The organism is Kitasatospora sp. RG8, assembly GCF_017813315.1.
In the GTDB taxonomy this organism is placed as follows: domain Bacteria; phylum Actinomycetota; class Actinomycetes; order Streptomycetales; family Streptomycetaceae; genus Kitasatospora.
The window spans coordinates 73,538-154,380 of the sequence record NZ_JAGIYX010000024.1; the positions used below are offsets into that span (position 1 = coordinate 73,538).

General features: G+C 73.0%; 60 protein-coding genes, 1 rRNA gene and 1 pseudogene (1 of these 62 cut by a window edge). 13 read left to right on the forward strand and 49 right to left on the reverse strand.

Going from position 1 to position 80,843, the window contains the following annotated elements:
- The 17 genes and pseudogenes from J5Y04_RS29265 to nrdR form a co-directional block, all read right to left on the reverse strand.
- Window positions 1–753, reverse strand: the 5' portion of a protein-coding gene (locus J5Y04_RS29265) for a carbohydrate ABC transporter permease (RefSeq protein WP_209415415.1). The gene continues 270 nt to the left of window position 1, outside the view; the window shows 753 of its 1,023 coding nt (coding positions 1–753); the start codon lies at window positions 751–753; the stop codon falls past the left edge of the window.
- 100 nt (window positions 754–853) lie between these two features.
- Window positions 854–2,251 (reverse strand): ABC transporter substrate-binding protein, encoded by a 1,398-nt coding sequence (locus J5Y04_RS29270; RefSeq protein WP_245205650.1) that lies wholly within the window; start codon window positions 2,249–2,251, stop codon window positions 854–856.
- Window positions 2,252–2,649: 398 nt separating this feature from the next.
- Window positions 2,650–3,855, reverse strand: coding sequence for a cytochrome P450 (locus tag J5Y04_RS29275; RefSeq protein ID WP_209415417.1), 1,206 nt, complete (start codon window positions 3,853–3,855; stop codon window positions 2,650–2,652).
- Between the two features lie 57 nt (window positions 3,856–3,912).
- Entirely contained in the window at window positions 3,913–5,157 is a 1,245-nt protein-coding gene (locus J5Y04_RS29280; RefSeq protein WP_209415418.1) for a cytochrome P450, read from the reverse strand.
- 188 nt (window positions 5,158–5,345) lie between these two features.
- Window positions 5,346–5,972, reverse strand: a pseudogene (locus J5Y04_RS29285) (ATP/GTP-binding protein); the annotation flags it as partial.
- The gene (locus tag J5Y04_RS29290) at window positions 5,953–6,321 is read right to left on the reverse strand and encodes a DUF742 domain-containing protein (RefSeq protein WP_148642703.1); all 369 of its coding nucleotides are present in this window, start codon (window positions 6,319–6,321) and stop codon (window positions 5,953–5,955) included. The gene J5Y04_RS29290 and the pseudogene J5Y04_RS29285, both read right to left, overlap by 20 nt.
- Window positions 6,318–6,761 carry a roadblock/LC7 domain-containing protein gene (locus J5Y04_RS29295; RefSeq protein WP_148642704.1) on the reverse strand — a complete coding sequence of 148 codons (444 nt, stop codon included), beginning with the start codon at window positions 6,759–6,761 and terminating at the stop codon, window positions 6,318–6,320. The genes J5Y04_RS29290 and J5Y04_RS29295 overlap by 4 nt, the downstream gene beginning before the upstream one ends.
- Window positions 6,758–8,443 carry an ATP-binding protein gene (locus J5Y04_RS29300; RefSeq protein WP_209415419.1) on the reverse strand — a complete coding sequence of 562 codons (1,686 nt, stop codon included), beginning with the start codon at window positions 8,441–8,443 and terminating at the stop codon, window positions 6,758–6,760. The genes J5Y04_RS29295 and J5Y04_RS29300 overlap by 4 nt, the downstream gene beginning before the upstream one ends.
- A 232-nt stretch (window positions 8,444–8,675) precedes the next feature.
- A complete protein-coding gene (locus J5Y04_RS29305) occupies window positions 8,676–9,242 on the reverse strand; it encodes a Clp protease N-terminal domain-containing protein (protein ID WP_209415420.1) in 567 nt (188 codons plus the stop codon).
- A gap of 3 nt (window positions 9,243–9,245) precedes the next feature.
- Entirely contained in the window at window positions 9,246–9,503 is a 258-nt protein-coding gene (locus tag J5Y04_RS29310) for an RNA polymerase subunit sigma-70 (RefSeq protein WP_209415421.1), read from the reverse strand.
- A 160-nt stretch (window positions 9,504–9,663) separates the two neighbouring features.
- Window positions 9,664–10,815 carry a hypothetical protein gene (locus J5Y04_RS29315; RefSeq protein WP_209415422.1) on the reverse strand — a complete coding sequence of 384 codons (1,152 nt, stop codon included), beginning with the start codon at window positions 10,813–10,815 and terminating at the stop codon, window positions 9,664–9,666.
- Window positions 10,816–11,936: 1,121 nt separating this feature from the next.
- Window positions 11,937–12,269: a helix-turn-helix transcriptional regulator gene (locus J5Y04_RS29320; RefSeq protein ID WP_209415423.1), complete on the reverse strand. Its 333-nt coding sequence runs from the start codon at window positions 12,267–12,269 to the stop codon at window positions 11,937–11,939.
- Window positions 12,266–13,348, reverse strand: a complete 1,083-nt coding sequence (locus J5Y04_RS29325; protein ID WP_209415466.1) for a tyrosine-type recombinase/integrase — start codon at window positions 13,346–13,348, stop codon at window positions 12,266–12,268. Before J5Y04_RS29325 ends, J5Y04_RS29320 begins: the two co-directional genes overlap by 4 nt.
- 148 nt (window positions 13,349–13,496) lie before the next feature.
- Window positions 13,497–13,643, reverse strand: a complete 147-nt coding sequence (locus tag J5Y04_RS29330) for a hypothetical protein (RefSeq protein ID WP_209415424.1) — start codon at window positions 13,641–13,643, stop codon at window positions 13,497–13,499.
- A 235-nt stretch (window positions 13,644–13,878) separates the two neighbouring features.
- A complete protein-coding gene (locus J5Y04_RS29335; protein WP_209415425.1) occupies window positions 13,879–14,658 on the reverse strand; it encodes a DUF1883 domain-containing protein in 780 nt (259 codons plus the stop codon).
- A gap of 202 nt (window positions 14,659–14,860) precedes the next feature.
- Complete coding sequence (locus J5Y04_RS29340) at window positions 14,861–17,755, reverse strand: vitamin B12-dependent ribonucleotide reductase (protein ID WP_209415426.1); 2,895 nt, start codon at window positions 17,753–17,755, stop codon at window positions 14,861–14,863.
- Between the two features lie 206 nt (window positions 17,756–17,961).
- A complete protein-coding gene (gene nrdR / locus J5Y04_RS29345) occupies window positions 17,962–18,459 on the reverse strand; it encodes a transcriptional regulator NrdR (RefSeq protein ID WP_148642709.1) in 498 nt (165 codons plus the stop codon).
- Window positions 18,460–19,022: 563 nt separating this feature from the next.
- Here nrdR and lexA point away from each other — a divergent pair.
- Window positions 19,023–19,685 (forward strand): transcriptional repressor LexA, encoded by a 663-nt coding sequence (lexA, locus tag J5Y04_RS29350; RefSeq protein WP_224281048.1) that lies wholly within the window; start codon window positions 19,023–19,025, stop codon window positions 19,683–19,685.
- 170 nt (window positions 19,686–19,855) lie between these two features.
- Here the strand turns inward: lexA and J5Y04_RS29355 are convergent, their stop codons facing one another.
- Genes J5Y04_RS29355 through J5Y04_RS42245 form a run of 5 tightly spaced genes read right to left on the reverse strand, consistent with a single transcriptional unit; the run spans window position 19,856 to window position 27,724 of the window.
- Window positions 19,856–21,994, reverse strand: coding sequence for an ATP-dependent DNA helicase (locus J5Y04_RS29355; RefSeq protein ID WP_209415427.1), 2,139 nt, complete (start codon window positions 21,992–21,994; stop codon window positions 19,856–19,858).
- Window positions 21,995–22,006: 12 nt separating this feature from the next.
- A complete protein-coding gene (locus J5Y04_RS29360; RefSeq protein ID WP_307853362.1) occupies window positions 22,007–23,833 on the reverse strand; it encodes an IucA/IucC family siderophore biosynthesis protein in 1,827 nt (608 codons plus the stop codon).
- A complete protein-coding gene (locus J5Y04_RS29365) occupies window positions 23,811–25,256 on the reverse strand; it encodes a lysine N(6)-hydroxylase/L-ornithine N(5)-oxygenase family protein (protein ID WP_209415428.1) in 1,446 nt (481 codons plus the stop codon). Before J5Y04_RS29365 ends, J5Y04_RS29360 begins: the two co-directional genes overlap by 23 nt.
- A 15-nt stretch (window positions 25,257–25,271) precedes the next feature.
- Window positions 25,272–25,997: a GNAT family N-acetyltransferase gene (locus J5Y04_RS42240; protein WP_245205678.1), complete on the reverse strand. Its 726-nt coding sequence runs from the start codon at window positions 25,995–25,997 to the stop codon at window positions 25,272–25,274.
- Window positions 25,889–27,724, reverse strand: coding sequence for an IucA/IucC family siderophore biosynthesis protein (locus tag J5Y04_RS42245; protein ID WP_245205652.1), 1,836 nt, complete (start codon window positions 27,722–27,724; stop codon window positions 25,889–25,891). Before J5Y04_RS42245 ends, J5Y04_RS42240 begins: the two co-directional genes overlap by 109 nt.
- Before the next feature lie 330 nt (window positions 27,725–28,054).
- Between J5Y04_RS42245 and J5Y04_RS29375 the strand changes: the two genes are divergently transcribed.
- Complete coding sequence (locus J5Y04_RS29375; RefSeq protein ID WP_209415429.1) at window positions 28,055–29,242, forward strand: hypothetical protein; 1,188 nt, start codon at window positions 28,055–28,057, stop codon at window positions 29,240–29,242.
- A 39-nt stretch (window positions 29,243–29,281) separates the two neighbouring features.
- The gene (locus J5Y04_RS29380) at window positions 29,282–30,442 is read left to right on the forward strand and encodes a serine protease (protein WP_209415430.1); all 1,161 of its coding nucleotides are present in this window, start codon (window positions 29,282–29,284) and stop codon (window positions 30,440–30,442) included.
- 79 nt (window positions 30,443–30,521) lie between these two features.
- On the opposite strand, the gene hflX is transcribed toward J5Y04_RS29380, so the two are convergent.
- The 5 genes from hflX to miaA all read right to left on the reverse strand — a co-directional run bounded on the left by hflX (window position 30,522) and on the right by miaA (window position 37,621).
- Window positions 30,522–32,030: a GTPase HflX gene (gene hflX / locus J5Y04_RS29385; protein ID WP_209415431.1), complete on the reverse strand. Its 1,509-nt coding sequence runs from the start codon at window positions 32,028–32,030 to the stop codon at window positions 30,522–30,524.
- 147 nt (window positions 32,031–32,177) lie between these two features.
- Window positions 32,178–34,631 (reverse strand): HD domain-containing protein, encoded by a 2,454-nt coding sequence (locus J5Y04_RS29390; protein ID WP_245205653.1) that lies wholly within the window; start codon window positions 34,629–34,631, stop codon window positions 32,178–32,180.
- 282 nt (window positions 34,632–34,913) lie between these two features.
- Window positions 34,914–35,822 (reverse strand): diaminopimelate epimerase, encoded by a 909-nt coding sequence (gene dapF / locus J5Y04_RS29395; protein ID WP_209415432.1) that lies wholly within the window; start codon window positions 35,820–35,822, stop codon window positions 34,914–34,916.
- A 63-nt stretch (window positions 35,823–35,885) separates the two neighbouring features.
- On the reverse strand, window positions 35,886–36,410 hold the full coding sequence (locus J5Y04_RS29400) for a hypothetical protein (RefSeq protein ID WP_209415433.1): 525 nt from the start codon (window positions 36,408–36,410) through the stop codon (window positions 35,886–35,888).
- A 230-nt stretch (window positions 36,411–36,640) separates the two neighbouring features.
- Window positions 36,641–37,621 carry a tRNA (adenosine(37)-N6)-dimethylallyltransferase MiaA gene (gene miaA, locus J5Y04_RS29405; RefSeq protein ID WP_209415434.1) on the reverse strand — a complete coding sequence of 327 codons (981 nt, stop codon included), beginning with the start codon at window positions 37,619–37,621 and terminating at the stop codon, window positions 36,641–36,643.
- Between the two features lie 166 nt (window positions 37,622–37,787).
- Between miaA and J5Y04_RS29410 the strand changes: the two genes are divergently transcribed.
- Entirely contained in the window at window positions 37,788–38,051 is a 264-nt protein-coding gene (locus tag J5Y04_RS29410) for an antitoxin (RefSeq protein ID WP_245205654.1), read from the forward strand.
- A gap of 130 nt (window positions 38,052–38,181) precedes the next feature.
- Here J5Y04_RS29410 and J5Y04_RS29415 read toward each other — a convergent pair whose 3' ends face one another.
- Together J5Y04_RS29415 and miaB are read right to left on the reverse strand one after the other, a co-directional pair.
- The gene (locus tag J5Y04_RS29415) at window positions 38,182–38,880 is read right to left on the reverse strand and encodes a class III extradiol dioxygenase subunit B-like domain-containing protein (RefSeq protein ID WP_209415436.1); all 699 of its coding nucleotides are present in this window, start codon (window positions 38,878–38,880) and stop codon (window positions 38,182–38,184) included.
- 75 nt (window positions 38,881–38,955) lie between these two features.
- Window positions 38,956–40,458 carry a tRNA (N6-isopentenyl adenosine(37)-C2)-methylthiotransferase MiaB gene (gene miaB, locus J5Y04_RS29420; protein ID WP_307853364.1) on the reverse strand — a complete coding sequence of 501 codons (1,503 nt, stop codon included), beginning with the start codon at window positions 40,456–40,458 and terminating at the stop codon, window positions 38,956–38,958.
- A 116-nt stretch (window positions 40,459–40,574) separates the two neighbouring features.
- On the opposite strand from miaB, the gene J5Y04_RS29425 reads away from it, so the two are divergent.
- Window positions 40,575–41,594, forward strand: coding sequence for a TAXI family TRAP transporter solute-binding subunit (locus J5Y04_RS29425; protein WP_209415437.1), 1,020 nt, complete (start codon window positions 40,575–40,577; stop codon window positions 41,592–41,594).
- Window positions 41,595–41,750: 156 nt separating this feature from the next.
- Here the strand turns inward: J5Y04_RS29425 and J5Y04_RS29430 are convergent, their stop codons facing one another.
- Window positions 41,751–43,193 carry a HAMP domain-containing sensor histidine kinase gene (locus J5Y04_RS29430; protein ID WP_209415438.1) on the reverse strand — a complete coding sequence of 481 codons (1,443 nt, stop codon included), beginning with the start codon at window positions 43,191–43,193 and terminating at the stop codon, window positions 41,751–41,753.
- Between the two features lie 6 nt (window positions 43,194–43,199).
- Entirely contained in the window at window positions 43,200–43,952 is a 753-nt protein-coding gene (locus J5Y04_RS29435) for a response regulator transcription factor (RefSeq protein WP_148642723.1), read from the reverse strand.
- A gap of 387 nt (window positions 43,953–44,339) precedes the next feature.
- On the opposite strand from J5Y04_RS29435, the gene J5Y04_RS29440 reads away from it, so the two are divergent.
- From J5Y04_RS29440 to J5Y04_RS29460, 5 genes are all read left to right on the forward strand, one after another.
- Entirely contained in the window at window positions 44,340–45,113 is a 774-nt protein-coding gene (locus J5Y04_RS29440; protein ID WP_148642724.1) for an amino acid ABC transporter ATP-binding protein, read from the forward strand.
- 178 nt (window positions 45,114–45,291) lie between these two features.
- Entirely contained in the window at window positions 45,292–46,191 is a 900-nt protein-coding gene (locus J5Y04_RS29445; RefSeq protein ID WP_209415439.1) for a glutamate ABC transporter substrate-binding protein, read from the forward strand.
- 49 nt (window positions 46,192–46,240) lie between these two features.
- Window positions 46,241–46,891 (forward strand): amino acid ABC transporter permease, encoded by a 651-nt coding sequence (locus J5Y04_RS29450; RefSeq protein WP_148642726.1) that lies wholly within the window; start codon window positions 46,241–46,243, stop codon window positions 46,889–46,891.
- Window positions 46,888–47,739 carry an amino acid ABC transporter permease gene (locus J5Y04_RS29455; protein WP_209415440.1) on the forward strand — a complete coding sequence of 284 codons (852 nt, stop codon included), beginning with the start codon at window positions 46,888–46,890 and terminating at the stop codon, window positions 47,737–47,739. Before J5Y04_RS29450 ends, J5Y04_RS29455 begins: the two co-directional genes overlap by 4 nt.
- Before the next feature lie 167 nt (window positions 47,740–47,906).
- A complete protein-coding gene (locus J5Y04_RS29460; protein WP_209415441.1) occupies window positions 47,907–49,646 on the forward strand; it encodes an FAD-dependent monooxygenase in 1,740 nt (579 codons plus the stop codon).
- Here J5Y04_RS29460 and rny read toward each other — a convergent pair.
- The 7 genes from rny to J5Y04_RS29495 all read right to left on the reverse strand — a co-directional run bounded on the left by rny (window position 49,627) and on the right by J5Y04_RS29495 (window position 57,399).
- On the reverse strand, window positions 49,627–51,081 hold the full coding sequence (gene rny, locus J5Y04_RS29465) for a ribonuclease Y (protein WP_209415442.1): 1,455 nt from the start codon (window positions 51,079–51,081) through the stop codon (window positions 49,627–49,629). The two genes, J5Y04_RS29460 and rny, sit on opposite strands and share 20 nt — an antisense overlap.
- Before the next feature lie 187 nt (window positions 51,082–51,268).
- Window positions 51,269–52,267, reverse strand: coding sequence for a regulatory protein RecX (locus J5Y04_RS29470; protein WP_245205655.1), 999 nt, complete (start codon window positions 52,265–52,267; stop codon window positions 51,269–51,271).
- Window positions 52,268–52,274: 7 nt separating this feature from the next.
- On the reverse strand, window positions 52,275–53,366 hold the full coding sequence (gene recA, locus J5Y04_RS29475; RefSeq protein WP_209415443.1) for a recombinase RecA: 1,092 nt from the start codon (window positions 53,364–53,366) through the stop codon (window positions 52,275–52,277).
- A 153-nt stretch (window positions 53,367–53,519) separates the two neighbouring features.
- Window positions 53,520–54,863: an AI-2E family transporter gene (locus tag J5Y04_RS29480; RefSeq protein WP_374106130.1), complete on the reverse strand. Its 1,344-nt coding sequence runs from the start codon at window positions 54,861–54,863 to the stop codon at window positions 53,520–53,522.
- Between the two features lie 57 nt (window positions 54,864–54,920).
- Window positions 54,921–55,115, reverse strand: a complete 195-nt coding sequence (locus tag J5Y04_RS29485) for a DUF3046 domain-containing protein (protein WP_209415444.1) — start codon at window positions 55,113–55,115, stop codon at window positions 54,921–54,923.
- A gap of 33 nt (window positions 55,116–55,148) precedes the next feature.
- Complete coding sequence (locus tag J5Y04_RS29490) at window positions 55,149–55,712, reverse strand: GNAT family N-acetyltransferase (protein WP_209415445.1); 564 nt, start codon at window positions 55,710–55,712, stop codon at window positions 55,149–55,151.
- Window positions 55,713–55,815: 103 nt separating this feature from the next.
- A complete protein-coding gene (locus tag J5Y04_RS29495) occupies window positions 55,816–57,399 on the reverse strand; it encodes a S8 family serine peptidase (protein WP_209415446.1) in 1,584 nt (527 codons plus the stop codon).
- 218 nt (window positions 57,400–57,617) lie between these two features.
- Here J5Y04_RS29495 and J5Y04_RS29500 point away from each other — a divergent pair, with 218 nt between their 5' ends.
- On the forward strand, window positions 57,618–62,393 hold the full coding sequence (locus J5Y04_RS29500) for an ATP-dependent helicase (RefSeq protein ID WP_209415447.1): 4,776 nt from the start codon (window positions 57,618–57,620) through the stop codon (window positions 62,391–62,393).
- A gap of 202 nt (window positions 62,394–62,595) precedes the next feature.
- Here the strand turns inward: J5Y04_RS29500 and J5Y04_RS29505 are convergent, their stop codons facing one another.
- The 9 genes from J5Y04_RS29505 to J5Y04_RS29545 all read right to left on the reverse strand — a co-directional run bounded on the left by J5Y04_RS29505 (window position 62,596) and on the right by J5Y04_RS29545 (window position 75,761).
- Window positions 62,596–62,886: a hypothetical protein gene (locus J5Y04_RS29505; RefSeq protein WP_209415448.1), complete on the reverse strand. Its 291-nt coding sequence runs from the start codon at window positions 62,884–62,886 to the stop codon at window positions 62,596–62,598.
- Between the two features lie 54 nt (window positions 62,887–62,940).
- Window positions 62,941–63,309 (reverse strand): helix-turn-helix domain-containing protein, encoded by a 369-nt coding sequence (locus tag J5Y04_RS29510; RefSeq protein ID WP_030301568.1) that lies wholly within the window; start codon window positions 63,307–63,309, stop codon window positions 62,941–62,943.
- A 350-nt stretch (window positions 63,310–63,659) separates the two neighbouring features.
- A complete protein-coding gene (locus J5Y04_RS29515; RefSeq protein WP_245205688.1) occupies window positions 63,660–64,136 on the reverse strand; it encodes a CinA family protein in 477 nt (158 codons plus the stop codon).
- Between the two features lie 74 nt (window positions 64,137–64,210).
- Window positions 64,211–64,849 (reverse strand): CDP-diacylglycerol--glycerol-3-phosphate 3-phosphatidyltransferase, encoded by a 639-nt coding sequence (pgsA, locus tag J5Y04_RS29520; protein WP_148642737.1) that lies wholly within the window; start codon window positions 64,847–64,849, stop codon window positions 64,211–64,213.
- Window positions 64,846–66,330 (reverse strand): 30S ribosomal protein S12 methylthiotransferase RimO, encoded by a 1,485-nt coding sequence (gene rimO / locus J5Y04_RS29525; protein ID WP_209415449.1) that lies wholly within the window; start codon window positions 66,328–66,330, stop codon window positions 64,846–64,848. The genes pgsA and rimO overlap by 4 nt, the downstream gene beginning before the upstream one ends.
- A gap of 107 nt (window positions 66,331–66,437) precedes the next feature.
- Window positions 66,438–67,301, reverse strand: coding sequence for a RodZ domain-containing protein (locus J5Y04_RS29530; protein ID WP_209415450.1), 864 nt, complete (start codon window positions 67,299–67,301; stop codon window positions 66,438–66,440).
- A gap of 262 nt (window positions 67,302–67,563) precedes the next feature.
- Window positions 67,564–70,278, reverse strand: a complete 2,715-nt coding sequence (locus J5Y04_RS29535) for a DNA translocase FtsK (RefSeq protein ID WP_209415451.1) — start codon at window positions 70,276–70,278, stop codon at window positions 67,564–67,566.
- 127 nt (window positions 70,279–70,405) lie between these two features.
- Window positions 70,406–71,041 carry a response regulator gene (locus J5Y04_RS29540; RefSeq protein ID WP_209415452.1) on the reverse strand — a complete coding sequence of 212 codons (636 nt, stop codon included), beginning with the start codon at window positions 71,039–71,041 and terminating at the stop codon, window positions 70,406–70,408.
- A 322-nt stretch (window positions 71,042–71,363) separates the two neighbouring features.
- Window positions 71,364–75,761: a HAMP domain-containing protein gene (locus tag J5Y04_RS29545; RefSeq protein ID WP_209415453.1), complete on the reverse strand. Its 4,398-nt coding sequence runs from the start codon at window positions 75,759–75,761 to the stop codon at window positions 71,364–71,366.
- 413 nt (window positions 75,762–76,174) lie between these two features.
- Here J5Y04_RS29545 and J5Y04_RS29550 point away from each other — a divergent pair, with 413 nt between their 5' ends.
- The gene (locus tag J5Y04_RS29550) at window positions 76,175–78,730 is read left to right on the forward strand and encodes a SpoIIE family protein phosphatase (RefSeq protein WP_209415454.1); all 2,556 of its coding nucleotides are present in this window, start codon (window positions 76,175–76,177) and stop codon (window positions 78,728–78,730) included.
- A gap of 404 nt (window positions 78,731–79,134) precedes the next feature.
- Window positions 79,135–79,698: an acetate uptake transporter gene (locus J5Y04_RS29555; protein WP_209415455.1), complete on the forward strand. Its 564-nt coding sequence runs from the start codon at window positions 79,135–79,137 to the stop codon at window positions 79,696–79,698.
- Between the two features lie 87 nt (window positions 79,699–79,785).
- Here J5Y04_RS29555 and J5Y04_RS29560 read toward each other — a convergent pair whose 3' ends face one another.
- Both J5Y04_RS29560 and rrf read right to left on the reverse strand, forming a co-directional pair.
- Complete coding sequence (locus J5Y04_RS29560; protein WP_209415456.1) at window positions 79,786–80,634, reverse strand: phosphatase PAP2 family protein; 849 nt, start codon at window positions 80,632–80,634, stop codon at window positions 79,786–79,788.
- 94 nt (window positions 80,635–80,728) lie between these two features.
- Window positions 80,729–80,843: ribosomal RNA gene (gene rrf / locus J5Y04_RS29565) — 5S ribosomal RNA — on the reverse strand; the annotation flags it as partial.

Sequence of the window (80,843 nt, forward strand, 5' to 3'; positions counted from 1 at the left end):
GAACAGCCGCACCCCGCCCGCGCCGTCCAGCCGGGCGGCCTCCGTGACCTCGTCCGGGATCGCCTTGATGGCAGCCGAGAGGACCACCATCGCGAAGCCCGTCTGGACCCAGACCATCACCGCCATCAGCAGGAAGGTGTTCAGCGGCTGGGAGAGCATCCAGTTCGGCGGGTGCTCCCAGCCCAGCGCGATGGCGACCTGGCTGAGCAGGCCGATCTGCTGCTGCGAGGCGTCCCGGGACTCGTAGACGAACTTGAAGATGATCGAGGCGCCGACCAGCGAGATCGCCATCGGCATGAAGATCAGCGACTTGTAGACCGCCTGGCCGCGCATCCGGTCCACCAGCAGCGCCAGCACCAGGCCCAGGCCGGTCGCGGCCAGCGGCGCGACCACCAGCCAGAGCAGGGTGGTGACCAGGACCTTCTGCACCGAGTCGGTGGTGAACGCCCAGCCGAAGTTCTCGCCACCGACGAACCGGCTGCTGTCGTCGTTGTACAGGCTCAGGTAGACGGTGCGGACCAGCGGGGCGACCAGGCCGACCAGCAGCAGCACGACCGCCGGGCCGAGGAAGACCGCGACGGCCAGCGGCCGGGCGATCCGGCCGGAGGCCCGGCCGGCGACCAGGAAGACCAGCAGCAGGATGCCGAGGAAACCCGCGATCGCACCGAAGCTGTTGCCGAACTTGACGGCCGCGTCGCCCCAGGAGCCGTCGGCCAGCGCGGCGGACGGCCGGGGGCCGGCGAGTACGGACATGGCTGCACGTCCTTTCCCTGCCCCGGGTGGAGCGGAGGGGCGGGCGGTGCGGGTGGGTGGCCCCGCACCGCCCTCGACGGATGGACCCTGGCGGCGGCCGCTACTGCGGCCAGGCCGCGTCGATGTCGGCGGCGGTCTTCTGGATCGACTGGCCCTCGGCGAACCAGGCGGTCAGCGACTTCCACTCCTGCCCGGCCCCGACCGCGGCCGGCATCAGGTCCGAGCCGTCGAAGCGGAAGGTGGCCGCCGGGTCGGTGAGCGCGTCGGCGGAGAGCCGGTCGATCGGGTCGGTGTACAGGCTCTTGTCCACGCCCTGGTTGGCCGAGACCCAGCCGGTGGCGGTCTTCACCCGGCTGCTCGCCCACTCCGAGCTGGACAGGTAGTTCTGCACCGCCTGCACCTCGGGCCGGCTCGCGAACGCGGTCAGGAACTCGCCGCCGCCCTCGACCGGGTTGGCGACCTGCGGGTTCACCGCCGGCAGGTGGAAGGCGAAGATGTCGCCGTCCGGCCCGACGTTGGTGCCCTTCGGCCACTGCGCCTTGTAGAACGAGGCCTGCTGGAGCATGAAGCACTTGCCGGTGAGGACCGGCGCGCCCGCGTCCTGGAAGGTCGTGGTGGCGATCGACTTCACGTCGCCGTAGCCGCCGTTGACCCACGCCGGGTTCTGCATCCAGTCCGCGACGGTCTTCATCGCCGTGGTGATCTTCTCGTCGGAGAACTTCACCTTGTGGGTCACCCACTGGTCGTACACGTCACCGCCGTACGAGCCCAGCACCACCTCCTCCAGCCAGTCGGTGGCCGGCCAGCCGGTGGCCGTCCCGGAGGCGATGCCACCGCACCACGGCTTGCCGCCGCCGGCCTTGGCGATCCGGTCGCTGAGCGCCATCAGGTCGGCCCAGGTCTTCGGCACCTCGTAGCCGGCCTGCTTGAAGGCCTTCGGCGAGTACCAGACCAGGGACTTCATGTTGGCGCTCATCGGCGCCGCGTAGAAGGTGCCGTTCACCGAGCCGTAGGTCTTCCAGACCGGGCTCCACTTCTCCTGGTTGGCGACGGTCTGCGCGGGCGGCTTCACCACCTTGCCGCTCTTCACCATCTGCGCCAGCAGACCGGGCTGCGGGATGATCGCGAAGTCCGGCGCGTTGCCACCGGTCACCCGCACCGGCAGCTGGGACTCGAAGTCGTTGGAACCCTCGTAGCTGATCTTGATGCCGGTACACGAGCTGAACTCGGACCAGGACTTCTCCAGGTTGTCCGACTCCGGGCTGAGGATCGACGCGAAGACCGTCACCGTGGTGCCCGAATGCCCCGCGTACTGCTGGAACTTGGCGCAGTCACCGGCCAGGGTCTGGCCGCCGCCCGACCCGCCACCGGAGCTGCTCGAACTGTTCGAGCACGCCGCGGTCAGCGCCAACGCCGCCAGCAGGGCGGGTACGGCCACCAGACGGCGGGAACGGGCGGAGGGCGAACTCGTGGACGGCACGGTCGGGGTGGGGGTCAATGCGGTCCTCCTCGCCAGGGCGCGCAGCGCCGGCAGTACGACAGAACGACATTGCGCTGTACCGGAGATCGACATGGACGCGGCGGCGGCCGGTTTGACGACGTTAACGCAGCGGCCACCCCTCGCCAAGGTCCGCGTTCGACCTTCACCCGCACGTGGCCCAAGTTGTGACCCGTGGCCGCCCCGGCAGGACCCCGGCCCGGACGCCGTAACCCGGAACGGCCCCGGCCCGTATTCCGCGCCCCGGCAGGACCCCGGCCCGGACGCCGCGCCCCGGGCGGACGGAACCCCGCCCCCGGGGCTTCGGACGTTCCCGGAAACGCCGCCGGGGCTCCGGGTGTGCCCGGAAACGCCGACGGCCCCGCCCGGGCCGGGCGGGGCCGCACCACGACCGGCCGTCAGAACAGCCGGACCGGCAGCTCCCGCAGCGAGTTGACCACCAGCGACGGACTCGGCCGCAGCTCCGCGTCCGGCACCGCCACCGCGAGGTCCGGGAACCGCTCGAACAGCGCCGGCAGCGCCACCCCCGCCTCCAGCCGGGCCAGCGGGGACCCGGGGCAGACGTGCGGCCCGTGACCGAACGACAGGTGGCGGATCGGGTCCCGCGTGATGTCGAACAGCTCGGCGGTCACCCCGTGCTGGGCCGGGTCGCGGCCGATCGCGTTGTACGAGATCAGCACCGGCTCACCCTTCGGGATCACCACCTCGCCGACCTCGACGTCCCCGGTGGTGAACCTGAACAGGAAGTTGCTGGTCGGCGGCGTCCAGCGGAGCGACTCCTCGACCACCGCGTCCCAGCCGACCTTGCCCGAACGCACCAGCTCCAGCTGCTCCGGATGGGCCAGCAGCGCCCGCACCGCGTTGCCGATCAGGTTGACCGTGGTCTCGTGGCCCGCCGCGATGATCACCCGCAGGGTGGCCGCCGCCTCGGCGTCGCTCAGCGCGCCGCCCTCGGTGTCCGCCGCCAGCAGCACACTGGCGAGGTCGTCCCCGGGCGCCGAACGGCGCTGCGCCACCAGGTCGTTGACGAAGGCGTTCAGCCCGGCGATGGTCGCCTGGATGCCCTCGGGGTTGGGCCGGATGCCGAAGAACCGCTCGTAGAGGTCACGCAGATGGCCGTGGTCGGACTCGGGCACGCCCAGCAGCGAGCAGATCACCGTCATCGGCAGCGGAAAGGCGAACGCGGTCTTGAGGTCCACCTCCCGCTCCCCCGCCGCCAGCGCGTCCAGCAGCCCGTGGGTGATCTCCTCCACCCGCGGGCGCATCAGCTCCACCCGACGCGGCGTGAAGGCCTGCGCCACCAACGCCCGCAGCCGCCGGTGCTCGGCACCGTCGGTGGTCACCATGCTGGGACCGGGCACCGCCAGGCCGATCAGCGGCCAGGTCTTCGGCACGTCGCCGCGCTGGTACGCCGCCCAGTGCGCGGCGTCCTTCACCAGCCGGGCGTCGGTCAGCAGGTCCCGGGCGGCCGCGTGCTGCGTCACCGCCCAGGCGGCGACGCCACCCGGCAGCTCAACCGCCACCGCCGGGCCCGCCGCACGCAGCAGCGCACCCTCGGCGGCGTTGTCGCGCGCCATCGGATCGAGGGCTATCGGAGCGGTCATCGGCACAACTCTCCTTGAGGTACTGGATCGTGAACAGCCCTGAACAGCCTGCCCGGCTCAGGCGTGGTAGCCCGCGGTGAACGACACCGGCAGCGCCATCAGCCCACGCACCCACGCCGACGGGCGCCAGACCAGCGCGTGCTCGGCCACCGCCAGCCGCAGGTCCGGCAGCCGGTCCAGCAGCACCTCGATCGCGGTGGTGGCGATCACCTCGGCCGCCTCCTGCGCCGGGAACGGGCAGCCGTGCTCGCCGTACGAGTAGCTCATGTGCGCCCGGTTGCCCTCGGCCGGGCTGCCGTCCGGCTGACGCACCGACGGGTCCGCGTTGGCGCCCGCGAAGCCGAGCAGCACCATGTCCCCAGCGGCGATCCGCTGTCCGGCGAGCCGGGTGTCCCTGGTCGCCCAACGGCCGGCGAAGATCTGCGTCGGGGTGTCCTCCCAGAGCGCCTCGTTCAGCGCCTGGCTGATGCTGCGCCGACCGCCGGAGAGCGAGGCGGCGAACCGCTCGTCGGTGAGCATCAGCCGCAGCGCGTTGGAGATCCAGTACGAGCTGGGCTGGTGGCCGGCGATCAGGATCACCCGCAGGTCGCGCATGATCTCGTCGTGCGACAGGCCCGCGTCGTGCTGGAGCATCGCGGTGGCGATGTCGTTGCCGGGGTGCTCGGCCTTCTCCTGGACCAGCTCCAGCATCACGCCGAGCAGCCGCTGCGCACCGGCGGGCGCGTCCGGGCCGCCGTCCAGCATGGTCAGCAGGCCGTCGATCAGGACCGGCGCCTGCGCCTCGCTCAGCCCGAACAGCCGGCAGAGGACCAGCAGCGGCATCCGGTGCGCGTACTCGGCGACCAGGTCGGCCTCACCGCGCCCGGCGAACTCGTCGATCAGCCGGTCGGCGATCTCCTCGGCGTGCTTGCGCAGCTCGTACGGGTCGACGGCGGCCAGCGCGTCGGTGACCGCCCGGGAGCGGCGGACGTGCTCCTCGCCCTCGGCGTACAGGATCGACGGCACCGGGGCCATCATCGGCTTGAGCGGCCAGTCCTCGGGGATGGTCTCCCAGGCGTTCCAGCGGGTGGAGTCGCGGCCGAACAGCTGAGGCTGGCCGGTCACCAGTTGGAGCTCGCGGTAGCCGATCACCAGCCAGGCCGGGACGCCCCCGGCGAGCTCGACCGGGGCGACCGGGCCGTGGGTGGCCCGCAGCTCGCGGTAGAGCTGCCCCGGATCGGTCTGGAAGCGCGGCCCGTACAGCGGGGTGGCGCCGGCGTGCGCGGGGCAGCCCGGCGGCGGGGTGACGGCGGGCTCGGTCACGGGGTGCACTCCTCGTAGAGGGACGGGTCGGTGATGCCTTCTGTTGCGGGCAGGGCGGCCCCGGCCCCGCCGGGCCCCGCGCCTCGGGGCGAGTCCGCACTGCGGGCGGTGTCCGCGCCGCCGTACGAGTCCCTGCTCGGGGCGGTGTCCGCGCCGCCGGCCGGGGACTCGTCGTGGGCCCCGGCACCGGTCCGGGTGGCCTCCTCGACGCTGGCGGCCTCCTCGACCCGGGCGGCCAGGTGGCGGACCAGCTCGATCAGCACCTGCTTGCTCGACTCCCGGTCGCGCGCGTCGCAGTCCACCAGCGGGACGTCGGCCGGCAGGTCGAGCGCCTCCCGGACCTGCTCCAGCGTGTGGGTCGGCTCACCGAAGTTGTTCCGGGCCACGATGAACGGCGTGCCGTGGTGCTCAAGGCGGTCGATGGCGTACCAGGACTCCTCCAACCGCCGGGTGTCCACCAGGACGACGGCGCCGAGGGCGCCGCTGAACAGGCGGTCCCAGAGGAACCAGAAGCGCTCCTGCCCGGGCGCGCCGAACAGGTAGAGCACCTGGCTGGCGGAGAGCGTGATCCGGCCGAAGTCGAAGGCCACCGTGGTGGACCGCTTGCCCCAGGCGCCCGAGGGGTCGTCGATCCCCTCGCCCGCCTTGGTCATGGTCTCCTCGGTGTTCAGCGGGCGGATCTCGCTGACCGCGCCGACCAGCGTGGTCTTGCCCACGCCGAAGCCGCCGACCACGACGATCTTCAGCGCGTTGTCGGCGGTGCCGCGCAGCGGGGTGCGCCGGGCCGCCGGTGCCTCAGAGCCGTTGGAGTCCATGCAGCACCTGCTTCAGCGTGTCGAGATCGGGCAGCCGGGCCTTGTTGGGCGCGAACCGCGGGTGGCGGGCGGTGATCGCCCCGGTCTCCAGCAGGTCGCCGAGCAGGATCTTCACCACCGACACCGGCAGCGACAGTTCCGCGGCGACCTCGACGACGGCGGTCGGGGCCTCGCACATCCGCAGGATGCGGGCGTGCTCCGACTGCATGCCCGAGGCCGGCTCCCGCTCGGCGACGATCAGGGTGACCAGGTCGAAGGCGTTCTCCGGGGACCGGCTGCGCCCCCGGGTGATGGTGTAGAGACGGTCCGGGTCGTCGTCACGGCCCGGCATGACCGGCCGCCCGGTCATGCCCGGGCGCTCTCGCGGTCCGCGGGCGCCGGGCCTGCCACGTCCTCGCGGGCCGGGGCACTCAGGTGCACGCCGATCTGCTCGATCAGACCGTGCATGTTGTGGCCGACCACGCCCACGTCCGCGTCGTCGTCGGTCACCACGGCGAGGTGGGCGCCCTCGCCGGCCGCCACGATGCAGAGGATGCCGCCGTGGAACTCGGTCATCGACTGCCGTACGCCGCCGCTGCCGTCGCCGAACTCGATCGAGGCGCCGTGCGCCAGGCTCTGCATGCCGGAGGCTATCGCCGCCAGCTGGTCCGCCTGGTCGGCGTCGAGGCCCGCCGTGTGGCAGAGCTTCAGGCCGTCGGCGGAGAGCACCAGGGCGTGCCGGGTGCCGGGGGTGGCCGTCAGCAGGTTTTCCAACAGCCAGTCGAGGTCACGGTCGGTGGCGCTGCTCATGAGGAGTCCTTCTCGGTGACGACGGGGGAAGCGTCGGGTGTGGTGTCCGTGGTGGGTGCACCGCCCTTGGCCTGCTGGGCGGCGCGACGGAAGGCGCCGAACCGGGCGGCGGCGCTCGCCGCGTCGGCACGGGCGGGCTCGGCGGCGGGGGCCGCCGGGGCGGTGGTGGCGAGCGTCTGCCCGCGGCGGCGCTGCGGCAGGCCGCTGTCGGTGACCGGCACGGGCGTCCCGGCCCGGTCGGCCGGGGCGGGAGCGGCGGGGGCCGGCACGGCGGGTGCTGCGGGCAGGGAGCGTGCGGGAGCGAGGGCGGGCGTGAGGGCCGGGGTGAGCGCGGGGCGCGCGGGAGCCTGCACGGCCGGCCGGTCCGGTACGGCCGGGACGGACTCCGGCGCGGGCTCCGGTGCGGGGTGCGTCACCAGCTGCTGCGGGATCAGCATCACCACCCCGGTGCCGCCGCGTGCCGACGGCCGGAACGAGATCTGCAACCCGTGCTTGCGGGCCAGCGCACCGACCACCGCGAGGCCGAGCCTGGTGCCCGCCGAGAGCGTGGTGAGGTCCAGCGGCTCGGCGGAGACGGCCCGCTCGGCGCGACGCAGCCAACTGTCGCTCAGGCCGAGTCCGCTGTCCTCCACGGTGACCGCCAGCCCGGCCGGCACCTCCTCGACGTAGACGTGCACCTCGGCCGGCGGGGCGGAGAAGTTGGTGGCGTTGTCGAGCAGTTCGGCGAGCGCGTGCATCACGCCCTCGGCGGCGAACCCGGCCACGGCGGCGGCGCTGGCGTTGTGCAGCCGGACCCGCTGGTAGGCGCCGATCCGGCCGAGCGCGCCGCGCAGCACCGACTCCACCGCGATCGGCTTGGCCCAGCGCCGGCCCGATCGGGCGCCGGTGAGCACCGCGATGCTGTCGGCCATCCGGCCCGCCTGCGCGGTGGAGTGGTCCAGCCGCAGCAGGTCGCCGAGGACCTCCTCGTCGTGCCGGTGCTGCATCTCGCGCAGCTCGGCGTGCATGCTCGTGGCCAGCGCCTGGACCCGCCCGGCCGCGGTCGCGCAGACCGCGAGGGCGGCGGCCCGCAGGCGCTCGCCGCGGCCGACCTCCTCGGCGACGGCGCGCAGCAGCGCGTACTGGGGGTGCCGGCGGTGTGCGGCCAGCGCACTCTCGACGGACGCGCCGCCGCGGAGCCTCTTCACCAGCTCGGGCAGCACCTCGTCGGCCAGCCGGTCCAGCTGGGCCCGCTCGGCCCGCTCCGCCTCGGCCTCCTCCCGCACCCGGGCCAGCTCGGTCTGCGCGGCGGTGAGGTCGGCCCGGGCCTGCGCGAGCTCGGACCGGGCGGTGTCGCGCTCGGCCTTCGCCGCGGCGGTCCGCTCCCGGGCGGCCGTCTCGGCCTGTCTGGCCGTGCCGGCCACGACCAGCGCCGCCATGGCCTCGTCGTCCTTCGCGGCGAGCCCGGCCGCCAGCCGGCGGGCGCGCTCGGTGGCGGAGGCCGCCAGCCCGACGACGATCAGCCAGAGCGCGGCGACCGCGCCGACCGCGACCGCGGTCAGCGGCTGGTGGGCCGCCGAGGCCCGGCTGATCCCGATCGGGGCGACGACCAGCGCCAACAGGACCGCCCCCGCCGTGAGGGCCGCGGTGCGCGCGGCGGGCCGACGGCTCGGACCACCTTCGGGGCTGGTGCGTTCTGTCATCGATGCGGTCCTCGGCAGCGGCGGCGGGCGTCGACGGGCTGACGCCGACAGCGGGGCTAGGCGAATGCGCGACCGCCCGGCCGACGTGATGAAACGTCTCCGGGCGGCTGATCGGTTCACGCAGTCGGCCGATCATATCCATTCAGCTGTTGGCCTCAACTGGAGAGTTGACGGACAGTATCGTTCGTTCACGCTTCGTGCACCGTTCCGCGACCAGCCCGCCGCACCTCCGTCAGCCCAGCGTCGCCTCCACCGCCCGGCGGACGGCCTGGGCATCCAGCCCGTGACCGGCGATCACCTTGGCCCCCAGGCCCTCGCCCTCCCGGAGCACCCCGAGCAGCAGGTGCCCGACCGCGATGTGACCGGACTTCAGCCGCAGCGACTCGCGCAGCGACAGCTCCAGCACCTTCCTCGCCGGCGCCGTGAACGGACTCCGCCGCGCCTTCGGCTCCGACCTGAACCAGCCGCGCCGCCGCGCCGCCGGCTCCTCGTCCGGAGCGTCCAGCGCACCCTCCCCGAACACCGACTCGACGGCCTCCCGGACGGCGCCGAGGTCCACCCCGATCGCCGCCAGCGCCTCCGCGTCGTCCCCCGGACCCAGCAGCCGGCGCACCGCCTGCTGCGCGGTGGCGTGATCCAGGCCCGCATCGACCAGCACGGCCGCCGACGGGTCCCCCGGCAGCGCCAGAACGGCCAGCAACAGGTGCTCCGTCCCGATGGACCCGTGCTTGAGCTCCGCCGCCTCCTGCCCCGCCCGGCCCACCACTCGTCGCGCATCGTCGGTGAAACGCTCGAACATCGCTCAGCCTCCATCCTTCTCGCCGCCGAAATCGCCGCCGGATTCGCCGCCCCCGCGCCGGGCGTACTTCTTGTGGACCGCCTGCCGGCTCACCCCGAGGCAGACCGCGATGTCCTGCCAGGACCAGCCCTGCTGCCGGGCGTTCCCGACCTGCAACCCCTCCAGCCGGTCCGCCAGGTCCCGCAACGCCCGCACCGCCCGCAGCCCCACCGCGGGATCGCGACTGCCCGCCGCGGCCGCGAGTTCTCTGCTCTCGCTCATACTGTCAACCTAGGTTGACACCCGCCCACTGTCAACCCTGGTTGACAACAGGGGCACAAAAAGGGCGGGGCGAGGACACGAAGTCCTCGCCCCGCCTCAGCGGTGGATCACCGCTCGCGGGTCAGCGGTACTGGCGGAGATCACTTGTTCCTGACGTGCGCTACTCATCAGGGGTACGTAACGCTCCGTGAAAGCCCGTAGCGGTCTCCCGAGCTGCGATATAGGAGGACCAGTCTCGCTTGACGTAGGAGACCCAGTCGACCGCCGTGTTGATGTGGATCCCGAGGATCTTGCTGAGGATCGGGGCGGGCAGGTCTGAGGCCAACGTCATCAGCGCAGTGTTGCGGGCGGGACGAACATCGATACCGTGCCGCAGCAGCTTCCCAGAAAGCTTGGACCCATCAATGGAGCGGCCGACCAGCGCTCCCGGAAACAGCCAGCCGTCTTGCCGCCGGGGAGTCCGGCGCTCTACCACCGACAAGACCGGGACTCGCATCTGTTCGTCGAGGAGTCGAGCGAGGGCTGGCGGCAGCACGACCGCGTGCTCACCCAACCGGATATACGAGTCGACCCCACGCTTCTCAACGTTCTGGTGGGTGAGTTGGGCAACCCGCGTCACGGGCAGACCGTAGAGCAGGATCAGCGAGCCAGCCGTCCGAACGTCCAGCGGTAGGGCGGGATCGTTGATGCAGCGGTGCAGCAGGGCCAGGTGCTCGTCCTCGTCGAGGAAGTTGGCAGGTTCGCCGTCTGGTTGCCAGGGCACGTGCAGATCGTCAACGAGATGGCATCGACGTGCCCATCGCAGAAAGTCGCGCAACCGGCGGCGCGAAGTTGCTCCTTCGGCCAGCCAGCGATCAACTTCGGCTTGAGTGACCGATGCCAGGGTCAGCTTCTGGGCCTCGACCCACTTCAGGAAGTCCAGCGTCGCTGAGACTTGGCTGCGGGCGTAGTTGATGCTGGACCTGCTGTTCCCGCGGGTGCGGGCTTGGTGGCGGACTCGTCGCAGGACGACCCACTGGGCATAGGGTTGCAGGATGCCGCGGTGGTGAGCCTGGGTGTCAGCGAGGTAGCGCTTGAGCCACAGTTCCATACTCGCTACGTACTCGTCGCGCTCCGGCAGGATGCCGACGTGGACCAACAGGTGACGCAGATGGACGGCGGCTTGCCGGCCAGGGAAGGTGTCCAGCAGTTCGTGGGTGATGGGGTAGCCAGCGGCGAGCATGTCCCGCAATAGGGCGGCCCCGCTGGTGTCCTTACGCATCCACAAAAGCACGGACCGTGGCGTAGCCGCAGCGGTGAGCGCGTTGATCAAGGGCGCCAGAGGAGAGCCTTCGAGCGGACCAAATTGTTCGCACAGGTGGGTTCGTAGTACGCAGCGGGCGCACTGGCTCTCCTTGTAGATGTCGCCCGCCTCACCGCAGGTGGAGCAGTTGTAAGTCAAGTCGACGCCTGAGCATGGGCCGCAGATGGGCTGACGTCGTGCATCGTGGCCGATCAGCGGGCGGCGCTGCTGACACGCGGCGCATTCCGCAGGGTGAGTGCAGATGTACTTGTAGCAGCTTGGGCAGACAGGCCCCATGGGCCAACGTGCCGTGACTCGGCGCAACTGACCGCACCGGACGCAGGTTACCTCCGGACGATCACGGCAGCTGCGGCATACCGGCTTCTCGGATCGTGCGCGGAGGCACGGCCGCTCGCGTCCGCAGCGTGAGCACGTCGCCACGGGGCCGGGATCGCAATTGGTGCACAAATCTGGCTGTCCGTCCCGGGCCCGGGTCTTGATCCGAACGACTCGCTTGCAGCCTCCGCATTCGCGCTTGGGGTGGCGGTAACAGCTGGCGCACACGGGGCCGAGGTCTGTCTTGGCCTTGGCGGGCCGCAATTCACCACAGTTGACGCACTGCTGTGCGGGGCGGGCGTAACAGTTGGAGCACTGTGGCTCGCCGCTCGGCCCGCGGGTGGCAACGAAGCCGGCGTGACCGCAAATGGCGCATACCTCGTGGCGGGCGGGGTCCGAACGGTAACAGTCCCGACAAACGACGCCTTCGATCTCACGAGCGGCGACCGGTGCCGTCTTGCCGCACCGCCCACATGGGCGTGCCGATCTGCGCGATGCACACATCTGACACAGGCGGGCGCCCTGCCTATCGGTGCATCGCAGCGCGCGGCGCTTGCCGCAGCTGGCACAACGCGGGACAACGATCCCCTCGGCCCCGGTCGCCTCCAGCTCCGTCAGCAAGCGGAACATGGCCGCGGGCAGCACCGGGCTACCGCTGGTCAGGGCGTCCGAGTGACACTGGATGTGCTGATGGAGCCAGAACAGCGCCTTCTGCGGCGCGACCCGATCGACGATGCTGAGCAGTGCCGTCGGCGTCACGGAGGGCAGTTGTGGTGCCAGCAGGTCAACAATCTCCTGCAGCCGTTGAGCTCGGTTCACGACAGGTCCGGGCGTCGGATCGTGGCCCTTTGGACGCGCGGTGCCGCGCTCGCGCCGATGGGTCCTGCCGTGCCGGCCTTGCGCACGACCTGCTCTACGACTGTCACCTCGATCAGTTCCTGGACGCCGCAGCCGAGGATGTCGCACAGCGCGGCGAGGGTGTCCATCGACAAGCGCTGTGGGGACTGCGTGACGAGGCGGTAGACCTGCTCGCGCGACAGATGGACACCGCGTTCTGCCAACAGCGGCACCAGATCGCTGGTCTGGAACATCCCCCGGGTCGCCATGACCTGGCGCAAGTGCCAGTGGTATCCCATCTTTTTGATCACTGTTGCGGCTCCCACAGGTCAGCGTGCCGCTGTCGCAGCGACTGCTGCACCAGACGGTTGCGATACTCGTCAGAGACACCGGTGTAGATCGCTGTCGTGGAAGCGTAGGAGTGTCCGACCTGGTCCTGGACGAACTTCTCCGGGTATCCGAACTCGATCAAGTGCGTCACGTAGGAGTGCCGCAGCGAGTGGAGATCAAGTTCTTCAGGTAGCCCGGCTGCATTGCGCGCCTCCTCGAAGGCTTCGTTGATCCCCCGCCACGACAGTCGGCCACGACGCTCGGTTACCCACAGGGCGGGATGGCTTCCTGGCGCGAAGAGCGGGCGAACCTCCGACACCCACTGGTGGACGACAGGAACGATCCAGTCCATCTCAGGGACGGTCAGCACGGTGCGGCGCTTGGGTTGCCCACCGCGCGAGGACTTGCCGAATCGGACGAAAAGCGCGCCACAGTTGCCGTAGTCGGCGGCTCTCGGGTTCCGGCGCAGGTCCACCACGTCCAGCCCCCAAGCTTCCCGTCGGCGCAGTCCGAACGCGTACACCGTTTTGAGCAAGGCCGCGTCACGCATCGCGGCCACCGCTCCTTTGCGTCGCCGCGAGCGGATCTCGTCCACCCTGGCGTCAGCGGCATCCAGCAGCGCCTGCACCTCGTCGTAGCTCAATGGCCGTCGGCCCGGTCGCCCCTCGTACTCCGAGGTATGGGCCACCGTGTTCCACTCATGCAGGATCTGGGCCGGCACATCGCCGAACCGTTCCTGACATACCGCCGGCCACGCGTACCGCGCGTCCGTGACGTACTCCAGGAAGAGCCGCAACGCGTTCTGGTAGCCCCGGGCCGTCGAGACCATCACCGGCCGTTGCCCTGACCGGAGGCCAGCGATGAACTCCTCAGCTTCTGCCGCCTGCCACTGCCAGGGGTACTGGTTGGTGAAGCTAGCGAACCGGCGTACCAGATCGATCCGCGCCCGGATTGTGTCTGCTTTGAGAAACCGCGCGCGCTGCTGTGTGGCCCATCCCTCAAGCATCGCCTCGAAGACCGCCGGCGCGGGGTCCAGGAAGCTGACACCACCAACGAGCATCAGTCGCGCCGATCCGGCGAGTTCAACTGCCTTGGTCACGTTGTATCCAACGCAACATCGTTGAATCGGTTACGGAGCCACGGCGAACTACAAGCCGCCATCGGGCATGGGCAGGCCGCCCTGGGCCAGGGCCCAGGGCGGCGAGGTGTTACTTCTTCTTTCCCTTGCCGGACGGCGTCTGCGCCAGGGCGCTGGCCGCGGCGGTCTTCTCCGCCTTCGTCGCCCTAGGGTCCGACAGGACCCTACCGGCAGCCGAGGCGGCCTTCTTCCCGGTCTGCTTCGGGTTCGTTGCCATACGATTCACCTCCCTCCGAGCCGTTTTGCGTCGCAGCTCGGAACGTGGTGTGATGCAGGTTCTGACGCAAGCAGGACACCACATCCTGACTGCACCGAGCGCCCAGCCCTTACGGCCGGGCGTTCGGCATGTTCCAGCGGTTCTCACCGCTGGAAGATCCTCGGGACTGCACTGCCAACAAGTTGTCGGCACCCTTGACGAGGCCGCCAGTGAGCTGACTGGCTATTCAAGGCCCTCAAGAAGCAGTCGCCCTGCTCGCGATCACCACGTCTGCGATCTCTCTCGCGATTTCCGCGACAGTGTGCTGAGCGGTGCTTCTGGCCAACTTGTCCGCCAGCGAAGGACTTTGGGCGATGACCTCATCCTTGGTGATGTTGTGCCAGATCGGCAGGAGACTCTGCTCACCTGACACAGACCGGGTCACAATCCCATCGAGCTCATACTGCGTCCAACCCTTCTTGAAGAACGCGCGCGAGAAGACCACGACACCGAAGCCACTGCGTGCAAGCCCCTGATCGATCCTGCGACGAAGACTGTCCCCAATCTTCAACTCCAGGGCGTCAAGCCACACTGACACGCCAGCATCCTGCAGGCATCGAGCCAGTGGAGCCGCTACATCGGCTTTGTCCTCGCTGGCGTGCGATATGAACACATCCCACACCGACTCGTCCGTGGCTGCCGCAGGCGGTGGTTCATGTCTGATCTGCGCAAGCGATCCCTGACGGATCGGCCGGAGCGCAGGGAGCGGCGGCGGTTCAACTCGGGCCGAGGAACGAACGGTTCCTCTGAGACCGATCATGTCCACGGTTACGTACCACTGGCCGTGGCTCGGGATGGCAAGCCGTACCGGTGTCTGGGTCGCCAAGCCACCGACGTACTGGTGGCGACCACCGCTCTTGTAGGAGTGGAAGTTACTCGAGTCCATGAGCCGGACGTTCGCCGCACTACCGGACAGGTTGATCACTACGACAGCACCCTTGGGCTGCCGTCCTAGGTCGTGGACTATGAAGTCCATGGTTACCACCTGCAACTACACAGGGGACCTCTGAGTGTTGCGCCAGATGCAACATCGTTGCGTGCGCTCAGACAGCCGGTGTATCCCCAGGCCGGCCGCTGCGGGGAGGGGCGTCAACACAAGGCTGACGCCCCTCTGATCAGGCATGACTTACTTCAGCTGCCTGTCGAAAATGTTGCAGCGGATGCAATACCGCCCAGTTTCAGCTGCAGCCGCTGGTGGAGCCGCAGCCCTCGCAGAGGTAGCAGCTGCCGGCGCGGCGCATCTTGGTGCCGCAGGAGAAGCAGAGCGGCGCGTCGGCGTTGAGGCCGAGCTGGATCTCCATCAGCTCCGTCGAGTTGTGGGCCTGGGCCGGGGTGGCCTTGGGGGCCTCGACCGCCGGGGCGGGCTTGGCCACCGGGGCCGCCGGGGCGACCGGGGCGGACTGGGCCAGCGTCTCGGTGTCCAACTCCTCGGCCTCCAGCGGCTCGTAGGAGCCGGTCTCCAGGTGGCGCTGGCGCTCCTCGACGGAGTGGATGCCGAGCGCGGAGCGGGTCTCGAAGGGCAGGAAGTCCAGCGCCAGGCGGCGGAAGATGTAGTCGACGATCGACTGCGCCATCCGCACGTCCGGGTCGTCGGTCAGACCGGCCGGCTCGAAGCGCATGTTGGTGAACTTCGAGACGTAGGTCTCCAGCGGCACGCCGTACTGGAGGCCGACCGAGACGGCGATGGAGAAGGCGTCCATCATGCCCGCGAGGGTCGAGCCCTGCTTGGACATCTTCAGGAAGACCTCGCCGAGGCCGTCGTCCGGGTAGGAGTTGGCGGTCATGTAGCCCTCGGCGCCACCGACCGTGAAGGAGGTGGTGATGCCCGGGCGGCCCTTGGGCAGGCGCTTGCGGACGGGGCGGTACTCGACGACCTTCTCGACCGCGACCGGGGTGTCCTCGGCCTTGGCGGCCTTCGCCTCGCCGTCCTTCTTCTTGGCCGAGAGCGGCTGGCCGACCTTGCAGTTGTCGCGGTAGATGGCGAGCGCCTTGACGCCCATCTTCCACGCCTCGAAGTAGATCTCCTCGATCTCCTCGACGGTCGCGGACTCCGGCATGTTCACGGTCTTGGAGATCGCGCCGGAGATCCAGGGCTGGATCGCCGCCATCATCCGCACGTGGCCCATGGCCGAGATGACCCGCTCGCCCATCGCGCAGTCGAAGACCTCGTAGTGCGCGGTCTTCAGTCCGGGCGCGTCCACCACGTTGCCGTGCTCGGCGATGTGGGCGACGACCGCCTCGATCTGCTCGTCCTGGTAGCCGAGGCGCTTGAGGGCGCGCGGCACGGTGCCGTTGACGATCTGCATCGAGCCGCCGCCGACCAGCTTCTTGAACTTGACCAGGGCGAGGTCGGGCTCGACGCCGGTGGTGTCGCAGTCCATCATCAGGCCGATGGTGCCGGTCGGGGCGAGCACCGAGGCCTGGGCGTTGCGGAAACCGTTCTGCGCGCCGATGCGCACGACGTCCTGCCAGGTCCTGTTGGCCGCCAGCCAGACCGGGGCGTCCAGCTCGTCGACCGAGACGGCGTCGAGCGAGGCGTCCGCGTGCTGCTTCATGACCTGCTGGTGCGCGGTCGCGTTGCGGGCGTAGCCGTCGTACGGGCCGACCACACCGGCGAGTTCGGCGCCGCGGCGGTAGGCGGTGCCGGTCATCAGGGAGGTGATGGCGCCGGCCAGGGCGCGGCCGCCCTCGCTGTCGTAGGCGTGGCCGGTGGCCATCAGCAGGGCGCCGAGGTTGGCGTAGCCGATGCCGAGCTGGCGGTAGGCGCGGGTGGTCTCGCCGATCTTCTCGGTGGGGAAGTCGGCGAAGCAGATGGAGATGTCCATCGCGGTGATGACCAGCTCGACGACCTTGGCGAAGCGCTCGGCGTCGAACGAGTCGTCGTCGCGCAGGAACTTCATCAGGTTGAGCGAGGCGAGGTTGCAGCTGGAGTTGTCCAGGTGCATGTACTCGGAGCAGGGGTTGGACGCGTTGATGCGGCCGGACTCCGGGCAGGTGTGCCAGTGGTTGATGGTGGAGTCGTACTGGATGCCGGGGTCGGCACAGGCCCAGGCGGCCTCGGCCATCTTGCGGAAGAGCTTCTTCGCGTCGACGGTCTCGATGACCTCACCGGTCATCCGTGCGCGGAGGCCGAATTCGGTGCCGTTCTCGACGGCGGTCATGAATTCGTCGTTGACGCGGACCGAGTTGTTGGCGTTCTGGTACTGGACGGAGGTGATGTCGTCCCCGCCGAGGTCCATGTCGAAGCCCGCGTCGCGCAGGGCACGGATCTTCTCCTCCTCCTTCACCTTGGTCTCGATGAAGGCCTCGACGTCGGGGTGATCGACGTCCAGGACGACCATCTTGGCCGCGCGGCGGGTGGCGCCGCCGGACTTGATGGTGCCGGCGGAGGCGTCGGCGCCGCGCATGAAGGAGACCGGGCCGGAGGCGTTGCCGCCGGAGGAGAGCAGCTCCTTGGAGGAGCGGATCCGGGAGAGGTTGAGGCCGGCGCCGGAGCCGCCCTTGAAGATCATGCCCTCTTCCTTGTACCAGTCGAGGATCGACTCCATGGAGTCGTCGACGGCCAGGATGAAGCAGGCGGAGACCTGCTGGGGCTGCTTGGTGCCGACGTTGAACCAGACCGGCGAGTTGAAGCTGAACACCTGGTGGAGGAGGGCGTGGGTCAGCTCGTGCTCGAAGACCTCGGCGTCGCCGGGGGTGGCGAAGTAGCCGTTCTTCTCGCCGGCGGCGCGGTAGGTGAGCACCACGCGGTCGATGATCTGCTTGAGGCTCCACTCGCGCTGCGGGGTGCCGACGGCGCCGCGGAAGTACTTGGAGGTGACGATGTTGACCGCGTTGACCGACCAGAAGTCGGGGAACTCGACGCCGCGCTGCTCGAAGTTGATCGAGCCGTCACGCCAGTTGGTCATGACGACGTCGCGCCGCTCCCAGCGGACCTCGTCGTAGGGGTGGACGCCAGGGGTGGTGTGGATGCGCTCGATCCGCAGGCCGCCCTTGGGGGCCTTGCCGGCACCCTTCGTCGTGGCCTTGTCGGACTTCGACCCGCGTGCGGAACCGCTCGTGGTGTCTGTCACTTCTCGCTCCTCCTCCTGGGCAAACGCCCAAAGTGCCCTGAAAAGTCCGGGCACCGCTGGTTCGCTCTTCCGGTGTGCGGGCAGGCGGCGACTGCCTGTTTCCGCACGGTTTGTGGTGTTCTGTGCGCCGTTTTCGGGCGCGCGTCGACCCCGAAGGGCCGGTGTGACGGCCGGCCCCTGGGGGCCGGTGTGCTGAGCCGGGCCTCCTAGGGCGCGGCGGCGGGGACGGGCACGCAGGTGCCGTCCGCCTCGGGGACGGGCCGTTCGGCGCGGATCTCCGCGATGGCGGCCTCGAAGTCTTCCAGTCCGTCGTACGCCTGGTACACGCTGGCGAAGCGCAGGTAGGCGACGACGTCGAGCTGCTTGAGCGGTCCGAGTATGGCCAGGCCCACGTCGTGGGTGGTGAGCTCGGACTTGCCGGTGCCCCGCACGCACTCCTCGACCTTCTGGCCGAGCTGGGCGAGGGCGTCCTCGGTGACCGGGCGGCCCTGACAGGCCTTGCGGACTCCGGAGATGACCTTCTCCCGGGAGAACGGCTCCGTGACGCCGCTGCGCTTGATGACCATCAGCGCGGCCGTCTCCACCGTGGTGAAGCGGCGGCTGCAGTCCGGGCACTGCCGGCGGCGGCGGATGGAGCTGCCGTCTTCGGTGGTCCGGCTGTCGACGACGCGGCTGTCGGAGTGCCGGCAGAAGGGGCAGTGCACCTGAGGATCCCTCCCGGGCAGGACGTGCGGACTCGGTCGAGTCTATGCGAAGACGACCCGGCCCCGCCAAGCTGATCATGCGACGTGACCACTAGTACTGGGCACGGTGAGGACTGTAGCCACTACATGTAGGTCTGCGGGGGAGGCGACACCCCTGGCGTGTCGATGCGGATTAGACTGCCGGAACCGACTTCGAGTCGAACATTTAATCGATGTACAACAAAGCCTTGATCGAGTCAGCCAACTCCCGAATAATTCACTCGAACGTGTGTTTGGCGCAACCTTTCGATAGGAGGTGCCGTTGGGCTGGAAAAGGGAGAGGACAGCCGTCGAGAGGGGCCGCCGTGAACACGATCGAAACCAACACCATCCCGGTGCAGGAACACTCCCAGCTCAAGGTGGGGCAGCGCACCACGAATCAGCAGAGTGTGGACGTCAGCATGGACCGTAGCGAAGAACACCGACTCTCCGGCGCGGCCATTTCGCACCCGGGCCGCGTTCCCGACCAGCCGATCGAACACTCCCCCGTGCTGGACGACTCCCACCCCGCCCCCGCGCGCTCGATGCCGGGGCGCCCCCCCGGCATCCGCACCGACGAGGCCGGGCTGACGGAGCGCCAGCGCCGCGTGATCGAGGTCATCCGGGACTCCGTCCAGCGCCGCGGCTACCCGCCGTCCATGCGCGAGATCGGCCAGGCCGTCGGCCTGTCCAGCACCTCCTCGGTCGCCCACCAGCTGATGGCCCTGGAGCGCAAGGGGTTCCTCCGCCGCGACCCGCACCGCCCGCGCGCCTACGAGGTCCGCGGCGTCGAGGTGGCCCGCCCCAACACCGCCGAGACGGCCGGGCGCCCGTCCACCTCGTACGTGCCGCTCGTCGGCCGGATCGCCGCGGGCGGTCCGATCCTGGCCGAGCAGACGGTCGAGGACGTCTTCCCGCTGCCGCGCCAGCTGGTCGGCGAGGGCGAGCTGTTCGCGCTCACCGTGCGCGGCGACTCGATGATCGAGGCGGCCATCTGCGACGGCGACTGGGTCACCGTCCGCCGCCAGCCGGTCGCCGAGAACGGCGACATCGTGGCCGCGATGATCGACGGCGAGGCCACCGTCAAGCGCCTCAAGCGCGAGGACGGCCGGATCTGGCTGATGCCGCACAACCCCGCCTACGAGCCGATCAACGGCGACAACGCGACCATCCTGGGCAAGGTCGTCGCCGTCCTGCGCCGCCTCTGAGCGCCCGCCACCGCACGCACCGGGAAGGGGCTCCACCGCAGGGTGCGGGGAGCCCCTCCGGCGTCTCCGGGGGCGCGCGGCCCTCCTGAGCGCGCGGCCCTTCCTGGGGGCGCGGCCCGTCCGGGGCGTGCGGCCCCCTGCCGGAGCGCGCCGCCCCTCCCCCGGTTCGCTCAGCCCTTCTTGACCACCGGCCGGACCGGCGCCGCGGAGGCGTCGATCGCCGCCAGCGAGCGCCGCACCTGGTTGCGGTCCGTGGTGTACCAGAACTCCGGCATCGAGGACCGGAAGAAGCCGCCGTACCGCTTGGTCTCGACCCGCGGGTCCAGCACCGCCACCACGCCCCGGTCGTCCGCCGCGCGCACCAGGCGGCCCGCCCCCTGCGCCATCAGCAGCGCCGCATGGGTGGCCGCCACGGCCATGAAGCCGTTGCCGCCGCGCTGTTCGACGTCCTTCTGCCGGGCGCTCATCAGCGGGTCGTCCGGCCGCGGGAACGGGATCCGGTCCATCACCACCAGCTGGCAGGCCGAACCGGGCACGTCCACGCCCTGCCAGAGCGAGAGCGTGCCGAACAGGCAGGTGGTGGAGTCCGAGGCGAACTCCCGGATCAGCTCGCCCAGGGTGTCCTCGCCCTGGAGCAGGATCCGGTTGTCCAGCCGCCCGCGCATCGCCTCGGCGGCCGCCTGGGCGCCGCGCATCGAGGAGAACAGGCCGAGCGTCCGCCCGCCGGCCGCGCCGATCAGCTCCGCCAGCTCGTCGAGCATGTCGGGGCGCTCCGGGTCCCGGCCCGGGTCGGCCAGGTGCCTGGCGACGTAGAGGATGCCCTGCTTGGGGTACTTGAACGGCGAGCCGACGTCGATGCCCCGCCAGTGCGGCACCGGCTCGTCGCCGAAGTCCGCACCGGCCGCCGGGGTGTCCCCCGGCCCGCGCACGTCCGGCAGCCGGGCCTCCGAGGGCAGGCCGACCGAGGCGGCCACGCCGTTGAAGTCCCCGCCGAGCTTGAGGGTGGCCGAGGTGAGCACCACCGACCGCTCCTTGTACAGGCCCTCGCGCAGCAGCCCGGAGACGCTGAGCGGGGCGACCCTCAGCGAGGCGGTGCCCAGCCCGTACCGGTCGCTGCGCTCGATCCAGACCACGTCGTACTCGGAGTCGGCGAGCAGTCGCTCGGCCGTCTCGTGCAGCGCCTCCGCCGAGGCCATCGCCTGCTTGCGCACCGCGTCCTCGTCGCTGAGCGCCTTGTCCCTGGTCTCGCCGAGCGAGGTGATCACCTGCCGGCTGGCGTCGCGGATCGCGGTGACCGCGTACGCCAGGTACTCGGGCAGCTCCTCGACCCGGCCGGGCTGCGCGGTCTCCATCAGGCCGTGGTAGTTCTCCGCCGCACCCTGGAGGGCGTCCACGGCCTTCTCGTTGGCGAGCCGGGCGGCCCGCTTCACGGCGCGGTTGACCGCGCCGACGGTCAGCTCGGCGGTGGCCGCGCCGGTGACCCGGTTGACCAGCTCGTGCGCCTCGTCGACGATCAGCAGCCCGTGCTCGGGCAGCACCGGCGCGCCCTCGATGGCGTCGATCGCCAGCATCGCGTGGTTGGTGACCACGACGTCCGCCAGCTTGGCCCGTTCGCGCGCCTTCTCGGCGAAGCACTCCTGACCGTACGCACAGCGGGTGGCCCCCAGGCACTCCTTGGAGGTCACCGAGAGCTGGGCCCAGGCCTTGTCCGAGACGCCGGGGCTGAGGTCGTCCCGGTCACCGGTCTCGGTCTCGTCCGCCCAGTCGCGCAGCCGCAGCACGTCCTGCCCGAGCTTGCCGGTGGGGCCGCCGAGCGCGTCCACCGGGTCGAACAGGCCCTCGCCCTCCTCGCTCGGGGTGCCCTCGTTGGCCCGGTGCAGGCAGAGGTAGTTGGAGCGGCCCTTGAGCATCGCGAACAGCGGACGGCGGCGCAGCACCGGGTGCAGTGCCTCCACCGTGCGCGGCAGGTCCCGCTCGACCAGCTGGCGCTGGAGCGCCAGGGTGGCGGTGGCGACCACCACGCGGTCCCCGTGGGCGAGGGCCGGCACCAGGTAGGCCAGGGACTTTCCGGTGCCGGTGCCGGCCTGCACCAGGAGGTGCTCGCCGTGGTCGACGGCGTCGGCGACGGCCTCGGCCATCCGGACCTGGCCGGGGCGCTCGACACCGCCGACGGCCGCCACCGCGGCGTGCAGCAGCTCGGGGAGGCGGACCCGCGGGACGGCTGCCTCGGCGGCGTCGGCGGCGGCCGAATCGTCGGCGGCTTCCTCGGCGGCGTCGGCGGGGAGCTGGGATTCGGAGTCGTTCGTCATGACCCTCCCACCCTACGGGGCGGGGGTGACAATCCGGTCCCGTTGCCCGGGGAGCCCGGCCGTCCCCTCCGGGGTGAGGGCGTTCGGGACGGTGCCGTGCCGGGCCGCGTGCGGGCGGTGCGGGCGGTCCCGGTAGCCGTCGAGGAGCAGCCGGTTGCGGTTGAGGCAGAGCCGGTCGATCCGGGGGCGGAACAGGTCGAAGAGCGCGAACCGCTCCTTCAGCCCGGGGAAGCGCTCCTGGTACCGGAGGACCTCGGCCCGCAGCAGCGCCCAGAACTCGGCCTCGGGCAGGCCGGTCTGTGCCTCCAGCAGCGGGGCGAGGTAGCGGAAGACGCCGATGAAGAGGCCGGAGTGGAGGAACTGGCAGAGGTCCTGCGGGTCCTCCCGCAGCAGTACCCCGGCCACTTCGGCGGGCAGCCCGCGCAGCTCGGGCAGGTCCTGGTCGCTGAGGTTGACGTCGTCGACGAAGTCCTTGACCGCGAGCCGGGCGGGGGCCTCGGAGGAGTCGAAGACCAGGATGGCGTTCTCGCCGTGCGGGGAGAAGACCAGGCCGTAGCGGTAGAGGAAGTGGAGCAGCGGCGGCAGCATGGCGGCGAACAGCCGGGCCGTCCAGGCGGCGGGGGTGAGGCCGGAGCGGGTGATCAGTTCGGCGGCCAGCGCCCGGCCGTCGGCGCCGGTCTGCAACAGGGCGGCCAGGGTGCGTCCGCGTTCGCCGGCGTCGAGGGCGGGGCCGAGCGGTTCGCGCCAGATCGCGCCCAGGAGCTCCTTGTACTGGTAGGGGGCCTCGGGCAGCTCGCGGTAGAGCGGGTGGTCGACGGTGACGGAGGCGATCTCGCCGAGCAGCACCACCCGGCACTCGTCGCGCAGGAACGGGTCGGCGTCCCGCAGGCCGTGGATCCAGGCGGTGACGGCGGGGGCGGCGAGCGTGCGCTCGGTCGGCAGGCCGCGCCAGACCAGGGTGTTGAGGATGGCGAGCGGCAGTTTGACCGTGCAGCGGTCGGGGCGGCTCTGGTTGAAGAAGGAGCGGATGGACTGCTGGGGCAGCCGCAGGTCGCCGTCGGAGGGCAGCGGGACGATCTCGCCGGACGCGATCCACGGCGCGAACAGCGGGACGACGGTCTCGTCCCACTGCCAGGGGTGGACGGGCAGCAGCAGGTAGTCGTCGGCGTCCGGGCCGAGGGCGGCGCGCAGGGCCGCCGGGTCGTCGAGCTCGCGGGCGTACAGCTGCCCCGGCTCGGCGAGGCCGGGGACGCCGCGGTACTGGGCGAGCCGGCGGTGGACGGCGATCCAGGGCAGCGGCAGCGGGGTGCGCGCCTCCGGGGTCCAGCGGGCGGCGTCGGAGGCGGAGAAGCCGATCCGGCCCTTGTTGGGGACGATCCACGGGTGGCCGCCCTGCCGCCCCTCCAGTTCGGTGTGGCCGAGGTCGGCCAGTTCGGCGGCGGTGAGTGCGGTGGCGAGCTGGTGGGCGTCGGAGAGCAGGGTGGCGGTCAGCTCGCGCACCAGGTGGCCGGTGGTCTCGCCGCGCAGGCCGAGGGTGTGCCGGGCGTAGGGGAGGAAGCGCAGCGGGTCGAGGCCGTCCGGCCGGGAGCAGTGCACGGAGTCCTCGTCGACCTGCCAGCTGTCGTAGGCGCCGCGGCGGGCGGTGAAGCGGTACTCGGCCTCGGGCAGCAGGAGCAGGTACTCGCCGTCGGCGGCGCCGGGGACCGGGGTGATCAGCTCCTCGTAGGCGAACTCGCCGAGCATCTTGGCCAGCAGCGCGCGGCCGGCCCGCTGCCAGTGCCCGGCGGTGAGCTGCGGGGGCAGGTAGAGCGACGGTTCAGCGGCCGGCGGTTGCGGCACGGGAGAGCTCCTGGGGGCGAGGGACGGTGGTGGTGGCGGCGGGGCCGGTGGGCAGGGCGGTGGTGGCGGCCGGCTCCGGCGGGGCGAATCCGGTCCAGGCGGTGCGGGCGGGCAGCCGGTGGACGGTCCGGCCGGTGACGGCGTTGAGGATCACGGCGGCCCGGTGGGCGCCGAGGCCCAGGTCGGGGGTGCCGACGCCGTGGGTGTGGAGTTCGGCGTTCTGCACGTACAGCCCGCCGGTGAGCTCGGGCCTGGTCGCGACCCGGTGGTCGAGGTCGACCCGGTAGCGCCCGGCGCCGTCCCAGTCGATCAGCCCGGCGAGCGGCTCCAGGGCGACCGGGCGGGCGGCCCGGTAGCCGGTGGCGAGGACGACGGCGTCGGTGCGCAGCAGGCGCCCGGCGCCGGAGTCGGTGTGCCGGCAGCGGAGTTCGAGCCCTCCGCAGGGGCCGGGCCGGGCGTCGGTGACGGCGGTGCCGGGGGTGATCTCGACCGGGTCGGCGTCGATCGGGCGGCCGATGGTCCGCTCGTACAGGTGGTCGTGGATCTCGGCGAGGGTCTCGGCGCTGGCGGCCTTGTGCAGCTGCCACTGGGCCTCGACGAGGTGGTCGCGGACCGGCTCGGGGAGGCCGTGGAAGTAGCGGGTGTAGTCGGGGGTGAAGTGCTCCAGACCGAGCTTGGAGTACTCCATGGGGGCGAGGGCCCTGCTCCGGGTGAGCCAGCGCAGCCGGACGCCGTCGTCGGCGTGGCGCCGCAGCAGGTCGAGGAAGACCTCGGCGCCGGACTGCCCGCTGCCGACGACGGTGATGTCGCGGGCGCCGTCCAGGGCGGCGCGGCGGTCCAGGTAGTCGGCGGAGTGGAAGGCCCGCGGGTGCCCGGCCAGGCCGGCGAAGGCCTCGGGCAGGACGGGCCGGGTGCCGACGCCGAGCGCGACGTTGCGGGCGTGGACCTCCTCGCGCCGTCCGGTGACGGCGTCCAGCAGTTCGGCCCGGTAGAGCCCGCCCTCCCCCGGCCCGCCGGTGCCGTGCCCGCCCTCCCAGTGCAGGGCGGTGACGACGGTGGCGAACCGGCAGTTGGTGAGCCGCTCCGCCGCCCAGCGGCAGTAGTGGTCGTACTCCCGGCGCGGCAGTTGGAAGCGCTCGGCGAAGTAGAACGGGAAGAGCCGGTCCTGTTCGCGCAGGTAGTTGAGGAAGGACCAGCGGTTGGTCGGGTCGACCAGCGAGACCAGGTCGGCGAGGAAGGGCACCTGCATCCGGGCCCCGTCGACCAGCATCCCGGGGTGCCAGCGGAACTCCGGACGCTGGTCGCAGAAGAGCGTGCGCAGGCCAGGGACGGGCTCGGCGAGCGCGGCGAGCGAGAGGTTGAACGGGCCGATGCCGACCCCGAGCAGGTCGTACGGCGCGGGCTGGGGTGCTGGGGTGTCCATGGGGTGGGCGGTGTCCTAGGCGGGATCGGAGGGGGCGGGCACGGCGGGGTTCGCGGCGGGGCGGGGCGGTACGCGGTCGCGGACCATCAGGGCGGCCCGTTTGTCCGGCAGGTCGATTTCGGCCGTCGCCCGGAACCCGGCCCGTTCGAAGGCCCGGACGGAGCGCCGGTTCCGGACGTCGGGTTCGGCCACCACCCGCTCGCAGTGCGGCCGTTCCCGCAGGATGCGCTCGGCGAGCGCGGCGAGCAGGGTGGCGCCGAGGCCCCGTCCGCGGCGGTCGGCGGGGCCGAGCAGCAGGTGGACGCCGGTGTCGTCGGGCCGGGCGGGGTAGTGCCCGGCGAGCGGGTCGAGGTCGGCGCGGTAGATCTCCCAGTAGCTCATCGGGGTGCCGTCGAGCAGGCCGAGGCAGGGCGCGCTGCGGCCGTCGCCGTCGAGTTGGGCCCGGACGTGCCTCCCGGTGGTGGCGGGAGGGCCGGCGAGGTCCCAGAAGGCGGCGACGTCCGGGTCGTTCATCCACCCGGCGAGCAGGTCCAGGTCGGCCGGCAGCCGGACCGGGCGCAGCCGGAACTCCCCGGCTGCGGTGGGCATGGCGCCCCAGCCGGGGACGGAGTCGGCCAGGCTCACGGCGGGGGTCACGCGCCGGCCACCGGGTTGGGGATGTCGACGTAGACGGACTGGTTGGCGACCGGCCCGACCAGTTCGTCCATGCCGTTGATCCGGGTGAGCAGGTTGGCCTTGCAGGGCAGGGTGGTGGCGTCCAGCAGCAGGGCGGGCAGCGTGGACCTTGTGGCCGCGACCCGGGGGCCGGCGAGGAAGCCGCGCAGCGCGGCCAGCAGCACCGCCTCGTCGGCCAGCCGCTGGGAGCCGAGGGCGCCGATCAGGCCGAGGACGTGGTTGATGCCGAGGTAGTAGGCGAAGTGGTGGTCGATCACGTCGTCGGCGAGGAAGGTGTCGCTCTGCGCGCCGAGTCCGGGCAGCCGGCCGGTGAGCCGTTCGGCGGCGCTCTGCCGGTAGTAGAAGCCCTGGTTGTCGCGGTAGCGCCCGCCGACCGGCCAGCCCTCGGCGTCGAGCATGACGAGGCTGTTCTGCTGGTGCGCCTCCAGCGCGATGCCGGCCCGTCCGTCGAGCCAGAGGACGGGCAGGACGACGGCGTCCAGGTAGCGCAGGAACCATTCGGCGGCCACGGTGGTGAGCGGGCGGCCGCAGCGGAGGGCGAGGGCGCGCAGCGTGTCGCCGAGCCGGGACGGCACGGTGTCGCCGGTGCCGAGCGGCTGTTCGGCGACCAGTCCGGCCACGCAGAGCGCGCGCTCGCCGGGGGCGAAGGGCTGGGCGCGGAGCACGGTGTCCAGGCCGCCCGGGTCACCGAGGGCGGGGTGGTCGACGCCGATCCACGCGGGGTCGCGGACGATGTCGAAGCCGGGGTGGGCGGCCCGCCACTCGGCGGCCAGCCCGCTCTCCAGCAGCCGGTGCATCTCCAGGCCGCGGTGCAGCTCCTTGCGGAGGTTCTCCCGGCGCGAGTTGGTGATCCGCAGGCCGAGCGAGAGCTTCAGCATCCAGGGTGTGCCGGGCCGGTAGACGGTGCGCACCGAGGAGGTGGGGTACCAGGGCGCGCCGGCCGGGCCGAGGTCGTGCAACAGGCCGTCGGCGAGCAGGGCGGCGACGGCCGGGCGCAGTGCCAGCTCGCGGGCCTGCCAGGGGTGCAGCGGCAGGGCGGCTGTGCCGGGCGGCAGCGGGGCGCGGTCGCCGAGGAGCCGGGCGGTGATGAGGTCCGCGCTCTCGGTCAGCGCGGAGCCGGCGGCGAGGAGTTCGCGGTCGACGGCGTACCAGTGCAGCTGGAACGAGCCGTGCAGCTCCGGGGAGTAGGCGGCGCTCTGTGCGGGGCCGAGGCCGTCGCGGCTCTTGGGGGTGGGGTGCAGCGGGTGGCCGAGGAGCAGGGACTGCTCGGTGGCGAGGAAGTGGGAGCCCTCCGGCCCGCCGGGGGCCGCGGCGGTCCGGCGGTGGGCGAGGATGTCCGCGGTGCGGACGACGGAGTCGGCGACCCGGGCTGCGAGGTCGGCGACCTGGCCGGGGTCGGGGCGGGCGGCGGCCGCGGCGGCGAGCAGCGCGGCGGCGGTGACGGCGTCCACCGGGGCGTCGCAGGGGTCCCCCGGCGCGGCGGTCCCGCCGGCCGAGAGGGTGGCCGGGCCGAAGCGGTGCCAGCCGGCGGGCGACCAGTAGCGGACCGGGGCGCAGAGCCGGGCGGCGCCGCCGAGGACGGCGATCCGCAGCCGGCCGTCGGGGCCGGGCGTGGCGCCGGTCTCCCTGGCCCAGCACCGGAGCAGGGCTTCCAGGGCGGCCTGTTCGGCGGCGACGGCCGGGTCGGGGTGCAGCAGCGGGTCGGGCTGCGCCGCACCGGCCGCGGCGGGACGGGCCGGGGCCGGGCGGCGCGCCGGGCTGTGGGGCGGGGCTCCGGTGAGGGCGGTGCTCAAGGCTGCTCCTTGGGGCGCGTGGGGTGCGGACGCGCGCGGGTGGTGGAGAGGGTCTGGCGGGCGCTCGCACCGTCGCGTCAGGTAAGGGTTACCTATCCCTGACGGGTGATCACAAGGACGGCTCACTCGTCCGGGTGAACAGCGTGGATTGTTCACCCCTGAGGTGGGAGGCCCTGCTGTGGCAACGAGCCGACCGGGGGTTCGTCACAGATCGGTGACCTCGGGTCAGTTCCGGAACCCGGGGGTCGGCCGGTGCCGTCCTGGTCGCCAGTGGCAGACTCCAGGGCGGCTAGCCGCCGCAACAGGACCATCCAGGGGGAAGCGAACACCATGCCATCGATCCACCGGTCAGCCGTGGCCGCGGCCCTTGCCGCCGGAACCCTGCTCGCCGTGAGCGCCTGCGGCCCGGACGGCCCCGCCGGCGACGGGGGCACCGCCGCACCGCCGCCGTCCCCGGCCGTCACCACCGCCTCCGCCGCCGCGGGGGGCGGCGGCGTGATCGGCGGCCTCACCCTGCCGACCGGCATCCCGACCAGCCTGCTGGAGGGCCTGCCGAAGAGCTGGGACGACCTGAAGAAGTGGAAGTTCGAGGACTGGGACAACTGGGCGTCCAAGCACGTCTTCAACAACCCCGTCGTCAAGGACTTCTGGAACCCGGACAAGATGGGCGACTCCAAGCCCGCCGATCCGGCCCCGCCCACCGCCAAGCCCGCCGGCGACGCCGGGGTCACCGACCCCGAGCCGCCGGTGGTCAAGGCGACGCCGGTGGCCCGCCCGTACACCAAGCAGCCCTCCGGGAAGGTCTTCTTCTCCGCCGACGGCGGCCGCGGCAACTGCTCGGCCACCGTGATCGCCGACCCGGCGCACCCCGGCAAGAGCAACCTGGTCTGGACGGCCGGGCACTGCGTGCACCCGGGCAAGGGCGGCAACTTCTACAAGGACCTCGTCTTCGTCCCCGCCTACAACAACTCCGGTGCCTCCAGCGGCGGCAAGAAGGCCCCGCTGGCGGAGCTGGCGCCGCTCGGCACCTGGTGGGCCAAGGACGTCGTGACCTCGCCGCAGTGGACGGTCGAGGGCGGCGGCACCGGTGACGCCGCCAGCCAGTACGACTTCGCGGTCATGCGGGTGCAGAACCAGAACGACACCGGCAAGTCGCTGGAGGAGACGGTCGGCGCGGCCGTCCCGGTCTGGTTCGACGCCCCGCGCGACCAGCTGAAGGTCTCGGCCGTCGGCTACCCGCTCTACAAGCCCTTCGACGGGCAGGAGCTGTACAAGTGCGACGGGGGCAAGCCGGTCCGGCTCTCCTTCGACCCCAAGCGCCCGTCGATGCACACCATCGGTTGCACCATGACGCAGGGCTCCAGCGGCGGAGGCTGGTTCGCCCCGATGCCGGACGGCAAGCTCGCCCTTGTCAGCAACACCTCCATCGGCACCCAGGACCACACCTCGCTGAGCGGCCCGTACCTGGAGACGGTTGCCAAGCAGGCCCTGGACTACATCTCCCGCAAGCCGAAGTAGCCGGCCGCGCAGGAACCGACCGACGGGGGACAGATCACCATGCCACTCATCACCGCGGCCGGGCCCGGCCGCCGGGCCGCGACGGCCGGAGCCGCCGTGCTCGCCGCGCTTGCCCTCACCGCGACCGCCTGCGGGCCGGACAACGCGGGCAGCGCCGATGCCGCGGCCACCACGGCCACCACCGCCGCGGCCGTCACCACCGCACCCGGCAAGCCGGGCGTCACCCTGCCCGGCAGCCTCCAGGACCTGGCCAACTGGAAGCTCGACGACTGGGCGAGGTTCCTCGGCGACAACGCCTTCGTCAACGAGGTCGCCCAGGGCTTCTGGTCGATCGCCAAGATGGAGAACGCCAAGGGCCGGGCCACCCCTGAGTACTCGCACAAGACGGCCGGCAGCACGGTCGAGCGGGACGCCCCTCCGGCCGCCATCCCGGCCAAGCCGCAGCCGCACCCGTACAGCCCGGCGACGGCCGTGGTCGGCAAGATCTTCATGACCACGCCCGAGGGCGACTCGATGTGCTCCGGCACGGTGGTCTCCGACCCGGCCAACCCGGGGCGGAGCAACCTCGTCTACACCGCCGCGCACTGCCTGCACGACGGCAAGGGCGGCTCCTGGCTCAAGGACATCACCTTCGTCCCCGGCTACAACCGGGACGGCCAGGCCAGCCGGGGCAAACCGTACGGCGAGCAGCAGGTCTCCCCGTACGGGCGGTGGACGGCGGTGCGCGCGCTGGTCTCGCCGACCTGGGTGAAGGAGGACGGCGTCGGCGCCAACTCCCAGTTCGACTACGGGATCATCCGGGTCCGCAACGAGAACGGCTCCGGCCGGTCACTGGAGGAGACGGTCGGCAGCTCGGTCCCGGTCTGGTTCAACGCCCCGCGCGAGCAGATCACCTCGGCCTTCTCCTACGGCTACCCCGCCGAGCGGCCGTTCGACGGCATGGAGCTCAACCACTGCGACTCGGCGATCCGGCCGGGCCGGCTCTCCTTCGACCCGGCCCGCCCGCCGATGTACGTCATCGGCTGCACCATGACCGGCGGCTCCAGCGGCGGCGGCTGGTTCATCACCAAGGACGGCAAGCCGAACCTGATCAGCGTGAACTCGATCGGGAACCGCAACCCGTCCGAGTACATGGCCGGGCCCTCGCTCCAGGAGCAGGCGCGGCAGGCCTTCGACTACTTCTCCAAGAACGCGAAGTAGCGCCCGCGGCAACGCCGACGGCCCCGGTCTCCGTGCAGGAGAACGGGGCCGTCGGCGTGATCGCCGGACCGGCGGGGCCTCAGCCCCGCGAGGTCAGGGCGACCGAGAAGCCCTCCAGCTCGGCGGCCAGCTCGGCCTTCACCTTGGCGCGCAGCAGGGTGCCCTCCGCGGTGTGCTCGGTGGAGATCAGCTCACCCTCGGCGTGCACCCGGGACACCAGGGCGCCCTGCGTGTACGGCACCAGGGCCTGGACCTCGATCGCGGGCCGCGGCAGCTCGTCGTCGATGAGCTTCAGCAGCTCCTCCATGCCGAGCCCGGTGCGGGCCGACACCACGATGGCGTGCGGCTCGCGGCGCAGCAGGCGCTGGAGCACGTGCGGGTCGGCGGCGTCGGCCTTGTTGATCACGACGATCTCGGGCACGTTCTGCGCCTCGACCGAGACGATGACCTCGCGGACGGCGGCCAGCTGCGTCTCCGGCTCGGGGTGCGAACCGTCCACCACGTGCAGGATAAGGTCGGCGTCGGCGACCTCCTCCATGGTGGAGCGGAAGGCCTCGACCAGGTGGTGCGGCAGGTGCCGGACGAAGCCGACGGTGTCGGCCAGCGTGTAGAGCCGGCCGCTCGGGGTCTGCGCCCGGCGCACGGTCGGGTCCAGGGTGGCGAACAGCGCGTTCTCCACCAGGACGCCCGCACCGGTGAGCCGGTTGAGCAGGGAGGACTTGCCGGCGTTGGTGTAGCCGGCGATGGCCACGGACGGCACCTGGTGGCGCTTGCGCTCCTGGCGCTTGGTGTCGCGGCCCTTCTTCATCTCGGCGATCTCCTTGCGGAGCTTCGCCATCTTCTCGCGGATGCGGCGCCGGTCGGTCTCGATCTTGGTCTCACCGGGGCCACGGGTGGCCATACCGCCGCCGGACGAGCCGGAGCCACCACCACCCATCTGCCGGGAGAGCGACTGACCCCAGCCTCGCAGCCGCGGCAGCATGTACTGCATCTGCGCGAGCGAGACCTGCGCCTTGCCCTCGCGGGACTTGGCGTGCTGGGCGAAGATGTCCAGGATCAGGGCCGTCCGGTCGACGACCTTGACCTTGACCACGTCCTCCAGGTGGATCAGCTGGCCCGGGGTGAGCTCACCGTCGCAGACCACGGTGTCGGCGCCGGTGGCCGCGACGATGTCGCGCAGCTCCTTCGCCTTGCCGGAGCCGATGTAGGTGGCGGCGTCGGGCTTGTCACGGCGCTGGATGACGCCGTCCAGCACCTGGGAACCGGCCGTCTCGGCGAGCGCGGCGAGCTCCGCCATCGAGTTCTCCGCCTCCTCCAGCGTGCCGTCGGTCCAGACGCCGACGAGCACCACGCGCTCCAGGCGGAGCTGGCGGTACTCGACCTCGGTGACGTCTTCGAGTTCGGTGGAGAGGCCGGCGACTCGGCGCAGGGCTGCACGCTCGCTGCGGTCGTACTGGTCGCCGTCGTAGTGGTGGCCGAGGTCCTCGTCGATGGCCGCGAGGTCCTCGTCCATGAGGGCTTCCGCCCGCAGACCGTCGAGGCGGCGCGGGGCGTCGGCGTGGTCGCGGGTGTCGAACGTGGAGGTCATTCTGTCCTTTGGCTCGCTGGTATGGGGGCCTGTGGGTGCGACCGTACCGACGGTCACACCCGGAGTGTGCCCAGCTGCCGCCCCGTCTACCGCTCGGGCGAGATGCGAGCCACCCCTCGGGACCGCAGCCCCACTCAGGCAATTCTCTCAGTGCCCGGTGAACGCCGCGGACCGGCCGTGAATTCCCCATGATGGTCGCACGCCCGGTGCGGACGGGTCATCCCCATTTACCGCGCCGGACACCGCGCCGCCCTGCGGTTCCGCCGCCCCCGCCGGCTCGTCCTCCCCCTGCGGTTCCGCCTCCCCCTCCGGCTCGTCCTCCCCCTGCGGTTCCGCCTCCCCCTCCGGCTCGTCCTCCCCCTGCGGTTCCGCCTCCCCCTCCGGTTCCGCCTCCCCCGCCGGGGTACGGGTGGTGCCGCCGCCCTCCGGGGCGTGCGGGCGGCTCACGTCGTACACCCCGGAGACCCGCAGCATCGCCCGCATCACCGCGGTCAGCGCGCCCGGCTCGGGCAGCTCCACGGTGTAGGTGTGCCGCACCCGCAGCTCCTGCGGCGGCTCGACCTCGGCCGAGACGATGCCGACGCCCTCCCCCGAGATCGCCGCGGTGAGGTCGGCCAGCAGTCGGGGCCGGTTGAGCGCCTCGGCCCGCAGCGTCGCCCGGTAGCCGGACGGCGGCGCCCCGTCCGGCTGCCAGCGGATCTCCAGCACGCCGCGGCCGTCCGCCCGCATCCGCTCCCCCGCCGGGCAGCCGGTGCGGTGCACCGCGACGGCGCCGCCGCGGATCGCGAAGCCGCTGACCTCGTCCGGCGGCACCGGGGTGCAACACCGGGCCAGCCGGACCGGCGCACCGGGCCGGCCGGTCACCGCCACCGGGGCGGCGCCGCGCTCGGCGGTCCGGTGCGCGGGCGGCGCCGGCTGGCCGGCCGAGGGGCCGGTGCGGACGACCGGCACCCGCGCCGGGTGGTCGGCCAGCCACCGCTCGATGGCCAGCCGGGCGCCCGGGGTCCGGGCGTGCGCCAGCCACTCCGGGGCCGGGCCGGAGGGGTGGGCCGCCGGGTCGCCCTGCTCGGTGAGGATCGCCACCTGGTCACCGTCGCGCAGGACGGTGGAGAGCGCGGTGAGCCGGCCGTTGACCCGGGCGCCGATACATCGGTGGCCGGTCTCCTCGCCGAGCAGGTAGGCGGCGTCCACACAGCTTGCGCCGGCCCGCAGCTGAAGCGTTTCGCCGCTCTCGGTGACGACGGTGATCTCCCGGTCCCCGGCCAGGTCGGCGGTGAGCGCGGACCAGAAGGCGTCCGGATCGGGTGTCTCCTGCTGCCACTCCAGCAGCCGGCTGAGCCAGCCGGGCCGGGCCGGGTCGGTGCGGTCGAGCTCGTCCCCGCCCTGGTCGGCACCGCTCGCCCCGGGCTGGCGGGGGTCGCCCAGGGCGACCACGCCGGTCTCCGCGACCTCGTGCATCCGCCGGGTGCGGACCAGCACCTCGACCACGACGCCGCCCTCCAGCGCCACCGCGGTGTGCAGCGACTGGTACAGGTTGAACTTGGGGGCGGCCACGAAGTCCTTGAACTCGCCGGGCAGCGGGGTCCAGCAGGTGTGCAGCTCGCCGAGGACGGCGTAGCAGTCCGCGTTCTCCTCGACCACCACCAGCAGCCGCCCGAAGTCGGCGGGCTGCGGCCCCTGCGGCCGCCCGTCCGGGCCCGGTGCGGCAGCCCGCTTGAGCAGCACCCGGTGCAGCGAGACGCAGTGCCGGGGGCGGACGGCGACCTCGGCGGCGACCCCGGCCTCGGTGAGCTGGCGGGCCAGCGTCCGGGCGAAGGGTTCGAGCAGGGCGTCCGGTTCGGCCTCGTGGCCGGCCTGCAGGGCGCGGGTGCGGGCGTACTCCTCCGGGTGGAGGGTGGCGAAGACGATGTCCTCCAGCTCCGCCTTGAGCACCTGGATGCCGAGCCGCTCGGCCAGCGGGATCAGCACGTCCCGGGTGACCTTGGCGATCCGGACCTGGCTGGCGGGCCTCATGTGCCGGATGGTGCGCATGTTGTGCAGCCGGTCGGCGAGCTTGATCACCATGACCCGGACGTCGTCCCCGGTGGCGACCAGCATCTTGCGGAAGGTCTCGGCCTCGGCGGCGGCGCCGAAGTCCACCTTCTCCAGTTTCGTCACCCCGTCGACCAGGTAGGCGACTTCGGGCCCGAACTCCTCGCCGACCTGGGCCAGCGTCAACTCGGTGTCCTCGACGGTGTCGTGGAGCAGCGAGGCGACCAAGGTGGTCGTCCCGGCGCCGAGTTGGGCCAGGATCATGGTGACGGCCAGCGGGTGGGTGATGTACGGCTCGCCGCTCTTGCGCTTCTGCCCGCGGTGGCTGGCCTCGGCGAGCCGGTAGGCCCGGCCGAGCAGGCCGAGGTCGGCCTGCGGGTGGTGCCGACGGTGGGCCTGGACGAGCGGTTCGAGGGCGTCGGGCACCGGCGTGCGGCCGGTGGCCAGCAGGGCGGCGCGCCCAGCCCGGCCGAGTGCGGCCCGGCCGAGCCCCCCGAGGGGCCGCCTGGGCCCGGCCTGCCGTGCGGACGTCGGCTGCCCCGCGAGGGGCGGCCCGGCTTCGATGGTCATCGGCACCTCCGGCAGCGGTCACCGGTGGCGAGCCCTCGTTGCCATCCCGCCGAGGGGCGATCGACCCGGTGGTCCATGCTACCGAGCAGAGCACGTTCCGCGACGCCCTGCTTCCCGTCCGTGAGCCGGATCACCCGAACGGGGGGATTCGCCACTGCACGAAATGGGCAAACCGCCCGCGCCGGTCGGCGCAGGGCGGTCTCCGGCCCCTCGACCCGGGACGGTCACCCGGCCCGGGACGGTCACCCGGCCCAGGACAGTCACCCGGCCCGCGACGGCCGCTCAGCCCAGGACGGCCGCCAGCCACTGCGGGTCGATCTCGCCGCGGGCCACGATCACCGCCGGCCCGGTCTTCTCCACCCGGCCGTCCGGGTACTCGGTGATCAGCAGCCGGCCGCCCGGCACGTCCACGGTGTAGCTGACGGCCTCGCCGGTGACGGCCGGGTCGGCACCGTCCCGTCGGGCGGCGGCGACGGCCACGGCGCAGGCGCCGGTGCCGCAGGAGCGGGTCTCGCCGGAGCCGCGCTCGTGCACCCGCATCGCGACGTGCCGCGGCCCGCGGTCGACCACGAACTCGACGTTGACGCCCTCCGGGTAGACGCCCTCGGGGCTGGTGAACGGAGCCCGCAGCAGGTCGCCGGCGTGGTCCAGGCTCTCGACGAAGGCGACCGCGTGCGGGTTGCCCATGTTCACGTTGCAGGCCGGCCAGCGCCGCTCGCCGACCGTCACCTCGATCCCGTCCGGCCCCGGCAGCACCGCGTGGCCCATGTCGACGGTGACCTCGCCGGGCGTGCCGTCCTCGGCGTCCTCGGCGACCCGGACCGTCCGGAGACCGGCGCGGGTGGCGATCGGGAGCTCGCCCGGCTTGGCCAGCCCCTCCTCGACCAGGTAGCGGGCGAAGACCCGGATGCCGTTGCCGCACATCTCGCCGATCGAGCCGTCGGAGTTGCGGTAGTCCATGAACCACTCGGCCCGGTCGGCCAGGGCGGCCGCGGCCGGGTCGGCGGCCGAGCGCACCACGCGCAGCACCCCGTCGCCGCCGATGCCGGCCCGGCGGTCGCAGAGCGCGGCGACGGCCTCGGGGCCGATCACCAGCCTGCCGTCGGGGTCGGGCACGATGACGAAGTCGTTCTCGGTTCCGTGCCCCTTGAGGAAGGGCAGGCCGGCGGGCTGCGGGGAAGATTCGCTCACCCTCCCGATGGTACTGAGCCGCCGCCCGGGAGGGCCCGGCGGACCGCCTGGTGGGACCGGGCCTCAGTGCAGGTGGACGACGCGCCAGAGGGCGAGCGCACAGGCCGCCAGCGCGATCAGGGTGTAGATCACGATCGCCTTCCACCCGGCCCGCTGACCGGAGCCGCGGCGCGGCAGGCCCGGCCACTTGTACCCGGCGTGCCGGGCGGCCATCGCGCCCCAGCCGACGGAGGCGGCGGTGAGCAGCAGCCCGAGCATCCCGATCATCGCCGATCCGGCCCCGGCCGAGCCGAAGGCCAGCGGGAAGGCGAACATCAGCGAACCGGCGGTGGCCAGCAGTGCGATCGGCAGCGTCTGCCACCAGCGCAGCCGGCGACGCGGACGGATCTCCCGCTCGTGCACCGCACCGGCCGGCGCGCGGGTGTCCAGCGCGGGCAGCGCGAGCGCGTACGAGGTGGGTGCGTCGAGGCCGGGCAGCACGGGAAGGTCGGGCAGGGTCGACGCGTCGAGGTCGTCGGCCTGTGCGGTGGCGCCGCCACTCATGGGCCTGCCGCTCTGGCCGGTTTCGGGGCCGGTACCCGTGGACACGCGGCCTCCCCTGACAGATCGACACGAGTGCGGACTCGCGGCCGGGCGTGGCCGGCCCGCGCGGACCGACCCTTATGACCTCGATGATGGCATGTCCAGGGGGGCGTTTCCGGGCCGGACCGGGGTCATCGGGTGATCCGTGGCCATCACGTGATCCGGCCGTAACCGCGGGTTCGTCCTGCACGCCCACCTGCGCGCGCAAGTGCACCGCCGGTATGGCCGGATACCGCCTACGGCGCGGCCTGTTCCTGACGGTCGATCAGCTCCAGCGAGCGGGCGAGGAGCTCGGCGGGGTCCGCGCCGGCCGGGCGGGAGAGCCAGTGGATCCGGTCGTCGCGGCGGAACCAGGACTCCTGGCGGCGGGCGAACCGCTTGGTGGCGCGGACGGTTTCGGCCCGCGCCTCGTCCTCGGTGCACTCGCCGGCGAAGTGGTCGAGCACCTGCTGGTAACCGAGCGCCCGGGAGGCCGTGCGCCCCTCGCGCAGGCCGAGCTCCTCCAGCTCCCGCACCTCGTCCAGGAGTCCGGCCTCCCACATCCGGTCGACCCGCAGGGTGATCCGCTCGTCCAGTTCGGGCCGGGGCACGGCGACGCCGATCTGCACCGCGTCGTAGACGGCGGTGTTGCCCGGCAGGTTGGCGGTGAACGGCTGCCCGGTGATCTCGATGACCTCCAGCGCCCGGACGATCCGCCGGCCGTTGCTGGTCAGGATCGCCTCGGCGGCGGCCGGGTCCAGCTCCGCCAGCCGCCGGTGCAGCGCGAACGGGCCGTCTTGGTCGAGTTCGGCCTCCAGCCGGGCCCGCACCGCCGGGTCGGTGCCGGGGAACTCCATCTCGTCGATCGCCGCCCGGACGTACAGCCCCGAGCCGCCGACCAGGACGGGGGTGCGGCCGGCCGCGAGCAGCCGGTCGATCTCGGCCCGGGCGAGCCGCTGGTACTCGGCGACGCTGGCGGCCTCGGTGACGTCCCAGACGTCCATCAGGTGGTGCGGGACGCCGCCGCGCTCGTCGGGCGTGAGCTTCGCGGTGCCGATGTCCATGCCCCGGTAGAGCTGCATCGAGTCGGTGTTGATCACCTCGCCGCCGAGGCTGCGGGCGATCGCGACGGCCAGGTCGGACTTCCCGGCGGCGGTCGCGCCCACCACGGAGACGACCCGGGCACGGCTGGCGGGGGGCTGGACGGGACCGGGCTGGGCGGTACTGGAGCTGCTCACCGGTCCAGTCTCGCAAAACCGCCGCGGCGCCGGAGACCTCCCCGCCCCGCCGGTCCCATTGCGCGACGATATGACCGTTTCGGGCAATATCCCCAGTTGAGAACGGTTCGGCCGCGGGAGACGTTGAGCAGGACACAGAGAGAAGGGTGAGAACACCATGGGCCTGATGGACAACCTCAAGGGCAAGGCCGGGGAGCTCAAGGAGAAGGCGAGCGAGCTGGCCGGCAAGCACAGCGACCAGATCGAGCATGCGGTCGACAAGGCAGGCGGAGCCATCGACAAGGCCACCAAGGGCAAGTACAGCGAGAAGATCGAGCACGGCGCCAGCAAGGCCAAGGGCGCGGTGGACGACTTCGCCCACAAGCCGACGGAGCCGGGCGACGGCACCGCGCCGGGCCGCCCGTCCGGCGGTCAGGGCCCCTCGGCCTGAGCCCGTCCGTCCGGGCGCCGGCCCCGGCGGCACCCCCGCACCGGCTCCCGGACGGTCGGCTCCGGCGCGGTCGACTCCGAGACGGTCGACTCCGAGACGGTCAGCTCCGGGACGGTCAGCTCCGGGACGGTCAGCTCCAGGACGCCACGACGTAGCCGACGCCGTACGGCGCGTCCTGGTAGCCCAGCCGTGCGGTGAGGCCGGCGCCCTGCGCGGCGCCGGCCAGCACCTGCCAGGGGGCGCGGCCCTCGGCCTTCAGCTCGGCGGCCAGGCCCGTGTCCAGCGCCGCCAGCGCGTCCAGGTCCGCCGAGCCCAGCGCGTCGGCGAGCGCCGCGTCGAAGCCCTCGGCCCGCTCGTCCAGGTAGCCCGGTGCCTTCACCGAGCGGCAGGCGCTGCCGTCACCCATCACCAGCAGCCCGACCCGGCCGGCCAGCTGGGCCAGGCCCTGGCCTAGCCCCAGCATCCGGTCGGCGGGCGCGTCGGCGGGCACCGAGCAGGCGTGTGCCGGCAGGGTCGCCCCGGCCCGCTCCAGCAGCCAGGCGCCGACGGTCAGCGAGGGCGCCAGCTCCGGGCCCTCGACCCGGCCGGCCGGCAGCTTCACGACCAGCGGCACGCCGTAGCGGTGGAAGGAGCCGGCCCCGCCCTCGGTCCACACCTCGGCCTCGGGCCCGGTGCCGACGACCACGACCAGCTCCGGCCCGGCCGCGAGCAGCGTGGCCAGCGCCTCGTCACAGGCCGCGCGCAGCGGCTCCAGCTCGGCGGCGGCCCCGGCGGCGACCTCCGGGACGAGCAGCGGCGGGCAGGGGCAGACGGCGGCGGCAACCAGCATGCGGATCACTCTAACGAAGAACGAAAGCGGCCCGGCGGGATCGGGGATCCCGCCGGGCCGCCGTGCGCGGAGCGGTCAGTCGCCGCAGCAGCCGCCCGCCGGGGCGGCCAGGGGCAGCGCCGCCGGGACGCCCACGGTCGGCAGACCGAGCATCACGCCCGTCGGGGCGGGGGCGGCGGGCTTGGCCTGGCGCTTCTCCCAGGCGTCACCGGCCCGGGTGCGGCGCACGGCGAGCGTCGGTCCCTCGGCCAGCAGGTGGTGCGGGGCGGCGTAGGTGATCTCCACCGTGACCATGTCGCCGGGGCGGACCGGCTCCGACGGACGCGTGAAGTGGACCAGCCGGTTGTCGGGGGCGCGGCCGGAGAGCCGGTCGGTCTTGTCGTCCTTCTTGCCCTCGCCCTCGGCGACCAGGATCTCCAGGGTGCGGCCGACCTGCTTCTTGTTCTCCTCCCAGGAGATCTCCTCCTGGAGCGCGATCAGCCGGTCGTAGCGGGCCTGCACGACCGCCTTCGGCACCTGGTCCTCCATCTCGGCGGCCGGGGTGCCCGGGCGCTTGGAGTACTGGAAGGTGAAGGCGTTGGTGAAGCGGGCCTCGCGGACCGTGTGCATGGTCTGCTCGAAGTCCTCCTCGGTCTCGCCGGGGAAGCCCACGATGATGTCGGTGGAGATGGCCGCGTCCGGCATGGCCTCGCGCACCTTCCGGATGATGCCGAGGAAGCGCTCCTGCCGGTACGAGCGGCGCATCGCCTTGAGCACCGTGTCCGAGCCGGACTGCAGCGGCATGTGCAGCTGGTGCATCACGTTCGGGGTCTCCGCCATCGCGGCGATCACGTCGTCGGTGAAGTCGCGCGGGTGCGGCGAGGTGAAGCGGATCCGCTCCAGGCCCTCGATCTGCCCGGCGGCGCGCAGCAGCTTGGAGAAGGCCTCGCGGTCGCCCAGGTCGGAGCCGTAGGCGTTGACGTTCTGGCCGAGCAGGGTGACCTCGATGACGCCCTCGTCGACCAGCGCCTCGATCTCGGCGAGGACGTCGCCGGGGCGGCGGTCCTCCTCCTTGCCGCGCAGCGCGGGGACGATGCAGAAGGTGCAGGTGTTGTTGCAGCCGACCGAGATGGCCACCCACGCGGCGTACGCGGACTCGCGGCGGGTGGGCAGGGTGGAGGGGAAGGTCTCCAACGACTCCAGGATCTCGACCTGGGCCTTGCGCTCGACCGCGGCCCGCTCCAGCAGCGCGGGCAGGTGCCCGATGTTGTGCGTGCCGAACACCACGTCGACCCACGGGGCCTTGCTGACGATGGTGTCGCGGTCCTTCTGGGCCAGGCAGCCGCCGACGGCGATCTGCATGCCCTTGTGGCGGCTCTTGACCGGCGCGAGCTGCCCGAGGTTGCCGTACAGCTTGTTGTCGGCGTTCTCACGCACCGCGCAGGTGTTGAACACGACCAGGTCCGGGTCACCGTCCTGCCCGGCCTTCACGTATCCGGCGTCCTCCAGCAGGCCCGACAGCCGCTCGGAGTCGTGGACGTTCATCTGGCAGCCGTAGGTAACGACCTTGTAGCTCTTCAATCCGCTCTCACCGCTCACCAGACCAGGGTACGGGCAGCCGCGAAGCGCTTTTCCCCCGCCGGTCCCCACCCGTCCCGGGCGGCGCCGCGCTTCGGCCCCTCCCGTTCGGTGCGCGCGCCTGGCACTATCCCTCCATGGCCCCCAGTTCCGCGCCCCGACCCGGCGCCGCCCTCCGCGCGGTGCTGTGCAGCCCGCTCTGGCGGGCTGTGCTGGCCTTGGTGCTGGTGGCCGCGGCCCTCGGCGGCTGGTGGCTCTCGGCCGGCCGTTCCCCGGACTACCCGCGCGGACCGGTGGGCTTCGCGACCGGCGTCCGGGGCGGGGTGTACGACCGGTACGGGCAGCTGCTGGAGGCCCACGTCGCCAAGGCGATGCCCGGGGTGCGGCTGCAACTGGACAACTCGGAGGGCTCGATCGACAACCTGGCCCGGGTGACCGGCGGCCAGGACGACTTCGCGATCGCCACCGCCGACGCCGTCGCCCAGTACTCCGGGCCCGGCAGGGACCGGCTGCGGGCGATCGCCCGGCTCTACGACGACTACCTCCAGCTGATCGTGCCCGCCTCCTCGCCGGTCCACCGGACGGCCGACCTGAAGGGCCTGCGGGTCGGCGTCGGCCAGCAGTTGTCCGGGGTGAACCTGGTGACCCGGCGGCTGCTCGCCTCGGCCGGGCTCGACCCCGACCACGACATCCGGCCGGCCATGCTCGGCGTCGGCGACGCCGCCGAGAAGCTGCGCGAGGGCGGGCTGGACGCCTTCTTCTGGTCCGGCGGGCTGCCGACCGGCGCGCTCACCAGCCTCTCCGAACGCTTCCCCATCAGGATCGTGCCGCTCGGCGACCTCGCCGAGGCCGTCCACCGGGTCGAGGGCGGCGGCACCGACGCCTACCGGGCGGCCACCATGCCCAAGGGCACCTACCCGAACGCGCAGCCCGAGGACGCCGTCGCCACCGTGGCCGTGCCCAACCTGCTGATCACCCGGGACGACGTGGACATCGACCTGGTCCAGGGCATGACCCGGGCGGTGATAGACAGCCGTGACCAGATCGGTTCCGAGGTGCACGCGGCCCAGTTGGTCGACCTGCGCACCGCCGTCTACACCAACCCGCTCCCGCTGCACGAGGGCGCGGCACGCTACTACCGCTCGGTGAAGCCCTGAGTCCCTGAAGCCCCCTGCACCACCGGTGAGGCCCCCGGAACACCCGTGAGGCCCCGGCACCGTCGGCGAGGCCCCCGTACGCGCCGTACCCCCCTACGCGCCGTACCCCCGTACGCGCCGTACCCCGGCGCCGCCGGGCCGGCGGGAGGCCGGGGCCTAGGCCCCGCCCTTCTTCTCCGCCCGCGGCACCGCCAGCGTCACCGCGAGCCCGGTCGGCTGCACCGGGGCGAAGGCGAGCGAGCCGCCGCCGGCCTGGAGCAGGGTGCGGGCGATGGAGAGCCCGAGGCCGGAGCCGTCCACGTTCTGGTGACGCGTGCTGCGCCAGAACCGGTCGCCGGCCCGGACCAGCTCCTCCTCGGTGAGGCCGGGCCCGGCGTCGGAGACGGTCACCGCGACCTCGCTGCGCCGCACCGCGACCAGCACCCGCACCCGGCTGCCGGCCGGGCCGAACTTGAGCGCGTTGTCGATCACCGCGTCCAGCGCGCTGCCGAAGCCGATCGGGTCGGCCATGCCGAGCGCCAGCGCCGGGCCCTCCCAGCCGAGCTCGATCCCGCGCTGCCCGGCCACCGGCCGCCAGGCGTCCGTCCGGGCCAGGGTGAGCGCGGCCAGGTCGGTCGGCCCGGTCTCCGGGCGGGCGTGTTCGGCGGTGGCCAGCCCGAGCAGGTCGTCGAGCACCCGGGCGAGCCGGACGCCCTCCTCGCGGACCCCGCCGAGCTCCTCGTCGTGGCCCTCGGGCAGCTCCAGGCCCAGCACCTCGACCCGCAGCATCAGCGCCGCCAGCGGGTTGCGCAGCTGGTGCGAGGCGTCCGCGACGAAGGCCTTCTGCTGGTCCAGGGCAAGCACCACGTGGTCCGCCATCTCGTTGAACGAGCGGGCCAGGCGCTGGAGTTCGGGCGGGCCGCCGCCGGGGGCCACCCGGGCGTTCATCCGGCCGGTGGCGATGTCGTGGGTGGCCCGGTCGAGCGTCCTGACCGGGCGCAGCACCCATTCGGTGAGCCGGACGGCGAGCAGCACCGCGACGATCATGGCGGCCGCCTCGCCGGCCCCGATCACCAGCCAGCGGTGCAGCATCCGGGTGCGCAGCGCGCCGGTCGGGGACTCGCTGAGCACCACCGCCACCACGTCGCCGTCCCGGACCACCGGCGTGGCGATGGTCAGCGTCCGGTCGGAGGTCCACGGCCAGACCTGCGGCGGGTTGTGGCTGCGCCGGCCGTCCAGCGCCTCCTGGAAGGCCTGCGCACCGTAGCCGCCGACCGGCACCCGCCAGTCGGCCGGGGCGGTGGCGATCGGGATGCCGTCGCGCTGGAAGATGCCGAGCCGGACGCCGTACAGCTCGTGGTAGCGGGCCACCTCGGCGTCCAGCGCGCGGCGCCGGCTGAGGTCGCCGGGTGCCGGCTCCAGGTCCCCCTTGAGGGCGGAGTCCAGGGCGGAGACGCCCGAAGTGGGCAGGTCCTGGGCGAACCGGGCCGCGTCGTCGAGCCGGTCGACCACCACCCGGCTCTGCTCGGCGGCCGCGACCGCCGCGGCGAGCGGCAGCCCCAGGGCTGCCAGGACGCAGAGCATCAGCGCGATCAGGATGCCGAGCAGGCGGGTACGCACGTACGGTCAGCGCTCCGCGCGGGCCTGGGGGGCGTCCGCGGCGGCGGCCGGGCACTCGGGGATCAGGCGGTAGCCGACGCCCCGGACGGCCTCGACCAGGCCGGGCAGGGCGAGCTTGGTGCGCAGCGAGCCGATGTGCACCTCCAGGGTGCGGCCGTTGCCCTCCCAGCCGCTGCGCCAGACCTCGCTGAAGATCTGCTCGCGGCGGTAGACCACGCCGGGGCTCTGTGCGAGCAGCGCCAGCAGGTCGAACTCCTTGCGGGTGAGCGGGACGTCCCGGCCGTCGACGCTGACGCGGCGGCGTTCGCGGTCGATCGTGATGCCGCGCGACTCCAGTGGCCCCCGCTGCTGCGGCACGGTGTCGGGCGTGGGCACCGCGACGGCGGCGGGCGCGGCGCCGCGCCGGGCCACCGCGTGGATCCGGGCGAGCAGTTCGCCCATGTCGTAGGGCTTGGTGACGTAGTCGTCGGCGCCGAGGTTGAGCCCGTGGATCCGGGAGCGGATGTCGGCGCGCGCGGTCACCATGATCACCGGTACGCCGCTGCCGGCCCGGATCCGGCTGCAGACCTCGAAGCCGTCGCGGTCGGGCAGCCCGAGGTCGAGCAGGACCACCCGGTACGGCTCGTTGCCGTCCGGCACCAGCGCGTCGAGCGCCTCGTGCCCGCTACGGGCGTGCCTGACCTGGAAGCCGTGGCGTCCCAGCACCGCGACCAGCGCGGCGGCCACGCGTTCGTCGTCCTCGACGAGCAGTAGTCGCATCGTTCCTCCTCTCCCGGACGTTCCCCGGGGTGTTGCGTGATGTTCACGGGCCCCACCGGGCAGGTCCCGGTCCTGCGCAGTATGGGCCAGCCGGGCGCCGGACGCCAGGCTCGGCCACGCCCCGGGACCCCGCGGGACGCCGCGCGGCGGGGCGGATGCCCGCTGTGACCGTGCCCTCGGCGGGCCTCGTGAACACGCCGCGCGCGGCGTGTGGCCGGATCGTGATCCTCAAGTTCCGCTCAGATCGGCTGACGTGACATCGTCAGCGCTCCTATGGTCACCCCACCGGGGGCCGCGGCTCCGCCGGCCTCGGCCCCCGGCTCATCTATCACCATTGCCGCCCAAGGGAGTTCAGCTCTCGGGCTGATCTCCAGGAAGCAGGCCGCGATGACCGAGAGCCTCGTCAAGGACTCCAGCGCCGCAGCCGCCCCCCTGGTGGTGATGCGCGGGGTGAACAAGCACTTCGGCGCCCTGCACGTGCTCCAGGACATCGACCTGGAGATCGCTCAGGGCGAGGTGGTGGTCCTGATCGGCCCGTCCGGGTCGGGCAAGTCCACGCTCTGCCGGACGATCAACCGGCTGGAGACCGTCGACTCCGGCACGATCACCATCGACGGCCGTCCGCTGCCCGCCGAGGGCCGCGAACTGGCCCGGCTGCGCGCCGAGGTCGGCATGGTGTTCCAGAGCTTCAACCTCTTCGCGCACAAGACGGTGCTGGAGAACGTGGTGCTCGGCCAGGTCAAGGTCCGCGGGATCGCCCGTGACAAGGCCGTGGCGACCGCCAGGGAACTGCTGGAGCGCGTCGGTGTCGGCGCGCAGGCCGCGAAGTTCCCGGCCCAGCTCTCCGGCGGTCAGCAGCAGCGCGTCGCGATCGCACGAGCACTGGCGATGAACCCGAAGGTGATGCTCTTCGACGAGCCCACCTCGGCGCTCGACCCGGAGATGATCAACGAGGTGCTGGAGGTCATGCGCCAGCTGGCCGCGGACGGCATGACGATGGTCGTCGTCACCCACGAGATGGGCTTCGCCCGCTCCGCCGCCAACCGCGTGCTCTTCATGGCGGACGGCCGGATCGTCGAGCAGAACACCCCCGAGGCCTTCTTCACCGCGCCGCGCAGCGACCGCGCGAAGGACTTCCTCTCCAAGATCCTGCACCACTGACCGTCCCGGGCCCGCCGGGCCCTCCCGGACGTCCCGGAGCCTCCGGGTCTTCCCGACCCACCGGGCCGGCACCTGGTGGGCGGCGGCAAGGACGCCGCCGCCGACCCCGCCGACCCGGCCAACTTCCTGCCGCCAGAGCCCGGTTGCCCGTGGCCCAGCCCGAGGAGAGCTACCCCTCATGAAGACCCGTCGCACCCTCGCCGTCGCACTCTGCGCCGTCGCGCTGACCGCCACCGCCGCCTGCGGCAAGGACGGCACGCCCGGCGCCGCCTCGACCCCCAGCAACGCCCCGCAGCTGCCCACGTACACGGTCAAGACCGACGCCAAGGTCGACTCGACGGTGTTCACCGAGGCCAAGAAGCGCGGCCAGCTGATCATCGGTGCCAAGGCCGACCAGCCCTTCCTCGGCTTCGAGGACGTCGCCAGCGGCGACCGCAGCGGCTTCGACATCGAGATCGCCAAGATGATCGCCGCCGACCTCGGCTTCACCCCGCAGCAGATCAAGTGGGTGACCCTGGTCTCCTCGCAGCGCGAGCCGGCCATCTCCAAGGGCCAGATCGACTTCTACGTCGGCACCTACAGCATCAACGACGAGCGCAAGAAGTCGGTCTCCTTCGCCGGCCCGTACTACATCGCCGGCCAGGACCTGCTGGTGAAGTCGGACAACACCGCCATCACCGGCCCGGAGTCGGTCAACGGCAAGAACGTCTGCACCGCCACCGGCTCCACCTCGATCAAGAACATCCAGCAGTACTCGCCGAAGATCACCCAGTTCGACACCTACTCGGCCTGCGTCGAGAAGCTGATGTCCGGCGAGGTCGACGCCGTCACGACCGACGACGCCATCCTCAAGGGCTACGCCTCCAAGTTCGCGCCCAAGCTCAAGGTGGTCGGCAAGCCGTTCACCAAGGAGAACTACGGCGTCGGCCTGAACAAGGACGACGCGGCGCTGCGGACCGCGATCAGCGACGCGATCAAGGCCCACCAGGACAACGGCGACTGGAAGAAGGCGTACGACGCCACCCTCGGCCTCTCCGGCTCGGCTGCGCCCACGCCGCCGGCCCTGGAGCGGTACTGACCTCCGCCTGACCATCATTCCTGACCACTCCTGAGAGGAGGGCCGCCGGATGGGTTTCCTGTTCGAGGACGGCAACTTCGCGCTGTTCCGCGACGGCTTCCTGCAGACGATCGAGCTGAGCGCGCTCAGCGCACTGCTCGCCCTGCTGCTGGGCACCCTGCTGGCGGCCTTCCGGGTCTCCCCCGTCCCGGTGCTGCGCGGCTTCGGCACCGCCTGGGTGACGCTCTTCCGCAACACCCCGCTGACCGTGCTGTTCTTCGCCGTCGTCTTCGGACTGCCTCCGCTCGGCGTGCACCTCAGCTACCTCACCTACGCGACGTTGGCGCTCGGCAGCTACACCGCGTCCTTCGTCTGCGAGGTCTTGCGCTCGGGCATCAACACCGTGCCACTGGGCCAGGCCGAGGCGGCCCGCAGCCTCGGCATGACCTTCGGCCAGACGCTCACCCAGATAGTCCTGCCGCAGGCCGCCCGGACGGTGCTGGCGCCGATGAGCAGCGTCTTCATCGCCCTGCCGAGGAACTCGGCGATCGCCGGCGCGTTCAGCGTCACCGAGCTGTACAGCTTTCAGCAGACGATGTCCGAGCGCGGCTACTCGATCTTCGCGATCTTCTTCTGGGTGGCCTGCGCCTACCTGGTGATCAGCGCCACCGTCGCGCTGCTGTTCCGCTTCCTGGAAGACCGACTGGCGGTGGCCCGATGAACAGCCTCTTCACCCGGCCCTCCACGGCCAGCGTCCTGTACGACGCCCCTGGCCCGCGGGCCCGCACGCGGAACCGGCTGTTCGGGGTGCTGTCGCTCGTCGGCGTCGCCGGACTGGTCTGGTACGTCTTCGCCACGCTCGCCGACAACGGTCAGTTCGACGCCCAGCTCTGGGACGTCTTCCAGTACAGCACCGTCCAGCAGCGCATCGTCGACGGTCTGCTCTCCACCCTGGAGGCCTTCGGGCTGGCGGCGCTCTTCTCGCTCGTCCTGGGCGCCCTGCTCGCCGCCGGGCAGCTCTCCGACCACAAGCCGGTGCGGTGGGCGGCCGTCTCCTTCGTCCAGTTCTTCCGGGCGATGCCGCTGCTGATCCTGATCGTCGCGCTCTACTACGCGTTCTTCGCCAAGGAGCCGATGTGGGCCCTGGTGCTCGGGCTCACCCTCTACAACGGGTCCGTCCAGGCGGAGATCATCCGCAGCGGGGTCAACGCCGTCCCGCGCGGCCAGGGCGAGGCGGCGTACGCACTCGGCCTGCGCAAGACCCAGGTGATGACCACCATCCTGGTGCCGCAGGCGGTCCGCTCGATGCTGCCCTCGATGATCGGCCAGCTGGTCGTCACCCTGAAGGACACCTCGCTCGGCTTCATCATCACCTACCACGAGCTGCTGTTCATCGGTAAGGCCATCGCGACCCAGCCGATCAACGCGGCGGGCTTCCCCTACATCCCCGTCGTGCTGGTGATCGGGCCGATCTACATCGCGCTGTGCCTGCTCCTCACGGCGCTCGCCCGGTGGATCGAAGCACGCGGCCGTCGCGGCGCGAACCGGCGCACATCGGCTGCTGCTTGACGGACACGCAGGTGAACTGTTGCATTGCTCTTCGTGACACCATCCGGGACCATCCTCGCGGCATATGACGCCACCCCGTCGGCCCGCCCATGCCCGGAGGTCCCCGACGGCTCCGCACCGGTCCGCGGCCACCGCGCGCCGGCCCGCCCGCGACCGGAGGTCCCGGCATGGACCCGGTGATCGTGGTCGGGGCCGGGCCGGTCGGCCTGGCGCTGGCCCTCGCACTCGCCCGGCACGAGGTGCCGACGATAGTCCTGGACGAGGGTTCCGGACTCTGCCCCGAGGGCCCGCGCAGCGTCGTCCTCGGGGCGGACACCGCCGCCTTCCTGACCCGGATCGGCTATCCGCGGGCCGTCTCGGACGCCGCCCGGTGGGACGCGTTCACCATCTGGCGCCGCCGCCAGGAGGTGCTCCGGATCGACCTCGCCGACACCCCCGTCCTGCACCTGCCCCAGCACCGGCTCCAGCGCGGCCTGCGCGACGCGCTCACCGGCACCCCGCTGGTCCGGCTGGTCCCGCTGAACCGGGTCACCGAGCTCGAACAGGACCGCGACGGCGTCAGCGTCCGCACCCGCAACCCGCAGGACGGCACCGAGACCTGGTGGCGCGGCAGCCACCTGGTCGGCTGCGACGGCGCCCGTTCCACCGTCCGCAAGCTGCTGAAGATCCGCTTCCCCGGGCGGCCGGCCGTGGACCGCAACGCGATCGCCACCGTCCGCGTCGACCTGCCCTTCACCGAGGCCCGGCTGCACCGCGAGCCGCCGTGGCGCGGCGACCGGGAGGCCTCCGCCCGCCCGCTCCCGGACGGCGTCTGGCGCCTCGACTGGCGGCTGCCCCCGGGCAGACCCGCGCCCACCGAGCCGGTCGACCCGCACGCCACCTGGCCCGGCATCGTCACCGGCGGCACCCTGCTCACCCGGGTCACCGCCACCCTCACCGGCTGGTGCGGCGAGCTCCCCCGCTACGAGCTGCTCGCCGCCGCCGACCACACCGCCCAGCAGCGCCTCGCGGCCCGGTTCCGCAACGGCCGCTGCTTCCTCGCCGGCGACGCCGCCCACCTGCACGGCGCCCTCGGCATGCAGAACCTCGCCGACGGGCTGCGCGACGCCGACAACCTCGCCTGGCGGCTGGCCCTCGCCTGGCACCTCCACTCCGGCGGCCCCCAGCCCGGCGGCTCCCTGCTCGACGGGTACGAGGCCGAACGGCGCGGCGCGGTCGGCGCCCGGCTGCGCGCCGTCGACCAGGCCATGCCGCTGCTGCGCCCGCTGCGCGGCTGGCAGGCCACCCGCCGCTCGCTGATCAGCGGCTCGTTCCGCAAGCACGCGCCGCTGCTCTCCGACGGCCAGCTCGGCACCGGCCGCTTCGGCGGTGCCCCCGCCTACCCGGCCGCCCCCTCCGGCGTCCCCGGGCGGGTGCCCGTCCAGCGCGGCGCACGCGGCACCACCTCGCTCAGCGAGCTGCTGCCCGCCACCGCCCCCGGCGTCCTCGTCCCGGACCTGCCGGTGCTCGCCACCGACGGCACGCCGGACCAGCTGCACGCCCGGCTCGGCTCGACCTTCCTCCTGCTGCTGGTCGCCCCCGGCACCGCGGTCTGGTCCGCCGAGCACTGGCTGGGCGCCGGGCTGATGCCCCGGCTCGCCGAGGTCGCCGCGGCGCTGCCGGTGCCGGCCGAGGTGCTGGTCACCGAGGAATACCCGGGTGCCGGGCCGCACACCGTGCTGCTGATCCGGCCCGACGGCCACCTGGTCGGCGTCACCCAGGGCGCGGCCGCCGAGGACCTCCAGGCGCTGGCCGACGGTGCCCGGGGCGGGCCGCAGCCGCTGACCGGCGCCGCGGAGTCCGGGCCGGAGCCCTCCGCCGAGCCCGCCGTCCGGCCGGTGGACTCGCCTAGCGGGCCACCTCGGTGACCCGGCTCTCCCGGACCACCGTGACCCGGATCTGCCCCGGGTAGGTCAGCTCCTCCGCCACCTGCTTGGCGACCTCGCGGGCGATCACCTGCGCCCCGAGGTCGTCCACCTCCTCCGGCCGCACCATCACCCGCACCTCGCGGCCGGCCTGCATCGCGTACACCTTGGCCACCCCGTCGTGCGCCCGGGCGATCTCCTCCAGCCGCTCCAGCCGCCGGACGTACAGCTCCAGCGACTCCTTGCGCGCGCCCGGCCGACCGCCCGAGCAGGCGTCGGCCGCCTGGGTCAGCACCGCCTCGACCGTCCGCGGCTCCACCTCGCCGTGGTGCGCCGCGATCGCGTGCACCACGTCCGCCGGCTCGCCGTGCCGTCGCGCGAACTCCGCCCCCACCGCCGCATGGCTGCCCTCGGCCTCGTGCGTCATCGCCTTGCCGATGTCGTGCAGCAGCGCCGCACGGCGTACCGGCTCCGGGTCCACCCCGAGCTCGGCAGCCATCATGCCGCCCAGGTGCGCCGACTCCACCAGGTGCCCGAGCACGTTCTGCCCGTACGAGGCCCGGTAGCGCAGGGTGCCGAGGGTGCGGACCAGCTCCGGGTGCATCGCGCCGACCTTCACCGCCAGCAGCGCGTCCTCGCCGGCCCGGACGCAGCGCCGCGCGACCTCCTCGCGGCTGCGCTCGTGGACGTGCTCGATCCGCAGCGGGTGGATCCGGCCGTCCTCGACCAGTTGTTCCAGGGCCAGCCGGGCCGTCTCCCGCCGGACCGGGTCGAAGCACGAGAGCTGCACCGAGGCCGGGGTGTCGTCGATGATCAGGTTGACGCCGGTGACCGCCTCGAAGGCGCGGATGTTGCGGCCCTCGCGGCCGATGATCCGGCCCTTCATCTCCTCGTTCGGCAGCCGGAACACCGACACCGCCGTCTCGGCGGTCTGCTCGGCCGCCAGCCGCTGGACGGCCCCGGCGACGATCCCCCGGGCCCGCTCCTCGCCCTCCTCCTTGGCCGCCCGCTCGATCTCCCGGACGGTGACGGCGGCCTCGCGCCGGGCCTGCGCCTCGGCCTCCCGGACGAGTTGGGCCCTGGCCTGGTCGGCCGAGAGCCCGGCGGCCTGCTCCAGCGCCGTCGAACGGCGCCGCACCAGCTCGGCCGCCTCACGCCCGGCCTGCTCCAACGCGGCCGACCGTTCGGCGAGTTCGCCCTCCCGCGCGGCGAGCCGGCGCAGCTCCTCGGTCAACCGCTGCTCGCGCCGGTCGAGTTCGGCCCGCAGCCGCCCGGCCTGTTCCTCGGCCCAGCGCCGGGCCCGTTCGGTCTCGGCCGCGGCGCGCCGCTGCGCGCCCTGGAGGCGTCTGACCATCAGCCAGGCCGACACGACGACGGTGACCAGCACCACCGCCGAGAGCAGGGAGGCGACCGTTGCGGTGCTCAGCGCGATCCTCATCCTGGCCACTCCCCGTCCCTGCACGGCACGCCGTCCGGGACCAACCGCGACCGGGCGCGGGCATGCCTGCCCGCGGCGCGACCGGGGCGTGATCGACGCGCTCCCGCACTGAGTGCGAGGCTAAGCGCAGGTTACGAAACGGTCAAGACTGGCCTGGGACTTGGCGAACTCCCCCACCGCGCGGCCCTCACTCCCAGCCGTCGGCGGATGCTCCGTCCACGTCCTCTTCCTCCGGGCCCGCCACGGAGGCCTCGTCGTCCAGCGCCTCCCGGACCACCCGGAAGGCGAGGCCCTCCGAGTAGCCGCGCCGGGCCAGCACGCCGACCAGCCGGCGCATCCGGGCCTGCCGCTCCAGCCCGCGGGTCGCCCGGAGCTTGCGCTCGACCAGCGCCCGGGCCGCCTCGGTCTCGTCGTCGTGGTCGAGCTGCGCCACGGCCTGTTCGACCAGCTCGCCGGCCACGCCCTTGGTCCGCAGCTCCTGGGCCAGCGCCCGCCGGGAGAGGCCCCGGACGGCGTGCCGGGACTCCACCCAAGCCCGGGCGAAGGCCGCGTCGTCGATCAGCCCGACCTCCTCCAGCCGGGTCAGCACCTGCTCGGCGACCTCGTCCGGGATCTCCCGCTTGCGCAGGGCGTCGGCGAGCTGCTTGCGGCTCTTGGCCGCCCCGGTGAGCAGCCGCAGGCAGATGTCCCGCGCACGGGCCTCGGGGTCGGCCGGCTCCTCGGCCATGGCCCCACGCGCGGCCCGGCGCGGCTTCTCCGCCGTGCCGTCGCCGCCCGGATCCCACGCCTCCCCAGGCGCCGCCGCGTCCGTCCGGGCCCGTGTCCGGGCGCGACGACCGCGTGGCCCGGCGGCGGAGGAGGCGGGGGCGGCCGCACCCCCGTGACCGGCCGCCCCTTCCCCGGCCCGGTGGCCGGGGGGCTCCTCCTCCGCGAGCGCCGAGCGACGCCGGCGCCGCCCGGTGGGCAGCTCGGACGCGGACACCAGGCCGAGCCCGTCGACCGGCTCCCCCGGACCCGCCGACCGCTCGGGCCGCTCCCGCCGCGCGGGACGCTCCGACCGCTCGGGACGCACCGACCACGAGACCGGCTCCGGCTCCGGCTCCGCCACCGCGGCGAACCAGTCCGGCGGGCCGTAGTCGTCGTCCTCAGGGCCCGCCGGGCCTCCGCTCACCATGTCGTCCTGCATCAACGGCTCAGGCCTTGGCGGCCGCCGCCGTCTTCTTCGCCGCGGCCGTCTTGGCGGCGGTCGCGGTGATCGGTGCCTCGCCCTCGGCGGCCGGCTCCTCCGTCTTCGGGCCGATGCCCAGCTTGCCCTTGATCTTCCGCTCGATCTCGTCGGCCAGCTGCGGGTTGTCCCGCAGGAAGTTGCGGGCGTTCTCCTTGCCCTGGCCGAGCTGGTCGCCCTCGTAGGTGTACCAGGCGCCCGACTTGCGGATGAACCCGTGCTCGACGCCCATGTCGATCAGGCCGCCCTCGCGGCTGATGCCCACGCCGTAGAGGATGTCGAACTCGGCCTGCTTGAACGGCGCCGCGACCTTGTTCTTGACGACCTTGACCCGGGTGCGGTTGCCGACCGCCTCGGTGCCGTCCTTCAGGGTCTCGATCCGGCGGATGTCCAGGCGGACGGAGGCGTAGAACTTCAGCGCCCGGCCACCGGTCGTGGTCTCCGGCGAGCCGAACATGACGCCGATCTTCTCGCGGAGCTGGTTGATGAACACCGCGGTGGTGTTCGACTGGTTCAGCGCACCGGCGATCTTGCGCAGCGCCTGGCTCATCAGCCGGGCCTGCAGACCGACGTGCGAGTCGCCCATCTCGCCCTCGATCTCCGCACGCGGGACCAGTGCCGCCACGGAGTCGATGATCACCAGGTCGATCGCGCCGGAGCGGATCAGCATGTCGGTGATCTCCAGGGCCTGCTCACCGGTGTCCGGCTGGCTGACCAGCAGGGCGTCGGTGTCCACGCCGAGCTTCTTGGCGTACTCGGGGTCGAGCGCGTGCTCCGCGTCGACGAAGGCGACCGTGCCGCCGGCCCGCTGGGCGTTGGCCGCCAGGTGCAGGGTCAGCGTGGTCTTGCCGGAGGACTCGGGGCCGTAGATCTCGACCACCCGGCCACGCGGGATGCCGCCGACCCCGAGGGCGACGTCCAGTGCGGTGGATCCGGTGGAGATCACGTCGATCGGCTCGTTGGCCTTCTCGCCCAGGCGCATCACCGAGCCCTTGCCGAACTGCCGCTCGATCTGAGCGAGTGCGGTCTCAAGGGCCTTCTCGCGGTCCGTACCTGCCATGGCTTCCACCCTCGGGTTCTGTGCTGTGCGCTTCATCGTCCTCGACGCTAGCGCGTCCCACTGACAAACGGCCCAGACCGGGCTCGGCCTGTGGAAAACTCCTCGCCGGAGAGTACAAAGAACATCTGTTCGATTCAACCTCGCCCGTTCGACCTACCGCTCCCCGGCCCCGCCCTCCGGCCCCCGGTCGGCGCCCGGCCGCTGGTCGGAGGCCTGGTCCGTGTCGTCCGGGCCCGCCCCGGCCCCGACCATCCGCCGCAGCCGGCGCGCCGCCTCCCGGCGCAGCTCCCGCCGCGCGCGCCGCTGCGCCCCCCGGTCGATCCGCGGGTCGGTCGCCACCTCGTACCGGCGCACGTACGTTCCGACGAACCCCTGGAGGGTGGCCGCCGCCGGGATGGCGATCAGCGCCCCCACCGCTCCGAGCAACGCCGCCCCGGCGATCACCGCGCCGAACGCCACCGCCGGGTGCACGTCCACCGTCCTGGCGGTGATCCGTGGGTGCAGCAGGTAGTTCTCGACCTGCTGGTAGACGACCACGAACACCAGCACCCAGAGCGCGTCCACCGGCTCCACCGTGAGCGCGACCAGCACCGGCAGCGCACCCGCCAGGTACGTCCCGATGGTGGGCACGAACTGCGACATGACGCCGACCCAGACCGCCAGCGCCACCGAGTAGGGCAGGTCCAGCGCGGCGAACATCACCCAGTGCGCGAGCGCCGACGCCACCGCGAGCAGCGCCCGGGAGTAGAGGTAGCCGCCGGTCTTGGCCAGCGCGATCTCCCAGGCCCGCAGCACCTCGCCCTGCTTGGCGGGCGGCAGCAGCGAGCAGACCGTGCGGCGCACCCGGGGGCCCTCGGCGGTGAAGTAGAAGGTGAAGAGGCCGACCGTGAAGGCCTGGAAGAGCCCGCCGATCAGCGTGGAGGAGACGCCCCAGACGTTGTCGGCCGCCTGCTGGGCGTAGGTCTCGATGGCACCGGAGTCCTTGAGCAGCTTCTTCTGCAGCTCGTCCAGCGAGAGGTCCTGCTGGAAGGTCCGGTTGATCCAGTTGATCAGGTTGTCGAGCAGGTGCGGGAGGTCCACCGCGATCTTCGCCACCTGGTCGACCAACAGGGTGCCGAGCGCGGCCAGGAAGCCCGCGACCGCGACCGCGAGCGCGACGAAGACCAGGAAGGTGCCGACCCCCCTGCGCACCCCGCGGGCCGCCATCCGGTCCACGGCCGGCTCCAGGGCCAGCGAGAGGAAGAAGGCGACCAGCAGCATCACGAAGAGGTCGATCAGCTGGTGGAAGGCCCAGTCGGCGAGCTGGAACAGTCCGACCAGGAGCAGCGCCAGCACCATCGCACGGGGCAGCCAGCGCGGCATCCCGGTGCCCCAGAGCCCGTCGGCCACTCCCCGGGCCGGGTCCGCCGCGGGTGCGGTGGCGGGCGGCGGGCCCGCGGCCTCGTCGACGGCGCGCGCCGACCTGTCCGAATTCTGTGCTTCTGGGCTGCTTGTCACCCGGACAGTCTGTCCCATCCCCGACACCCGTCCGAGCACCGGGCACCGGTCACCCGTTCAGCGCAGCAGCGCCGACACCCCCTGGGTGTCGCAGACCACCCGCCAGACGTCCTTGGCCTCCCAGCCCGCCTCCAGCGCCTGACGCACCGTCCGCCCGCCCAGCTCGGTCATCACGTGATCGGCGGCGAAGGACTCCGCGTACACCTCACCGAAGTGCTCGTACATCCGTCGCCAGAACTCCGTCAGCCTCATGCCCACCAGTATCCCGGACCGGGCTCCGCAGGCTCAGGCCTTCCAGTCGCCCGCCTCCAGCGCGTACTCGACCTCGCCGTGCTCGCTGCCGGGGATCCGCTCGGGGTAGTCCTCGTGGAACGTCCGGACGTAGCGCAGCCCGCTCTTCTCCATCACCCGCCGCGAGCCGCTGTTGACCGCCATCGTGTAGGCCACCACCCGTCGCACGCCGAGTTCGGTGAAGCCGTGGCGGACCAGCGCCCGCGCCCCCTCGGTGGCGTACCCGTGCCCCCAGGCCGGCCGGCGCAGCCGGTAGCCGAGCTCGACCTCGCTCCGGCCCGTCGGGTCCTGGGGATCCGTCGGGCGGAACTCGAACCAGCCCAGGAAGGCCCCGCCGTCGCGCTCCTCGGCCGCCCACCAGCTGAGGTCGCCGTACCGCTCGTAGTGCGCGAGGTAGAGCGGCAGCACCTTCTCCTCGACCACCTCGCGCGGGGTGGCCCGGCCGCCGGTGAGGTAGCGCATCACCTCGGGGTCGCCGTCGAGCTCCACCAGGCGGTCGGTGTCGGCGGAGGTGAAGCGGCGCAGGACCAGCCGCTCGGTGGCGAGGTATACGGTCATCCCCCGATCCTCGCCCGGCGTGCCCCGCCCGTCACCTGGTTTTCCACCGGCCGTCCGCACCCGCACTCAGTGCGCAGCACGGGCCCGGTGCGGCAGGGCGGGCTCAGTGCGGCAGGGCGAGCATGCCCGCGCCGTAGTACTGGCGGTCGCCGCAGCCGAGCGGCCCGGGCGGGCAGGCGGCCGCCGCGGTGGCGGCCAGCAGGGACGCGAGCTGGTCCGAGCCCCAGTCCGGGTGGAGTGCGGCGGCCACCGCGACCGCGCCGGTGACGTGCGCCGCGGACATCGAGGTGCCCGCCAGCGCCGCGTACTGCCCGCCGGGCCAGTCCGAGACGATCGCGCCGTGCGCCCCGGCGTCCGGGTCCCCGCCGGGGGCGGCCAGGGAGACCTTGCCGCGCCCGTAGTTGGAGTACGCCGACGGGCCGCCGTCGCGGTCGACGGCGGTCACCGTGACCACCCCGGGCAGCTCGCCGGGCAGCCGGATGCACTCGGTGCCGAGGTACCGGGACTGCGCCGGGCCGGAGACGCGGTCGTTGGGGCTGCGGTCGTCGGCGCGGGGGGCGCCGAGGTCCTGTCCGTCGTTGCCGGCCGAGGCCACCACGACCGCGCCCTGCCGCCGGGCGTAGCCGACCGCCCGGTCCACCGCCGCGGTCAGCGCGGCCTGGTCGGGGTCCTGCGGGCAGTTGTACTTCCACGGGTCGGCGAAGTAGCTGTTGTTGATCGCCTTGGCGCCGTGGTCGGCGGCCCAGAGCATGCCGCAGACGATGTTCTCCGCGTAGTACTGGCCGAGCGGGCCGAGCAGCCGGACGGCGGCGATCCGGACGCCCGGGGCCACGCCGCTGACGCCGTGGCCGTCCCGGGCGGCGCCGACGATCCCGGCGACGTGGGTGCCGTGGCCGCTCTCGCCGACGCCGGGGTCGGGCCGCCAGGCGCCGGTCCGGGCGTCGGGGCGGCCGTCGGCGCAGGAGGCGGAGCTCTTCGGGTCGACGGCGGCGCGCAGGTCCGGGTGGCTGTCGTCGACGCCGGAGTCGAGCACCGCCACCAGCACCTTGCGCAGCGCGTCCGCGGAGGGCTCCCCCGGGCTCGGGGAGGGGGTGCGCAGCAGGGTGGGCGGGGTGTCGCCGGCCGAGCCGACGGGCGCGCCGAGCATGGCGAGGTTCCAGGCGTCGTGCTCGCCCGGGTCTGCCACGGTGGCGGTGGCGTCGTCCCCGAGGTCGGCGCTCCGGCGCCCGCCCGTTCCGGGGCCGCCGTCGGCGCTGCGGTCGCCGCCGGCCCGGTCGGCGCCGGTCCCCGCGCCGAAGTCCCCCGCGCCGTCCAGCGGCCGGGGCGGGCTCGGTACCGGCGCGGTCCGGGTGGCACCGGCCGCGGCCACCCCCGGCCGGGCCCGGACCTTGTCGGCGAAGCCGCCGGGGGCGTACGCGAGCACGGCCCCGATCTGCGGGTACTCCTGGACGACCTGTCCGCCGGCGGCCCGCGCCTCGGCCCCCGCCCTGGCGGCGCCCGCGGCGTCCTCCTGCTCGGCCAGCACCAGGTAGCTGAGGTAGGACCGGCCGGGTCCGGCCACGTACGGGACGGCGCCGCCGGCCACCAGCGCGGTGAGCAGCATGGCGAGCAGTGCCCGCAGGGGGCCGCGGGCCCGGTGCGGTCCGGCCTGGGCGGGACCGCTGCCGGACGGGTGCGCCTGCGCCATGGCACGGTCTCCGCTCGTCGGTCCCGGTCGGTCACGGGAGGCCCGGTGGTCACGGGGGTGTGGCTGTCCTCGAAGAGCCCTCTGTCCGAATCATCACCATATGAGTTGATAGTCTTCTTTGCCTTTTTTAACTCCACCGGACGGCGCGCGGACGACGCCCCGGCCGCCCACCGCCCGCCGGCCCGCCCGTTGTCAGTGCCACCCGGCACCATGGGGGCATGGCGCCGCAGACCCACCCCCAGCCGCCCGCCGACCCCCTGGCCGGTTTCGCCCCGGCCACCCGGGCCTGGTTCACGGGGGCCTTCCACGCGCCCACCACCGCCCAGGCCGAGGCCTGGCACGCCATCGGGCAGGGGACGGACGTCCTGGTGGTCGCCCCCACCGGCTCCGGGAAGACGCTCGCCGCCTTCCTCTCCGCCCTGGACCGCCTCAGCAGCACCCCGGTGCCCGCCGAGCCGAAGCGCCGCTGCCGCGTCCTCTACATCTCGCCGCTCAAGGCCCTCGCCGTCGACGTCGAGCGCAACCTCCGCGCCCCGTTGGCCGGCCTGCGCCAGGCCTCCGTCCGGCTCGGCCTGCCCGAGCCCGACGTCCAGGTCGGCATCCGTTCCGGCGACACCCCGGCCGCCGACCGCCGCCGCTTCGCCACCCACCCGCCGGACATCCTGATCACCACCCCCGAGTCGCTCTTCCTGCTGCTCACCTCCGCGTCCCGCGAAGCCCTGCGCGGCATCGACACCGTGATCCTGGACGAGGTGCACGCCGTCGCCGGGACCAAGCGCGGCGCCCACCTCGCGCTCTCGCTGGAGCGGCTGGACGAGCTGCTGGAGCGCCCGGCCCGCCGGATCGGCCTCTCCGCCACCGTCCGCCCGGTCGAGGAGGTGGCCCGCTTCCTCAGCCCGCAGCGCGGCGCCACCGTCGTCCAGCCCGCCTCCGCCAAGGAGTTCGACCTCTCGGTGGTCGTCCCCGTCCCCGACCTGGACGACCTCCCGGCCGCCCCCGGCGTCGGCGGCGCCCCCGACGGCGACCCGGCCCGGCTGGGGGTACCTCCCGGCCGCCAGGCTGGGGGCACGTCGATCTGGCCGCACGTCGAGGAGCGGATCGTCGACCTGGTCCAGGCCCACCGCTCGACCATCGTCTTCGCCAACTCCCGCCGCCTCGCCGAGCGGCTCTGCAACCGCCTCAACGAGATCGCCGTCGAACGGGCCACCGGCACCGCCCCCGCCGAGGCGCACGCGCCCGCCCAGCTGATGGGCGGCTCCGGCGCGGCCAGGGGCGCCCCGCCGGTGATCGCCCGCGCCCACCACGGCTCGGTCTCCAAGGAGCAGCGCACCCTGGTCGAGGAGGAGCTCAAGGCCGGCCGGCTGCCCGCCGTGGTCGCCACCTCAAGCCTGGAGCTGGGCATCGACATGGGCGCCGTCGAGCTGGTCGTCCAGGTCGAGTCGCCGCCCTCGGTCGCCTCCGGCCTCCAACGGGTCGGCCGGGCCGGCCACCAGGTCGGCGCGGTCTCCACCGGCGTCTTCTTCCCCAAGTACCGGGGGGACCTCGTCCAGTCCGCCGTGGTCACCGAACGGATGCGGGCCGGCCGGATCGAGGCGCTGCGCATCCCGCGCAACCCGCTGGACGTGCTGGCCCAGCAGCTGGTCGCGATGACGGCGCTGGACACCTGGCCGGTGGACGACCTGCTCGCCGTGGTCCGCCGGGCCGCGCCGTTCGCCGGCCTGCCGCAGTCCGCCTTCGACGCCGTGCTCGACATGCTGGCCGGCCGCTACCCCTCGGACGCCTTCGCCGAGCTGCGCCCCCGCCTGGTCTGGGACCGCGTGGCCGGCACCGTCACCGGCCGCCCCGGCGCCCAGCGGCTCGCCGTCACCTCCGGCGGCACCATCCCCGACCGCGGCCTGTTCGGCGTCTTCATCGCCGGCTCGACCGCGGCCGACTCGACGACGGGGCGCAAGGGCGGCGGAAGGGTCGGGGAGCTCGACGAGGAGATGGTCTACGAGTCCCGGGTCGGCGACGTCTTCACCCTCGGCACCACCTCCTGGCGGATCGAGGAGATCACCCACGACAAGGTGCTGGTCACCCCGGCCCCCGGCATCCCCGGCCGGCTCCCGTTCTGGAAGGGCGACACCCTCGGCCGCCCGCTCGAACTCGGCCGCGCCCTCGGCGCGTTCACCCGCGAGCTGGGCTCCATGGAGCCCGCGGCCGCCACCGCCCGGCTCCGGCAGGCCGGTCTGGACGACTGGGCCGCCGGCAACCTGCTCGACTACCTCACCGAGCAGCGCACGGCCTGCGGCCACCTCCCGGACGACCGCACCATCGTGGTCGAGCGCTTCCGGGACGAACTGGGCGACTGGCGGATCGTCATCCACTCCCCCTTCGGCGCCCAGGTGCACGCCCCCTGGGCCCTCGCCCTCGCCGCCCGGCTGCGCGAGAAGCACGGCCTCGACCCGCAGGTCATGCACGCCGACGACGGCATCGTGCTCCGCCTGCCCGACGCCGACCTGCTGGCCCCCGACTTCGACTTCGGGAGCCCGGGCGGCGGGGCGGCCTCCGACGACGCCCCGGTCGGCGCCGACGCCGCCCTGTTCGACCCGGGCGAGATCGAACAGCTCGTCACCGACCAGGTCGGCGGCTCGGCCCTGTTCGCCTCCCGCTTCCGCGAGTGCGCCGGCCGGGCCCTGCTGCTCCCCCGCCGCAGCCCCGGCCGCCGCACCCCGCTCTGGCAGCAGCGCCAGCGCGCCGCCCAGCTCCTGGAGGTCGCCTCCGAGTACGGCTCCTTCCCGATCGTGCTGGAGGCCGTCCGCGAATGCCTCCAGGACGTCTTCGACGTGCCCGGACTGGTCGAGCTGATGGGGGACCTCGAATCCCGCGCCGTACGCCTGGTCGAGGTCACCACCCCCGAGCCGTCCCCGTTCGCCCGATCACTGCTCTTCGGCTACGTCGCCCAGTTCCTCTACGAGGGCGACTCCCCGCTCGCCGAGCGCCGCGCCGCCGCCCTCTCGCTCGACTCCCGGCTGCTCTCCGAGCTGCTCGGCCAGGCCGAGCTGCGCGAACTGCTCGACCCGCAGGTCCTCGCCGAGCTGGAGGCCGAGCTCCAACGCCTCACCCCCGAGCGCCGGATCAGGGACGCCGAGGGCGTCGCCGACGCGCTGCGCCTGCTCGGCCCGCTCACCGAGGCCGAGCTCACCGTCCGCGGCGCCGATCCGCTCTGGGCCCTGGAGCTGGAGGCCGCCCGCCGGGTGATCGCGGTCCGGATCGCCGGCGAGCAGCGCTGGGCGGCCGTCGAGGACGCCGGCCGGCTGCGCGACGCCCTCGGCACCCCGCTGCCGGTCGGCGTGCCCGAGGCCTTCACCGAACCGGTCAAGGACCCGCTGGGCGACCTCCTCGCCCGGCACGCCCGCACGCACGGCCCGTTCACCGCCGCCGAGGCCGCCGCCCGCTTCGGGCTCGGGACGGCCGTGGTCACCGGCACCCTGCACCGGCTCACCGCCGCCGGCCGCCTCGTCCAGGGCGAGTTCAGGCCGGTGGAGGGCCACACCGCCACCGTCGAGTGGTGCGACGCCGAGGTGCTCCGCCGGCTGCGACGCCGTTCGCTCGCCGCCCTGCGCCAGGAGGTCGAGGCCGTACCGCCGCGTGCGCTGGCCGCGTTCCTCCCGCAGTGGCAGCACCTGGCCGGCCACCGGCTGCGCGGCCCCGACGGCCTGCTGCGGGTGGTCGAGCAGCTCCAGGGCACCGCCCTGCCCGCCTCCGCACTGGAGAAGCTGATCCTCCCGGCCCGGCTCGCCGACTACTCCCCGAACCTGCTGGACGAGCTGATGGCGGCCGGCGAGATCGGCTGGTCCGGCGCCGGCGCGCTGCCCGGCAAGGACGGCTGGATCAGCCTGCACCTCGCCGAGACCGCCCACCTGCTGCGCCCCGAGCCCGTCCCGCCGACCGTCACCCCCGTGCACACCGCGCTGATGGAGGCACTGGCGGGCGGCTACGGGCTCTTCTTCCGCCAGCTCGTCGCGCACCTGCCGGACACCCCCGAGGCCGAGCTCGTCGAGGCGCTCTGGGACCTCGTCTGGGCCGGGTACGTCAGCAACGACACCCTGGCCCCGCTGCGGGCCCTGCTCGGCTCCGGGCGGACGGCCGGCGCGACGGCGCACCGGGCGCCCAGGGCCACCCCGCGCGGCCGCTACGGCGGCGCCGGCCGCCCGTTCGGCCGGATCGGCGGCGCCCTGCGCAGCGGCCCGCCGACGGTGGCCGGGCGCTGGTCGGTGCTGCCCGCCTTCGAGGCCGACCCGACGGTCCGCGCCACCGCCCGGGCGCAGAACCTGCTGGACCGGCACGGCCTGCTCACCCGGGGCACCGTGGTGGCCGAACGGGTCCCGGGCGGGTTCGCCGGGGTGTACCGGGTGCTGGCCGCGATGGAGGAGCGCGGCCGGGCCCGCCGGGGCTACTTCGTGGAGGGGCTGGGCGGCGCCCAGTTCGCCATGGAGGGCGCCGCGGACCGGCTGCGGTCGGTCAACGGCCGGCTGGAGCGCGCCCGGGCCAACGAATGGTCGGCCGGCCCGGCGGCCGAGCCGCCGCAGGTGCTGGTGCTGGCCGCCGCCGACCCGGCCAACGCCTACGGTGCCGCACTGCCCTGGCCCGAGCCGCCCGGGGCAGCGGACGGGCGGGACGGGGCCGCGGAGGCCGCAGAGGGGGCCAAGGGGAGCAGGGCGGCCAAGGCGCACCGGCCCGGCCGCAAGGCGGGTGCCCTGGTGGTCCTGGTCGACGGCGAGCTGGCCCTCTACGTCGAACGCGGCGGCAAGTCGCTGCTGGCCTGGCCGGAGGACGAGGCCACCCGCGCGCTGGCCGCTTCGGCCCTCGCCTCGGCCGTCCGGGCGGGCGCGCTCGGCAGTGTCACCGTCGAACGGGCCAACGGCGAGCCCGCGCTCGGGTCGGCGCTCGGCGCCGCCCTGGAGGAGGCCGGCTTCCACGCCACCCCGCGCGGCCTGCGGCTGAGGCCCTGACGGACGGCCACCGGCGGACGGGCCCGGCGGACGGCCCCGGGGGACGGGCCGGTCCGGGACGCCCGGGCGTCCCGGACCGACGGCCCCGGACACGGCGAAGGCCGCGGGCGGGTTTCCCGCTCCGCGGCCTTCGGACCGCAACACTCAGGTACTCGTTCCGCCCGCAACGCCGGAGGGCTCCCCGGGGGATCACCCGGGCACGTCATCCGATCGGAGGCTCCGCCTCCACCGGGGCCGCCGGATCACCCGTCCGGCGCGGCGACGGTCCGGTGGCGCACCGGTCGGCGTGGACCGGGATCAGCCCGAGGCCCCAGCCGCCGGCCGCGAGCAGCCCCAGCGCGGCACCGTCGGCCGGTTGTCCCCGGACCACCAGCACCCAGCAGCCGAGCCCGCCCGCAAGGATCACCAGGCCCGCACGCAAGGGCCGGGGCACCAGGCGCCCCAGCCGTATCCGTATTCGGCCTTCGGCGTACGCCGTCGCGGTTCTCCGCACAACCGCCCTCCTTCGCTCGCCCCGGGCACCAGGCGCCCGGGCGTCGAGGCCAGGTCAGGCGGCGACCACGTCCATCGCGGCGGCCTTGGGCGAGATGTTCGCCCGGTCGGTGCCGGGGGCGGGCAGCGGTACCGGTTCGAGCACCGGCCTCAGCAGTTCACCTTCGGAGAGGGTGGCCATCGCCGCAAGTTCGGCGAGCGAGAGTTCGTCGCTGACCTCGCGCATGACCTCGGACATGCGGACATCGAGTGCGTCGCAGATCGCGGAGAGCAGCTCCGAGGAGGCCTCCTTCTGTCCCCGCTCGACCTCGGAGAGGTAACCGAGCGAAACCCTGGCGGCTGCCGACACCTCGCGGAGTGTGCGGCCCTGGCGCTGGCGCTGCCGACGCAGTACATCGCCCAGTAGGCGACGGAGCAGGATCATCGGTGCCTCCCTCCTCGGACTGCGGATCGAGATGTCACGCCCCCACCGTACCGCCTTGCCCGCTTCGCGTGCGGGGACCATGGTCGTGTTCACTCTGGGCTGCAAGGCTGTCCCCTCCCCTGTTTCGGTGTCGTACCCGGGTCGGCTGGCACCTCGTCGTACCCTCCGCGCGGCGCCCGGCCACCGCCAAGCCACTCGTTCGCCACCTGGTTTCTGCCCAACCAGGCCCTCCGATGTAACACGATCCTCCAGCCGGCCCATACCCGTACGCCAGTTCGGCAGATCTCGGTTCGGTGGAGATCTCGACGGGCGGGGCCTGCGTGACGCCTCTGCGGTGGGCGGGCGACGGCTCAGTGCGTGGACGCACCGGCCGGGAGCCGCCCGACGAGCAGCTCCAGAGCGGCGGTCACCGCTCTGCGACGGATTGTGGCACGCTCGCCCGACAACCGGGGCGAAGTGACCAGACTTCCCCCCGGACCGGCGACCGCGAGGTGTACGGTGCCCACCGGCTGTCCGTCCTGCGGATCCGGCCCGGCCACGCCGGTCGTCGCCACCCCGTAGGTGGCGCCCAGCAGCCGGCGCACGCCCTCGGCCATCTGCCGCGCCACCACCGGGTGCACCGGTCCGTGCACGGCCAGCAGGCCCTCGTCGACGCCGAGCACCGAGGCCTTCAGCTCGGTCGCGTACGCGGTGACCGAGCCGCGGAAGGTCGCGGACGCCCCCGGGACGTCCACCAGCGCCGCCGCCAGCAGCCCGCCGGTGAGCGACTCCGCCACCGCCACGGTGCTGCCCTCGCCGCGCAGCGCGGCGTGCGCCCGCTCCGCCAGCGCGTAGTCCGCAGCGGCCTGCGACCCGTGCCCCGCCCCGGCGTCCACCACGCGATCCACCCCGTCCTCCCCCGTCACCGGCCCGCGCGCTCCGCGGCCAGCCCCTCGCGGCGCAGGCGCAGCGCCTGCCCGATGTAGTCCAGCGCGGTGCCGACGGTCAGCAGCACCGCCAGCCCCATCAGCACGGCCCGCGCGGTGGCGAGCCAGCCGGTCAGCTCCAGGACGTACATGCCGACCGCGATGCCCTGGGTGAGCGTCTTCAGCTTGCCGCCCCGGCTGGCCGGGATGACCCCGTACCGGATCACCCAGAACCGCATCAGGGTGATGCCGAGCTCGCGGGCCAGGATGACCGCCGTGACCCACCACGGCAGGTCGCCCAGCACCGAGAGGCCGATCAGTGCCGAGCCCATGATCGCCTTGTCGGCGATCGGGTCGGCGATCTTTCCGAAGTCGGTGACCAGGCCCTTGCGCCGGGCCAGCTCGCCGTCGAACAGATCGGTGATCATCGCGACCGCGAACGACGCCCAGGCCACCGCCCGCCACTTGGGGTCGTGGCCGCCGTCGGCGAAGAGCAGCGCCACGAAGACCGGCACCAGCAGCAGCCGGAGCATCGTGAGCATGTTGGCGATGTTCCAGATCCCCGGCGCCGGCGGCGCCGCGGCCGCCGGTCTGCCCGGGTGGGCCGCGGCCGGGGCGCCGGGCCCCTTGGTCATTCCCCGGCTCCCGGGGCCTGGCCGACCCGCACCTGCTCCAGTGCCTCGGCGACCAGGTCGACGCCCTCGCTGGCGACCACCCGGGCCCGGTAGAACCGGCCGACCTGCGGGTCCTCCACGCCGGTGAGCGTGGTGAGGCCGTCCGTCTCGGGCGCCTGGTGGGCGGCGCGGCCCTCGACCAGGTCGCCCTCCACGGACTCGACCAGCACCTCGACCTCGGTGCCGATCCGCTGCTCGGCCCGCTGGGCGGTCATCTCCTCGGCGAGCCGGGTGAGCCGGTCGAGCCGGTCCGCCACCACGTCCTCGGGCAGCTTGCCGTCGTAGGTCGCGGCCTCGGTGCCGTCCTCGTCGGAGTAGCCGAAGACGCCGATCGCGTCCAGGCCGGCGTGCGTGACGAAGCGCTCCAGCTCGGCGAAGTCCTCCTCGGTCTCGCCGGGGAAGCCGACGATGAAGTTGGAGCGGGCGCCGGCCTGCGGGGCCTTGCCGCGGATCGTCCCGAGCAGCTCCAGGAACTGGTCGGTGGAGCCGAAGCGGCGCATCCGGCGCAGCACCGCGGGCGCCGAGTGCTGGAAGGAGAGGTCGAAGTAGGGCACCACGTCGGCGGTGCCGGTCATCGCGTCGATCAGGCCCGGCCGCATCTCGGCCGGCTGGAGGTAGGAGACCCGGACCCGCTCGACGCCCTCGATCGCGGCGATCTCGCCGAGCAGCGTCTCCAGCAGCCGGATGTCGCCGAGGTCCTTGCCGTACGAGGTGTTGTTCTCGCTGACCAGCACCACCTCGCGGACGCCCTGCGAGGCCAGCCAGCGGGCCTCCTGGAGCACGTCGGAAGGGCGGCGCGAGATGAACGAGCCGCGGAAGGCCGGGATGGCGCAGAAGGAACACCGCCGGTCGCAGCCGGAGGCGAGCTTCACGGAGGCCACCGGGCTGTCGTCCAGCCGCTTGCGCAGGGTGCGCGGCCCGGAGGCGGGCGCCACGCCCTCGGGGAGGTCCTCCGGCGCGCTCTCGGCGCCGCCGTGGCCCGGGAGGGCGACATCGGCGGCGGCGGCCTGGCGCTCGACGGGGCTCAGCGGCAGCAGCTTGCGGCGGTCACGCGGGATGTGCGGGGCGTGGTGGCCGCCCGAGAGGATGGTCTGGAGGCGGTCGGAGATGTCCGAGTAGTCGTCGAAGCCGAGCACGCCGTCCGCCTCGGGCAGCGCGTCGGCCAGCTCCTTGCCGTACCGCTCTGCCATGCAGCCGACCGCGACGACGGCCTGGGTGCGACCGTGCCCCTTGAGGTCGTTGGCCTCCAGCAGGGCGTCGACCGAGTCCTTCTTGGCGGCCTCGACGAAGCCGCAGGTGTTGACGACGGCGACGTCGGCTTCGGCGGCGTCGTCGACCAGCAACCAGCCGTCGGCCTCCAGTCGCCCGGCGAGTTCCTCGGAGTCCACCTCGTTGCGGGCGCATCCGAGCGTGACAAGGGCGACAGTACGGCGTTCAGGCATAGGGCCAAGATTAACGCGCGGCCGCCGGGGCCGTTCGCCCCGGAGGCCGCGCGCCCCGGATTACCGGATCTTCACCGGACCTTCGCCCGGTCGCAGACCGCCCGTGGTCAGCCAGCCTGCGGGTCGCCGGGGGTGTACGTGACATGCACCACCTGGCCGTTCTTGCCCGCCGGACCGAGGTCCTTGCCGTTGACGTACACGTGCACGGCACCGGCGTTGCCGATCACCAGCTTGATCTGCTTGGGGTCGGTGAAGGTCTGGTCCTGACCCTCCTCGATGTTGTTCTGGAACAGCGACTTGCCGTTGCCGTCCAGCGCCGAGACCCAGCTGGTGTCCTTCTCGGCGACCAGCTTCACGGTGACCTTGTCGGCCGGCGCGGCCGCGATCGCCGCGACGCTGGGCGCCGGGGCGGGCGGCTGCACGCTCGGCGAGGGCGCCGCGGCGACCGAGCCGGTGCCGGAGCCGCTGGGCAGCGGTGCGCTGGCCGAGCCGGTGGTCGAGCCGGTGGTCTTGCCGCTGACCAGGTTGAAGCCGATCAGTGCGACCACCGCGAAGATCGCGGCGACCATCGCGGCCGTCCAGTTCGGCCGGCCGCGGCCGGGAACCTTGATCGGCCCGCTCTCGATCAGCTGGGTCGGCCGCTTGGTGGCCGGGGCGCCGCCGTGCGCGGCGTCGTACTGGGCCACCAGCGCCTCGCCGTCCACGCCGACCGCGCGGGCGATCGAGCGGATGTGGCCGCGGGCGTAGAAGTCGCCGCCGCAGCGGCCGTAGTCGTCCTCCTCGATGGCATGCACGATCGGCACCCGCACGCGGGTGGCGCTACTGACCTGGTCCACCGTGAGTCCGGCGTCGATCCGGGCAGCGGAAAGCACCCGGCCGATGCTCACGGCATCGGCCGCCTGCTCCGCGCCGCCGGAAGGCTGGGCGGACGACGGGGCGTTCTCGCGGTCGCGGGACTTGCCGATGGTCACGGGGCACGCCTTTCGAGCGGATGGCCACCTGCTGGGGAACAGTCTAGGGGCGCGGGCGGATCGTTTCTCAAGCGGAACAGGCCCGAATGCGCACACCCACCCGGTCCCGCTCCCGAACGGCCACTGACCGGCCGTCAGGGCGTCGGCCGCCGTTCACCGGAGCCGCCGCTTTCGCCGTGTGACGCGGTGCACGTCCGATCGGTTCCGTACACCGCGCCTACCCCCCTCCGAACGGGTGAACACCCCGGAACGGGACGCTCCGTCAGCCGCGGATGCCGACGATCACGCCGTCCAGTTCGTCCGGCTTCACCAGGACGTCGCGGGCCTTGGAGCCCTCGCTCGGGCCGACGATCCCGCGCGACTCCATCAGGTCCATCAGCCTGCCGGCCTTGGCGAAGCCGACCCGCAGCTTGCGCTGGAGCATCGAGGTGGAGCCGAACTGGGTGGAGACCACCAGCTCCGCGGCCTGGATCAGCAGGTCCAGGTCGTCGCCGATCTCCTCGTCGATCTCCTTCCTGGGCCCGCCGCCGACGGTGACGTCGTCCCGGTAGACGGCGGTCAGCTGGTCCTTGCAGTGCTGGACGACCGCGGCGATCTCCGCCTCGGTGACGAACGCGCCCTGCATGCGGATCGCCTTGCTCGCGCCCATCGGCAGGAAGAGCGCGTCGCCCTTGCCGATCAGCTTCTCGGCGCCCGGCTGGTCCAGGATGACCCGCGAGTCGGCCATCGCCGAGGTCGCGAACGCCAGCCGGGACGGCACGTTGGCCTTGATCAGACCGGTGACCACGTCCACCGAGGGCCGCTGGGTCGCCAGCACCAGGTGGATGCCGGCGGCCCGGGCGAGCTGGGTGATCCGGACCACCGAGTCCTCGACGTCGCGCGGGGCGACCATCATCAGGTCGGCCAGCTCGTCGACGATCACCAGCAGGTACGGGTACGGCTTCAGCTCGCGCTCGCTGCCCAGTGGCGGGGTCACCTTCCCGGCCTTCACCGCCGCGTTGAAGTCGTCCACGTGCCGGAACCCGAACGCCGCGAGGTCGTCGTAGCGCAGGTCCATCTCGCGCACCACCCACTGGAGGGCCTCGGCGGCCTTCTTGGGGTTGGTGATGATCGGCGTGATCAGGTGCGGGATGCCCTCGTACGCGGTCAGCTCGACCCGCTTCGGGTCGACCAGGACCATCCGGACCTCGTCCGGGGTGGCCCGGGCCAGCACCGAGGTGATCAGGCAGTTGATGCAGGACGACTTGCCCGCGCCGGTCGCGCCGGCCACCAGGATGTGCGGCATCTTGGCGAGGTTGGCCATCACGGTGTGGCCCTCGACGTCCTTGCCCATGCCGACGACCATCGGGTGGGTGTCCTCGGCGGCCGTGCGCGAGCGCAGCAGGTCGCCGAGGTTGACCATCTCCCGGTCCCGGTTGGGGATCTCGATGCCGACCGCGGACTTGCCCGGGATCGGGCTGATGATCCGCACGTCCGGGCTGGCCACCGCGTACGCGATGTTCTTGGCGAGCGCGGTGATCCGCTCCACCTTCACGGCCGGGCCCAGCTCGACCTCGTACCGGGTGACCGTCGGGCCCCGGGTGAAGCCGGTGACCCTGGCGTCCACCTTGAACTCGCCGAAGGTGCTGGTGAGCTGCGCCACCACCTCGTCGTTGAGGGCACTGCGGGCCTTGGCCGGGCCGCCGCGCTCCAGCAGGTCGAGCGAGGGCAGCGCGTAGGTGATGCCCTCGGAGAGCTGGAGCTGCTCCATCCGCACCGGCGCCGGGCCGTGCTCCTCCGGTGCGCCGGGGCCGGCCCCGGCGCTGCGGGCGGCCGGGACGGCGGGCTCCTCGGGCGGGGCGGTGCGGTCCTGCACCTGGTGCATCATGTTCGCCACCGCCGAGGAGGCGGGCACGCCGTAGACCAGCGCGCCGTCCAGGTCGGCGGCGGCGCCGGCGGCGAGGTCCCGGGTGGCGTACGGGTCGGCCAGGTCCTTGACGAACGGGTCCCTGCCCGGCACGTCGGCGGCGGCGGAGTCCTGCTCCGGGTCGTCCGGCTGCTTGCGTCGGCGGCGGCGCCGGCGGGCGGCGACCTCGTCCTGCGGGGAGTCGCCGTCGGCGTCCACCGTGAACGGCAGCGCCGACGGGTCGGCGTCCTCCGGCGGCGCGGTGGAGAACTCGCGCTCCGGCGTACGCCCCCCGGTCGGCTCGTCGTCCGGACCGGGCTCGACCACGCCGAGGCGCACCCCGGCCGCGCGCAGCCGCTCGGGGATCCGGTTGACGGGGGTGGCCGTGGTGACCAGCAGGCCGAAGAAGGCCAGCAGCAGCAGGAGCGGCACCGCGAGCGGCGGTCCGGCGGCGGCCATCATCGGGGTCGAGACGGCCCAGCCGACGATGCCGCCGGCCGCCCTTATCCGGGACGCACCGCTGCCCATCATGGGCGCACCGCAGCCGATGTGGACCAGGCCGAGCACGCCGACCACCAGCGCGCTGAGGCCGATCATGATCCGCCCGTTGGCCTCGGGCAGCTCCGGATGGCGCATCAGCCGGATCGCGACGGCCGCCAGCAGGAAGGGCACCAGCACGTCCAGCCGGCCGAACAGCCCGGAGACCACGTTGGTGGCCGCCTCGCCCAGCCAGCCCTGGGGGCTGAACCAGGTGCCCGCGGCCGTGACCAGCGCCAGCGCGAGCAGCAGCAGGCCGACGCCGTCCTTGCGGTGCGCCGGGTCCAGGTTCTTGGCGCCGTCGCCGAAGCCGCGGAAGACCGCGCCGACCGCGTGTGCCAGGCCGAGCCAGACGGCCCGGACGGCGCGGAAGAGCATCGGCGGGGGCGGGGGCGGCGCCGCCGGGGCGGGCTTGGCCGGGGCCTTCTTCGCCGGGGCCGGTTTCTTGGCCGCCGCCTTCTTCGCGGGCGGCTTGGCCGGAGCCTTCGCCGCGGCCTTCTTGGACGGTCCCGGACTCGAACTGCGTGCCGCGCTTCCGGGCGTACGTGTGGCCATGGCTCAGCAGCCTACCGGGGCCGACCACCGGTGCCCATGCGCCTGGTACGGGGTGCCCGGACGTGTCGCAGACACACCGTCACGCTGATCCGGTTTCACCCGGACGGGGCAAGCGGGCGGCCGCCGTCTAGTCCGTACCGGGGCGCAGCGCGTCGAGCGCCCTGCGCAGGCCCGTCAGCTTCCGCTCCAGGTGCACCGCGGTGGCGGCGACCCCGCCGTCCTCGGTGCCGTCCAGCTGCTTGACCAGCGCCTCGGCCTGCTCCTCCACCGAGGCCAGCCGCGCCGACAGCTCGCCCAGCAGCGCGCCGCCGATGGCCGGCTGCCCGCCGCCCTCCTCCAGTTGCAGTCGCAACAGCGCGGCCTGCTCCCTGAGCTGGCAGTTCTTCATGTAGAGGTCGACGAAGACCGACACCTTGGCGCGCAGCACCCAGGGGTCGAAGGGCTTGGAGATGTAGTCCACCGCGCCGGCCGCGTAGCCGCGGAAGGTGTGGTGCGGCCCGTGGTTGATCGCGGTCAGGAAGATGATCGGGATGTCCCGGGTGCGCTCGCGCCGCTTGATGTGCGCGGCCGTCTCGAAGCCGTCCATGCCCGGCATCTGGACGTCGAGCAGGATCACCGCGAAGTCGTCGGTGAGCAGCGCCTTGAGCGCCTCCTCACCGGAGGCCGCGCGCACCAGCGTCTGGTCCAGCGCGGAGAGGATCGCCTCCAGCGCCAGCAGGTTCTCCGGCCGGTCGTCGACCAGGAGGATCTTCGCCTTCTGCATTCCGGCCCGCCCTCCTGTCGTCTGCCTGCCTGGGGAAGGCACCCGCGTACTGCCCACCACTACCCCGGTCATGCTAGCCGCACCCCCTCGCCCGGCACACCGCTCCGTCAGGACTTGATCCGGAACGACACGCAACCGGTGCCCCGGCGCACGCTCAGCAGCGAGTCGCCGTCCGGTCACTGTTCGCAACGATCGGTGACCCTACCCGGTTCCCGCCCCCGACCGCCAGAAAACTGTCCGCCCCCCGGGCGTGAACCCCGGAGCGGGCCGGGTACCGCACGCCCCCGCCGGTCCTCCCGGTCCGGCGGGGGCGTCGCGGCGGCTATCCCTTCCGGGCCGTCAGCCATTCGTGCATCACCGTCAGCAGGTGGTCGGTCTCGACCGGCTTGGTGATGTGGTCGGTGGCGCCGGCCTCCAGGGACTTCTCCCGGTCGCCCTTCATCGCCTTGGCGGTCAGCGCGATGATCGGCAGACCGGCGAACTGGGGCATCCGGCGGATCGCCTCGGTGGTCGCGTAGCCGTCCATCTCCGGCATCATGATGTCCATCAGGACCAGCGCGACGTTCTCGTGCTGCTCCAGCATCTCGATGCCCTCGCGGCCGTTCTCGGCGTAGAGGACGGTCAGGCCGTGCTGCTCCAGGACGCTGGTGAGCGCGAAGACGTTGCGGACGTCGTCGTCCACGATCAGCACCTGCTGGCCGTCGAAGCGGGCGTCCACCCGTCCGGCCGGACGGACGGCGGGGCCGACGGCCTGGGCGCGGCCCTCGGCGGAGGCGTCCAGGGCGGCGGCGCGGCGCCGTTCGACGGCGCCCCGGCGGCGCTCCTCGGCCAGCTCCCGGACCTCCTGAGCCCAGTGGTCGGCCGGGTTCTCGCCGACCGGGACGGGCGTGCCCGCCGGGGTCACGGCGACCGTGGCCCGGACCGCGGGACTGCCGGCGGCCGGCGGCTGCGCGCCCGCGGGAACGCCCGCGGCCTCGGTGCGCAGCGGCAGGTAGAGGGTGAAGGTGGAGCCCTTGCCGAGCTCGCTCTCGGCGTGGATCTCACCGCCGAGCAGCCGGGCGATCTCCCGGCTGATCGAGAGCCCGAGGCCGGTGCCGCCGTACTTGCGGCTGGTGGTGCCGTCGGCCTGCTTGAACGCCTCGAAGATCTCCCGCAGCTTGTTGCCGGGGATGCCGATGCCCGTGTCGGAGACCGAGAAGGCGATCAGCTCGTCGTCCGGGCCCTGGATCGCGCCCGCCTCCAGCAGCTGCTCCCGGACGTGCTGCGGGACCTCGGGGCCGGCCGGGCTGATCGAGAAGTCGACCGCGCCGGCGTCGGTGAACTTGACCGCGTTGGAGATCAGGTTGCGCAGCACCTGCTGGAGCCGCTGCTCGTCGGTGTGCAGGGTGACCGGCAGCGCGGGCGAGACCCGGACGGCGAAGTCGAGGCTCTTGTCCAGGGCGACCGGCTGGAAGGTGGCCTCCACGTAGTCGACCAGCTGGACCAGGGCGATCCGGGCCGGGCGGACGTCCATCTTCCCGGCCTCGACCTTGGAGAGGTCGAGGATGTCGTTGATCAGCTGGAGCAGGTCGGAGCCGGCGCCGTGGATGGTGTCGGCGAACTCGACCTGCTTGGGCGAGAGGTTGCCCTCGTTGTTGTCGGAGAGCAGCTTGGCCAGGATCAGCAGCGAGTTGAGCGGGGTGCGCAGCTCGTGCGACATGTTGGCGAGGAACTCGCTCTTGTACCGGGAGGCCAGGGCGAGCTGCTCGGCGCGCTCCTCCAGGACCTGCCGGGCCTCCTCGATCTCGCCGTTCTTGATCTCGATGTCACGGTTCTGCTGGGCGAGTTGCGAGGCCTTCTCCTGCAACTCCTCGTTGGTGCGCTCCAGCTCCTCCTGGCGCGCCTCCAACTCGGCGGAGCGCATCGAGAGTTCCGCGGTCAGCCGCTGGGACTCCAGCAGCAGGCCCTCGGTCTTGGTGTTGACGCTGATGGTGTTGACGGTGACGCCGATCAGGTCGGCGATCTGGTTGAGGAAGTCCAGTGCCACGGTGGTGAAGGAGCTGAACGTGGCCAGCTCGATCACGCCCAGCAGCCGGCCCTCGAACAGCACCGGCAGCACCACGATGTGGGCCGGCGAGGCCTCCCCGAGGCCCGAGGCGATCTTGAGGTACCCGGGCGGCGCCTCCTTGAGGATGATCGCCCGCTTCTCCACCGCGGCCTGGCCGATCAGCGACTCGCCGGGCCGGAAGATGGTCGGCATCGCCCGCCGCTGGTAGCCGTAGCTGCCGATCAACCGCAGCACGGTGTCGTTCTCGTCGTCGTCCTCGGTGATCAGCTCGGCGGTGCGGCCGGCCGGCTGGGCGAGGAAGAACGCGCCGTGCTGGGCGGAGACCACCGGCGTCAGCTCGGTCATGATCAGCGACGCGACCGCCTCCAGGTCCCGGCGGCCCTGCAGCAGGCCGGAGATCCGGGCCAGGTTGGTCTTCAGCCAGTCCTGTTCCTGGTTGGTGCGGGTGGTCTCGCGCAGGTTGGCGATCATCTGGTTGATGTTGTCCTTGAGCTCGTCGAGCTCGCCCGCGGCGTCCACGTCGATCCGCAGGCTCAGGTCGCCCCTGGTCACGGCGGTGGCGACCTGGGCGATCGCGCGCACCTGCCGGGTCAGGTTGTTGGCCAGCTCGTTCACCGACTCGGTGAGGTCCTGCCAGGTGCCGTCCACGCCGGGGACCCTGGCCTGGCCGCCGAGACGGCCGTCGGTGCCCACCTCGCGGGCCACCCGGGTCACCTCGTCCGCGAACGACCCCAGCTGGTCGACCATGGTGTTGATGCTGGTCTTGAGCTCCAGGATCTCGCCCCGCGCGTCCACGTCGATCTTCTGCGAGAGGTCGCCGCGGGCCACCGCGGTGATCACCAGCGCGATGTTGCGGACCTGGCCGGTGAGGTTGTTGGCCATCAGGTTGACGTTGTCGGTCAGGTCCTTCCAGATGCCGGCCACGCCCGGCACGCTCGCCTGGCCGCCCAGGGTGCCGTCGGTGCCGACCTCGCGGGCCACCCGGGTCACCTCCACCGCGAAGGAGGAGAGCTGGTCGACCATCGTGTTCAGGGTGCCGGCGAGCGCCGCGACCTCGCCCTGCGCGTCGATGGCGATCTTCTTGGAGAGGTCGCCGCGGGCCACCGCGCCGGCCACCTCGGCGATGTTGCGGACCTGGCCGGTGAGGTTGTTGGCCATCAGGTTGACGTTGTCGGTCAGGTCCTTCCAGATGCCCGACACCCCGCGCACCCGGGCCTGGCCGCCGAGGATGCCCTCGGTGCCCACCTCGCGGGCCACCCGGGTCACCTCGTCGGCGAACGCCGACAGCTGGTCGACCATCGTGTTGACGGTCGTCACCAGCTCCAGGATCTCGCCCCGGGCGTCGACGGTGATCTTCTTCGACACGTCGCCGCGGGCCACCGCGGTGGTCACCTCGGCGATGTTGCGGACCTGACTGGTCAGGTTGTTGGCCATCAGGTTGACGCTGTTCGTCAGGTCCTTCCAGGTGCCGGAGACCCCCGGCACGCTCGCCTGGCCGCCGAGGATCCCCTCGGTGCCGACGTCCCGGGCGACCCTGGTCACCTCGTCCGCGAAGGCGCCCAGCTGGTCCACCATCGTGTTGATGGTGTTCTTCAGCTCCAGCATCTCGCCGCGCGCGTCCACCTCGATCTTCTGCGAGAGGTCCCCGCGCGCCACCGCCGTCGTCACCTGGGCGATGTTGCGCACCTGGCCGGTCAGGTTGTCGGCCATGAAGTTGACCGAGTCGGTGAGGTCCCGCCAGACGCCGGCGACACCCGGCACCTGCGCCTGACCGCCGAGACGGCCCTCGGTCCCCACGTCCCGGGCCACCCTGGTCACCTGCGCGGCGAAGCCGTTGAGCTGGTCCACCATCGTGTTGACGGTGTTCTTCAGCTCCAGCATCTCGCCGGCCACCTCGACCGTGACCTTGCGCGACAGGTCGCCCTTGGCCACCGCGGTTGTCACCTGGGCGATGTTGCGCACCTGCGCGGTCAGCCGGCCGGCCATGGTGTTGACCGAGTCCGCCAGGTCCTTCCAACTGCCCGAGACGCTGCGCACCTTGGCCTGGCCGCCGAGCTTGCCCTCGGTGCCGACCTCGATGGCGACCCTGGTCACCTCGTCCGTGAACTCGGAGAGCTGGTCCACCAGGCCGTTGACCGTCCGGCCGATCTTCAGGTACTCGCCGCGCAACGGGTGGCTCACCCCGTTGCCGTGCAGCGAGCGCAGCTCCATCTTCTGGTCCAGGTCGCCCTCGGCGATCGAGGCCAGCACCCGGCCCACGTCGGCCATCGGCCGGGCCAGGTCGTCGATCAGCGCGTTGCAGTTGTCGACGGCGGCCATCCAGGCGCCCTCGCCGGCGCCGGTCTCCAGCCGCTCGTTCAGCCGGCCCTCGCGGCCCACCGCCCGCCGCACCCGGGCCAGCTCGCCGGTCAGGTGCTGGTTGCGCTCGGCGACCTCGTTGAACACCGCGGCGATCTCGGCCAGCGGCCCGTCGCCCGGCACGGTCAGCCGGCGCCGGAAGTTGCCGTCCCGCATGGCGGTCAGCGCGGCCAGCAGCTTGCGCAGCTCGGCCGGCTCGGCTCCCCGGTTGTGGTTCGCTCGCCGGCCGGCCGCGCTCCGCGGCGCGGCCCCGGACCGCGCACCACGCTGAGCGGGCGGCGTCGTACCGGTTGCGTCCTTGGTGGCCGAACTCAACGGGCCCCTCCCAGATCGTGAACTGTCCGGTGACCGGCCGCGCCCCTTCCGGGGCCCGCAACCGGACACCGGCCCGGCGCAACTGCGTCCCCGCGGGCCTCGCGGCCCACCGGAACCCACACGACCGTACTGCTCCGACCGGCCGTCGCGGACCCCCCAGTCTGGCAGCACGGGCGCCGGGTATACGGCCGGTTGCGCTCGGTTGTTACCGCCCCGGCCGAAACAGGTGGGCAGAATCACCCTCAGGTGCCTGTTTCGGCGCCCCGCCCCCACGGGGAACCAACCGGAAAGTAGGGTGGAGCGCTGCACCGGGCCACGCCCCCGCCCAGCGCCGCCGCTCACCCCGCCGGCGCGTACGGGGAGTCGGCGCCGCACCCGGACAGCCAGGGCCAGAGCAGAGGAGAAGTGGCAACGTGGTCACCGCGCGCGCAGCCGCCACCTTCGAACCCGTCGGCCGGTCGGCCGGAGCCGCCCGCTCGTTCGTCCGGGACGCCCTGCTGGGGTGGGGCCTGCCCGAGGTCGTCGACGACGCCGTCGTGCTGGTCAGCGAACTCGTCACCAACGCCGTCGTGCACGCGGGCACCGCCGCCGAGGTCTGCTGCCTGCGCGAGGACGGGACCGTCCGGATCGAGGTCACCGACCACCACCCCGAACGCGGACTGCCGTCCTTCGCCGACGTCCCCGTCACCGCCTCCGACCGCTACGCCGACCCCGACGGCGAGGGCGGCCGCGGCCTGCTGATGTGCTCCGCCCTCGCCGAACGCTGGGGCGTCGAGTACGCGGCCGGCCGCAAGACCGTCTGGTTCCGCCTCGCCCTGCCCGCCCACGTCGCCGGGACCCGCTACGCCGTCCCCGCCACCCCGGGCGGCGAACTGCCCAGCAGCAGCGGCCCGGTGCACGTAGCCGTGGTCCAACTCGACGACGACGGCCGCGTGCTCGCCTGGAACGCCGACGCCGAGGCCCTCTTCCGCCACCCCGCCGACGCCGTCCTCGGCAGCCCCTGGGCCGACCTCGCCGTCTGGCCGCAGGGCCCCGGCCTCGGCCTGGCCGCGACGCTCCGGCTGGCCCGCTGGGAGGGCGGCTACGGCCTGCGCCACGCCGACGGCCGCACCGTCGACGTGTACGGCCTCCAGGTCCGGATCCGCGACACCGACGGCACCCCGTCCACCCTCTGTCTGCTCGTGCTCGATTCCGACCGGGCGGTGCTCCGCTCCCCCGCCCGTGCCCTGCCCGGCGACAGGTCCGACCAGGCCGCCGGCCGGCTCGACCTGCTCGCCGGCCCCACCGCCTCCGACGACCTCGACACCCTGCTCCAGCGCACCGTCGAACGCGCCCGCGACCTGCTCGACGCCGACGCCGCCTACGTCCTGCTCACCACCGAGGACGAGACCGAGTTCGAGGTCCGCGCCGCCACCGGCCTCACCACCGGCCACCGCCGGCACAGCCGCTTCCCGGTCGAGACCGGCAACCGCTACGACTCCGCCCGGCTGCCCTCCGTCCACGAGGACCTCGCCACCCGCCCGAACGGCCCCGCGCTGCTCACCGGCAGCGGCCTGCGCTCCCTGCTCACCGTCCCGCTCAAGGTCGAGGGCCGGCTGATCGGCTCCCTCGGCATCGCCGCCGCCGCCCCCGGCCGGTACGACAACGAGGACGCGCTGCGCCTCCAGTTCGCCGCCGACCGCGTCGCGCTCGCCATCGAGAGCACCCGGCTCACCGAACTCGACCGGCTGCGCCGCGGCTCGCTCTCCTTCCTCGTCGAGGCCTCCGACCTGCTGGCCGGCACCCTGGAACACGAGCAGACGCTCGCCCTGATGGCCCAGATGGCCGTCCCCACCCTCGCCTCCTGGTGCGCCGTCTACACCAACGGCGACCACGGCGCCCCGGCCTCGCTCGCCTTCGTCCTCCACGAGGACGAGGACCGCATCGACCCGCTGCGCGCCCTGCTCGACAAGACCCCGGCCCCGGAGTCCGGCCCCACCCACGGCGTCCGCTTCTGGACCGCCCCGGTCGACACCGCCCGGGCCGGCGGACTGACCGACAGCCCCGAACTCTCCGGCCTGCTCGGCGAGACCGTCGTCCTGCCGCTCACCGCCCGCAACCGCGTGATCGGCCTGCTCGTCCTCGGCGCCCCGGCCGGCGTCCGGTTCCGCCAGGAGATCCTGGAGCTCGCCGAGGACCTCTCCCGCCGGGCGGCCCTCGCACTCGACAACTCCCGCCTCTACTCCGAGCGCACCGCCACCAGCCAGGCCCTCCAGCGCAGCCTGCTGCCGCCGGACCTGCCCGAGATCCCCGGCGTCGAGGTCGACGTCTACTACCAGGCGGCCGGCGAGGGCAACGAGGTCGGCGGCGACTTCTACGACCTGTTCACCATCCGCGAGGGCACCTACGGCTTCGCCATCGGCGACGTCTGCGGCACCGGCCCCGAGGCGGCGTCCGTCACCGGCCTCGCCCGGCACTCGCTGCGCCTGCTCGCCCGCGAGGGCCTGGACGCCCCGCAGGTCCTCAGCCGGCTCAACGCCGCCATCCTCGACGAGGGTTCGCGCAGCCGCTTCCTCACCCTGCTGTACGGCGAGCTGACGCCGCGCCCGGACGGCAGCACCGAGCTGTCGCTGGTCTGCGCCGGCCACCCGCTGCCGCTGCGGCTGCGCACCGACGGCCAGGTGGACCGGGCCGCCACCCCGCAGCCGCTGCTCGGGGTGATGGACGAACTCGACCTCACCGCGGAGCACTTGGTGCTCGCCCCCGGCGAGGTACTGCTCTGCGTCACCGACGGCGTCACCGAACGCCGGGAGGGGCTGCGGATGCTGGGCGACGACGGCCTCGCCGAGGTGCTGACCGGCTGCACCGGACTGACCGCGGGTGCGGTGGCCCTGCGGGTGCAGCGGGCCGTCGAGCGGTTCGCCCCGGAGCCCCCGTCCGACGACATGGCCATCCTGACCCTGCGGGTGCCCGCCCAGCGCGTGGGCTGACCGGTGCCGGCTGCGGGCCGGGCCCTGCCGCACGCGGGCCGGGCCCTGCCTCACGAGGTTTGACCACTGCCGCACGTGAGTTGAGCGCGGCTGTCCGAAGTCTGAGCGCTGCTGCCCGTACCGGGGCGACTCGGAAGCCAACCGTGAGCGTTCGACAGCTGACGACGGCACAAATTGTACGATTCACAAGGGTACAAGCTCTGCCGACCGGGTACACCGATCTCACCGGGGAATCCCCCGGCGGGGACACGACCAGCGGTTCCTCCGCTGGGCCGTCATTCTGACCGCAGCCGTCGCACGCTCCAGCCGTGCGCCCTCGGCGCGGTCGCGCGCATCCACCTCATCGAACATCCCACCTGCGGTCGACCGCGCCCTGCGCGCGCCCAAACCGAAAGGAGCCTCCGGTGAGCAACGAAGCTTCCGGGGCACAGAACGCCCGTTCAACCGGTGCCGACGCCGTCAACCTCGGCTACCTCGCCCTCGGCCTGACACTCCTCGCCTACGGTCTCCTCTCCACCGGGATCCTCAGCGGCACCGGGGTCGGGGACTCGGCACATCTCGCCCACCTCCTCGGCGGAGTCACCCTCTTCATCGCCGGTCTCTGGCAGCTCCGCGGCGGCGAGGGCTTCACCGGCACGGCCTTCACCAGCCTCGGCGCCTTCTGGGCCACCTGGTCCGCGGCCGGCGGGGCCGGAAAGAACGCGGCGGGCCTGTTCCTGCTGCTGTGGGCCCTGCTCGCCCTCACCCTCACCGCCGCCGGCTGGAACGCGGGTCTGTTCAGCCGCCTCGTCTACGGTCTGCTGACCGTCTCGCTGGTGCTCTCCGCCTTCGCCACCTTCAACACCTCCGGCGGCCTCGCCAAGTTCGCCGGCTGGGTCGCCGCGGCCTCCGGGCTCGTCGCCTGGTACTGGGCCACCTCGTCGCTGACCAACAGCGCCTGGGGCCGGGCCGTACTGCCGGTCAAGTAAGGGCCTGGCCAAGGATCCGACGGCAGGCACGCACAGGGGCCGGCCTCCCCCGGGTGGGAAGGCCGGCCCGACGGCGCGTCCGTCCGGCTAGCGCCGGCTGCCCGCCCGTTCCGCGGCCGGTGCGTCGACCGCCGCCGACACCGCACGGGAGGCCCGGCGGGCCCGCCAACGGGCGAAGGCCGCCTGGGCGGCGTACGCGAAGAGCAGGATCGCCACCGCGACCAGGCCGTCCGCCCAGAAGTGGTTCGCCGTGACCACCACGACCGCGACGGTCAGCATCGGGTGCAGCACCGCCAGCCAGCGCAGCGAACTCGTCGACACCCGGATCACCGCCACCGCCGCCAGTACGCACCAGGCCACGTGCACCGACGGCATGGCCGAGAGCTGTGCGGCGACCACCACCCCGCCGACCGCGCCCCCGTACACCGACTGGCCGTACTCGGCGGCCACGTCGACGAACCCGCTCTGCGGCAGCATCCGGGGCGGCGCCACCGGGATGAACTGGACGGCGAGGCAGATCGCCGTCGTGATCACCACCGTGTTCCGCACCCAGGCGTACCGCTCGCGGTGCCGCACGAAGACCCAGACCAGGACGGCGATCATCACCGCGAAGTGCATCACGGCGTAGTAGTAGTTCGCGGCCTTCACCGCCACCGGGTACGGCGTGACCGCCGCCTGCCAGGACGCCTCGTCCGGCAACCCGACCGCCAGCTCCGCCCGGTGGATCCAACGCGCCCGGTCCAGCGCGTGCTCGCTGCTCATCAGGGAGAGGTGTCCGACCAACTGCCAGAGCGCGAACAGCGCCAGCAGCGTTCCGGCCTCGCGCAGCAGCGACGACAGCGGGGCACGCCGCCACCTCGACGCCGCGTACGAACCGCCGTAGAGAGCGACCGCGGTGCCCCCGGCGGACTGCCAGGTAAGGGTCAGGTTCTGCAACGGTTCGTGCCTTCCGCCGGCCGGGGTGTGCTGGCAGAGACGTTAACGCAAAAAGACCCCCTTCCGTCCGGAAGGGGGTCTTTTTGGAATGATTGTTCGGCGGCGTCCTACTCTCCCACAGGGTCCCCCCTGCAGTACCATCGGCGCTGTGAGGCTTAGCTTCCGGGTTCGGAATGTAACCGGGCGTTTCCCTCACGCTATGACCACCG

Excerpts from the sequence above, each read along its gene's own strand:
- J5Y04_RS29435 (WP_148642723.1), bottom strand. The coding sequence starts at position 43,952 with ATGCGACTACTGCTCGTCGAGGACGACGAACGCGTGGCCGCCGCGCTG.
- J5Y04_RS29495 (WP_209415446.1), bottom strand. The coding sequence starts at position 57,399 with ATGGCGCAGGCGCACCCGTCCGGCAGCGGTCCCGCCCAGGCCGGACCG.
- J5Y04_RS29355 (WP_209415427.1), bottom strand. The coding sequence starts at position 21,994 with ATGACGAACGACTCCGAATCCCAGCTCCCCGCCGACGCCGCCGAGGAA.
- J5Y04_RS29305 (WP_209415420.1), bottom strand. The coding sequence starts at position 9,242 with ATGTTCGAGCGTTTCACCGACGATGCGCGACGAGTGGTGGGCCGGGCG.
- J5Y04_RS29380 (WP_209415430.1), top strand. The coding sequence starts at position 29,282 with ATGCCACTCATCACCGCGGCCGGGCCCGGCCGCCGGGCCGCGACGGCC.
- J5Y04_RS29295 (WP_148642704.1), bottom strand. The coding sequence starts at position 6,761 with ATGAGCAGCGCCACCGACCGTGACCTCGACTGGCTGTTGGAAAACCTG.
- J5Y04_RS29300 (WP_209415419.1), bottom strand. The coding sequence starts at position 8,443 with ATGACAGAACGCACCAGCCCCGAAGGTGGTCCGAGCCGTCGGCCCGCC.
- J5Y04_RS29440 (WP_148642724.1), top strand. The coding sequence starts at position 44,340 with ATGACCGAGAGCCTCGTCAAGGACTCCAGCGCCGCAGCCGCCCCCCTG.
- J5Y04_RS29500 (WP_209415447.1), top strand. The coding sequence starts at position 57,618 with ATGGCGCCGCAGACCCACCCCCAGCCGCCCGCCGACCCCCTGGCCGGT.
- J5Y04_RS29310 (WP_209415421.1), bottom strand. The coding sequence starts at position 9,503 with ATGAGCGAGAGCAGAGAACTCGCGGCCGCGGCGGGCAGTCGCGATCCC.
- pgsA (WP_148642737.1), bottom strand. The coding sequence starts at position 64,849 with ATGACCAAGGGGCCCGGCGCCCCGGCCGCGGCCCACCCGGGCAGACCG.
- J5Y04_RS29445 (WP_209415439.1), top strand. The coding sequence starts at position 45,292 with ATGAAGACCCGTCGCACCCTCGCCGTCGCACTCTGCGCCGTCGCGCTG.
- J5Y04_RS29415 (WP_209415436.1), bottom strand. The coding sequence starts at position 38,880 with ATGCTGGTTGCCGCCGCCGTCTGCCCCTGCCCGCCGCTGCTCGTCCCG.
- J5Y04_RS29425 (WP_209415437.1), top strand. The coding sequence starts at position 40,575 with ATGGCCCCCAGTTCCGCGCCCCGACCCGGCGCCGCCCTCCGCGCGGTG.
- J5Y04_RS29455 (WP_209415440.1), top strand. The coding sequence starts at position 46,888 with ATGAACAGCCTCTTCACCCGGCCCTCCACGGCCAGCGTCCTGTACGAC.
- J5Y04_RS29485 (WP_209415444.1), bottom strand. The coding sequence starts at position 55,115 with ATGAGGCTGACGGAGTTCTGGCGACGGATGTACGAGCACTTCGGTGAG.
- rny (WP_209415442.1), bottom strand. The coding sequence starts at position 51,081 with ATGAGGATCGCGCTGAGCACCGCAACGGTCGCCTCCCTGCTCTCGGCG.
- hflX (WP_209415431.1), bottom strand. The coding sequence starts at position 32,030 with ATGACCTCCACGTTCGACACCCGCGACCACGCCGACGCCCCGCGCCGC.
- J5Y04_RS29460 (WP_209415441.1), top strand. The coding sequence starts at position 47,907 with ATGGACCCGGTGATCGTGGTCGGGGCCGGGCCGGTCGGCCTGGCGCTG.
- rimO (WP_209415449.1), bottom strand. The coding sequence starts at position 66,330 with ATGCCTGAACGCCGTACTGTCGCCCTTGTCACGCTCGGATGCGCCCGC.
- J5Y04_RS29410 (WP_245205654.1), top strand. The coding sequence starts at position 37,788 with ATGGACAACCTCAAGGGCAAGGCCGGGGAGCTCAAGGAGAAGGCGAGC.
- recA (WP_209415443.1), bottom strand. The coding sequence starts at position 53,366 with ATGGCAGGTACGGACCGCGAGAAGGCCCTTGAGACCGCACTCGCTCAG.
- J5Y04_RS29330 (WP_209415424.1), bottom strand. The coding sequence starts at position 13,643 with ATGGCAACGAACCCGAAGCAGACCGGGAAGAAGGCCGCCTCGGCTGCC.
- J5Y04_RS29325 (WP_209415466.1), bottom strand. The coding sequence starts at position 13,348 with ATGCTCGTTGGTGGTGTCAGCTTCCTGGACCCCGCGCCGGCGGTCTTC.
- J5Y04_RS29365 (WP_209415428.1), bottom strand. The coding sequence starts at position 25,256 with ATGGACACCCCAGCACCCCAGCCCGCGCCGTACGACCTGCTCGGGGTC.
- J5Y04_RS29335 (WP_209415425.1), bottom strand. The coding sequence starts at position 14,658 with ATGGACTTCATAGTCCACGACCTAGGACGGCAGCCCAAGGGTGCTGTC.
- J5Y04_RS29290 (WP_148642703.1), bottom strand. The coding sequence starts at position 6,321 with ATGACCGGGCGGCCGGTCATGCCGGGCCGTGACGACGACCCGGACCGT.
- J5Y04_RS29535 (WP_209415451.1), bottom strand. The coding sequence starts at position 70,278 with ATGGCCACACGTACGCCCGGAAGCGCGGCACGCAGTTCGAGTCCGGGA.
- J5Y04_RS29375 (WP_209415429.1), top strand. The coding sequence starts at position 28,055 with ATGCCATCGATCCACCGGTCAGCCGTGGCCGCGGCCCTTGCCGCCGGA.
- lexA (WP_224281048.1), top strand. The coding sequence starts at position 19,023 with ATGCCGGGGCGCCCCCCCGGCATCCGCACCGACGAGGCCGGGCTGACG.
- J5Y04_RS29275 (WP_209415417.1), bottom strand. The coding sequence starts at position 3,855 with ATGACCGCTCCGATAGCCCTCGATCCGATGGCGCGCGACAACGCCGCC.
- J5Y04_RS29470 (WP_245205655.1), bottom strand. The coding sequence starts at position 52,267 with ATGCAGGACGACATGGTGAGCGGAGGCCCGGCGGGCCCTGAGGACGAC.
- J5Y04_RS29540 (WP_209415452.1), bottom strand. The coding sequence starts at position 71,041 with ATGCAGAAGGCGAAGATCCTCCTGGTCGACGACCGGCCGGAGAACCTG.
- J5Y04_RS29390 (WP_245205653.1), bottom strand. The coding sequence starts at position 34,631 with ATGACCATCGAAGCCGGGCCGCCCCTCGCGGGGCAGCCGACGTCCGCA.
- J5Y04_RS29450 (WP_148642726.1), top strand. The coding sequence starts at position 46,241 with ATGGGTTTCCTGTTCGAGGACGGCAACTTCGCGCTGTTCCGCGACGGC.
- J5Y04_RS29490 (WP_209415445.1), bottom strand. The coding sequence starts at position 55,712 with ATGACCGTATACCTCGCCACCGAGCGGCTGGTCCTGCGCCGCTTCACC.
- J5Y04_RS29510 (WP_030301568.1), bottom strand. The coding sequence starts at position 63,309 with ATGATCCTGCTCCGTCGCCTACTGGGCGATGTACTGCGTCGGCAGCGC.